Source organism: Ancalomicrobiaceae bacterium S20 (genome assembly GCA_040269895.1).
GTDB lineage: Bacteria > Pseudomonadota > Alphaproteobacteria > Rhizobiales > Ancalomicrobiaceae > Methyloraptor > Methyloraptor flagellatus.
The window spans coordinates 4,040,685-4,156,027 of record CP158568.1; the positions used below are offsets into that span (position 1 = coordinate 4,040,685).

Below are 115,343 nucleotides of genomic sequence, written 5' to 3' on the forward strand. Positions count from 1 at the left end.
GACCGTCGACGCGGTCGCCTTCGACACGCCGGTGACCGGCTGGCGCGCGCGCCACGTCAACACGCTCAGGCTCTGGTCGGCGCGGGCGCCGGATGCGATCCGGCTCGACGCCTTCAACCAGGGCGACCACGTCGGCGCGCTCGCCGCGCGCGTCCGGCTCGAGGCGATCTCCAAGGTGCTCTATCCGAGCGACGCCACGCCGGCCGGTCTCGAACTGAGGCTGCGCCAGGAGTATTTCTTCGTCTCGGCCTCGCTGCAGGACATCATCCGCCGCCACAAGCAGCAGCACGGCGACCTGCGGGCGCTGCCCGAGAAGGTCGCGATCCAGCTCAACGACACCCATCCGGCGATCGCCATCGCCGAACTGATGCGGGTGCTGGTCGATCTCGAAGGCTTCGGCTGGGACGAGGCCTGGGAGATCACCACCGCGGTGTTCTCCTACACCAACCACACCCTGCTGCCCGAGGCGCTGGAGAGCTGGCCGGTGCCGCTGATGGAGCGGCTGCTGCCGCGCCACATGCAGATCATCTACCTGATCAACGCGCTGCACCTCGACCTCGTCCGCTCGCGCGGCGAGCACGACGGCCGGATCCTGTCCGACCTGTCGCTGATCGACGAGAGCCACGGCCGGCGCGTGCGCATGGGCAATCTCGCCTTCGTCGGCTCGCACAAGATCAACGGCGTCTCGGCGCTGCATTCCGATCTGGTCAAGCGCACGCTGTTCCACGAGCTCGACCGGTTCTACCCGAACCGGATCGTCAACAAGACCAACGGCATCACCTTCCGCCGCTGGCTCTACGAGGCCAACCCGGGTCTGACCGCCCTGCTCGTCGACACCTGCGGCGACAAGGTGATGGACGATCCCTTCGCGCTCGCCGATTTCGAGACGGCGAAGGACGATGCCGGCGTGCGCGACCGGTTCGCCGCGATCCGGCGCGCCAAGAAGGTCGAGCTGGCGAAGATCATCCGCGAGCGGCTGGAATGCAAAGTCGATCCGGACGCGCTGTTCGACGTGCAGATCAAGCGCATCCACGAGTACAAGCGCCAGCTCCTGAACATCCTCGAAATCATCGCGCTCTACGATGCGATCCGCGCCAACCCGACCGGCAACTGGGTGCCGCGGGTGAAAATCTTCGCGGGCAAGGCGGCGGCGAGCTATCAGCAGGCCAAGCTGATCATCAAGCTCGCCAACGACGTCGCGCGGCTGGTCAACCGCGATCCGGCCGTGCGCGGCCTGCTCAAGGTCGCGTTCCTGCCGAACTACAACGTCAGCCTCGCCGAGGCGATCATCCCGGCCGCGGATCTCTCCGAACAGATCTCCACCGCCGGCATGGAGGCCTCGGGCACCGGCAACATGAAGCTGGCGCTCAACGGCGCGCTGACGATCGGCACGCTCGACGGGGCCAATGTCGAGATCAAGGACCACGTCGGCGACGACAACATCTTCATCTTCGGCCTGACCACCGAGGAGGTCGATGCCCGCCGTCGCAAGGGCCTCGACATGGCCGACGAGATCGGCCGCTCGCCGATGCTCGAGGAGGTGCTCGACGCGCTGGAATCCGGCGTGTTCTCGCCGGGCGATCCCGCCCGCTATGCCGGTCTGGCCGACGCGGTGCGCCACCACGATTATTTCATGGTCGCCGCCGATTTCGATGCCTACTATGCGAAACAGAGGGCCGTCGATGCGCGTTGGCGTGATCGGGCGGCGTGGTGGCGATCGTCGATCGTCAACACGGCCCGCATGGGATTCTTCTCGTCGGACCGGGCCATCGCGGAATATGCGTCCGACATCTGGGACGTGCCGGTTCCGCCAGTGAAGTAGAGGCGTGCGCATGCGGGTTGCGGGGTCGGCCTGGACGGCCGGAGTGGACGACATCGCGGCCCTGACCGCGGCGCGCCACGACGACCCGTTCCGGGTGCTCGGCCTGCATGAGGCACCAAAGGGGGCACAGCCGGGCGCGGCACGATTCGTGATCCGCGCCTTCGTGCCCGGCGCGGAAACCGTGACCGCGTTCGATCCGGACGGAACGCCGATCGCAGATCTCGCCCGGGTCGACGATGCGGGTCTCTTCGAAGGTGCCGTCGCCGGCCGTTCCGAACGGTTCCGCTACCGGCTCGCCTGCGCCAATGCCGGCGGCAGCTGGGTCTTCGACGACCCTTACGCCTTCGGGCCCGTGCTCGGGCCGATGGACGACTATCTGCTCGTCGAAGGCACGCACCGGCAGCTCTACGAAAGGCTCGGCGCGCATCCGATGACCCACGAGGGCGTCGCGGGCGTGCATTTCGCGGTCTGGGCGCCGAATGCCCGCCGCGTCTCCGTGGTCGGCGACTTCAACGCTTGGGACGGCCGGCGCCACCAGATGCGCAAACGCGTCGACAGCGGCCTCTGGGAGATTTTTGCTCCGGGTCTCGGCGAAGGGGCGGTCTACAAGTACGAGATCGTCGGTTTCAACGGCACGCTGCTGCCGCTCAAGGCCGATCCGTTCGGCTTCGCGAGCGAGTTGCGCCCCTCGACCGCCTCGGTGGTCGCGCGCACCGACGGCTTCGACTGGCACGACGGTGCGCATCTGGCGGCGCGCGGCGCGGGCGACCCGCGCAAGCGCCCCATGGCGATCTACGAGGTGCATCTCGGCTCGTGGCGGCGGGCCGAGGACGGCCGGCATCTGACCTGGGACGAGCTCGCCGATCAGCTCGTGCCCTACGCGGCCGACATGGGCTTCACCCATCTCGAATTCCTGCCGATCTCCGAATACCCGTTCGACGCCTCCTGGGGCTACCAGCCGATCGGCCTCTATGCCCCGACGGCCCGTTTCGGCCCGCCGGAGGGTTTTGCGCGGCTGGTCGACCGCGCGCACCAGGCCGGACTGTCGATCCTGCTCGACTGGGTGCCGGCGCATTTTCCGGTCGACGTGCACGGGCTCGCCCGCTTCGACGGCACCGCACTCTACGAGCACGAGGATCCACGCAGAGGCTTTCATCCCGACTGGAAGACCGCGATCTACAATTTCGGCCGCCGCGAGGTGGTCAACATCCTCGCCGCCAACGCGCTCTACTGGCTCGATCGCTTCCACGTCGACGGCCTGCGCGTCGATGCGGTCGCCTCGATGCTCTACCTCGATTATTCGCGGAAAGAGGGCGAGTGGATCCCGAACCCGGACGGCTCGAACCAGAACCGCGAGGCGGTCGGCTTCCTGCAGACTGTCAACGCACTCGTCTACGGCGAACATCCGGGCGCGGTGACCATCGCCGAGGAATCGACCGCCTGGCCGGGCGTGTCGCTGCCGGTCGACACCGGCGGGCTCGGTTTCGGCTTCAAGTGGAACATGGGCTGGATGCACGACACGCTCGACTACGTGTCGACCGAGCCCGTGCATCGCAAATGGCATCACGACAAGCTGACCTTCGGTCTGCTCTACGCCTTCTCGGAAAATTTCGTGCTGCCGCTGTCCCATGACGAGGTCGTCTACGGCAAGCGCTCGATCGTCGAGAAGATCCCCGGCGACGACTGGCAGAAATTCGCGACCGCGCGCGCCTACTACGCTTTCATGTGGGCGCATCCGGGCAAGAAACTGCTGTTCATGGGCCAGGAGTTCGGCCAGCGGCGCGAATGGAATTTCGAGGCCGGGCTCGACTGGCATCTCATCGACCAGCCGTTCCACGACGGCTTGCGGCGGCTCGTGCGCGATCTGAACCACGGCTATCGCGCCGAGGGTGGGCTGCACCAGCGCGATTGCGAGGCAAGCGGCTTCGCCTGGATCGTGGTCGACGACCGCGACCAGTCGGTGTTCGCCTTCCTGCGCATCGGCGACGACGCCCGGCCGGTCGTCGCGGTGTCGAACTTCACGCCGGTGCCGCGCGAGGGCTACCGGATCGGCCTGCCGCACGCCGGACGCTGGGCCGAGATCCTCAACACCGATGCGGCGGGCTACGGCGGCTCCGGCATGGGCAATCTCGGCGCGGTGATCGCGACGGAGACGCCCAGCCACGGCCAACCGGCCTCCGCCGCGCTGACCCTGCCGCCGCTCGCAACACTATGGCTCGCCTTCGCGCCGGAGGGCGCGGACTGACGAGCGAGCCCGATCCCGCCGCCTGATGTCGAACCAAGAGCGGGCGCAAGTCCCGCCGATCCGGAGGAGACGACCGATGACCGACCTGCCGATCCCGGACCCGAGACCCGCGGTCAAGGCGCCGCTCGCCCGTCACGCGATGGCCTATGTGCTGGCCGGCGGCCGCGGCTCGCGACTGGTCGAGCTGACCGACCGCCGCGCCAAGCCGGCGGTCTATTTCGGCGGCAAGTCGCGCATCATCGATTTCGCGCTGTCGAACGCGCTCAATTCCGGCATCCGCCGCATCGGCGTCGCCACCCAGTACAAGGCGCACTCGCTGATCCGCCATCTGCAGCGCGGCTGGAACTTCTTCCGTCCCGAGCGCAACGAGAGCTTCGACATCCTGCCCGCCTCGCAGCGCGTGTCCGAGGACCATTGGTACGAGGGCACTGCCGACGCGGTGTTCCAGAACATCGACATCATCCGGGACTACGAGCCGCGCTACATGGTCGTGCTCGCCGGCGACCACGTCTACAAGATGGACTACGAGCTGATGCTCCAGCAGCACGTCGATTCCGGCGCCGACGTCACGATCGGCTGCCTGGAGGTGACGCGCGCGGAGGCGACCGGCTTCGGCGTCATGCATGTCGACGAGAACGATCGCGTCATCTCCTTCGTCGAGAAGCCGAAGGATCCGCCCGCGATGCCGGGCAAGCCGGACATGGCGCTCGCCTCGATGGGCATCTACGTGTTCGAGACGCAGTTCCTGTTCGACCAGCTGCGCCGCGATGCCGCCGACCCGCAGTCGAGCCGCGACTTCGGCAAGGACATCATTCCCTACATCGTCAAGCACGGCAAAGCCGTCGCGCACCACTTCTCGCGCTCCTGCGTGCGCTCGTCCTCCGAGGCGCGGCCCTACTGGCGCGACGTCGGCACCGTCGACGCCTATGCCGAGGCCAATCTCGACCTGACCGATCTGATCCCCGACCTCGACCTCTACGACCAGAACTGGCCGATCTGGACCTATGGCGAGATCACGCCGCCGGCGAAGTTCGTCCACGACGTCGAGGGCCGCCGCGGCCAGGCGATCTCGTCGCTGGTCTCCGGCGGCTGCATCGTCTCGGGCGCGTCGCTGAAACGGTCGCTCCTGTTCACCGGCGTGCGCGTGAACTCCTATTCGGCGGTCGAGAACGCGGTGATCCTGCCTTACGTCGACATCGGCCGGTCGGTGCGGCTCACCAATGTGGTGGTCGACCGCGGCGTGAAGATCCCGGCCGGGCTCGTCGTCGGCGAGGATCCGGAAGAGGACGCCAAGCGGTTCCGCCGGACCGAGCACGGCGTCTGCCTGATCACCCAGACCATGATCGACCGCCTGAAAGATTGAGGAGCCGATGACCCTGCCCGCCGCGAGCCTCGCCGTCCTGTCGGTCGCATCGGAAATCTATCCGCTGATCAAGACGGGCGGCCTCGCCGATGTCGCGGGCGCCCTGCCCGCGGCGCTCGCCGCCGAGGGGATCGCGGTCCGCACGCTGGTGCCGGGGTATCCGGCCGTGCTCGACGGAGCCGAGAGCGAAGGCGAGGTCGTGCACCGGTTCGACAGCCTGTTCGGCGGGCCGGCGCGGCTCGTTGCGGCGCGCGCGGCCGGGCTCGATCTGGTCGTGCTCGATGCGCCGCATCTGTTCGCGCGCGCGGGCAATCCCTACACGGGGCCGGACGGCCGCGACTGGCAGGACAATCCGTTCCGCTTCGCAGCCCTCGCCCGTGCCGCGGCCGAGATCGGCCTCGGCGCGACCGCACTGCCGCCGCCGGCGGTCGTGCATGCGCACGACTGGCAGGCCGGGCTGACGCCGGCCTATCTCGCCTATGCCGGCGTGCCGCGGCCGAAGACGGTCATGACCGTGCACAATCTCGCCTTTCAGGGCCAGTTCGACGCGAGCCTGCTCGGGCCCCTCGGCCTACCGCCGCAGGCCTTCGCGGTCGACGGCGTCGAATATTACGGCGCGATCGGCTTCCTGAAGGCCGGGCTGCAACTGGCCGACGCAATCACCACCGTGTCGCCGACCTATGCCCAGGAAATCCGTGGGCCGGAGGCCGGCATGGGCCTCGACGGGCTCCTGCGCGTGCGCTCGGGCGTGCTGCACGGCATCGTCAACGGCATCGATACCGAGGTCTGGGACCCGGCGACCGATCCGCATCTGCCCAAGGCCTTCTCGGCCAAGAGCCCGAAGGGCCGGGCCGCGGCCAAGGCCGCGCTGCAGGACCGGTTCGGGCTCGCGCGCGATCCGGATGCGCTCGTCTATGGCGTGGTCAGCCGGCTGTCGTGGCAGAAGGGCCTCGACCTCCTGCTCGAGGCGCTGCCGACGCTGCTTTCGACCGGCGCGCAGCTCGCCGTGCTCGGCACCGGCGAGCCGGCGCTCGAACACGGCTTCCGCTCGGCAGCGGCCGCGCATCCCGGCCGGATCGGCTGCCATATCGGCTACGACGAGGCGACCGCGCATCTGATCCAGGGCGGGGCGGAGGCGCTGATCGTGCCGTCGCGCTTCGAACCCTGCGGCCTGACCCAGCTCTGCGCGCTGCGTTACGGCGCGCTGCCGGTCGTCTCCAGCGTCGGCGGGCTCGCCGATACGGTGATCGACGCCAACGAGATGGCGGTCGCGGCCGGCGTCGGCACCGGGGTGCGGTTCCAGCCGACCACGGTCTTCGCACTCGAAGGCGCGCTCGCCCGCACCGCCGCGCTCTTCGCCGACAAGCCGGTCTGGCAGCGGCTGCGCAAGAACGCCATGGCGACCGACGTGTCCTGGACGCATCCGGCCCGCCGCTATGCCGCGCTCTACCGTGACCTCGCCGGCGCGGCGGCCTGAGCCACGGCCGCGCTGCTTGACAATCCGCCGTTCCGGGAGCCGCCGACCGTGACCGACCCAGCCTTTCGCCCCGCCGACGGCCCCGGCCGGCCCGAACCGCTCGGCGTCACGGTCGTCGCGGACGGCGTCAATGTCGCGGTCTATTCCGCCCATGCCGAGGCGATCGAATTCTGCCTGTTCGCTGCCGGACCGGACGGTGCCGACGTCGAAACGCGGGTCCGCCTCCCCGAGCACTCGGGCGACGTGTTCCACGGCTTCATCGGCGGCGTTGCGCCGGGCGCGCGCTACGGGCTCCGGGCTCATGGTCCGTTCGAGCCGCAACGCGGGCATCGGTTCAACCCGGCCAAACTGCTGGTCGACCCGTATGCGACCCGCCTGGATCGGCCGTTTGCGCTGCATACCCGGCAGTTCGGCCACCACGTCGGCGATCCGGATGCCGATCTCGGCGCCGACGCGGTCGACAGCGCGGCCGTCGTGCCGAAGGCGATCGTCGAGGCGCCGGCCGAGCTCGCGCCGGTCGCGCGTCCCGATATTCCCTGGGATCGCACGATCGTCTACGAGGCGAGCGTCAAGGGCCTGTCGGCGCTGAACCCGGCCGTGCCGGAGGCGATCCGCGGCACGTTCGCGGGGCTCGGGACGCCGGCCTCGATCCAATACCTGACCGACCTCGGCATCACCACGCTGGAAATCCTGCCGGCGATGACCTGGGTCGACGAGCGGCATCTGCCGGCGCTCGGTCTGTCCAACGCCTGGGGCTACAATCCGGTCGCGTTCCTGGCGCCCGACCCGCGGCTGGCACCGGGCGGCTGGGCCGAGGTGCGGGCGGCGGTCGACGCGCTGCACGGCGCGGGCATCGAAGTGATCCTCGATGTCGTGCTCAATCATTCGGGGGAGTCCGACGAGCTCGGACCGACGCTGTCGCTGCGCGGGCTCGACAACGCGAGCTATTACCGGCTACGTCCCGACGCGCCGCGCTACAACATCAACGACACCGGCTGCGGCAATACGCTGGCGCTCGACCGGCCGGCCATGCTGCGGCTCGGGCTCGACGCCCTGCGCCAATGGGCGATCCACGGCGGGCTCGACGGCTTCCGCTTCGACCTCGCCGCCACGCTCGGCCGGACCGAGACCGGCTTCGATCCACACGCGGGCTTCCTTTCGGCGATCGCGCAGGATCCGGTGCTGCGCGGGCTGAAACTGATCGCGGAGCCGTGGGACATCGGACCGGGCGGCTACCAGCCGGGCCGGTTCCCGGCCGCTTGGGGCGAGTGGAACGACCGCTATCGCGACGACGTGCGCCGGTTCTGGCGCGGCGACGGTCACATGGTCGGCGCGCTGGCCACGCGGCTCGCCGGATCGGAGGATCTGTTCGGATCGAAACGACGGCCGTCGCGGAGCATCAATTTCGTCACGGCGCACGACGGCTTCACGCTCGCCGATCTGGTCTCGCACGCGCACAAGCGCAACCGGGCGAACGGCGAGGACAATCGCGACGGTACCGACGCGAACCTGTCGTGGAACAACGGCGTCGAAGGCCCGAGCGACGATCCGGCGGTTCGTGATGCCCGGCTTCGCGACCAGAAGGCGCTGATCGTGACGCTCGCCGTGTCGCGCGGCACGCCGATGCTGGCGATGGGCGCCGAGGCCGGCCGGAGCCAGGACGGCAACAACAATTCCTATGCGCAGGACAATGCCCTGAACTGGCTCGATCACGCCGCGATCGACACCGGGCTCCTCGCCTTCACGCGCCGGGCGCTGGCGCTCAGGGCCGCGCACCCGGCGCTCTACGCCGACCGGTTCCTGACCGGGGCAGCGGGCGCGGACGGCATCGCCGATGTCGAATGGTGTCGCGCCGACGGCGAGCCGATGGACGGCGGCGCCTGGAACGATCCGGGCACCGGAACCCTCACCATGGTCCTCGCCGCGCCGGACGAGCAGGACGAGATCGATCGCGTCGCGGTGGTCGTGCATCGCGATCGGCAGGCGGTCCGCGTGGCGCCGCCTTGGAACCGCATGGGCTTTCGCTGGCAGGTGGCGCTCGACAGCGCGGCCGAGACGACGGGCGAGCCGACCGCGGCCGAGGGCCCGTTCGATGTCGCGGCCCGGTCAGTCGTCGTGCTCGAGGAGATCCGCGTCGATGCGCGGGCCCGGCAGGCGCCGCCGGGCGCCGATCTCACCGACCGCCTCGCGCAGGCGGCCGGCATCGCGCCCGACTGGTGGGACGAGATGGGCGGCCATCATCGCGTGCCGGAGGACAGCAAGCGCGCCCTGCTCGGCGCCATGGGTCTCGACACCTCGACGCGGGGGGCGGCGGCCGACGCACTCGAACGGCTCGCAGCCGATGGCGTGCTGCGGCCGGTGCCGCGCACGACCGTCGCCTGGGACGACCGGCCGGCGCGGCTCGTCGTGCCGGAGGCGACCGCGCGCGGCGGAGCGGTCGATCTGGTGCTCACGCTCGAAGACGGTTCGATACGCGCGGTCCGTACCGGCGCCGATCCCGGTTCGGCGGGGGCGTTCCAGGCGCCGGACGGGCGGCGCGGGCGGTCGCTGGCGCTCGACCTCGGCGCCCTGCCGCTCGGGGTGCATCAGGTGCGGCTCGCCGATCGGCCCGAGACCTGCGGCGCGGTCGTGGTCGCGCCACGCCGGGCGTTTCGGCCCCAAGATCTGGAAACCCGCCGGTTCGGCATCGGCGCGCATCTCTATGCGCTCGCGAGACCGGGCGATCAGGGCATCGGCGATTTCACCACCCTTGCCCGGCTCGGAACCTCGGCCGCACGCGCCGGCGCGGTCACGGTCGGGCTCAATCCGCTGCATGCGCTGTTCGCCGGCGAACGCGAGCGGGCGAGCCCTTATCATCCGTCCGACCGGCGCTGCCTCGATCCGATCTACATCGATCTCGCCGCGCTCGGCGATGCCGATCCGGCCGGCGCAGCCCGGCGGGTGCTGGCGGAGCGACAGGCGACAGCGGACGCCCTCTCGGCGGCTCGGTCGATCGACTATCCGGCCGTCTGGGCCTTGAAACAGGCCGCGCTGCGCGCCGCCTTCGACGGGTTCGAGGCCTTGCGCGCGACCCGACCGGATGCGGCGCCGCTCCGTGCCTTCGCGGATTTTGTCACGGCCGGCGGCCCGCCGCTGGCGCGCTTCGCCCGCTTCGAAGCGCTCGCGGCGCGCCATGCCGGCCCGTGGCCCACATGGCCGGCTGAGACCGTTCGGGCGGATGATCCGGGCCCGGTTGAGGACGCGCGCTTCGCGCTCTATCTGCAATGGGTCGCCGACCGGCAGCTCGCGGCCGCGGCCGAGGCGTCCCGCGCGGCCGGCCTGTCGCTCGGCTTCTACCGCGATCTCGCGGTCGGAGCGGCACCGGACGGGGCCGAGACGTGGCCCGGCGACGCCGATGCGTCGGGTGCGAACGGCTTCGCGCTCGGCGCCTCGATCGGCGCGCCGCCGGATCTTTTTTCCGCCGAGGGTCAGGTCTGGAACCTGCCACCGCCGATCCCGCTCGTGCAGGAGGCGATCGCGGGGGCGGATTTCGCCGCGCTGCTCGCCGCCAACATGCGCCATGCCGGGATCCTGCGCATCGACCACGTCATGGGGCTCAGGCGGCTGTTCTGGGTGCCGGCCGGTGCCGCCGGCCGCGACGGCGCCTATGTCACGGCGCCGTTCGAACTGCTGCTGGCGCGGCTGACGCTCGAGAGTGTCCGCGCACGGGTCGCGGTCGTCGGCGAGGATCTCGGCACGGTGCCCGACGGCTTTCGAGAGCGGCTCGCGCTCGCGGATATTCTCTCCTATCGCGTGCTCTGGTTCGAGCGCGACGGCACCGGCTTCCGACCGCCGGCGCGCTGGCCCGACCGCGCGGCCGCCTGTGTCTCGACCCACGATCTGCCGACGCTCGAAGGCTGGTGGCAGGGCGCGGACATCGCCGAACGCCAGGCACTCGGCTTCCTCGATGCCGCCGGCGTCGCCGAGGCGGAGGCCGCGCGTCGGGCGGAGAAGACCCTGCTGGTGCAGACGATCGGCGCGACGGCCGCAAGGCCGGAGGTCGATGGGCCGGGCATCGACAGCCTCAACGCCGACAGGCCGGATGCCGGCAACGCCGATCCGGTGCAGCCGCTGACCGACGCCGAGGCCGCGGCCGTGCATGCCCATGTCTCGGCGGCGCCGTCATGTCTGATGCTGGCGCAGGCCGACGATCTCGCCGGCGAGGTCGCGGCGGTCAATCTGCCCGGCACGGATCGGGAGCGGCCGAACTGGCGGCGGCGCTTGCGGGTCGGCGTCGACGATCTCTGCGAAACGCCACGGGCGCGCGCGATCCTCGCGGCCCTCACGGACCGCGGCGCCCACCCCTCCGAACCCGGCTGAAGCGCGGTCCGGATCGGCTCAGGTCTTGAACTTCACGCCGACGTCGACGCCGCGCTGCCAGACCAGCTCGACCTGCTCGCGGCGCGTGCCGAACTTGATCTCGAATTCCTTCGGGATCGGGTGCGGCGCGTGCAGCTTGATCCTGAGCCCGCCATCGGACATGTCGCGGACCAGGCAATCGATGGTCGAACGGCCGTTGTTCAGCACGATTTCGCCGCCGAGAAGCGCGCGGCGCCGCGGGCTCTTGCGTTGATCGACTTGAACGGACAGTTGCATGACCGCCTCCTGCGGAAGTCACGAGCTTACGGCACGGGAGAAAACAAAGCGTTACCCGGACCATCGCAATCTCGCGCCATCCTTGCGCGTTCTCCCCGGCGCGGCCGTTCCGCGTTAGAGCGGCATCCGATCAGATTGGATCGGATGCCGCTCCAGCCTATTTGTAAACGCAAGCCCTTTTCCGATCGGAGTGAATCACTCCGATCGGGCCTTGCTCTAGCCGGCGATTGACCGGGTCCGCCGGTTCGGCAATCGTCCGGGCGACAGAAACACGCCGAACGACGGCGGGAGGAGCGAACAATGAAAGTGGCACTCGTCGGCATCGGCAAGATCGCACGCGACCAGCACGTGCCGGCGATCGCGGATAGCGGCGACTGGGAACTCGCCGCGACGGTCAGCCGCTCCGGATCGGTGACCGGCGTCGCGGCGTTCCACGACTATGACGCCATGCTCGCGGAGCGGACCGACATTCCGGTCGTGTCGCTCTGCCTGCCGCCGCAGCCGCGGTTCGACTATGCGCTGAAGGCGATCCGTGCCGGGCGCCACGTCATGCTGGAGAAGCCGCCGGGCCAGACCCTCGCGGAGGTCCATACGCTCGCCGCGGAGGCCGAGAAGGCCGGTGTGACGCTGTTCGCGACCTGGCATTCGCGCATGGCGCACGGCGTCGCGCCGGCCAAGGCCTGGCTCGCCGACAAGACCATCACCAAGGTCACGGTCACCTGGAAGGAGGATGTCCGCCGCTGGCATCCGGGCCAGGACTGGGTGTTCGAGCCGGGCGGCATGGGCGTGTTCGACCCGGGCATCAACGCGCTGTCGATCGTGACCGAGATCCTGCCGATGCCGATCCGGCTGACCGCCGCCGTGCTCGAATTCCCGGCCAACCGCCACACGCCGATCGCGGCCAATCTGACCTTCTCGGACGGCGTCTCGGCCGTGTTCGACTGGCGCCAGGAGGGTCCGCAGACCTGGGACATCACGGTTGAAACCACCGCGGGGCGGCTCGACCTCCATGACGGCGGCGCGCGGCTCGTCATCGACGGCGCGCCGGCCGCCGCCGGGCCGGATCGTGAATATGCCGGCCTCTATGCCCGCATGGCCGAGCTGGTGAAGGCCGGCGCCTCCGACGTCGATGCGACGCCGCTCGTGCACGTCGCCGACGCCTTCATGCTCGGCAGCCGGCGCACCGTGCTGCCGTTCGAGTTCTGAGGTGCGGACGGCCGGACTTCAGGCGTCCAGATCTCAGGCCGTGGGCGCGAGCACGCCGGCCGCGGTCGTGGCCGGCGCGAACTCGATCCGACGGCCGGTCTCGCCGTCGAACAGATGCAGCGCCGCCGGCGGCAGCGTCACGTCGTAGGCCTCGGGCACGGCGCGGCCGACGGTCGGCGGGGTCTGCACGACCAGATCCTGGCCGGCGAACCGGCCATGCGCCAGCGCATGCGAGCCGAGTTGCTCGACGAAATGCGCCTCGAGGCGGAATGCCGCCGGGTCGGCACCAATCGCGACATCCTCCGGGCGGATGCCGAGCGTGACCTTGTGGCCGGCCGGCAGGCTATGCGGGCGGGTCGCGACGGTGATGCCGCCGGCGAAACCGAGCGTGGTCGCATCGACGACGGCGCCGTCGATGAGGTTCATCGGCGGCGAGCCGATGAAGCCGGCGACGAAGCGCGACGCCGGCTTGGCGTAGAGCTCGGCCGGCGCGCCGACCTGCTCGATCCGGCCGCCGTTCAAGAGCACGATCCGGTCGGCGAGCGTCATCGCCTCGACCTGATCGTGGGTGACGAAGATCGAGGTCGCGCGCAGGCGATTGTGCAGCTTGCGGATCTCGATGCGCATGTGGACGCGCAGCTTGGCGTCGAGGTTCGACAGCGGCTCGTCGAACAGGAAAACCTCCGGCTCGCGGATCATGGCGCGGCCCATGGCGACGCGCTGACGCTGGCCGCCCGAGAGCGCGGCCGGCTTGCGGTCGAGATAGGGTTCGAGCGCCAGCGTCTCGGCGACGGCGCGGACCTTGGCCACGCGCTCGGCCTTGCGCATGCCCTGGACCTTCAGCGCGTAGCCGATGTTCTCGGCGACCGTCATGTGCGGGTAGAGCGCGTAGTTCTGGAACACCATGGCGCAGCCGCGCTCGCGCGGCTCCAGGCGGTTCACGACCTTGCCGGCGATGGCGATTTCGCCGCCGGTGATCTCCTCGAGACCGGCGATCATGCGCAGCAGCGTCGACTTTCCGCAGCCGGACGGGCCGAGGATCACGATGAACTCGCCCGAGGCGATCTCGAGATCGATGCCGTGCACGATCGCCGTCTTGCCGTAGTGCTTCACCGCCCGGCGGATGGAGATGTCGGCCATGGATTGCGTCCTCGTGAGGGTCGGAGGAAAGGGCTCGATGGGGGCGTTGCGTGGCGCGCGGCGATCACTTCTCGGTCGCGACGAGGCCGCGGACGAAGAAGCGCTGCATCAGCGCGACGACGAGAAGCGGCGGGGCGATCACGATCAGGCAGCCGGCCATGGCGATGTTCCAGTCCGGCGTGCCGCCGCCGGTGGAATCGCCGGTGCGCGGGATCAGCTCGCCGAGCGCGGTGACGGCGGTGCCGAAGGCGGCGCGGTCGGTGGTGATCAGGAGCGGCCAGAGGTACTGGTTCCAGGCGTAGAGGAACATGATGGTGAACAGCGCCGCCATGTTGGTCACCGACAGCGGCAGCAGGATCTCGCGGAAGAACCGCAGCGGGCCGGCGCCGTCCATCTTGGCGGCCTCGACCAGTTCGTCGGGCAGCGTCATGAAGAACTGGCGATAGAGAAACGTGCCGGTCGCGGTCGCGACCAGGGGCAGGATCAGACCGGTGCGGCTGTTCAGCAGGTTCCATTCGAGCGCGAAGCGGACGCCGCTCAGCGTCTCGATCAGGTCGGTCAGGCCGATCGTGTCGGCGATGATCTGGAACGGCCCGAGCGCATTGGCGGCGACCGCGTAGGTCGGCACGATGCGCACCTCGAGCGGCAGCATCAGCGTGACGAAGATCAGCCAGAACACGATCATCCGGCCGGGGAAGCGGAAGAACACCAGGCCGAAGGCGGTGATCGCCGAGATCAGCACCTTACCGCCGGCGACGCCGACCGCCATGATCATGCTGTTGACGAGCTTCACGCCGAAGTCGGCGCGGGTCCAGGCTTCGACGAGGTTGGCCCAGAGCTGATCGCCGGGCACGAAGCCGATCGGCGGCTCGTTGATCTGCTGCAGCGTCAGGGTCGAGGCGACGAAGACGAGCCACATCGGCACGAACACGATCGCCAGACCCATGAGCAGGATCACATGGGTCATCGCGTTGAGCACGGGCGTGCGTTCGATCATGGCGCGGTCCTCACTTGTAGTGCACGCGCCGCTCCATCCAGCGGAACTGAACCGCCGTGAGCAGCATCACCAAGGCCATCAAGAGCACCGACTGAGTGGCGGCGCCGGAATAGTCGAGGCCGCGGAAGCCATCGAAATAGATCTTGTAGACCATGAGGTTGGTCGCGCGGGACGGACCGCCGTGCGTGGTCATGTCGATGATGCCGAAGCTGTCGACGAAGCTGTCGGTCAGGTTGATCACGACCAGGAAGAAGAAGGTCGGCGCGAGCAGCGGGATCTGCAGATCCCACATGCGGCGCAGCGGACCGGCGCCGTCCATGGCCGACGCCTCGATCATCGAGCGCGGGATCGCCTGCAGGCCGGCGAGGAAGAACAGGAACGAGTAGGCGACGTATTTCCAGCTATAGGCGAGGATGACCATGACCATGGCCTGCCAGCCGAGCTGGTAGGGATCCCAGAGGCCGGGGTAGATCTTGTTCAGCGCCGCGAAGACGCCGGCTTCCGGCGCGAACAGGAAGCGGAAGGCCACGCCCGCGGCCGGTGCCGCGACCGCATAGGGCCAGACCAGCGCGGTCTGGTACCACTTGTGGCCGCGCAGCTGGCGATCGCAGAACAGCGCGAACAGGAGACCGAGGCCCATCGACAGCGCGGTCGCGCCGAAGGCGAAGACCAGGCTCATCACGATGGATTCCCAATAGGCGACGTCGCCTAGCACGGCCTTGAAATTGTCGAGGCCGACGAAGGTGTTGCCGCCACCCCAGGGCTGTTCCAGCGTGAAGGCCCAGTAGAGCGCGCCGCCCGCCGGCCAATAGAAGAACACGAAGACGAGCAGGATCTGCGGCACGACCAGCAGGGCGCCGAGCCACGCCGCCTTGAAACCGACCCTGCGATCCATCGTTCATCTCCCTCGTCGACCGCGCCAATAGGCGCCACACGGACGTGCTTCCAAACGCTACGCCCGGCGGAGGCCGCCGGGCGGGGAACGCGAGACCTCAGGTCCGGCGCGACGAGGCCGCGCCGGAGCCGAAACCGCCGATCACGGCAGTTCCTTGCCCTGGTAGGTCTTCTCGAAGCGGCGCAGGATGACGTTCGAGCGCTCGGTCGCGGCATCGAGGCCGGCCTGGACCGCGACCTTGCCGGCGAAGATGTCGGTCAGGGCGTCGCGGAATTCCTTGCGGATCTGGATGAAGCCGCCGAGGCGGATGCCGCGCGAGTTCGGAACGACCTCCGAGGCGGTCAGCGAGGCGAGCGCGAGCTCGCGGCCCTTGTACTGCGGCTGGTCGTAGAAGCCCTTCGACTTCATGTAATCGAAGCCGGTCTTCGTCACCGGGATGTAGCCGGTGCGGGTCGACCAGAATTCGGCCGATTCCGGCTTGGCGATGAAGTTGAAGAACGCGGCCGCGGCCTTGTACTCGTCCTTCGACTTGCCCTGCAGCACCCAGAGCGAGGCGCCGCCGACGAGGCTGTTCTTGCGCTCGGTGCCTTCGAACACCGGCAGCATCGCCACGCCCCACTCGAGGCCCGGTTTGGCGGTCTTGGTAACGGTGCCGTGGTCGCCGACCGAGGTCATCATCATCTGGCATTCGCCCGAGGTGAAGGCCTGGATGATGTTGGCACCGGTCTCCGGCAGCTTGATCTTGTAGAGGCCCTCGTCGAGGCCCTTCTTCAGGAACTTGATGTAGTCGACGAACTTGGTCTTGTTGACCACGAGCTCGGCCGACAGGCTGTCATAGCCGTTGTTCTTGGTCGCGATCGGCTGGTTGTGGATCGCGGAGAACTGTTCGAGCAGCGTCCACGTGTCGTAGTTGAGCGCCATCGAGCACTCGACGCCCTGCGCCTTCATCGCCTTCGAAGCGGCCTCGACCTCTTCCCAGGTCTTCGGTGCCTCGGTCTTGCCGATCTTGGCGAAGGCAGCCTTGTTCCAATAGAGGAGCGCGGTCGAGGAGTTGAAGGGGAACGAGTAGAGCTCGTTCTTCGAGTTGGCGTAATAGTTGGCGATGCCCGGGAAATAGTCGTTCCAGGCGATCTTGTAGCCGGCGTCTTCCATCAGGCTCTTGGCGGGCACGAAGGCGCCCGAGAGCATCAGGTCGAGGGTGCCGGCGTCGAACACCTGCACGATGGTCGGCTGCTTCTTGGCGCGGAACGCGGCGATGGCGTTCTGCACGGCCGCGTCATAGGACCCCTGCGACGGGCAGGCGATCTCATACTGGTCCTGCGAGGCGTTGAAGCGCTGGCAGACCTCGGTGACGGCGTCGCCGAGGTCGCCGGTCAGGCCCTGCCACATTTCGATCTTGATGCGGTCGGCGGCGTTGGCCGCGCCCGCACCGAGCATGAGAGCCGCAGTGGCGGCGAAAAGGGTCCGTTTCATGGGTCGGCGGTCCTCGTGTCATGAGGGTTGGCCCGGCTCCGGGCCGGGTCTGCGCGACCCATAGTCGGGTGACATGACGGTTCCGCCACGGTCGCGTGACACTCCTGTGACGGCTACGGATCCTCGCGTCGGAACCGCCGATCGATGCCAACGCCGCCCTCGGACGCGGTCGGATCGGCAGCCCAGATCGAAATCCACAATTAACGAACAATGTCGGAATATTGCCTTTTATTGTTCAACAAATGGATGCCAAACAGTTCGCGATTTCTGGACTTCTGGGCGCGGCGGGTCGAGAGCATATTCACCTCACCACAGCGCGAGACGGCGACGAGATCGCCGCAAGCGACTGTCTCAACAAGGAGATTGAGCCATGACCTTCGTTCGCACCACCATCGCCGTCGTCGCCTTCGCCGCTTCGGCCACCACCGCCTTCGCCGACGTCGCCACCGATGCCGACCGCGCCGCCTTCTACCGCGCGCTGAACGGCGCCCCCGTCGCCGCGACCGTCATCGAAGGCCGTCAGGCCGCCACCACGACCCGTCCGGCCGGTCTCTCCGAGGCCGACGCGCTGCGCCTGCAGGTCGTCGCGGGCCGCCAGAACCCGAACCACTGAACGCGCATACGGGCGGCTCGCCGCTCGACATCTCCCGTGGGACGGCCCGGGCGGCGCGGCATCCGCCCCCGATCCGGCCGTTCCGGCCCTCCCGCGAGACAAAGCAAGACGGCGCCCGTTCGGGCGCCGTTCGCGTTTGTCGACCAGGCAGGGGCGTCACGTTCAGCGCCGGAGCGCGCCGTTCGGACGCATGACCGACGCCGGCGCGACGTCTCGGCCATCTCCGAGCCGACCATCGCCAGGCCCGCTCACTCCGGGACCGGCACGACCATCGTGTGCTTGACCCGGCTCAGCGCGAAGCTCGACTCGATCGAGGCGACGCCGGTCAGCCGCGACATCTTCTCCTTGATGAAGCGCTCGTATTCGCCGAGGCTGCCGACCACGATGCGCATCAGGTAGTCGCGCGTGCCGGTCATCAGGTAGCACTCCATCACCTCCGGCCAGGTCGCGACCGCGGCATTGAACCGCTCGAGCTCCTCCTCGCGCTGCCGCTCCAGCCGCACCGAGGCGAAGACGTTGACCTCGAGCCCGACCCGGTTCTGGTCGACCACCGCGACATAGCCCGAAATGATGCCGCGCTCTTCGAGCAGCTTGACGCGCCGCAGGCACGGCGACGGCGACAGACCGACCCGGCCGGCGAGCTCGGTGATGGTCAGGCGGCCGTCCTTCTGCAATTCGGACAGGATGCGGCGGTCGATGCGATCGAGCGCGATATTGGCGTCATTTGCCACGGATGGGCTCCTTCACGCGATTTCCTGCCACGATAAATCGCTTCACGCGGCAAGAATGGCAACAAGATGCGTGGTTCCCCGGCTAATCTCGCCGAAACCGCCGAGGTGCACCGATGAGCGCTGCCGATCCCCGCCTGCCCTATCTCGCCGAAATCGAGCGCCGCGCGCTCTGGCTCGCATCCTGGACCATCCACAACGCCAACCATCTGCGCGCGGGCGGCGAGGTGAAGGTCGGCGGCCATCAGGCCTCGTCAGCATCGATGGCGACGATCATGACCGCGCTCTACCTCGGCACGCTGAAGCCGGAGGACCGTGTCGCGGTGAAGCCGCATGCCTCGCCGATCTTCCATGCGCTGCAGTATCTCGCCGGCAACCAGACGCTGGAAAAGCTGCGGAATTTCCGCGGCTACAAGGGCGCACAGAGCTATCCCTCGCGCACCAAGGACGTCGACGACGTCGACTTCTCGACCGGCTCGGTCGGCCTCGGCGTGGCGCAGACGCTGTTTTCCTCGCTGGTGCAGGACTATGTCCGCGCCCACGGTCTCGGCGGCGACCGGCCGGAGGGCCGCATGGTCGCGCTCGTCGGCGACGCCGAGATGGACGAGGGCAACATCTACGAGGCGTTGATCGAGGGCTGGAAGCACGGCCTGCGCAATTGCTGGTGGGTGGTGGACTACAATCGCCAGAGCCTCGATGCGGTCGTGCGCGAGGGTCTGTGGGAGCGGTTCGAGAAGATGTTCGCCGGCTTCGGCTGGGACGTGGTGATCGTGAAGTACGGCCGCCTGCAGGAGGCCGCCTTCGCTGAAGCCGGCGGCGCGGCGCTGAAGCGCTGGATCGATGAATGCCCGAACCAGCTCTATTCGGCGCTAGTGTTCCAGGGCGGCGCGGCGTTCCGCAAGCGCCTGCTCGACGATATCGGCGACCAGGGCCCGGTGACCGCGCTGATCGAGCGTCGCTCGGACGCCGAACTCGCCGCGCTGATGGGCAATCTCGGCGGCCACGATCTGCCGTCGCTGCTCGACGCCTTCGCCGCCGCCGCGACCCACGACCGGCCGACGCTGTTCATCTGCTACACGATCAAAGGCTTTGGCCTGCCGCTCGCCGGCCACAAGGACAACCATGCCGGCCTGATGACGCCGACACAGGTCGAAACGCTGCGCCAAGCACTCGGCGTGCGCACCGGCCATGAGTGGGACAAGTGGGAGGGCGCGACCCTGCCGGCGGCCGAGTTGCAGCGCTTCGTCGACACCGCGCCGTTCTTCGCGAAGGGCCGGCGCCGGCTCGCCGCGGCCCGCGTCGCCGTGCCGGCGGCCCTGCCCTGCCCCGCTCCTGGCGGCAAGCCGGTCGCGACGCAGACCGGCTTCGGCCAGATCCTCAACGAGATCGCGCGCGACACCTCCGATCTCGCCGCGCGCATCGTGACCATGGCGCCGGACGTCACCGTCTCGACCAACCTCGGGGCCTGGGTGAACCGGCGCGGCCTGTTCGCCCGCGAGACGATGGCCGACACGTTCAAGGCCGAGCGGATTCCCTCGACCTACGCCTGGGAGTTCTCGCCGTCGGGACAGCATCTGGAACTCGGCATCGCGGAATCGAACCTGTTCATCGCCCTGTCGGCCTTCGGCCTGTCGGCGTCGATCGACGGCGCGCGGCTCCTGCCGATCGGCACGGTCTACGACCCGTTCATCCTGCGCGCCGCCGATCAGCTCAACTATGCCTGCTATCAGGACGCCCGCTTCATGCTGGTCGCCACGCCCTCGGGCGTGACGCTGGCGCCGGAGGGCGGCGCGCACCAGTCGATCGCGACGCCGTTGGTCGGCATGGCGCAGGACGGGCTCTGCGCCTTCGAACCGGCCTTCGTCGACGAACTCGCCGTGATGATGCGCTTCGGCTTCGACTACATGCAGCGCGACGGGGCGGCCGAGCCGGACGCGCGCACCTGGCTGCGCGATGCGACCGGCGGCTCGGTCTACCTGCGCCTGTCGACCCGGCCGGTCGAACAGCCGCTCCGGACCATGACGCCCGCGCTCGAAGCGTGACATCATCGACGGCGCCTATTGGATGCGCGAACCCGGTCCGAATGCCGAGGTCGTCATCGCCTATACCGGCGCCGTTGCTCCCGAAGCGATCGAGGCGGTCGGGCTGATGGCCGAGGACCGGCGCGACGTCGGCCTGCTCGCGATCACCTCGGCCGACCGGCTCAACGCCGGCTGGACCGCGGCGCAGCGCGCCCGCGAGGACGGGCTCGCCCATGCCGAGAGCCACATCGAACGCCTGTTCGCCGGCCTGCCGCGCCATTGCGGCCTCGTCACGGTCGTCGACGGCCATCCGGCGACGCTCGCCTGGCTCGGCTCGGTCGCCGGCCATCGCACGCGCTCGCTCGGCGTCGAGCACTTCGGCCAGACCGGCACGATCGCCGATCTCTACCGCCACTACGGCATCGATGCCGACGGCATCATGCGCGCGGCGCGCGGCCTGACCGGCGGCCGGCCGATCCGCTACGCGGCGGCGTGAGCCGCGGCGATCGCCGAGCCCGCTCCCTTGAACGAGGCGTCGCCGCCGGTCGCGGCGACGCCTCCTTTCTTTGTTCGTCCCCGGGGCACATGGCCGCCATTTGCGCCAGGAACGCCCGATCGCGCCCATGAAATGAGCAGGCCGAACCCCGAAACTCGGCTCGCCTCTTCGGAATGTTCAGCCGCCGTCTCCGCCTTCTAGGCTCCTGGAGCCGAGCCGTGTCGCCGCCGACGTGCGGGCCGCGACCGCCGGCTTCGTGTCAGGACCGGAGACGTCGATGCCCGCCAACCGCTTCCATCTTTCCTGGTTTCTCCAAGGGTCGAGCATTCAGGCCTGGGGCGCGCCCTGGACCGGCAACATCTCCGAGCAGTGGATGAACCCGACCATGTTCCTCGACCTCGTCAGGGCGATGGAGCGAGCCTGCATGGACTACATCCTGGTCGAAGATTCGATCTATATCGGCCAGAACTGGAAGAACTCGCGCGAGATCTTCCTGACCAACGGCATGTCGGTGCCGCGGCAGGAGCCCTCGGTCGTCGCGACGCTGATGGCGGCGGCGACGACCCGGCTCGGCATCGTGCCGACGCTGTCGACCTTCGCCTATCACCCCTACCTGACCGCCCGCATCATCGGCTCGCTCGATCAGGTCTCCGGCGGCCGCGCCGGCTACAACATGGTGACCGGCTCGTCCGATCTGTCCGGCCAGAACTTCGGCCTCGACCAGCTGCCCGAGCATGACCATCGCTACGAGATGGCCGACGAGTACATCCAGATCTGCAAGCAGCTCTGGGGCTCGTGGGAGCCCGGCGCGATCGTCGCCGACCGCAAGTCGGGCGTGCTGATCGACCACACCAAGGTCCACCAGATCGACTTCAAGGGGCAGTACTATTCCTCGCGCGGACCGCTCAACTCCGGGCCCTGCCCGCAGGGCCAGCCGGTGATCGCGCAGGCCGGCGGCTCGGCCAAGGGCAAGGACTTCGCGGCCCGCTACGCCGACACGATCGTCTGCTCGGCCAAGGGCGTCGATGCGATGAAGGCCTATCGCGACGAGATCCGCGCGCTGATGACCAAGTACGGCCGCGATCCGGACACCTGCAAGATCCTGTTCCTGATCTCCCCGGTGGTCGGCTGGACGCAGTCGGAGGCCGACGAGATCCAGGCCCGCCGTGTCGCGGAAGCCGCGTCGAACCTCGATGTGCGGCTCGCCCAGCTCGGCTGGAGCACCAACATCGACTTCTCCGGCTTCGACCTCGACCAGCCGGTCGGCGAGCTTTCCACCAACGGACACCAGTTCAGCCTCGCGCAGTTCCTGCGCAAGGCAGGCAAGAGCACGCTGCGCGAGGCGATCGTCGACCACTCGACCAGCGGCTACGGCCTGTCGCTGGTCGGTACGCCGGCAAGCATCGCCGACCAGCTCGACGAGTGCATGCAGGCCGTCGGCGGCGACGGTTTCCTGATCGCCCTGCCGGACGTCAGCCGCCGCTCGGTCGCGACCATCACCGACGGGCTGATCCCGGAGCTGCAGCAACGCGATCTCGTCCGCCGCGCCTATGCCCATGAACAACTGCGCGACAACCTGCTCGAATTCTGAGGTGTCAGGTCCAGGCAACCGCCTCGACCGCGCTTAATAAAGATCACTAGCCGCACCTCTTCGGTCTCCAATCGAGACACGAAGCGGCGCGGCTTTGTTATTTTTAAACTTATGCTGCACTGCCGAAAATATAGACATCATCACTTGGTTTTTAATCAGAAATAATCTTGACCGCTAGGGAAATCACTTACCTAATTCATGTGTGCTTGGACATGGCGTCCGGCCGTTTCTTCTTCTCGAGAGATGGCCGGTCGGGTCCCGACGTCCGAAACGCGAGGATAATCGACCATGAAAGACGCGTTCCCCTTCCGTCGTACCGGCGCCGCGATCCGCCGGACCCTGATCGCCTTCTCGCTCCTCGGCACCGGCGGGGCCATGGCCGAGACGCTCAAGTTCGGCAACGAGGGCGTCTATCCGCCGTTCAGCATCCTGTCGAGCGACGGCAAGCTGACCGGCGTCGAGCCGGATCTGGCGCGCGAGATGTGCAAGCGCATGAAGGTCGAGTGCGAAGTCGTCGCCATGGACTTCAAGGCGCTGATCCCGTCGCTGCTGCAGGGCAAGTTCGACGGCATCACCACGCAGCTGTCGCCGACGCCGGAACGCAAGGAGAAGCTCGCTTTCGGCATCCCGCTGTTCCTCAATCCCGGCACCTTCGTCGTGCCGAAGTCGAGCAGCTACACCTTCACCAAGGCCGGCCTCGCCGGCAAGGGCATCAAGCTCGGCGTGCAGCGCGGTTCCTCGATGGTGAAGTATTCCGAGGCCATGCTCGGCGACAGCGTCGCCTATGTCTTCTACGACAACCCTGACCAGATGAAGCTCGACCTCCTGGCCGGCCGCATCAACGCGGTGTTCGACTCGAAGATCAACTGGACGCTCGAGCTGATCTCCAAGCCGGAAGGCAAGGACTGGAAGCTCGACGGCGGCGACCACTGGACCGGCGATCCGAGCGTGCCGGAGGCCGAGCGCGGCTACAGCTGGGTGGTCAAGAAGGGTGACGAGGCGCTGCTGAAGCGCATGGACGCGGCCCTGACCGAGATGATCAAGGACTGCACCTACACCACCATCCGCAAGAAGTACCTCGACATCACCACGCTGCCCGCCGAGGCGCATTGCGTGAAGTGAGGTTTCCGCACGACGGCGCTCCGGCGCCGTCGTTTGCGGGCGGCGCGGGCACGGGTCGGGTCCGCTCGCCTTCCGGCGCGACCTCCATCCGGGGAGAGACCGATGGCGCTCAGTTCGGAACAATTCGCCGGATACATGCGCCAGATGGCCGGCGGCGCGCTGATCACGATCGAGCTGTTCGCGGCGAGCTTCGCGCTGGCTTTGCTCTTCGGCACCCTGATCGGCATCGTGACGCAGACGCGCAACCCCGTCGTGCGCGCGCTCTGGAAGACCTACGCCTCGATTTTCACCGGTGTGCCGTCGCTCCTGGTGATCTTCCTCGTCTACTACGGCGGCAGCGCGATGATGACCGCGCTGTTCGGCCGGGCAAAGCCATTCGAGGTGACGCCGTTCGGCGCCGGGCTCGTGTCGCTCACCATCGTCTATGCGGCCTATGTCGCGGATCTCGTGCATGGCGCGGTCCAGAACCTGCCGCGCGGCCAGTTCGAGGCCGCCGCCGCGCTGGCGATCCGGCCGCGCCACGCCTGGATCTATGTGATCCTGCCGCAGCTCGCGCGTCTGGCGCTGCCGGGGCTCATCAACGTCTGGCTGGTCATGCTGAAGGACACGCCGCTCGTGTCGCTCGCCGGGCTCAACGACATCGTCGCGCATTCGAAGCTCGCCGCCGGCGCCACCAAGGAGCCGTTCGTGTTCTTCGTGATCGCATCCCTGTTCTTCATCGCCTTCAGCTGGGTCTCGCTCGCGGCGACCCGCCGGCTCGAGATGCGGCTCGCAAGCGGCATGGCGGAGGTGAAGTCATGAGCGCCCTGCCGATCGACCTCGCGCTCGCCTGGCGCAGCCTGCCGGCCATGTTCGGGGGGCTCGCGACGACGATCGCCCTCGTGCTGATCGTGCTGGTGACCGGGCTCCTGCTCGCGATCCCGGTCAGCGTGGCGCGGATGTCGCGCAACCCGATCGCGAACATCCCGGCGGCGGCGTTCGTGGTGTTCTTCCGCGGCGCGCCGCTCCTGATCCTGCTCTATTTCGTCTACTACGGCTTCGGACAAGTCGAGGCGATCCGCAACGGGCCGCTCTGGCTCGTGTTCGGCAACGCCTTCGCCTGCGCGGTGATCGGGCTCACCTTCAACCATGCCGCCTTCATGGTCGAGGTGATCCGCGGCAGCCTGCAGGCAGTGCCGGCGGGTCTGGTCGAGGCGGCCTCGGCGCTCGGGCTGACCCCGCGCGAGACGCTGGTCCATATCAGCGGGCCGCTGGCGATCCGCTACGGGCTCAAGGCCTACCTCAACGAAATCATCATGTTCATCAAGGGCACGGCGGTGGTCGGCGTCATCACGGTGACCGACCTCACCGCCGTCGCCAACGGGTTGTTCGAGGAGACCTACGACCCGTTCACGCCGATGCTGACGGCGGCCTTCTTCTACTGGGCGCTGGTCAACGTGATCCGCATCGCATTCGAACGGGTCGACCGGCGCCTGGCGCGCCATCTGGTCCGCACCGGGCCGGTGGCCGAGCCCACCAGCGTGGCACCGGCCGGCCGTACGGTCCACTCCAGCCCCGCACCCGCGCCGACGATCAGCACCACCGCGCCCGCCGCCCAGCTACAGAAGGAACAGGTGCCGTGACCGTTCAGACCCTGCCGATCGCCCCTCCGCGCAGCGAAGCCCGGCCGATCGCGGTCGAGATGACCGCGGTCGACAAGTGGTACGGCTCGTTCAAGGCGCTGAACCAGATCGACCTCACCGTCGCGCGCGGCGAGAAGATCGTGGTCTGCGGCCCCTCGGGTTCGGGCAAGTCGACGCTGATCCGCTGCATCAACCGGCTGGAACCGCACGATGCCGGGCGCATCGTCGTCAACGGCATCGAGGTGAACGGCTCGGCGATCAGTACCCAGGACGTTCGCCTGTCGGTCGGCTTCGTGTTCCAGCAGTTCAACCTGTTCCCGCACCTGACGGTGCTCGAGAACTGCATGCTGGCGCCGCGGCTGACGCGCAAGATGTCGATCGGCGCGGCCGAGGCGGTGGCGCGGCGCTATCTCGACCGCGTCCATGTCGGCGCGCAGGCGGCCAAGTATCCGAGCCAGCTCTCCGGCGGCCAGCAGCAGCGGGTCGCGATCGCGCGCGCGCTCTGCATGGAGCCGCCGATCCTCCTGTTCGACGAACCGACGTCGGCGCTCGACCCGGAGATGATCAAGGAAGTGCTGCAGGTGATGGAGGATCTCGCCGGCGACGGCACCACGATGATCTGCGTGACCCACGAAATGGGTTTTGCGCGTCGCGTCGCCAATCGCTGCGTGTTCATGGATCGCGGCGAGCTGGTGGAAGAAGCCACGGCGGAGGCCTTCTTCGAGGCGCCGAAGAGCGAGCGGCTGAGGACGTTCCTCGACCAGATCCTGCATTGACGCAGCAAAGGCGGCGCCGCGCTGCGACGCCGCCTCCCACGTTAGGCCAGAAACGAATCCGGTCCGCTCACCCGGCCGGAAAATCCGTCCTGACCTTGCCGCGAAAGAACACCATCGGATCGCCCGTGCCGGCCGCCTTGGCGCCGACCACTGTGCCGATCACGATCGAGATGTCGCCATACGGCACAATCTGAGCGACCTTGCAGTCGAAGGTGCCGAGCGCGGCGGCGAAGACCGGCGCGCCGGTCGCGAGCGTCTCCCACTCGCCGGCGACGAAGCGATCCGCGCCCGACAGGCCGGTCTTTCCCGAGAACGCGTCGGCAACGTGGGTCGCAGTCGCGGGAAGGAAATTGACCGCGAAGGCGCCGCTTTCGACCACGGCGGCGAGCGCGCTGGTCTTCTTGTCGATCGACACGAGCATGGTCGGCGGATCGGCGGCGACATGCGCGGCCGACAGGCCGAGGAACCCGGCCGGACCGTCCGATCCGGCCGCCGTCACGACGGTCATGCCGGTGGCGCGTTCGCCCAGCGTCTTCCAGAAGGTCTTGGCGTCGATCGCCGGAGGGGTCGCCTCGGTCATGGGAACCTCTTGTCGAAATACGGAGAAGGGACGCCGTCAGAGCGAGCGGAACTTGCGTCCGACATAGACGAGGCTCGAGTCTTCCTCGCCCTCGTGCACCGCGACGACCTCGCAGATCAGCACGTCGTGGCTGCCGACCGCGACGACCTGGGTCAGCCGGCATTCGAAGGCGACCGCCGCATCGGCGAGGCGCGGCACGCGCGTCTCGCCCTCGATCCAGACCGCACCCTCGAAGCGCGCCGCCATGTCCTTGACGCCGCCGGAGAACCGCATCGCCAGATCCTCGTGGACCGCCGCGGTCGTGTTCACGCACAGGAGGCCAGAATTGACGATCGGCAGATAGGACTGCGTGCCGCGATTGATGCAGACGAGCAGGGTCGCCGGACTGTCGGTCACGCTGGTGACCGCCGAGGCGGTGAAGCCGCACCAGCCTTCCGGACCGCGGCTCGTGATGATGTTCACCGCGGCGGCGAGCCGCGCCATGCCGTTCCGAAATGCCTGTTTGTCGACGGTCGGAAACGGCAGGCTGCCGGGGGTGCTGTCCAGTCGGGTCGCAAGGGTCATGGCAACGTCTCCTTCGACTTCGGATGCGGCGCTCGAGCAGCGCGGCGTTGGACCACGGCCCGCGGTCCGTTCGGGCTTCAATCCGGGCTCAGAACTCGCGCAAGGTCTCGCGCAGGCTCGACTTGGTGTATTCGGTGCGCACAACACCGAGCCGCTGCAGCTCGGGGACCAGCCCCTCGCAGATGTCGTTGATGTACTGCCGGCTGATCAGCGTCGTGTTCGGCCGCGTGATCAGGAAGCCGTCGCCGCCGACGGCCTCGGCGATCTCCGCCATGCGCTTCGCCACCTGCTTCGGCGTACCGACCAGGCCGTCGAGGCCGCGCGAGACCTGATCGAGGCAGAGCTGGCGCAGCGTCTTGCCCGAGCCCCATTGCGCAAAGGCATCGAGCGAGCCCTGCTCGCCGTTGGTGGTCAGTTTCGGCAGTTCCTCGTCGAGCGCGAACTGCGAGAAGTCGATGTCGGTGATCGAGGAGATCATCGCCAGCACCTTCTCGAAATAGCCCGGCGCCTCGGCGATCGCGTTGAAGCGTTCCCAGGCCTCCTTCTCGGTGGCGCCGATGATCGGCGCGGCCAGGAACAGCACCTTGACGTCATCAGGATTGCGGCCGGCCTCGATCGCCTTGGCGCGCACGTCGTCGCGATAGGCCTTGTTGCCAGCGATGCCCGACGAGGGCGCGATGATCGAATCCGCCGTCTCGGCCGCGAACTTGCGGCCGCGCGGGGAGCCGCCGGCCTGCACGAAGGTCGGCTCGATCTGCGGCCCCGGCGCCACGTTGAGCGGACCGCGGCACTTGAAGAACCGGCCTTCGAAATTGATCGGCGCGACCTTGCGATAGTCGGCGTAGGTGCCGGTCTCATGATCGCGGATCACCGTGTCTGGCGCCCAGGAGTGCCAGAGCGCCTTGCACAGCGCGACATATTCGTCGGCCATGTCGTAGCGCAGGTGGCGGGGCGGCAGGGCGTCCATGCCGAAGTTCTTCGCCGCGAGATCCTCGCCGGACGTGACGATGTTCCAGCCGAACCGGCCCTTGCAGATATGGTCCAGCGTCGTGCAGAGCCGGGCCAGCATGAAGGGCGGATAGGCCATGGTGGAGAGCGTGGCGACCACGCCGAGACGGGTGGTCGAGGCGCCGAGCAGGGCGGCGAGCGGCGCCGGATCGTGCTTCGGCGCCATAATGACGTGCTTCAGATAGGCCTCCGGCGTATGCCCGTAGGCATCGGGGACCATCAGCGTATCCTCGATCATGATGTAGTCGAAGCAGGCCCGCTCCATGGCGCGCGCCATGTCGATGTAGAAGCCGCCGTCGAAGGGCAGGCCGCCGGCCGCGATCGGCCCGTTCCACTCGTCGGGAGTGAAGTTCATGAACCAACCGAGATGGAAGCGTTTGGCGGTCATGGCGGCTCCTCGTCGACGGTGGGGGCGGTGCGGTCCGGACCGGCCTTCCACAGACCGGTCCGACAACTCCGAGCCTAGGATCGGTCCGGCCGCGGCAACTATCTGAAAACAAAGAAGCGCCGATCGGTGCCAGCCGTGCCGCCACATTGGGCAGCCGCGCGGTTCGGGCCGTCTTTATGGGCAACGATCGACGGAACGCGCCGGGACGGCCCGCGGCCGATTGCGATCCAGCCGAGACCGGGCGCGCGCTTCTGACGCAGTGCAGCGCGAATTTGGGTGCATCGCGGTAGCAGCGGCTCGCCCGAATCGCGCGGCGGCTGCGACGGGCCTCGTCGATCCTGCCTTCGGCCCATTGTCGGCCGATCTGGCATGCCGCTTGCGTAGTTTTGCTTAGATCACGGACACTTCGTGATGGGTTGCCACGGTCCGCGGACGGGCGGTGCGTGGACGAGGCCCGGCAGGCGTTACCGATCGCGGTTCCCGCGCCGGGCGCGCAGGCGGGCATCGGGACACCGGAGGTGAGCGGGGTTCATCCATGACCGGTCTCGGACAGCTCCACGATATCGACCTGAAGCTGCTGCGCTGCTTCTGCACCATCGTCGAAGAAGGCAGCTTCGCCGCCGCGCAGTCGACGCTGAACCTGTCGCAGTCGATGCTCAGCGAATACATGAAAACGCTGGAAATCCGGCTCGGCACGCGACTGTGCCAGCGCGGTCCGAAGGGGTTCAAGCTCTACCACGAGGGCGAACTGGTCTATCACGCGGCGAAGGAGCTGTTCTCCTCGGTGGAGGGCTTTCGCCAGAAGGTGACCGCCGTCAACGACGGTTCCGGATACGAGATCTCGCTCGCGATCCAGGACGGCATCATCGAGAGCCCGCGGTCGCGGATCGCCGAGGCGATCGAACGCTTCAGCGAGTATTATCCGAAGGTCACGTTCCATGTGGAACTGATGCTCGGCTTTCGCCTGATGGCGGCGGTCGCCGACGGCACGGTCAATGTCGGGATCGGCCTGCTCTATGACCGATTTCCGCATCTCTCGACCGAGCCGCTCTACGAGGAGACCGTGTATCTCTGCTGCGGCGTCGGGCATCCGCTGTTCGACGCGGCCGAGGACACGCTCGACCGCGAGACGATCGAGGCGGCTGCCTACTGCCATCGCGGCCATCTCGAATTCCTGCATCCACCCGGCGACGGCCATTTCGAACATCGCGGCGATACGGCACACGGCTCCTACGCGCATCTGGCGCTGATCCTGTCCGGGCGCAACATCGGCTACCTGCCGGACCACATGGCGCTCGCCTTCGAGAAGGCCGGCCGGCTCCGCATTCTGCGCGCCGACCTCACCCAGCTGGTCAATCCGGTGGTCGCCGTGACCGGCTCCGCCGCCGTCGACTTCAAGCTCGCGCGCCGCTTCGTCGACTGCCTGATCGACGTGCACATGGAACGGGCCGAGCCGCGCGCGGCGCGGGCCGTCGCCGCGTTGACGCGGGAGTTCGGCCCTCGCGACGGCACCGTCGCGCCCCTGACGGTCGGGCAGGGCGCCTGAGCCCGGAGCGCCCGGCCGCTCCAGCCTATTTGTAAACGCAAGCCTTTTCCGATCGGAGTGAATCACTCCGATCGGGCCTTGCTCTAGTCGGGCTGATCGAGCCCGAGGTAATGCGCCAGATAGTCGTGCAGGGCGTGGGCCGCGTGCGAGGTCGGGCCCTGCGACTTGTAGAGCAGCAAGTCGACCTTCGGCAGCGCCGGAAATCCCTGGTCCGGCATCAGTTCCTTCATGCCCGGCGTCAGCGCGCTGCGGCCGAGAACCGTCAGCGCCATGCCGGAGAAGGCGGCGGCCTGCAGACCGCCGACACTCTCGCTCTCGCAGGCGATGCGCCAGCGCCGGCCGGCCCGCTCCAGACACTCGATCGCATGATCGCGATAGATGTTGCCGGGCGGCAGCAGCGCCAGCGGCACCGGGTCTTCCAGATGGGCCTCGGAATTCTGGCCGGTCATCCAGATCAGCTGTTCCCGGCGCACCACCTGGCCGCCGGTGAAGTCGTTCATGCGCGTGACCAGCGCGATGTCGATCTTGCGGTTCTGCACCATCTCGACCAGCGGCGTCGACAGGGCGCAGCGGAGCTCGACCTTGATGTGCGGGAAGGCCTTGCGAAAGATCGCCAGGATCTCCGGCAGCACGAAGGCGGCATAGAGATCGGGCGTTCCGAGCACCACGTCGCCCTGGATGTCGGGCGACAGCATGCGCGCGAGCAACTCGTCGTGCAGGCGCAGGATCGAGCGCGCATAGGTGACGACCGTCTCGCCGTTCGGCGTCAGCGCCATGCGCCGACCCTCGTGCGTGAACAGCGCCTTGCCGATCACATCCTCGAGCCGCTGCAGTTGCAGCGTGATCGCCGGCTGCGTCCGTCCGAGCCGGCGCGCGGCCTCGGTGATGCTGCCGGCCTCGATCACGGCGAGCAGCGAGCGCAGGACGCGGATATCGAGGCTGATCAGGTTCATGGAGGGGAGGGTCCGCCGCTCGAGCCGATTTTTGTCAGCTCGAAGCAAGTTCCGTGCAGCACGCCGGCAAGGGGTCGGCAGGCCGCTCGGCGGCGGTCACGCCGCCACTTCGCACGGCAACTGCACAAGGAACGACAACCGATCTGCCTCGATGTTCAGCACATTATTCGGCCTTATGGATCGAATTTGTACTTCTCATTTTTCAAAAGAAAATTTTGCACATAGCGTTTTTTCCTAGGTGATCTCCCTGCCATGGCTCCCGAAAAGGCGGATCTCCCTCCAATTCAACTGGACTTCGAGGAGAAATGCTATGTCGACTACGGACAAGACGCCGCCTCAACGTGCCGTTGCAAAGACCAAAGCCGGTCTCGACCGCCGTACTCTTCTGAAGGGCGCGGCCGCTGTTGCCGGCGCCGCGGCCGGCTCGGATGCGATCCGCGGCTTCCCGACCGTCTGGGCGCAGGAAATCAAGGACATCGAACTGCGCCACGTCGGCGTCAGCTACTCGGTCGTCCAGGCGATCGGCGACCAGGCCGCGAAGGATCTCGGCTTCAAGGTCACGATGCAGAACCTCGACACCTCGGCCGCGATCAACCGTTTCATCACCCAGCCGAACACCGTCGACATCGCCGATGTCGAGGGCTGGCAGGCCAAGCTCGCGATCAAGCGCGGCGTGCTGCAGGGCATCGAGCGCAAGAGGATCAAGGAATTCGACAACTTCCTGCCGATCTTCACCAAGGGCGAACTGAACGGTCACAAGATCCCGCGCCAGGGCATCTCGCCCTATGAAGCGCTCTACATCGCCAAGAAGGACGCGACCGAGCTGCATGACGGTGTCGCCGACTGGCTGACCAACATTCCGCAGGTCTACAACGCCGACTCGATCGGCTATCGCCCCGATCTGGTCGGCCACGAAGTGACCGAGTGGAAGGAGCTGATCGATCCGAAGTTCAAGGGCAAGGCCGCGATCCTCGACGTGCCCGCGATCGGGATCATGGACGCCGCGCTCTGCCTGGAGAGCGCCGGGCTGATCAAGTACGGCAACAAGGGCAACATGACCAAGGCCGAGATCGACTTCACGATCAACAAGCTGATCGAACTGAAGAAGTCGGGCCACTTCCGCGCCACCTGGACAACCTTCGACCAGTCGGTGAACCTGATGGCCGCCGGCGAGGTGGTGATCCAGTCGATGTGGTCGCCGGCGGTCGCGGCGGTGCGCGTCAAGCAGATCCCCTGCGTCTACGCGCCGGTCAACATCAAGAACGGCAAGGAAGGCTATCGCGGCTGGTGCAACGGCATGGGCCTGATGAAGCACCTCACCGGCAAGAAGCTCGAAGCCGCCTACGAGTACCTGAACTGGTATCTCTCCGGCTGGCAGGGCGCGTTCGTCAGCCGCTACGGCTATTACAGCCCGGTACCGTCCACCGCCAAGAAGTTCATGTCCGCGGCCGAGTGGGAATACTGGTACGAGGGCAAGCCGTCGCCCGAAGTGGTCAAGGATCCCTACGGCGTCCCGATGGAACCCGTCGGCACCAAGCGCGACGGCGGCTCCTTCATCGACCGCGTCACCAACATCTCGTGCTGGAACACGCTGATGGACGAGGCGGCCTACATGAACCAGCGCTGGAACGACTTCAAGGTCGCCTGACCGGCATTCCGGATAGCTTTCAGCTCTGACAAGTCCCGGCCGTGAACCCTGTGCGGCCGGCCTCCTCCCGCCGGGCCTCCGGCGGGACCAGACCTCCCGGACGCCGCGCCTCCTCTCCCCCCAGGCGGCGTCCGGGATTTTCGCCGGTCTTCCGCGCCCTCCCGGCGCGCCGATCCCACTCCTCCCGGCCTCCGGAGACCCCGACGATGACCCGTCCGACGCGCGCCCAGAGACCCGCCAAGACGCCCGAGACGAGCGGCCGGCGCCGCGACTGGCTCGGCTGGCTCTATATCGCGCCGCTGGTGCTGGTGCTGGTGCCGTTCTTCCTGGCGCCGCTCCTCGCCGTCGTGGCGGCGAGCGTGTTCGAGAGCGACGGTTTCGGCGGCATGACGCCGGCGCTGGATCTCTCGAACTACTGGCAGGTCCTGACCTCGGACCTGACCTTCAATCTCTACTGGTCGACGGCCAAGTTCACCTTCCTGACCTGGCTGTTCAGCCTGATCATCGGCTTCTTCGTCGCCTATTTCCTGGTGTTCCACGTCCGCAATCCACTGCTCGGGCTCGGGCTGTTCCTGCTCTGCACGGTGCCGTTCTGGACGTCGAACATCATCCGCATGATCTCGTGGATCCCGCTGCTCGGAAAGCAGGGCCTGATCAACGAGGCATTGCTCAAGATCGGGCTCATTCACGAGCCGCTCGAGTTCCTGCTGTTCTCGAGCTTCGCGGTCGTGGTCGCCTATGTGCACCAGCTCACGATCTTCATGATCGTGCCGATCTTCAACGCCATGGGCCGCATCGACAAGCGCGTCGTCGAGGCCGCGATCGACGCCGGCGCCAGCCGCTTCGACATCATGCGGCTGATCATCGTGCCCTTGTCGAAGAGCGGCATCGCGCTCGGCTCGATCTTCGTCGTCTCGATCGTGATGGGCGACTTCTTCGTCGTGAAGGTCATGTCCGGCGGCGGCTCGGCCTCGGTGGTCGGCGCCTTCTACGAGGACGTCGGCGTCTTGCAATACCCGAAGGCCGCCGCGAGCGCGGTGATCCTGACCGCGGTCCTGATGGCGGCGGTCGGCCTGATCCTGCGCACCGTCGACATCCGCCGGGAGATCACCCGATGAGCGCCGAGCCGATCGCCGACCGCCCCGCCGCTTTCACCATGGAGCCCGCGATGCCGCGCAAGACCCGCAGCCGCACGAGCCGCGCCGTGGCCCCCTCCAAGGGCGGCCGGCCCTGGACCTTCTATGTGCTCGCGACGCTGTTCGCGCTCTATGTCGCCGCGCTCTATGGACCGATGCTCTGCATCTACATCCTGTCGTTCCAGGACGTGCGCGGCGGATTGGTGTTCCCGGTCAAGGGCTTCTCGCTGCACTGGTTCGTCGAGCTGGTCACCCAGGCGCGCACCGGCGACGTCAAGGGCGCGTTCGATCGCTCGATCAGGCTCGCCGCCGTGGTCACGGTGCTGACGGTGGTGGTCTCGTTCCTCGCGGGACTGGCGTTCCGGCGCCGGTTCCCGGGCGACCGCATCGTGTTCACGCTGATGATCGGCAGCCTGGTCGCGCCCGGCCTCGTGCTCGGCATCGGCGTCGGGCTCCTGTTCAACGCCGCCGGGCTGGAGACGAACTGGTACACGTCCGCGCTCGGCGCGCAGCTCTCCTGGACGCTGCCGTTCGGGGTGCTGGTCATGTTCGCGGTCATGTCGCGGTTCGAGAAGGTCTGGGAGGAGGCCGCGCGCGACCTCGGCGCGACGCGCTGGCAGACGATCCGGCTCGTGATGATCCCGGTGCTGGCGCCCGGTCTGGTCGCGGTCGGCCTGTTCGGCTTCACGCTCTCCTACGACGAGTTCGCCCGCACGCTGCAGACGGCCGGCGCGCTCAACACGCTGCCGCTCGAGATCTGGAGCATGACGCTCAACATCACCTCGCCATCGCTCTACGCGCTCGGCACCGTCACGACCATTGTCTCCTTCGTCATCATCGTCGCGAGCCTCGGCACCATCGCCTGGATGCAGAAGCGCCGCGCCCGTCGTCAGTCCGGTTCCTGAGGAGAACACCAGCCATGGCCAAGGGTCGGGGCGAGATCGAACTCGCCGGTATCGTGAAGAGCTATGACGGCGTCACCCGCGCCGTCGACGGCATCAACCTGAAGATCCCGGACGGCGCCTATTGCTGCTTCCTCGGGCCCTCGGGCTGCGGCAAGACCACGATCCTGCGCATGATCGCCGGTCATGAGGATCCGACCGACGGCGAGATCCTGATCGGCGGCGAGGATGTCGTCGGGCTGGCGCCGGTCGAGCGCCGCACCGCGATGATGTTCCAGTCCTATGCGCTGTTTCCGCACCTGACCGTGCGCGACAACATCGCTTTCGCGCTCCGCGTCCGCGGCATGGCGAAGGCCGAACGGCTCAAGGCCGCCGATGCGATGATCGAGAAGGTCAAGCTCGGCGAACTGGCCGACCGGTTGCCGAACCAGCTCTCCGGCGGCCAGCAGCAGCGCGTGGCGCTCGCCCGCGCCGCGATCACCGAGCCGCGCGTGCTGCTGCTCGACGAGCCGCTCTCCGCGCTGGACGAACAGCTGCGCGTCCAGATGCGCGCCGAGCTGCGCCGCATGCAGCAGGATCTCGGCATCACCTTCGTGCACGTGACGCACACCCAGCAGGAGGCGATCGCGCTCGCCGACATGGTCGTGGTGATGGAGAAGGGGCACATCCGCCAGGCCGGCCCGGCCCGCGACGTCTACGCCTTCCCGAAGGATCGCTACGTCGCCGAATTCCTCGGCGGCCAGAACGTGTTCACGGCCAAGGTCGAGGCGACCGGCGCCGGCGAGGGTTTCGTCACGGTCCGGCCGCCGGACCTGCAGCCGATCCGGGTGCCGGTCGCGCCCGGTCGGGCACCGGACGCCGGCAGCCTCGCCGACATCGCGGTACGCCGCGACGACGTCGCGCTGCTGAAGCCGTCCGAAAGCGTCGATCCGGCGCTCTCGACTCTGCCCGGCCGGGTCCGCGCGCTCGAGTACCAGGGCTCGTTCGTCAAGGTGATGCTCGATCCTGTCGGGCGCGACGAATTCATCGCCTACGTGCCGGAACGCACCTTCTTCGCGACCCCGTTCCAGGTCGGCGACCTCGCGGTCGCCGCCTGGCAGGCCGGTCACGCCCGACTGCTCGCCTGATCCCATCCGAGGAGAGAGACATGAAGATCGAAGTCACGCTCAACGGAGCGACCGTGGTCGACGAGGTCGAGCCGACGCTGCTCGCGGTCGACTGGATCCGCGAGAACCGGCGGCTGACCGGCACGCATGTCGGCTGCGACACCTCTCAGTGCGGCGCCTGCACCATCCTGCTCGACGGCGCCTCGGTGAAGAGTTGCACGCTGCTTGCTTTGTCGCTCGACGGCCGCTCGGTCACCACGATCGAGGGGCTCACGGTCGGCCGCAACGATCTGCATCCGATGCAGGCGGCCTTCCACGAGCACCACGGCCTCCAGTGCGGCTTCTGCACGCCGGGGATGATCATGCGCGCCGTCGATATCGCCAGCCAGGGCGGGCCGCTCGACGAGACGACGGTGCGCCACGCGCTCGAGGGCAACATCTGCCGCTGCACCGGATACCAGAACATCGTCGCCTCGGTGATCGCCGGGGCCAAGACCATGAACGCCGCGACCGTGGGAGAGTGACATGGGTGAAGTGATCGGGATCGGCGCCGCGCCGAAGCGCAAGGAAGACCAGCGCTTCATCACCGGCCGCGGCAATTACGTCGCCGACATCAAGCGCGCGGACATGAGCTACGGCGTCTTCGTGCGCTCGCCGCATGCGCACGCCACGATCGATGCGATCGACAAGGCGCCGGCACTCGCCGTGCCGGGCGTCGTCGGCGTGTTCACCGGGGCGGAATTCGCGGCCGACGGCTGCGGCACGCTGCCGTGCGGCTGGGCGATCACCTTCAAGGACGGCTCGCCGATGAAGGAGCCGCCGTTCCCGGCGCTCGCGACCGGCAAGGTCCGCTTCGTCGGGGACGCGGTCGCCTTCGTCGTCGGCGAGACGCTGGAGGCGGCCACGGCCGGCGCCGAGGCGCTGGTGGTCGACTACGGCCTGTTGCCCGTGGTCGCGACGCTGCTGCAGGCGGCCGCGCCCGAGGCGCCGCTGCTCTACGACGACGTGCCGGGCAATCTCTGCGCCGACTGGGCGCTCGGCGACGAGGCCGCGACCGAGGCCGCCTTCGCCCGCGCCGCGCATGTGAGCCACGTCAGCCTGGTCAACAACCGCCTCGTCGGCAACCCGATGGAGCCGCGCGCCGCGGTCGGCGAGTACAATCCGGGCACGGGCCAGTACACGCTGTGGAGCACGAGCCAGTTCCCGCATGTGGTCCGGCTCCTGATGGGCATGGTGCTCGGCATCCCGCAGCACAAGCTCCGGGTCGTGGCGCCGGACGTCGGCGGCGGCTTCGGCGTCAAGCAGTTCCATTACGGCGAAGAGGCCGTGACCACCTGGGCGGCGGGCAAGCTGCGCCGGCCGGTGAAGTGGGTCAGCACGCGTTCGGAGGGCTTCCTCGCCGACCGGCATGGCCGCGACCACGTCACCGAGGCGGAACTGGCGCTGGACGAGAACGGCAAGTTCCTCGCCATGCGCGTCCACACCTACGCGAACATGGGCGGCTACCTGTCGACCTTCGGGCCGAACATCCCGACCAACCTCTACGGGCCGCTGCTCTCGGGCGTCTATGTGATCCCGTCGATCTATTGTTCGGTGAAATGCATGTTCACCAACACCGCACCGGTCGACGCCTATCGCGGCGCCGGGCGACCGGAGGCGACCTTCGTGGTCGAGCGGCTGGTCGACATGGCCGCGCATGATCTCGGCCTCGACCGGCTCGAGATCCGCCGGCGCAACATGATCCCGAAGTCGGCCTATCCGTACCAGACGCCGGTGCTGGTCGAATACGACAGCGGCGACCCGCTCGGCTGCCTCGAGCAGGCGACGATCAAGGGCGACGTCGCCGGCTTCGCGGCGCGCAAGGCGGAGTCGGCGCGGGCCGGCAAGTTCCGCGGCTTCGGCGTCTCGACCTATGTGGAGGCCTGCGGCCTGGCGCCGTCGCGTTTCGCCGGCCGGCTCGGCGCCCGTGGCGGGCTCTACGAGAGCGCGACAGTGCGCGTGCATCCGACCGGACAGGTCACCGTGCTGATCGGCACGCACAACCACGGCCAGGGCCACGAAACGACCTTTGCGCAGATCGTCTCGGAACGGCTCGGCGTACCGTTCGAGAACGTCGACATCGTGTTCGGCGACACCGATCGCGTCCAGTTCGGCATGGGCACCTACGGCTCGCGGTCGCTGGTGGTCGGCGGCTCGGCGCTGAACAAGGCGGCCGACAAGGTGATCCTGAAGGGCAAGAAGATCGCCGCGCACCTGCTCGAGGCGGCCGAACAGGACATCACCTTCGAAGCCGGCGTGTTCGCGGTCGCCGGCACCGACCGCAAGAAGACGATCGAGGACATCGCGCTCGCGGCCTATGTGCCGCACGACTATCCGCTCGAGATCCTCGAGCCGGGGCTCGAGGAACAGGCCTATTACGACCCGGTCAACTTCACCTATCCGGGCGGCGCGCATCTGGTAGAGGTCGAGGTCGATCCGGAAACGGGCGTGGTCGAGATCGTCAAATACACCGCCTGCGACGACGTCGGCACGGTGATCAATCCGATGATCGTCGAGGGCCAGCTGCACGGCGGCATCGTGCAGGGCATCGGACAGGCGCTCTACGAGAACTGCGTCTACGACGAGACCTCGGGCCAGCTCCTGTCCGGCTCCTTCATGGACTACTGCATGCCGCGCGCCGACGGCGTGCCGAAAATGGACGTCTCGACCTATTCGACGCCGTGCGCGCATACGCCGATGGGCGTCAAGGGCTGCGGCGAGGTCGGCACCATCGGCTCGCCCGCCGCCGTGATCAGCGCCGTCGTCGACGCGCTGGCGCACCTCGGTATCACCCATGTCGACATGCCGGCATCGCCGAACCGCATCTGGCGGATCATCCAGAACGCCTCCATCCCGCGCGCGGCCGAATGAGGATCGACCCATGAAACCGTTCCAGTATTTCCGGCCGGCCTCCGCCCCCGAAGCGACCGGCCTCGCCTCCGAGGACGTGCGCTATCTGGCCGGCGGCATGACGCTGCTGCCGACCATGAAGCAGAACCTCGCCGCGCCGACCGGCCTCGTCGATCTCGCCGCCGCAGGCCTCTCGGGCGTCCGCGCGATCGACGGCGGCCTCGAGATCGGCGCGATGACGACGCACGCGACGGTCGCCACGTCTGCTCTGGTCCGCGAGGTGCTGCCGGCGCTCGCCAAGCTCGCCGGCGGCATCGGCGATCCGGCCGTGCGCAATCGCGGCACGATCGGCGGCTCGGTCGCCAACGACGACCCGTCTGCCGACTACCCGGCCGGCGTGCTCGGCCTCGGTGCGACAATCGTCACCGACCGCCGGACCATCGCAGCCGACGACTTCTTCCTCGGCATGTTCACCACCGCGCTGGAGCCGGGCGAACTGATCACGGCATTCCGCTTTCCGCTGCCGGTCGCGGCGGCCTACGCCAAGTTCCGCTCGCCGGCCTCGCGCTATGCGCTGGCAGGCGTGTTCGTGGCGAAGTTCGCCGATGGCGTCCGCGTCGCGGTGACCGGGGCGGCGCCCTCGGTCTTCCGCGTTCCGGCGATGGAGGCGGCGCTGGCGGCGGATTTCTCGCCCGAGGCGATCGCGGCGATCGCGATCGATCCGGCCGAGATGCTGTCGGACATGCACGCCGAGGCGGCCTATCGGGCGCATCTCGTCGGCGTCATGGCGCGCAGGGCCGTGGCCGAAGCCACGGCCTGAGCGCCGAGCCGGGGCCCGGGGAGCGACCAAGAACCTCGAACGAGGACGAATTTCATGAGCATCGACCTACCCACGGCCGGCCTCGTCGCCGCGCCGAACGACCTCGCACGCCTGTCGGTCGCCGCCATGATCGACGGTTACGCCTCCGGCACGATCACGCCGAGCGAGGTCACGGAAGCCGTCATCGCGGCGATCGATCGTGCCGACGCCAAGCTCAAGATCGTGGTGACGCCGCTCTACGATCAGGCGCGCGCCGCCGCCGCGCAGGCCACCGCCGACTGGAAGGCGGGTCGGCCGGCGGGGCCGCTCGCCGGTGTGCCGATCAGCGTGAAGGATCTCATCTACGTCGGCGGCGTCGCGGCCAAGGCGGGCGCACCCGGTCTCGACGGCTTCGTCGCGCCGACCGACGCGGCCGTGGTCGAGCGGATCCGCGCGGCCGGCGCGATCGTCACCTGCAAGACCACGACCTGCGAGTCCGGCTACAAGCTGACCGCCGACAGCCCGGTCTCGGGCATCACGCGCAATCCCTGGAACCCGTCGCGGACCTCCGGCGGCTCGAGCGGCGGGGCGGCGGCGGGCGTCGCCGCCGGTTGCGGGCCGCTCGCGCTCGGCACCGACGGCGTCGGCTCGATCCGGGTACCCTCGGCGTTCTGCGGTGTGGTCGGCATCAAACCGACCTTCGGGCTGGTTCCGCGTTCGCCCGGCTTCTCGCCGCCGTCCTGGGCCTCACTCGCCCATACCGGCCCGATCGCGCGCAGCGTCGCCGACGCCGCGGCGCTGCTGTCGGTGATCGCCGGCCCCGACATCCGCGACCCGGCCTGCCTGCCGGCGACCGGCGGCAGCTATTCGGCCGGCATTCGATCGCTGAAGGGCTCACGATCGCCACCTCGGTCGACTTCGGCTACGCGCCGGTCGATCCGGACGTGCGGCAGGCCTTCACCGAGGCGGTCGACGTGCTCGGCCGGCTCGGCGCCAGCCTGCGCCAGGATGCGATCCGCCTGCCGGCCGACGTGCTGGAGACGACGCTGAGGCCGATCGCCTTCTCCGAGCAGGCCGCCGCGGTCGCCGCGCGCGATCCGGCCGACTTCGCACGGTCGGAGCCGGCCTATCTCGACGTGATCCAGGCAGGGCGCACGTTCAGCGCGGTCGATTACATCGAGGCGAGCTACCGCCGCGCGAGCTGCGCGGCCTGTTCGTCGAGCTGTTCAAGACGGCGCAGGTGCTGATCACGCCGACCGTGGCCGTGCCAGCCTTCGCGGCCGGCACGCTCGGCGTCGACACGATCGACGGCCGGGCGGTCGACCCGCATCTCGGCTGGTCGCCGTTCACCTGGCCGATCAACCTGACCGGGCTGCCGGCCGCGACGATCCCTTGCGGACTGTCGCGCGACGGCCTGCCGATCGGCCTGCAGATCATCGCGCCCTGGCTGGAGGAACAGCGCATCCTGACCGTCGCCGCCGCGCTCGAAGCCGCGCTGCCGCCGCTCGGGGGCTGACCGGCCAGCCTGGAACAAGGCAAAAGCACCAGCGATCTCAGGCGTCGGCTTCCGCAAACCGGTAACCGACGCCGGGCTCGGTGCGGATCACGGCCGGATTGCTCGGATCGGCTTCGATCTTGGTGCGGATCTGACCGATGAAGACGCGCAGATACTGCGTATCGTCGGTGTGGGCCGGGCCCCAGACGGCGGTCAGGATCTGGCGATGCGTGACCACGCGGCCGGCGTGGCGCGCGAGCACGGCGACGAGGTCGTATTCCTTCGGCGTCAGTTTCACCGGCTCGCCGGCGCGCGTGACGAGGCGCCGTTCGAGGTCGACGACCAGATCGCCGACCTCGACACGCGCCGGCTCGCGCTTTTCGACCGCGGCATGACGCGTGGCGGTCCTGAGCCGCGCCATCAGTTCGCCGATGCCGAAGGGCTTTTCGATGTAATCGTCGGCGCCGAGATCGAGCGCGGCGATCTTCTCGGCCTCGCGGTCGCGCGCCGACAGGACCACGATCGGCACCTTCGAGAAGGCGCGCACCGCCTCGATCACCTGCTTGCCGTCCATGTCGGGCAGGCCGAGATCGAGCACCACGACATCGGGCGCGCGGGCCGCGACCAGCCGCACCGCCTCGCGGCCGGTGTCGGCGGCGATCACCTCGTAGCCGGCGGTCGACAGCGCGACCTTCAGGAAACGGACGATCTCGGGTTCATCGTCGACCGCGAGAATGCGCAGGCCCGTTCCGTGCGATCCTGCCGTCGATCCGGTGATCTGGGCACCCGTCATGCGCGGGCTCCGGTTGCAACGCCGGTGTCGGCCGGGACCTCGGCGGCCGGCAAGCGGACCACGATGCGCGTGCCGCGGCGCCGGACGGCCGGGCTCTCGGCCTTGATCGTGCCGCCCATCGCCGCCACGAGGCCGCGGCAGATCGACAGGCCGAGGCCGGTGCCGGGCTTGCGGCCATCGGCGCGGCCGGCACGGAAGAACTTCTCGAAGATCCGGTCCAGATCCGCCGGCTTCACGCCCGGCCCCTCGTCGGTGACGCTGATCACGATCTCCGGCCCCTGCTGTCGCGCATGCACGGCGACGCCGCGCTCGCCGCCATACTTGTGCGCATTGTCGAGCAGATTGAACAGCACCTGTTCGAGCAGCTGCGCGTCGCCGCGCACGAAGGGCAGGTCCGGCGCCAGACTGACGGTGGTCGACTCGGCCGGATAGACCTTGTCGGCGCGACCGACCGCGGTCCTGATCGCATCGGCGACGTCGACCCAGTCGCGCTTGATCTTCACCGCGCCCGATTCGATGCGCGACATGTCGATCAGGTTGGCGACGAAGCGGTTGAGCCGCGCGGCCTCCTGCTCGATCGAACCGAGCAGCTCGCGCCGCGCCGCGGGCGTCATCGCCTCGCCGAGCTCGGACAGGGTCGTCACCGCGCCGGTGATGGTGGCGAGCGGCGTGCGCAGATCGTGGCTCAGCGAGGCGAGCAGCGCGTCGCGCACCGCCTCGTTCTCCTGCAGGGCGGCCGCCTTGACCGCCTCGCCGAACAGGAGCGAGCGATCGAGCGCGATCGCGGCCTGTTCGACGATCGCCGCCAGGCTGCGGTCGAGGTCGGCCGGCAGCGGCGCGGCCTGATCCGGCGGCTCGAAGCCGATCACGCCGACGACGCCGCGCGGCGTGACCAGCGGCCGGAACTGGAACCGCGCCTTCGGCAGGGTGCCGGTCCGCCAGCCGGCGACCTCGGCCTTCTCGAAGGCCCAGCGCGCGGCGCTGATCTCGGCCGTGTCGAGGCCCTCGTCCGGGGGCCAGGCGGCCTGAAGCTCGAGATCGCCGTCGCGGGGCAGGAGCAGCAGCGCGCGGCCGCCGAGCGCGCGATGGGCATGGGCGACGGTCGCCTCGGCAACGCCGTCGACATCGGCCGCGGCGGAGAGTTTCGAGGTGAAGCTCGACAGCGCCTGCGAGGCCTCGGCGCGCTGCCAGGCCTGCCGCGACTGCTCGCGCACCCGGCCGGCGAGCGAGCCGGTCATCACCGCGACGATCAGGAACACGACCAGCGCGAGCAGTTCATGCGGCTCGGCGATGGTGAAGGTGTAGAGCGGCGGGATGAAGAAGAAATTGTAGGCGAAGAACGACAGGAAGGCCGCGATGACCGCCGCGCGCGTGCCGGTGCGGGCCGCCGCGAACAGCACGGCGGTCAGGAACACCATCGACAGGTTGGGCAGCTTCAGGAAATGGGTCAGCGCCTCGCCGACGCCGACCGCGCCGGCGACCGCCACGGCGGCGACCAGCGTCTCGCGACCGAGATGGCGCGGGTCCGACAGGCCGGCGCGCCAGAGCGGCGTTCCGACATGGGCCTCCTCGTCGGCGACCACCGTGACGCCGATCTCGCGCGAGCGCCGGATCAGGCGATCGGCCGGCGAGCGGCGCAGGAGCCGCGCCACCGTCGAGCGCGCCGAGCGGCCGACCACGATCTGGGTGACGTTCTCGCGCCGGGCATAGCGCAGCACGTCTTCGACGAAATCGCGCACCGCGATGCGCGCGGTCTCCGCGCCGAGGCTCTCGGCGAGGCGCAGCGCCTCGGTCGTCGCCTTGGCGCGGCCCGGATCGGCCTCGTCGGCGCCCGGCCGCTCGGCATGCAGCGCGACGAAGCCGGCGTTGAGCGCGGTCGCGAGGCTCGCGGTCCGGCGCACCAGCCGCTCGCTCTCCGGTCCGCCGCCGATCAGCACCATCAGCCGTTCGGAACTGCCCCAGGGGCCTTCGATCGCCTTCTGGCGCAGGATCTCGACCATCTGGTCGTCGACCCGGTCGGCGGTGCGGCGCAGGGCGAGTTCGCGCAGCGCGGTCAGGTTGCCGGGCGTGAAGAAATTGTCGATCGCGCGCCGGGCGGTATCGGCCATGTAGACCTTGCCGTCGCGCAGGCGTTCGATCAGCTCGTCGGGCGTGATGTCGACGAGCACGACGTCGTCGGCCTCCTGGAGCACGGTGTCGGGCACCGTCTCGCGGACCGTGACGCCCGTGATGCGGCCGACGACGTCCTTCAGGCTCTCCAGATGCTGGATGTTGAGCGCGGTCCAGACGTCGATGCCGGCGTCGAGCAGTTCGTCGACGTCCTGCCAGCGCTTCGGATGGCGGCTGTCGGGCGCGTTGGTGTGCGCGAGTTCATCGACGACGATCAGCTTCGGCCGACGGGCGAGCGCGCTGTCGAGATCGAATTCCGCGATGGCGCGGCCGCCATGATCGACGATCCGGCGCGGCAGGATCTCGAGATCTGCGGTCAACGCTGCGGTCTCGGCGCGGCCGTGGGTCTCGACGAGACCGATCACCACGTCGATGCCGTCGGCCTTCAGCCGGCGGGCGCCCTGCAACATGGCGTAGGTCTTCCCCACGCCGGGCGAGGCGCCGAGGAAGACCTTCAGGCGGCCGCGCCGGCCCGGCCCCGCGAGCGCCAGCAGCGCATCGGGGTCGGGGCGGCGGTCGTCGGGATCACGCGGTGGCGCCATCGCTTCCGTCTCTCGCCCATTTCTCTCCGGTCGACCGCTCAGGATCGGCCGGTCGCGTCGAGCGCCAGATTGAGGCCGAGGACGTTGACGCGCGGTTCACCGAAGATGCCCAGGAACCGTCGCTCCACGCGCGTCGCGACCAGCGCCTTCACCGCGGCCTCGTCGAGCCCGCGCGCCTTGGCGACGCGCGGAACCTGAGCATAGGCGAAAGCCGGCGAGATGTCGGGGTCGAGGCCCGAGGCCGAGGCGGTGACCGCGTCGGCGGGCACCGGCTTCGCCAACCCGGAAGCCTCGATATCGGCCTTCATGCGATCGATCAGCTTCTGCGAGGTCGGCCCGAGGTTCGAACCGGACGAGTTGGCCGCGTTATAGGGCGCGTCGATCGTCTTCGACGCGTCGTTCGGATCCGGCGCCGAGGTCGCCGACGGGCGACCGTGGAAGTAGCGTTCGGACGCGAAATTCTGGCCGATCAGCGCCGAACCGATGACCTTGCCGCCGGCCACGACCGGGCTGCCGTTGGCGGCCGAGGGCATGGCGACCTGGGCGAGGCCGGTGATCGCGAGCGGATAGGCGAGGCCGAGCAGGACCGTGAAGCCGGCCGTCAGCACGATCGCGGGGCGGATATGGTGGAGCATCGGATCCTCCTCAGGCGAGATGCAGCGCGGCGACGACGAGGTCGATCGCCTTGATGCCGACGAAGGGCAGCACGAGGCCGCCGAGGCCGTAGACGACGAGATTGCGCTTCAGGAGCGCCGCGGCACCGACCGGGCGATAGGACACGCCCTTCAGCGCGAGCGGGATCAACGCGATGATGATCAGCGCGTTGAAGATCACCGCCGACAGGATCGCCGACTGCGGCGAGGCGAGCCGCATGACGTTCAGCGCGCCGAGCTCCGGATAGGTGGCGATGAACAGCGCCGGCAGGATCGCGAAATACTTCGCGACGTCGTTGGCGATCGAGAAGGTGGTCAGCGAGCCGCGCGTCATCAGGAGCTGCTTGCCGATCTCGACGATCTCGATGAGCTTGGTCGGATTGCTGTCGAGATCGACCATGTTGCCGGCCTCGCGGGCGGCCTGGGTGCCGGTCTGCATGGCGACGCCGACATCGGCCTGGGCGAGCGCGGGGGCGTCGTTGGTGCCGTCGCCGCACATGGCGATCAGCCGGCCGCCGACCTGCTCGCGGCGGATGTAGCGCAGCTTGTCCTCGGGGGTCGCCTCGGCGATGAAGTCGTCGACGCCCGCCTCGGAGGCGATGCTCGCGGCGGTGACCGGGTTGTCGCCGGTGACCATCACGGTCTTGATGCCCATCGAGCGCAGCGCGGCGAAGCGCTCGCGGATGCCGGGCTTCACCACGTCCTTCAGGTGGACGACGCCGAGCAGGCGCCGGCCGTCGATCACGCCGAGCGGCGTGCCGCCCGAGCGGGCGATGCGGTCGACCGCGCGGCGGAACTCCTCCGGCGCGGCCGGCAGCGTGTGGCCGGCGATCTTCAGGATCGCGTCGACCGCACCCTTGCGGATCGAGCGTTCGCCGATGTCGATGCCGGAGACGCGGGTCTGGGCGGCGAAGGGGACGACGGTCGCGCCTTCGGCGGCGCCGGCGGGCTCGGTGATGCCGTATTCGCCGCGGGCGAGCGCCACGATCGAGCGGCCCTCGGGCGTCTCGTCGGCGAGGCTCGCGAGCAGGACGGCCTCGGCGAGCGTCGCCTCGGTGACGCCGGCGACGGGGATGAACTCCGACGCCATGCGGTTGCCGAAGGTGATCGTGCCGGTCTTGTCGAGCAGCAGCGTGTCGACGTCGCCGGCCGCCTCGACCGCACGGCCGGAGGTGGCGATGACGTTGAAGCGGATCAGCCGGTCCATGCCGGCGATGCCGATCGCCGACAGGAGGCCGCCGATCGTGGTCGGGATCAGCGTCACCAGCAGCGCGACCAGCACCACGACCGACAGCGCCGTGCCGGAGTAGCCGGCCAGGCCCCAGAGCGTGACGACCGCGATCAGGAAGATCAGCGTCATGCCGGAGAGCAGGATCGACAGCGCCAGTTCGTTCGGCGTCTTCTGCCGCTCGGCGCCTTCGACCAGCGCGATCATGCGATCGATGAAGGTCTCGCCCGGCTTGGCGGTGATCTTCACCTTGATCCAGTCGGACAGCACCGTGGTGCCGCCGGTGACCGCCGAGCGGTCGCCGCCGGCCTCGCGGATCACCGGCGCGGATTCGCCGGTGATCGCGGCCTCGTTGACCGAGGCGACACCCTCGACGATCTCGCCGTCGAGCGGAATGAGATCGCCGGCCTCGACCAGCACGATGTCGCCGATCTCGAGCTCGGTCGGGGCGACGCCCTCGTAGATCCGGTCCGGACTGTCCGGGAACAGGAGCTTCTTGGCGACCGTGTCGCTGCGGGTCTTGCGCAGCGAGGCGGCCTGCGCCTTGCCGCGGCCCTCGGCCACGGCTTCGGCGAAGGTCGCGAACAGGACCGTGAACCACAGCCAGGCCGCGATCTGGCCGGAGAAGACCGGCGTGCCGGTATGGGCGACGAGGTCGCGGACGAACAGGACCGTGACGAGCGCCGCGACCACCTCGGTGACGAAGATCACCGGATTGCGCATGAGCTGACGCGGATCGAGCTTCAGCACCGACTGGAGCGCCGCGGTGCGCAGGATCGCGCCATCGAGGAGCCGCGGGGCGGCGGAGGACTTGGGACTATTGGGCTTGGCCATGGAAGGTGCCTCCTCAGAAGGTCTTGCCGGCGAGCATCAGCACGTGCTCGACGACCGGACCGAGGGCGAGGGCCGGGAAGAACTGCAGACCGCCGAGGATCAGGATCACGCCGACGACGAGGCCGACGAACAGGCCGCCGTCGGTCGGGAAGGTGCCGGTCGAGGCGGGCGCCTTGACCTTGGCCGCGAGCGATCCGGCGATCGCCATGACCGGCAGGACATAGGCGAAGCGGCCGAGCATCATCGCGATGCCGAGCGTGACGTTGAACCAGGGCGTGTTGGCGGTGAGGCCGGCAAAGGCCGAGCCGTTGTTGCCGGCCGCCGACGAATAGGCGTAGAGCAGCTCGGAAAGGCCGTGCGGGCCGGCATTGTTGAGCCCGGCCAGCGCGTCCGGCAGCATGGCCGAAACCGCCGTGAAGCCGAGGATCGCGAGCGGCAGGATCACCACGGCGAGGACGGCGAGCTTGACCTCGCGCGCCTGGATCTTCTTGCCGAGATATTCCGGCGTGCGGCCGACCATCAGGCCGGCGACGAACACCGACAGCACGGCGAAGACGATCATGCCGTAGAGGCCCGAGCCGACGCCGCCGGGCAGGACCTCGCCGAGCTGGATCATCAGCATCGGCACCAGACCGCCGAGCGGGGTCAGGCTGTCGTGCATGGCATTGACGGCGCCGCAGGAGAGGCCCGTGGTCGCCGCGACGAACAGCGCCGTCATGGCCTGGCCGAAGCGGACCTCCTTGCCCTCCATGTTGCCGGCCGCGGGATCGAGCCCGAGCGCGACATGCAGCGGATCGCCGGCCGCCTCGCTCCAGTAGGTCACGAGCACGCCTGCGACGAGCAGGAGCGCCATCGCGGCGAGCAGCGCATAGCCCTGGCGCGGCGCGCCGACCATGTGGCCGAAGGCGATCGGCAGCGCCGAGGACAGGACCAGCATGGCGACGATCGAGACGACGTTCGACAGCGCCGAGGGGTTCTCGAACGGATGCGCCGAGTTGGCGTTGAAGAAGCCGCCGCCGTTGGTGCCGAGCTGCTTGATCGCCTCCTGGCTCGCCATCGGGCCGACCGAGATCGTCTGCTTGGCGCCTTCGAGCGTGGTGGCGTCGAAAGCGCCGAGAAGCGTCTGCGGCACGCCGAGCGCGACATAGAGGAGCGCCAGGCCGATCGCGATCGGCAGCAGGACGTAGAGCGTCACGCGGGTCAGATCGACCCAGAAATTGCCGAGCGTCGTCGCGCCGGACCGGGCGAAGGCGCGCGTCACCGCGACGGCGAGCGCGATGCCGGTCGCGGCCGACAGGAAGTTGTGCACCGACAGGCCAGCCATCTGGGTCAGATGGCTCATGGTCGTCTCGCCGGAATAGGCCTGCCAGTTGGTGTTGGTCAGGAAGCTCACCGCCGTGTTGAAGGCGAGATCGGGCGTGACGGCGTCGAAGCCCTGCGGGTTCAGCGGCAGCCAATTCTGCAGGCGCAGGATCGCATAGAGCGAGAGGAAGCCGGCGGCGCTGAACATCAGCATGGCCAGCGAATACCCTGCCCAGGTCTGTTCGCGGCGCGGATCGACGCCGGCGAGCTTGTAGAAGCCGGCTTCGACCGGGCCGAGGACGGCGGCGAGCCGGACCGGCTCTCCGGAGAAGACGCGCGCGGCATAGCGGCCGAGCGGGATCGCGAGCGCCAGCGTCACGGCCAGCGTCAGGGCGATCTGAAGCCATCCGATGAGGGTCATCGGGTTCAACTCCCATGGGACGCGCGCGATCGACCGCGGCTCCTTCTGGAGCGCGGGATGCGGCGTCGTTCGTGAAGGGGGGCGGAGAGGGGGGAGCGCCTCAGAAGCGCTCGGGATAGAGCAGCGTCACGACGAGATAGACGCCGAGGCCGAGGGCGACGGCGAGTCCGAGGAACGGTTCGAACACGATCGCCTCCTCAGGTGTGGTCGAGCGCATGGACATAGGCCGCAAGCCCCGCGAGGAGCGCGAGACCGAGGCCCGCATAGATCAGATCGAGCATGATCGACCTCCGTTGACGATGGCCGCACTGTGCGGCCGATCGGCATCAGGGATCGATGTGGAAGAGCGCGAGCCGCATAAGGGGCGCGTAAAGATCGATCCGGCCGCGGTCCACGGCAACCACGCGGCAGCGGGCTACCGCGCCGCGCCGAGCGACTGCAGCACCGCCTCGCTCGGCCAGCAGTCGACCTTCAGGCCCGCCGCCTTCTGGTAGGCGCCGAGCGCGGCGCGCGTCAGCATGCCGGCCTTGCCGTCGACCTTGTCGCGATAGAAGCCGAGCCGGGTCAGATGCCGCTGCATCGCCTCCACGGATTTCGTCTTCAGCTGCGACGAGGCCGACCACGGCGTCGCGAAGGTCTCCGGGCTGAGGATGCGGTCGGAGAGGTGGCCGACGAACAGCACGTAGAGATCGGAGAAATTGTATTCCTTGATCACGAAGTAGTTCTTCGTGGTCAGGAACGACGGACCGTAGATCCCCTCCGGCTGCAGCAGCGACGCCGGCTCGGCGCGCTCCGCGGCCGAGACGGAGCGGCCTCGGACCGGCACGAAGCCGGCGTCGATCCAGGCGCCGATCGGCCGGCGCACCTCGGGCACGCCCGCGGTACAGTCCGCCTGCGCCGGCGCGCGGACCTCGTAGGCCCAGCGCAGACCCGGCTGCCAGCCCTTGTCGGCGAGCTGCTTGGCGGCGGAGGCGAGCGCGTCCGGCACCGAATGCCAGATGTCGACACGGCCGCTGCCGTCGAGGTCGACGCCGTGCTTGAAGTATTCGGACGGCAGGAACTGGGTCAGGCCGGTCGCGCCGGCCCACGAGGCGCGGAAGTCCTTCCGCGCCACCACGCCCTGATCGAGGATCTTCAGCGCCAGCACGAATTCGGTGCGGTACTGGTCCTTGCGCCGGCCGACATAGGCCTGGGTCGCGACCACGCGCAGCGTGTCGTAGCGCTCGGGCGAGCGGCCGTAATCGGTCTCGCGGCCCCAGATTGCCAGCACGACGTTGCCCGGCACGCCGAAGCGCGCCTCGATCTTGTCGAGCGCGGCGCGATGCATGCCGAGCAGCCGCCGGCCCTCGCCGGCGAGCCGGGCGATCGACGCCTCCTTGATGTAGTCGGCCGGCGGCCGCACGAATTCCGGCTGCGCCGGGGCGCCGGTCTCAGGCCGTCCCGGCAGGGCGAGATCCGGCAGCCCGTAGTCGGGCTCGAGGCCGCGCGTCTCACGCTCGAAGGTCGCCCGCGAGACGCCCGCGGCGGAAGCTTCCGGCCAGACCGAGGCCACGAACCGCTCGAAGCCGGCATCGGCGGCCTCCGCAGGCGAAGGCGCGCCAGAAAGCGCGAGCGCAAGGAGGAAGCCGGCGGCGAAAGGGCGACGGAAGCAACGCAAGGGACAGCTCACCGATCAGTTCGTGATTTCGAAGCAGCGCAGGCTAGCACAGACGCCCGTCGACGGGACGAAACGGTCGGCGCCGGGTTCAACCCCGAAAATGTCACGCGGTCGGGGAGCGCGCCCCCTATTGTGCCCAAAGCCGCAGAATCGAGCCAAAGAATTGGAAAGAAAATCTTGTCGCTGATTGTCAGAGGCCGAGTCGAAGGCCTCGAGCGACCGAGTCAAAGCGTCGCTGCGGAAACGCGGCCGGCGGTTTGATGAATCAATCGTTGACGTTTTAGAATCAACGAGTCAGTAGTTACCGAATTCGAAATTCTATGACAGTTCTTTAACCATGCGGGTTCTTCGAACTGTAGCGATTTCGGATCCGGCCACGCCACCGCTGTTTCGCCTTCCCCCGCGATGCATCGGCGCCGTGACCTTCGAAAACGCCTGCTCCCGAACGGTTGCGGGCGTTTCCATTGTTCTGGGCTCGCGAGCCTGTGCGGCAGCCGTAGCATTCGTGGAGTTATCGAGCGTTCGCTGATGTTATTTTCGACGTCAGTGTCCGTCCTGCAAAATCCAATTATCGATATTCGGCGCCGCCGCCGTCTCGTTTGAAGTTCAGACTGCTTAGAATACTTATGTCGAGGTGTTGCGTGACCGACAAGATGATCCTGTACAGCGACGTTGTTCCTCTCAATCGCGACAATCATCGTAGTCTAAGGCTCGATACACGAGACGATCGCTTCGCATTCGCCCGCGGCACGAATGTCGTTCCGGCTCTGGTCGATGAGTTCGTCGCGGCCGGCCCGCATCTGCCGATCCTGTTCGTCCCCGGCGTCGGCCTGCCTGTCGGCGTGTTCCTGATCGGCCTCAACTCGAACGAGAACATCCTCGTCGACGCGGACGGCGGCTGGCGCGGCGATCATCTGCCGGCCTACGTCCGTCGCTGGCCTTTCGTGCTCGGCGAGGTCGAGGGCCGCGATCCGGTCATCTGCATCGACCAGACCTACCAGTCGCCGGCCGACGGCAGCGGCGAGCCGATGTTCGACGACAAGGGCGCCGAGACGCCGGCGCTGATCGAGCGGATCCGGCTGGTCAACGGCTATTTCGAGGCGGCCAAGCGCAACGAAGCCTTCGTGAAGCGGCTGGTCGAGCTGTCGCTGCTCCGGTCGGTCACGATCGACGCCAAGTTCGCCACCGGCGCGTCGATCGCCCTGCACGGCTTCCTGACCGTCGATGCCGAAAAGCTCGAGGCACTGCCGGACGCAGCGTTCCTGTCGCTGCGCCGCGACGGCTTCCTGGCCCCGATCTACGCGCACCTCCAGTCGCTCGGCAGCGTCGAACGCCTGCGCAAGCTGCACGCGCCAGCCCTCGCCAGCGCGCCGCGGACCGTGACGGCCGATCAGACGCCGGCGGTGGCGAATGACGAGGCGGCGCCTGCCGCTGCCGAAATGCAGCCGGAAGACGCGGCCTGAGGCGCGAACAAGGCCCGCCACCCGAGGCAGGTGACGGCGACGTGAGTTGGGGACGAGGGGCGTTGTGATGTTCGGATCGATGCTGCGGCCTTCCGCGCGCGTGGTCAACCGGCTGCTCATGAGCGGCACGGCCCTGTTCCCGATCGCGACCGCGCTCCTCGGGGCCAGCAGCCCCGCCGCCGCCCAGGCCGTCAACCTCGGCGCGCCCGCCCAGATGATGGGCGGGCGCGTTCCGCGTCAGTCACCCGGCAACAGCATCGTCCCCGACGGCCAGACCGCGACCCACCTCAGGGTCCGCGGCAACACCACCACGATCACCACCTCGACGATGAGCGGCGGCAACGCCTTCAACTCGTTCCGCACCTTCACGGCGGCCGAGGGCAACGTCGTCAACCTGATCGTCCCCGACAACGCCAACAAGCTGGTCAACATCGTCCGCGACGCGCCCGTCGACATCCGCGGCGTGCTCAACTCGTACCAGCACGGCAAGATCGGCGGCAACGTCGTGTTCGCCGACAGCTACGGCATGGTCGTCGGCGACAAGGGCACGATCAACGTCGGCAGCCTGACCATCGTCACGCCGACCAAGCAGGTCATCGACAAGATGATCGCCGCCGGCAAGATCGACGATGCGCTCGTCGCCAAGGTGCTGCGCGGCGACGTGCCGATCTCGCCGGACGGCTCGGTGGTCATCCGCGGCCAGATCAACGCGGCCCGCTCGATCAAGATCACCGCCCGCGACGTCCAGATCGCCGGATCGCTCGCCGCCGCCGAGAAGGCGGCGCTGCAAAAGGCGATGTTCGCCGCGACCGTCAATACCAGGGGCCTGCGCGCCGGCGGCCAGCTCGTCAACCGCAACGGCCGGATCTCGATCCAGGCCACCGGCGACGCCATCATCGACGGCAAGATCACGGCCGGCGGTTCCGAGGCGAGAGGCGGCAGCGTCGCCATTTCGGCCGCCGGCAAGGTCCACGTGCGCGGGTCGGCGCGGATCGAGGCCGCCTCGGCGGCTGCGCGCGCGCCTGCCGCCGTAATCCCGAAGCCGAAGCCGGCTTCGATTGCGATCCATGGCGACAAGGGCGTCGCCGTTGCCGGATCGATCAAGGCCGACGGCGCGGCCGGCGTCGATGCCGGCCGGATCTCTGTCACCTCGAAGGCGGATATCGCGATCGCGGGCACGGCGTCGCTCAGCGCCGCCGGTCGCGATGCCGGTTCGAACGCCGGCGCGGTGATCGTCAAGGCCGATCGCAATCTGTCCGTGGCCGACGACGCGCGCTTCGTCGCGTCCGGCGGCACAACCGGAAATGGCGGCTTCGTCGAACTGAGCGCGGCCGATACCGAGACGCTCGGCGCCGTGCGCGTCGACCTCGGCGCGGCGAACGGCACCGCCGGCACGCTGCTGCTCGATCCGAACAATCTCAAGATCGGCGCCACCGACTACGGCGACAAGGGCGACAACCCGGTCGTCGATACGAGTTTCTCGCCGAACCTGGTCACCAACGGCGGCTCGGTGCGTCTCGAGGCGACGCAATCGATCACTGTCGCCGCCAACGGACTGATCGACACCACCTCGGCGGCCGGATCGGGCGCGATCACGCTGGTGGCGCCGCAGATCACGCTCAATGGCGGCGCCCGCCTGCTCGCCGATTCCGTCAATGGCGGCGCGGCCGGCGACATCACGCTGACCTCGATCGCCGGAGCGAACGGCCTCGCGGGCATCACGATCGGCGATACCAGCGGCACCAATGCCATCGTCAAAGGCGGCAATCTGACCTTCTCTACCACGGCTCAGCCGGGCACCGGCACGGCGCATGCGGCCGTGTCGATCCGCGCCGCCGACATCACCGCCTCCGGGACGCTGTCGATCACCGCGCTCGCGACCGGCGCCGCGAGCGTCAACTTCCCGGCCGCGATCGCCGTCACGGACGTGCTCGCCGCCATCGACATTCTCGACGGCGCCAAGATCTCCGCTACGGGCGCGGTCTCACTGTCGGCCACCGCGAGCGCCACGACCTCCGGCACCGGTGCGCCGCCGGCCAACTTCAACCTCGCGGCCGACGCTTCCGCGGCCATTGTCTCGACCACGAGCGTCGCGCGCGTCCATATCGGCGGCTCCGCCGACGTCCACTCCGGCGCCAAGCTGTCGCTCGCCGCCTCGAACACCGTCCGCTCGACCGCCACCGCCGACGCGACCGCCTCCGGCAACACCGCCGCGGGCGCGAGCATCGCGGTCAATGTCGTCTCCGTCACGACCAGCGCGACCATCGACGGCCAGGCCAAGATCACCGCCGGCGAACTGTCGCTCGCCGCGCAGTCCGACAGCGCCGCGACCACCAGCGCCAAGGCCGCGGCCGGCGGCGCCTCCGCCAATCCGGACCCGTCGAGCCAGGCCGGCGCGTACCTGTCGGGCACCGGCGCCGGCGCGAAATACGCGCCCTACGAGACGACCAGCGACGGCAAGCTCTCGGCTGCGGCAGCGATCGCGATCGCCGATTTCGCGTCGTCGACGGTCGCCGCCATGAGCTCGGCCGTGAAGGCGACGGTGACGGGCGCCCTGACGCTCGAGAGCCGGGCCAAGAACGCCTCGGCCGCTTCGGCCGACGGCGCCAGCGCCAAGAGCGACACCGGCATCGGTGCCGCGTTCGCGCTCGATCTCGCCAAGGTTACCAACAGCGCCACCGTCGGTCAGGCGGTCGAAGCCGGCTCGCTCGGCCTCACAGCAGTCGCGACCGGCACGGCGGCCGACAACGCCTTCACCGCCACCGCCGTTTCCGGCGCGGCCGCGGGCAATGTCGGCATCGCCGGTGCGCTCGCCACCACGGCGCTCGATTCCCAGAGCAGCGCGGCGCTGGCGACCGGTGCGCAGGTCACCATCAACGGCGGCGACGTCGAACTGAAGTCGGACGATCTGACGTCGTCGGCGGTGGCGGCGCTGCCGGTCGGGGACGGCGCGGCGGGGACGAAGGTCGGGGTCGGGGCGTCGGTGGCGCTCAATCTGGTCGGCACGCGCTCGACCGCGTCGCTGGCGGATGGCGTGACGCTGACGGGCGCAAAGGATGTGAAGCTCGAGGCGACCGGCACGCATGTCGTGACGACGCAGGCCGAACAGGGTTCGGCGGGCGGCATCGCGGTGACGCCGGTGGTGGCGCTGTCGATCGTGTCGGACCGGGCGGCGGCGACGATCGGGGCGCTCGGCCAGGATCTGGTGACGACCGGCGACGTGTCGGTGAAGGCGTCGCAGACCTCGAGCATCGCGACGGCGGCGAACGGCAAGGCGGCCGGCGGCAAGGCGGCGGTCGGCGCGGCGCTCGGCATCGCGGTGATCGACGACGAGGTGCTGGCGACGACGGCCACCAACATCGACGCGCAGGGTTCGGTGACCTTCGAGGCCAAGGGCGCCTCGTCGAGCGTGGTCGCGGCCACGGCCAGCGCGTCGGGCGGCACGCCGGCGAAGTCGGACGGCACGGCGCCGGCGGGCGAGGACGCCTCGGTCGACGACAAGATCGGCAAGGAGACCGCGGCGGCCGGGACCAAGGGCACGGCGGCTGGCGTCGGCGATGCCGAACAGCAGCAGAAGACCCAGGACGCGGCCAAGGCCGAGAAGGGCCAGGGCAAGACCAGCGACGGGTCGGTGGCGGTCGCCGCGGCGGTCGCGGTCGACATCGTGACCTCGAAGGCCGAAGCGCTGGTGCCGGCCTCGGTGTCGGTGAAGGCCAGGACGCAGCTCGGCGTCCATGCCAATGCCAACACGGATGCGCGCACGCTGGCGAGCGGGTCGCAGGTCGGCGCGGCCGACAAGGACGGCACGACGCCGCCGACGGTCGGGGTCGGCGCGGCCTTCGCGCTGACATTGGCGAAGGAGACCGACCGGGCGGTGCTCGGCGCGGGTCCGGCGGCGGCGACGGCGCCGACCTACCAGGCCGGTTCGCTCTCGATCTCGGCGCTGCACGAGGACATGGGGCTGGCGCCGCCGGCGGTGCCGGGTTCGACCGATCCGGCGCCGACGGCCATCGTCACGACGGGCCGGCGGGAAGACCTGTTCGAGGCGCGGGCCGTGTCGGGCGCCGGCGCGGGCAATGTCGGGGTTGCCGGCTCGCTGGCGATCGGGCTCGTCGATTCGGAAGCGACCGCGACGATCGCGCGGGGCAAGGTCGCGATCGTGCCGGTCCAGGGCGCGACGACGGCGGCGGACGGCAACGGCGACGTCGAACTGAAGTCGGACGATCTGACGTCTTCGACGGTGGCGGCGCTGCCGGTCGGGGACGGGGCGGCGGGGACGAAGGTCGGGGTCGGCGCTTCGGTGGCGCTCAATCTGGTCGGCACGCGCTCGACCGCGTCGCTGGCGGATGGCGTGACGCTGACCGGCGCGAAGGATGTGAAGCTCGAGGCGACCGGCACGCATGTCGTGACGACGCAGGCCGAACAGGGTTCGGCGGGCGGCATCGCGGTGACGCCGGTGGTGGCGCTGTCGATCGTGTCGGACCGGGCGGCGGCGACGATCGGGGCGCTCGGCCAGGATCTGGTGACGACCGGCGACGTGTCGGTGAAGGCGTCGCAGACGTCGAGCATCGCGACGGCGGCGAGCGGCAAGGCGGCCGGCGGCAAGGCCGCGGTCGGCGCGGCGCTCGGCATCGCGGTGATCGACGACGAGGTGCTGGCGACGACGGCGACCAACATCGACGCGCAGGGTTCGGTGACCTTCGAGGCCAAGGGCGCCTCGTCGAGCGTGGTCGCGGCCACGGCCAGTGCATCGGGCGGCAAGGGCAACGACGACGACGGCAAGTCGACCGATGCCGACGGCACGGCCGACCAGAAGGTTCAGAAGCAGTCGGGCGATGCCACGAGCCGCGCCAGCGCGGCCGGTATCGGCGATAAGGATCAGCAGGACAGCGCCGCGGCGGGTGCGACGAGCGCCAACGGCAAGGCGGCGACCAGCGAAGGCAGCGTCACCGTCGCGGCCGCGATCGCGGTCAATGTCTCGGTCGCGACCGTCAAGGCCGCCGTGCCGGCGAGCGTCGGCATCAGGGCCGGCGGCGCGCTGACCATCGCCACCGACGCCAACACCGATGCGCGCGGCATGGCCGACGGCAGCGCCGTCACGCAGGCCTCGCAGGACAGCACGGGCGGTACCGGTGGCACCGGCGGGACGGGCGGCGCCTCGGGCGGCAGCAGCGTCGGTGTCGGCGCGGCGGTCGCCATCAACGTCGTCAACGCGACCAACAAGGCCGAACTCGGCACCGGGCCCGCGGTGGCCGGCCCCGGCCAGGGCGGCGGTCTCGCTGCCGGCCACTATGCGGCCGGCGCGGTCGCGGTCACCGCCGGCAAGGCCGATCTCGGTCTCGCGCTGCCGAACATCGGCACGACCACCGACCTGCCGGTGCCGGCCAATGCGGTCGGCACCCAAGGACGCCTCGACCAGTTCGCGGCGCGGGCGACCTCGGGCAGCGGCGGGGCCAATATCGGAGTCGCCGGTTCGCTCGGCGTCAATGTCGTGATCGACAAGAGCCTGGCGACGATCGGCGCGGGCGCGATTCTCGACCTCACGCCCGCGGGCGCGGCCGACGGATCGGTCAAGGTCGGCGCGGAAACGGCGATCTTCTCGGCCGTCGGCGCCCTGCCCTCGGCGGGCGGCGCGAGCGCGAGCAAGGTCGGCGTCGGTGCCTCGGTGGCGCTCAACACGATCACCAGCGAAAGCGCGGCGATCATCGACAAGGATGCGGCGATCACCGGCGCCAGCGGCGTGGCGGTCACGGCCGGCTCGCAGGTCGATACCGAAACGCTCGCCAAGGCCGGCGCCAAGGGCGGCACGGCGATCGACGGCGTGGTCGCCTTCACGATCCTGTCGGAAAAGACGACGGCCCGGATCGCCTCGGGCAATGCCCTGGCCGTGGGCGGCGACGTCACGATCGAGGCTTCGAGCAGCGGCGCCAATACGGCGCTCGCGGCCGGCGAGGTCGCGAGCGCCGGCGGTGGCGGCGGCAACACGGGCGGCAATGGCGGAAACGGCGGCGGCTCGGGATCCGGCGGCGGTGTGGCGGTCGGCGCCTCGGTGGCGGTGATCACCGGCTTCGGCGTGGTCGGCGCGAATGCGACCGGCACGCCGGTCACGTCCGCGACCGTTGCCGAACTGGCGCGCGACGTCGATGCGGGCGGCGCGGTGAAGGTCACGGCCGATTCGATCCGCAGCTATTCGGCGCTGTCGACGGCCATGGCCGGCGGTGCGACCTCGGACGACAACGATCCGTCCGGCGGCGGCAAGTCGACGGCCGCGAACACCCTCGGCTCGGCGCCCGCCAAGGACGCCATGGACAAGGAACAGTCCGGGCTCGCCGCCAACGGCGGCGGCTCCTCGGGCGGGAAATTGTCGTTTGCGGCCGCGCTCGGCGCGGTGATCGTCGGCGACAGCGCGACGGCGACCATCACGAGTTCGGCCGCCGATCCGCGATCGATCTCGGCCGGCACGGGCGGTGTCACGGTTGCGGCGACCAATGCCACGACCGCGCAGTCGCTCGGCGAAGGCGCGACCGTCGGCCGCGATGCCACCGGCATCGGCATCGGCGCGGCGTTGACCATCGTTCTCAATACCACCAGCGCTGACATCGGCGCCTCGGCCCATGTGGTGACGCCGGATGTGGTCGCGGTTTCGGCGACCTCCAGCATCAACAAGGGGCTCGGCGGCCTCGCCGCCGAAGCGATGTCGGGCGCCACGGCCAAGAACACCAGCGTCGCCGGATCGCTGGCGATCGGCCTCTCGGTGTCCAACACGAGCGCATCGATCGGCGACGACTTCGTGCTCGACCGCGCCGGCGATGCGGCCGCGCGCGGGCGCCGTCTCGGTCGTCGCCGACAACACCTCGTCGCTGGCCTCGAAGGCCTGGGCCGGCAGCTATGCCTCGGACGGCGTCGGCGTCGGCGCCTCGATCGCCGCGGCGTTGTCGTTCGATAGCTACAGCGCCAAGATCGGCGACCGCGCCGACATGACTGCGGGCTCGCTGCGTGTCGCGGCGACGAACCAGCGTGTCGATAGCCTGTTCTCGACGCTCAACACGATGGTGCAGTCCGGCACGGCCACGCTGCAGACCGTCAATGCCTCGGTGAAGGATGCACTCGACGGCGCGAAGGCGCTGATCTCGGACGTGCGCAGCGTCGCCGGCGCCCAGGATGCCGGCACCAAGCTCAAGGCCGATTTCGCCGATCAGGTCGCCAAGGACAAGGCGACGGTGATCGAGGGGTTGAAGACCCTCGCCAAGCTCGGCATGGACCTGCCGCTGCTCGGCATGAACAACTTCTACACCGAGGTGATCGCCGGCGCGGCTTCGGGCAACAAGGCCGCCATCGCGGGCGGCCTGGCGCTGCAGATTCTCGCCAACAAGACGCAAGCGACCATCGGCGCGTCGGCGAAGATCGATTCACTCGGTCCGGTCGCGGTCAATGCGATCGACGATACCGTGTCGCGCACGATCGTCGGGGCGGCTTCCGCCTCGGGCGGTTCGGCGGCGGCCGGCATCTCGCTCGGCATCATCGTCAACTCGGGCCAGGTCACCGCCTCGATCGGCGACCGCGCCACGATCAGCGCGCTCGGCAACGTGCCGAATACCCCCGCGCAGACCGGCGCGATCGATGTCGCGGCCAAGGCGGCGCGCACGATCAACCTGTTCGAGCTCAGCGCCGCGGTGAGCGACAAGAACGGCATTGCCGGCATTCTCGGTGTCGTGACTTCGCTGGTCGATGCGCAGGCGACGACCGGCGTCGGCAGCACGTTCAAGGCGACCGGCGCGATGACGGTCAGCGCCACCAACACGATCGAGGCGCTGAACCTCGCCGGCGCCGTCGGCGCGGGCGGCACCAACGGCCTCGGCGGCGTCGCGGTCGCGACCACGATCCGCGACAACACGCTCGCCCGGCTCGGCTCGGGCACGGGTGGCGACAAGACGACGGTCACGGCCGGTTCACTCGGCGTTTCCGCCGAGAGCTCGGAACTGCTGATCAATGCCGGCGTCGCGGGCGCGGCGGCCGGCTCCAATGCCATCGTCGGCGTGGTCTCGCCGCTGACGCAGATCCTGCGCACCGAGGCCTCGATCGGCACCGGCGCCGACATCACGACGGTCGGCGCGAGCTCGGTCACGGCCAAGGATCGGACCTTCGAGGTCAACATCGCCGGTGCCTTCGGCGCCGGATCGAACAATGCGGTCGGCGGCTCGCTGATCGTCACCACCGTCACCAATGACGTGCTCGCCCATGTCGACGACGGCGTCAGCATCAAGGCCGGGTCGATCGCGATCGGCGTCGATGCCGAACAGCGCTATGTCGCGGTGGCGATCGCCGGCACGGCCGGCGGCAGCAATGCCGTCGCGGGCGTCGCCACGCCGGTCACCCAGGTGCTGAATGCGAAGGCGACGGTCGGCAACGACGTGACGCTGACCGCGACGGCCGGCGATATCGCCGTCACGGCGGCCGACCCGACACTGTTGATCAACATCGGCGGCGTGATCGCGGCCGGCGGCAACAACGGCATCGGCGGCTCGGCAGCGGTCGGCACGCTGTCGGACACCGTGCTGGCGACGATCGGCGACCGCGCGACCCTGACCGCGACCGGCGGCGTGATCGTCACGGCGACCGCCTCGGAGACCGTCAGCGACAACGTCGTTTCCGGCGCCGCGTCGGGCAACGTCTCGGTCGGCGGCTCGCTCGCCTCCTCGATCGTGCTCGATCAGGTGCAGGCCTCGATCGGCCGCAAGGCGACGATCCGCTCCGGCGACGTCACCGTGAAGGCGACCGACGACACCACGATCGTCGACATCGCCGGCGCGATCGCGATCGGCGGCAACACGGGTGTCGGCGCCGGCGTCGATGCCAATGTGCTGACCAAGGCGACCTACGCCTGGATCGGCCGCAATGCGCTCGCCGAGACGCCGACGCTCGCCGACGCGGGCGACATCCAGGCGACCGGCAATGTGCTCGTGCAGGCACGCAGCTCGGAATCCGTCTATTCGCTGGTCGCCGGCTTCGCGGCCGGCGGCAACGCCGGCGTGGCCGGCTCGGTCGGCGCCTTCGTGCTCAAGGGCGACACGCTCGCCAGCATCGTCGACTATTCGAAGGTGGTCGCCGACGGCAACGTCGCGGTCGTGGCGACCGACGATCAGACCTTCAACCGGCTGGTCGGCAGCGGTGCCGTCGGCGGTTCGGCCGGCATCGGCGGTGCGGTCGGCGTCTCGGTCGTGGTGCAGAACACGCTCGCCTCGATCGGCGACAATGCCGCCGTGACAGGCCGCGGCCGCGGCGCCGACATGACCGTCACGACCGGCATCGAGGGCACCTTCTCGGTCTATGGCTCGAACGGCAGCCTCGCCGTGCGGCCGCCGAAGTCGGATTTCGCCAGCCAGACCGGCGGCGACATCAACGCCGTCACGGTCGCCGACGCCATCCTCGAGGGCGGCAGCCTGTTCATGCTCCAGCGCGACACCAAGCCGGTGACGCAGCTGGTCAAGGGCGTCGCCGTCACCGCGACCACGACCAATCTGATGCGGTCGCTGGCGGTCAGCGGCGGCATCAGCGGCAATGTCGGCGTGTCGATCTCGGGCGACATACCGGTGGTCGTCATCGACACGGAAGCGACCGTCGGCGCCAACGCCAAGATCAACACGGACAACAACAATACCCCGGCCGGCAGCCAGCAGTCGGTCGTCGTCGCGGCGGCGAGCGATCTCTACCACCTCGGCATCGCCGGTTCGGTCGCCGTCGGCGGTACGGCCGGTGTCGGCGCCGGTGTCGAAACCACGATCTTCAAGACCACCACGATCGGCCGCATCGGCGCCGGCTCGACCGTCAACGCCGCGGCCGACGTGTCGGTCACGGCCCGTGCGGCCGAGAATTTCGCCAGTGCCGCGGTCAGCGTCGCCGGCGGCGGCACGGGCGCCGTGGCGGGCGGGATCAGCGGCTTCGCGGTCGTCAGCAAGACGATCGCCTCGATCGAGAGCGCGGCCGCGGCGGCGACCCAGGTCAACGCCGGCGGCAACGTCATGGTCGTCGCCGACGACCAGACCCGCGCCGCGGTCACGGCCGGCACGGTCGCGATCGGCGCCGCGGCGGCCGGTGTCGGCGCCGGCGTCGGCATCTCGGTCGTCACCAAGGACACCGAGGCCTATGTCGGCCGCAGCGCGTCGGTGACGGCGCTCGGCAACTCGAGCGCGACGTTCAAGGAATTCCTCGGCAGCGACTTCGCCAGCGCCAAGAACGACGGCCGCGGCCTGCTCGTCTATGCCAACTCCGGCGAGAGCACCTTCGTCTCGGTGGTCGCGGGTGCGGGCGGGTTCTACGCCGGCATCGCCGGCGCAATCGCCGCGGAGGCCTTCGTCGACCAGACGCGCGCGTTCATCGGCGAAGATGCGCGCATCAACCTCGTCAACGGCAACGCGAACGCGGGCCAGGACGTCGCGGTGATCGCGCGTGACAGCACGGTCGTCGCCGTCGCCGAAGGCACGGTCGCGATCGGTATCGCCGCCGTCGGCGGCGCGCTCGACGTGGCGGTGATCACCGCCGCGACCCAGGCCTCGATCGGCAATGGCGCGATCGTCAATGCAGCCGACGAGGTCATGGTCGGCGCGATGACCAATCGCGCGACCTCCTCGACGGTCGCAAGCATCGCCGGCGGGTTCGGCGGCGTCGGCGCGGCCATTTCGGTGCTCGCCATCGCCAATGGTCCGTCGGCCGATCAGACCGCGCAGACCGATCGCGCCGGCTCGTTCAGCCAGACGGCGAACGGCAAGCTGTCGGACGATACGATCGACCGGCAATTCCTGTCGTCTTCGACCAACCAGGCCGTGCGCGATGCGAGCAAGAGCGCGCAGAACTACAAGAGCGCGCTCAGTTATTCCTCGATGGCCAACCAGACGGCGATCGCGCCCGGCAATTCGGCCACCATCGGCAGGGCGACCATCAACGCCGGCGGCCTTGTCTCGGCGCGCAGCTACGACGCGGTCGATGTCCTGATGGCCGACGGCGCGGTGCTGTTCGGTGCCGGCGGCGGCGCCGGCATCGGCGTCGCGGTCGTCAGCGTCGACAACACGGCCACGATCGCCGCGGGCGCCGACGTGAACAGCGGCTCGCTCGCCATCGCCGCGGCCTCGAAGCGCACGCTCAACGGCACCTCCGTCGCCGCAACCGCGGCCGGCGTCGCCGCCGGCCTGGTCAGCCTGACCGACACGAGCCGGACCGGCGCGACCGTCGACAATGCCAGCGTCACCACCAAGGCCGGGGCCGCGGTGACGGCTTCCGCGACCGAAACCGTCAAGGCCACGACCACAGCTCTGGCGGCCGGTGCAGCCGGCGGCCTCAACGTCATCGTGGTCACGCCGACCACGACCGCGGCGATCGACAACGGCGCGACGGTCAAGGTCGCGCAGAACCTCGACGGCAACCTCGTCGTCTCGGCAGACAACACCCTCGACATCACGTCCGCGGCGGCCGGCGCGGCCGTCGCGGGCGGCGGCGGCGCCGGCGTCACCGTCCTGGTCGAGACGCCGACCGCGGTCGCGCGGATCGGCGCGAACGATCGGATCACCGCCGGCAGCACGCTGCCGGGCGCGCGCCTCGGCGACGTCCTGGTCGGCGCGACCACCACCGAGCGGGTCGACAGCTACGGGCTCGGCGTCGCACTGGGTGCGGAGGCGGGCGGCGCGCTCACCGTCATCGTGCGCAACACGACGACCAGCGCCACGATCGGCAAGGCCATCGTGTTCGCGACCGGCGACGTCGGCGTGACCGCGTCGTCCTCGAACGACGACACGATGGCGGTCGGCGGCGGCGCGGTCGGCGCCTTCGCCGGCGTCGGTGCCTCGGTCGGCGTCAGCGTGCTCAACAGCACGACCACCGCCTCGATCGCAGACCAGGCGGACGTGACCGGCCTCGGCGGCGGCTCCACCACCGACAAGGTCGGCTACACCGACGGGTTCGGCACGAGCTTCGTCGCCTATGGCAGCAACGACAAGGTCAAGGCCTCGTCGCTGTCGAACGTCTCGGGCAGCAGCGCCAATGCCGGCGGCGGCGATACCGGCGATGTCGCGGCCCAGGGCGCGGACCTGCTCCTGAAGAAGCGGCTGGAGGCCGCCCGGACCGGATCGGCCCACGGCGTCATCGTCAACGCGGTCAAGTCCGACATCCTGCACTCGATCGGCATCGGCGCGGGTGTCTCGCTCGGCGCCGGCGTCGCGATCAGCGCCAGTGTGCCGATCGTCTCCGATACGACGTCGGCGACCATCGGCAAGGGCGCGAAGATCAACCAGACCAACGCAAACACGGCCTCCGCGGACCAGTCGGTCGTGGTCGCGGCGGCGGCGGATCTCTACAATCTCTCGATCGTCGGCACGCTCGCCGGCGGCGGGCCGGCGGGCGTCGGCGGTAGCGTGTCGTCGATCATCGTCAACAACGCCACCCTCGCGACGATCGGCGCCGGCGCCATCGTCTCGGCCGGCAACGACGTCCTGGTCACGGCGCGTGCCGTCGAAGACTTCGCCGTCGTGGCGGCGGCCGGCGCGATCGGCGGCAGCGGCGCCATCACCGGCGGCCTCGGCTATCTGTCGCTCGACGCCAACACCAAAGCGCTGATCGACGCCGGCGCCACCGTCGTCGCCCAGGGCAACGTCGCGGTCGGCGCCGAGGACACGACGCGATCGGCGTCGTTCGGCGGTGCGCTCAGCGCGTCGCTCGGCGGCGCGGTCGGTGCGGCGATCGGCGTCGTGTCGTTCCAGAAGGACACCGAGGCCACGATCGGCGCCGGGGCGTCGGTTTCCGGCCTCGCCCTGCGCGCCTCCAACCTCGACGAGCCGGTCGGGCCGGACTTCGGCACGACCCGGTCGGGCAAGGGCGTGCTCGTCTCGGCGCGGTCGAGCGAGACCGTGTTCACGATGAACTTCGGTGCCGGCGCGGCCGGCATCGTCGCGGCGGCGGGCGCGATCAGCGTCGAGATCGAGAAGATCACCACGCTCGCGACCATCGCGGATGGCGCCATCATCAACGCGTTTGCCGGCGGCAATCAGCAGGACGTTGTGGTCGCGGCACGCGACTTCTCCGGCATCGTCGCCTATGACGGCGCCTTCGCCGGTGCGGTCGGTGCCGCGCTCAGCGGCAGCGTCGACGTCGGCATCCTGCAGACGACGGTCGGCGCCTCGATCGGTGCGGCGACGATCAATGCCGCGCGCGACGTGCTCGTCACCTCGATCGCCGACAAGCAGATCGCCTCGACGACGATCAGCGCCGCCGGCGCGATCGCGGGTCTGGCGGCCGGCGTGTCGGTCTATTCGATCGGCAACGGGCTCGATCCGTCGAGCAAGGGCGCCGACGAGCTCAAGACCAAGGATGGCTCCGGCAGCGTCGGCGCCTTCGCCGGCAGCCAGCTCTCGACCGGCGGCACGGTCTCGCGCGTCGTCACCAGGACGACCAGCAACAGCGACGCCGCGGCGGCGGCGAACACGATCAACGCCAAGCTCGGTGCGATCGACATCGCCGGCCGGATCAACGCCGTCAATCCGGCGGTCGCCGGCACCTCGGCCGTCATCGGCGCGGCGACGATCAACGCCAACGGCAACGTCGCGGTCAACGGCCGCGATCGCCTCGGCCACACGGCCACGACCGGCGCACTCGGCGCCGGTCTGGTCGGCGCGGGTGCGGGCATCGCGGTCTTCACCGATACGGCCTCGAACACCGCCGCGATTCGCGGCAATGGAACGACGATCACGGCCAACGGCTCGAACGGCGTCCAGGTCGCGGCCCGCACCGCTCATACCGTATCCGAAACATCCTATGCGGGCGGCTTCGCCGTCTCCGGCGCGGCCGAGGCGGATGTCGCCATTGCGCGCGACATGTCCACGACGACGGCGGAACTCGCCGGAATCAACGTCGTGACGGCCGGCAGCGTCGGAATCGTTTCGCAAGCGGATCGATCAGTGTCGGCCCAGGCAGCCGGAGCCGCGGGCGCGGTCGGCGTCGCAGTCGGCGTCTCGATCGCGACGGCGGAAATCGGCGGCAGCGTGACGGCCTCTGTCGACCGCAGCAACGGCGCGTCGGCCACGATCGGCAAGACGGCCGCCAAGGCCGGCAAGGTCTCCATCAGCGCGGTCTCGAACGACAGCGCCTCGGCCAGCGCCAAAGGCAGCTCGGGCGGCATCGGCGCGGCCGGCACCGGCGCGGAGGCGACCGCGCGGGTCGCACCGTCGGTCGCCGTCCTGCTCGATCACGCCACCATCGTGTCCAGCGACAAGGTCACCCTCACCGCGCTCGCGACCGACAGTGCCTCGGCCACGGCGACCGGCCTCGCCATCGCCGGCGGCCTCGCGGCGGGCGCCTCGATCGCGAACGCGGAAATCGCCGCGCCGGTGACGCTGACGATGACCGGCGGCAGCACGATCACGGCGGACTCGGTCGACGCATCGGCCTCCTCGCTGTCGAACGGCGTCTCCGCCCAGACCTTCGGTGCGTCCGGTGCCTTCCTGATCGGCATCAATGCCACCAAGGCGACCGCCCGCGACGGCTCGTCGGCGATCGCGGCGGCGGATCACGGCGCGTTCACAGTCGCCAATGCGCTCAATTTCGGCGCCACGACCCGCACCAACGACAGCGCCCGCGCCTACGGCATCAATGCCGGCGTGGTCGCGGTCGGCGCCAACGTCGCCAACGCACTCTCCGAGGTCACGACCCGGTCGACCTTCTTCGACATGACCGTCAAGGCCGGCAGCCTGAGCGTGACCGCGACCGGCACGGCGACGGACGGCGCCGTGGCCAAGGCCGGCAGCGGTGGCGTGATCGCCGGCGCGGCCTCCTCGGCCTCGACGACCCAGCGTACCACCACCACCGCGACGATCGGCGCCGAAACGGGCGCGCCGAGCCTCATCGACGTGACCGACGGCGCGATCACCGTCGGCGCGAGCCAGACGGACCTGTTCTCCGGCGATGTCGACAGCACGCAGGCGGCCTTGGCCGGCGCGAGCGGCGCGCGGCTGAGCGCCGAGGTCGGCTCCGTGGTTTCGGCCACGATCGGCACCGGCACGACGGTCCTCGCCCGCGACTTCGCTCTGCGGGCGGTCGATGTGGTGCACCGGTTCTTCATCGGCGAGACGCCGTACAGCCTGTCGCCGGGCTCGGCCGCGCCGGCCGCGTTCAACGCCGACACCGCGACCTTCGACGTCCGCTCGGGTTCGGGCGGCTTCCTGGACGCGCCGGCGGCGACCGGCACCACCCGGATCGCGCTCGACACCTCGGCGATGATCGCCGACGGCAGCACCGTGCATCTGATCGCGCCGACCCAGGGCGCCAGCCTGGCGGTGGTCGAAGCCTATAACGAGACGATCGTCCACCAGAAGACCAAGGTCGATTCCGGCGGTGCGATCTCGGTCGCCTCCGGCGCGGTCGCCATCGCGGTCAATGCCAACGCCACCGTCTCGATCGGCGCCGGCAGCACGCTCCTGGTCGACATCGGCGACGTCCGCGCGGCAGCGTGGGGCAACGCCGATCTCGACGGGCGCACCGCGGTCACGACCTATGGCGTGGCGGGCGCGCCGAGCGGCGACGCGACCATCAACGCGACGTTCAACAACCTGCTCAATGTCGGCGTCAACGCGCGGGTCGAGGCCTCCGACGGCGCCCTCCTCAACGGCCAGCCGGTCAGCGGCACGGTCACGCTCGCCGCCGGCCGCAGCCCGGACGGCGTGCAGCCGTCGAGCTTCCTGCTCAACACCAACGTCGACCTCTACAACAACACCGCGATTCCGCTCTCCGGGGCACCGAGCCCGCGGTCGAACCTGACCAGCACGGCGATCCTGTCGATCGCGCGCTCGGACGGCGCGCCGGCGTCGCATTACGGCGTCAATGCCGCCGGCGACATCACGCTCGCCGCCGACCAGGGCGCGATGAAGACGACGGCCCGCGGCGTCGGCACCAACATCTACCTGGAAGCGTTGTCGAAAGTCGCGTCGGCGATCAGCAACCTGTTCGGCGGCGGTGACGTCTCGTTCAAGCTCACCGGCGGTTCGGCGAGCCAGCAGGGCGGCAGCACGCTGGTGATCGACGGCTTCGTCGACACCGGCGTCCAGCGCAACAAGACGCTGACGATCAGCTACGCGACCTCGAATACGGCGAACGCCTACAACAAGTACGTGACCGGCAGCGCCGGCGCTTGCGACTACACCGCCACGGCCTGTTTCGCCGATCCGATCACCGGCCAGATCTCGGCGTCGCTGAGCGGACCCTTCGACGTCGGCGCGACCATCCTCGACCGTGTCGCGCAGATCAACGCGCTGCTCGTCCTCTACGACAAGGACCCGATCGCCAAGGCGGCCTACCTGAGCGAACTGACCTTCCTGCAGAAGAAGCTCGTGGCGCTCGGCCTCGGCACCTTCGATCAGGCCGGCAACTTCGTGAAGGCCCCGACCGTCAATTACGGCACCACCGCGCAATCGGCGACGACAGCCAGCGCGAACCTGAACTCCGCCCTCGGCAATTTCCGGAATGCCACGACGTCCGGCATCGGCACGACGCTGTCGTCCTATCTGGAGAACATCTCGCAGCTCTGGAACGGCACCCACGCGGACGGCAGCGACGCCGGCAGCGACGCGAAGGGCTATTCCCTGAGCGCGAGCGTGACCGCCGTCCTCGGGCAGTACGCACAGCTGAGCAAGTACAACGCCGGCAATCTGGCGGGGACCGTCCAGGGCGTCCAGAACCAGGTCACGACCGGCAACAACACGCTTGCGGCCGCGCGCGGGACACTGACGACCATTGCCAGCGACGAATCGGCGATCGCGACCGCGATCGAGGCCATCGTCAGCAAGCAGACCGGGCTCGCCAACGGCACCGTCACCCAAGCGGACGCGACTGCGGCGGTCGATCAGTCGATCGCGACGATCAAGGCCAATCAGAACGACGTGCTGAACAAGGCCGGCGCCCTCAAGACGAGCCTCGACAGCCTCTCCACCACGCTGATCGTCAACATCAAGCAAGGCTTGACCACGATCTTCAACGCCTCCTTCGACGGCAGCAAGTCCGGCGACGTCACCATCCGGGATACGACTCTCAAGACCAGCGCGGACCCCGCGCAGGTCGGCGCGCTGGTCCGCATCGACAACGCCAAGGCTCAGATCAACGCCTACGTCAACGGCGGGACGCTGCAAGGCAGCGTCACGACAGGCGGCATCAGCGGCGCGATCACCGATTATCAGACCCAGGTCAACGCCTTGCAGGGTTCCGCCACGTCCGGCGGCACGATCGACGGGCCGAACACGCTCGCGCAATGGGGCAACGTGCTGACCGGCGCCGCCGTCGCGGCCGCCAACGGCGGGGCCGGGACGGTCGGCACCACCGGCCTCAAGGCCTACCGCGTCGTGGTCCCCGACACCGTCGCGCGACTCGGCAACATCTACCTGAGCGGCAATGTGGTCCGCACCAACGGCAGCGGCGTCCTCTCGGCGCCGGGCAATGCCTCGATCACCATCACCAACAACACCGCCGCGACGCTCGAGATCAACAATCTGATCATCCCGACCGGCGACTACGGCCGCATCCGCGTCAACGGTGCGCTGGTCGAAAATCCGGCGGACATCGCCGCCGTCACCGGCAGCGCCTCGGGCTTCGCCACGCAGAACGTGATCACCGGGGCCACGTCCGGCGGCTCGAAGATCACCATCACCAGCACCTACAACCCTGAAGGCTTCTTCGATCCCACTGCCGCGGGCATCGCCTTCAGGAAGCCGCAGGTCGCGCCGGACATCATCCTCAATCAGGACAAGGCGATCACCAACCTGAACGGCTCGGTGACGATCGACAGCGCCGCGGGCAACATCTATCTCCGCGGCTCGATCAACGCGGGCGCGATCAGCATCCTGGCGCGCAACGGCGACCTCGCCTCGAGCTACGTCCCCGGCTTCAAGCACGTCGCCGGCGATCCGGCCAGCAATGTGCCGCTCGGCGTCGGCATGATCGCGAACGGCGATATCTTCCTGTCGGCTCGCTATCTGAACCTGAACGGCACCGTGCAGAGCGGCGTCGCGGCCTATTCGCTGAACGTCGACGGCTCGACGCTGCTGACGACGACCGATGCGAGCCTGCTCGGCCTCACCGCTCAGGATCTCAAGCCGGCGAACGACCTCTACACGGCCGACAACACCAAGACGGCCTATCTCTTCACGTCCAACATCAGCCAGTCGCTGAACTACGGCGCCGGCGTGACCTACAATCCCGCGACCGGAGTCTTCACCTTCTCCGCCGCGACGGCCGACCTGCTCAAGCAGCAGGGCAGGACCGCGACCTGGGCCTTCAAGGGCTCCGACAACGTCGCCGCCATGGGCGCGACCTACGACACGGTCCGAAACCAGGTCGTGGTCAACGGCACCTCGGTGCACGGCGGCTATATCCAGATCTTCGGCCAGGTCTTCAACACGTCGGCGACCGGCGCCCAGCTCAACGTGCTCGACGGCTTCGGCACGATCGACGTCACCAACACGACCGGGCTGACGCTGGTGCTCTCGACGCTCGACACCGGCGCCGACCTGAGCGGCACGGGCCGCGGCAGGGTCGGCAGGATCGAGATCACCGACGTGCATCTCGACCAGGACGCGCATGGTCCGGCCAGCGTCGCGAAGAATCAGGTCGACGCGACGCGGACCATTTACACGCGCGACTACGATCCTGCGGGCGCGGGCAGCGGCCGTGTGGTGAAGACGGTTCAGACCGGCATCATCGACGCCACGACGGGTGCGTTCGTGATCGGAACGGTCGACGCGATCACCGGCCAGTTCACGAGGGGCGATCAGAGCCAGGCGCCGACGACCACCTACGGTTCGGACCGGTCGAGCACCTATTCGCCGTTCACCGGCTCGCGCTACGCCTACACGATCGGCGAGACTTTCTCCGTCATTTCGAGCTTCACCCACAAACAGGTGAACATTTTCGGCAGCGACGATCTCAGCCTCTTCCAGAACGATCAGCTCGACAACTTGAAGAGCACCAAGACGGCTAGCGGTCGCTTCGATGGTACGTATCTGACCCTGTACCAGACCCTGGCGGGCACGACCAAGATCGAGGGCCTTTCTTCGATTAACGGCATCGCCTTCGCGAACTCGCCGGCCACGGTCTTTAACAACGGCACGGATCCCGCAACCGGGAAGGAGATCGTCGATCAACCGGACGTCACGTCGCAGAATGCCTACGTCAACAGCACGAATATCAAGGAAACCGGCCGCAAGTCGAACTGCGTCTGGTGGACGGCTTGTATCGCCTCCAACGTCACGATCACCTATAGCCTGAATCAGGTCTACACCGTGATCACGACGCATTCGCTCAAGGCAGACTACGATGTCGCGGTCAACTTCATCGGTTCCAACACCGGCCGGATCAACGTCACCTCGTCGACCGACGTGGTCCTGAAGGGTGCGCTCACCAACCTCAACGGCACCACCACCATCAAGGCCAACGGCACGAACGCCTCGATCATCGCCGGCAGCGATGCCGCGCAGGTCACGGCGCGCACGATCGATCTGCAGGCCAACGGTTCGATCGGCGGTGTCGCCGATCCGACCAGCGGCAGCAGCATCGTGCAGCGGCCGATCGGCGTGACGCTGACCAATATCGGCAAGAGCGACCGCGCGCTGAGCGCGACCGCCGGCAACGGCGTGGTCTCGCTCACCTCGACGTCGGATCTGGTGTTCAAGCAGGTTACGGCCGGCGGCTCGGCGGCGAGCGGCACCAGTGCCGTCACCTTGACCGCGGCGGCCGACATCAAGGGCTTCGACGGCAACGCGCTGATCCGCGCCGACCGCGTGTCGCTGACCTCGACCAGCGGCGCGATCGGCTCGACCGCCGCGCCGCTGCGGGTCGATACCGGCTACACCAACGACCAGACGCTGCGGCCGTTCGGCAACCCGGACACCGCCGTGCCGGGCAGCCTGAACTGGTATTACGGCCTGTCGGCCAAGGCCGCGGGCGACATCGGCATCCGGTCCGGCACCTGGGCCCACAACGCCGACGGCACGATCCTCGCGAACTCGATCGTCTCGACCGGCGGCAACGTGAAGCTCGTCACCGCCGGCCGCATCCTCGACAACAACCCGGTCGAGAAGATCGACCAGCGCACCACCGCGCAGCTGATCGACTACTGGAACACGCTCGGCCTGACGGCGGGCGCCGCCAACGCCGAGCGCCAGGCGGCGACCATCGCCGCCTTCGAGGCGAGCCGGACCCAGGAGTACCGGTTCTACTGGCAGATCCGTCTCGGCCAGGCGAACGGCGGCGCGAGCTTCGATCCGACCTACACGGTCAGCTATGACCCGGCCTCGGCGCAGTACAAGGCGCTGTTCTCGACCTATCAGGCGCAGGAGGCCGCGAACCGGCCGGGCGCCACCCAAGGGGAGATCGACACTGCGGCGGCCCAGGACGTCGCCGCCTTCGCGGCCCAGCAGACCGCGCGCTACCGGGCGCTCAATGCGAGCGTCGGCACGCTGACGGCCAATTATGATGCGGGCTACAGCTACGCGGCCTCGGACGCGGACAAGAAGAGCCTGACCGCCGGCGCGACCTGGTCGGAGAAGGCACTCGGCTTCCCGCTCTCGGCCGGCCTTCTCAAGACCGTCACCAACACCAACCCGGTGATCAAGGATCCGAACGTCGCCGGCCGCACGGTCACGCTGCTGGCGGACAAGGGCCTCGGCGAGAACCTGACCGTCGCCGGCCAGAGCGCGCCGGGCATCGTCATCCAGCCGACCACCGATCCGATCCACACGCTGACCGACGCGCAGAAGCTCGCGCTCGCCACGGCCGAACGGACGGACCTCGTCCTGACCGTCGGCGGCATCGACCTGCCAGCGAACGCGACCGATGCCCAGCGCGCGGCCTATGCGGAGGCCACCCGCCTCGGCATCACCGGCACGGCGGTGACGATCGAACTCGGCAAGGACGAGAGCGCGATGACGCCGCAGCAGCGCGCCGCGCTCGATGCGGCCGCGCTCGGCATGGCGCGGACCAACGGCACCTTCCTGACCGCGCTCACCAAGCGGCCGCTGAATTTCGCGGCGAGCCAGAGCCTGAACGTGACGGTCACCGCCCCCGCGGCGGCGGCCGTGACCGATCCGACCGGCAAGGCCTATCTCGCCTCGCAGGGCGACGCACCGCTCGGCGCCATCACCGTTCCCGGCGAGACGCGCATCAAGGTGCTCGGCTCGATCATGAACGCGGCCGGCGGTTCGTCGGTCACGACCGGCAACATCGTGCTCGAGGCGGCGAACGGCGCCATCGGCACACCGGCGAACGCTCCGACCACGCCGCTGACGCTGGCACCGCTCGCCGGTGCCTCCATCACGGCGCGCGCCCTCAACGGCGTGAACATCGCAGTCGGTAACGGTCTGCCGGCCGGCCGGCTCGATGCGCTGATCGATACGGTCTACTCGCCGAACGCGGTCATCCTCACCGCGCAGGGTTCGATCTTCAGCGCCGTGCAGGATCCGACGCTCAACGTGCTCGGCAAGACCGTCACGCTGACGGCGTCGGACGGCGACATCGGCACGCAGCAGCGCGGCCTCGGCGTCGGCAACACGCCCGGCGGCGGCATCTTCGCGACCGCGACCAAGGGCTCGGTCTCCCTCTACGGGCCGAGCGGCGTCGACTTCACGATCAAGTCGGTTCTCGCCGGCATCGACGCGTTCCTGACCGCGGCCAAGGACGCGACCATCGACGGACCGGTGACGGCCAACGGCAATGTCACGATCAGCAATCTCACGATCGACAAGCTGGGCCGCCTGGTGATCACCTCGGTCGGCTCGATTTCCGCGTTGACCGGCGCGATCGACATCAGCTCGGACGCGCTGAAGATGCTCAACGGTGCGTCGATCCGCGCGGCCTTCGGTCCGATCCGCATCCTGACCGCCGGCAATGCGCTGATCACCAACGTGCTGTCGGGCCTCGCCAACGGCACCGCGGTGTCGGTCACGGCCGGTGGCCACATCATCGCGGCGACCGATCCGAACCGGGCCTTCGACGTAGCCGCGACCGGTCAGGACGCCACCGTGGTGCTGAACGCGGGCCAAGGCATCGGCGACATCACCGAGGCCGCCGATCTCGCGGTCGACCCGGCCGACAAGCCCGGTACGGCCAACCTGATCACCAAGGTCATGAACCGGCTGCGGATCGCCGCCGCCTCGTTCATCGCCAAGGCGACCAGCGGCGACGTCGATCTGCTGGCGACCCAGGCCGTCACCAAGGCGACGGTCGTCGCGGCCGCGGGCGACGTCGACGTGGCGGCCCAGTCGGCCTTCGCAGCCGACCTCGTCAGCGCCACGGGCGGCGACGCCCGGGTCACGGCGGAGGGCTCGCTCGCGCTGCGCGCGGCGGACGCGACCGCAGTAAACGGCGTGGGCGGCGCGCTCGACGCGACGTCGACCACGGCGGATCTGCGCCTCGGTACGATCAACACGACCGGTGACCAGCGTCTGACCGCGGCGACCGATATCGTGCTCGGCAGCCTCACCTCGACGGCCGGCGGCATCGCGGCGACGGCGCAGGCCGGCACCCTGACCGGCGGCACCGTCACGGGCTCGCAGACGGTCTCGCTGAAGGCCAGGGGCGACAACACCGGCGACACGGCGACCGCCACCAATGGCGCGTTGACCATCGTGTCCGAGACCGGCCTCGTTCGCTGGAACGGCGTCAAGGCGGGCAAGACCATCGACATCACCGCCGCGACCACCGCGACCGTGAAGACCGGCACCGCCGGCGGCACGGTCACGGTCCAGGCGGGCGATACCGTCACGGTTTCCGATCTGACCACCACCGGCACATCCGACGATCGCGGCGACGTCGTGCTCGCGTCGACCGGCGGCAACGTCGCAGCGACCAATCTCGACGCGGCCGGCGGGATCTCGGCCACCGCGGCGACCACTGCCACGCTGACCGACTCGACGGCAGGCGGAACCGTGTCGGCGGTTGCCGTCGGGACGATCACCGCCGATCGCGTGACCACGACGGGGCGCAACGACGACCGCGGCGACATCGTGCTCACGTCGACCGGGGCCGATCTGGCCCTGGGCACGCTGACGTCGAACGGCGATCAACGGCTGACCGCGGCGACCAACCTCGTCCTCGGTAAGCTCGCCTCCATCGCCGGCAGCGTCACCGCGACCGCGCAGACCGGCACCCTGACCGGCGGTGTCGTCGCCGGCGCGCAGGCGGTCTCGCTGAAGGCCAGGGGCGACAACACCGGCGACACGGCGGCCGCCACCAATGGCGCGTTGACCATCGTCTCCGAGACCGGCCTCGTTCGCTGGAACAGCGTCAAGGCGGGCAAGACCATCGACATCACCGCCGCGACCACCGCGACCGTGCAGACCGGCACCGCCGGCGGCACGATCACGGTCAAGGCGGACGGGACCGTCACGGTCGGCACGCTGACGACCACCGGCACGCCCGGCGATCGCGGCGACGTCAAGCTGAGCTCGACCGGCGCCGATGTGGCGGGCGGGACGATCGTCTCTGCCGGCGGCGTCGGTATCGACGCGGCGACCACGATCAAGGTCGACCGGTCGACCTCGGCCGGCTCGCAGACCATGACCGCCAACGGCGCAATCGACTATGGCTTCATCGGCACGAGCGGAATGCCGGGCGACGCCGGCGACGTCACGCTCGACTCGAAGACCGCGCCAGTCACCGGCGGGTCGATCGACGCCCATGGCGTCGTGACGATCCACGGTGTCGGCATCCGCTTCGACTCGATCAACGGCACGGCCGGCGTGGCGCTCAATTCCGATGCGGAGATCGTCGGCACCAAGCTGACGACCCTCGGAGACATGACCGTGTCCTCGGTCGGCGACACCACGCTCGGCGACGCCACGGCCGATCGGCTCGTGCTGACGACTCCCGGCAACATCCGGTTCAAGACGCTGACCATCCTCCGGGCGCTGACGCTGGCGGCCAACAACATCGAGGTCGGTCTGCTCAAGCAGCGGCCCGACGCGACCTGGCCGCTCGACGTGATCCTGACCGGCTATCGCGGCACACTCGGCACCAGCGCTTCGCTGACGATCCAGGCGCCGAACGGCCTGCACATTCCGCTGATGCGGGAGAAGGACGTCCGGATCGTCACCAGTGCTGACGTCATCGACATCGACGATGCCACGATCGACCATACGTTCCGGCTGACGACGCCGCACGTCTCACTATGGATGAACAACTGGACGCCGCAGCCGGTCCTGGGCAACACGACCCAGCTCTACCAGCCGACGCGGACGTTCTGGCTGCACCAGAACCGCTATACTTCTTTTGTTAACTCTTATGTCGTGCAGTACGATGAGCAGGCGCGAATCATCGACTTCCTGGTCGGCGCACGGTGGCTGGGCTTCAGCCTCGTCCGTGACATCGACCGGATCGGTCGAGGCGGCGACTTCTGGTCGGCCTTCTGGTCGACCGCGTTCGAAGACGCCGCCGGTCTCCACCTTCCCTGGTATGTGATCGAGGATCATCTCGAGCGCATGCGCCGGGAGCGCGCTCGCAGGGGCCGGTTCAGTACGAGTTCTTCCGCTCCGATCCAGACTCGTTGAACCGTCGGCCTCCGGGCCTTGCGTGAAGGTGGAATTCATGAGGCCTGATCAGAAGCTCGCCGTGATCGGCGGGCTGGCCGGAGCGATTCTGACGTCGGCGACCGGTACGTCGCGTGCGCAGGTCGTTCCTCCGCTGCCCAATCCGGGGATCATCGCGGATCAGAACCGGCGCAATCAGGAAACGATCCAGCGCCGTGACGAGACCAGCCTCAACGGACCGGCGGTGATCGGGCCGAAGCCGGCGGAGACGCTGGTCGGTCCGCCGGGCGGCGCCAGTTTCGTGCTGAAGCGCGTCACGTTCGATCCGACGGCCTTCATCAGCACCGCCGAGCTCGATGCGATCGCGGCCCGCTATGTCGGCCGCAAGGTCGACAATTCCGACCTGCAGCGCATCGTGAAGGCGGTCAACGACATCCTGGCCGAGCGGCGGGTCATCACCGCGCTCGCCTATCTGCCGGCGCAGGATCTGAAGGGCGGCGTGCTGCGTGTCGCCATCGTCGAAGGCAAGCTCGGCAAGGCCGTGATCACCGGCACCGATCGGCTGCCGGCGCAGACGGTGGCGCCGATCGCCGGCACGCCGGGCGCGGTCGTCGACACGCCGAAGCTCGAGAGCGACGTCGCGCGCTTCAACCGCACCCATAACGCCCAGGTCCAGGCCTCGCTGCAACCCGGCGCGAGCTTCGGCCTGACCGACATCCAGCTCGCCGTGATCGAGCCGCCGCGCAACTCGCTGCAGGTCTTCGGCGACAACATGGGCGTCGAGTCGGTCGGCCGCGTGCAGGGCGGCATCAATTTCCAGCATTATGGCCTGATCGGCCTCGACGACCGGTTCACGCTCTATTCGGCGGTCTCGGAAGGCAACCTGACCGGCAACGCCGCCTACAACGCCGCCGTCACGCCATGGGGGACGCGGCTCGGCGTCAGCGGCTCGCGCGGCACGATCCGTGTCGTCAGCGGTCCCTATCGGCCGCTCGGCATCACCGGCTCGTCGACCACCGGCGCGCTCAACGCCAGCCAGCCGGTATTCGTCAACACGAACTGGGCGCTGCTGGTCAGCGGCTCGCTTTCCTCGACGCAGGCCTCGTCCTGGCAGCAGGACGTCTCGATCACCGACAACACGACGCTGAAGCGGACGATCGGCGCCTCGCTCAGCTACACGAGCACCGACTTCTCGGCGACGATCGCGCCGAACTACTCGTTCGCGCGCACGCATTTCGGTGTCACCGGCGTCGCCCAGGAATTCGAGGTCGCCGCCGCGACCTACTCGGCCACCGCGCGGCTGCCGGAGAAGTTCGTGCTGTCGATCAACGGCGCGGCACAGCGGGCGGACCAGAAGCTGCTCGCCGGCGACCAGCTGTTCCAGATCGGCGGCCCGACGACGGTGCGCGGCTATTCGACCACCGGCGCGGCCGGCTACGCCGGCTATTACGTCAACGTCGAGCTGCATCACGAAGTGCCGTTCATCGAAGGGCTCGACGGCTTCGTGTTCTACGACCGGGGCCAAGTGTACAGCACCTTCCCGGCCACGGTGACGATGGACTCGCTCGGCGCCGGTCTCAGCTGGGACAGCAAGCGCAACCTGATCGCCGATGTCTCGATCGGCGTGCCGATCACCAAGTCGATGGATCAGCAGCCGAAATACACGGCCTATTTCCGGGTGACGGCGAAGTTCCCCTGAGCGGCGCTCGCCGGCACCCGGGTCTCGAGCCTCACCTACGGATCTCGACTGTGGCGGCGCGAAAAGGGGTCCGATGACGGACACATCGCGGCAGCCGGCGGCGATCTTTCCCGACCCTTCTTCCCGGACTTGTCAGATGACGGCATCTGTCGCACCGCAGGCTCGCGCTCCGGATCTTTAGCTCTGGCTTGACTCAAGGGCAGGCGCGCGCCAAAGCCGAGGGACGTTACAAGGGCCGTGCCGAGAACGTCGCCAGAAACGACGGGATCGCCGCGATGCTGAAGGGCCGCGCGAGCTGGACCAACATCCAGGCGGCGACAGGCTGCAGCAGGGCCACGGTCGCGAAGATCGCAAAGCGGTTTGCGGCCAATTCGGATACGGTCTGAGGGCCGACCATCTTCGCCAGGTGCTGTGCACCCGGGTGCGCCAGTGTCCCATCGCGTGCCTCAGATCGGGTCGGGCGCTGAACGGCACGCGCTCCGCTCGAGGTGACCCGGAAGACAGGGCGCCGGGCCGCCCGGAACAGGCCGTGCGGGCTGACGCTGCCCCTCGACGGAACAGCCGGTCGTTCCGACCAATTCGGGCAACCCCGGCAATCGGCTTCGTGGAGGGCGAAGGCTCGTCCCGGGTGCCCGAGCTCTAACCCGAGCCGGACGCGTAGAGCGGGAGCCGGATTTCGATCATCGCCCCGCGGGCCGCATCGACGAAGCGGATCGAGCCGTCGTGTGCTTCGACGAGGGTCCGGGTCACCGCGAGGCCCAGTCCTGATCCGCCCGTCCTGCGGTTTCGGGACGGGTCGAGCCGCGTGAACGGTTCGAACAACGTTTCCCGGTCGGCCTCGGCGACCCCGGGCCCTTCGTCGGCGATCGTCAAGACCGCGGTCGCGCTGACGGCGGCGAGGCGAACATGGGCGCACCGGCCATAGTTGATCGCATTGTCGACGACGTTGCCGAGGATCCGTTTCAGGGCGACGCGGTCTGCGAGCACCGGGTAGGTTCCCGGCACGATCGCGACGTCGACGGACTGCCCGAGCGCGCGGCGATCGCCGATCTCGTCGGCGACGAACCGATCGAGATCGAAGAGCTCGAGATCGAGCGTCGCCGTGCCGGCCCGACCGGCGATCAGCGCGTCGTCGAGCAGCCGGATCATGTCCTCGATGTCGGCGATCGCGCGCGTCCGTTCCTGATCGTCGGCAATGCCGTCGACCCGGAGGCGCAGGCGCGTGGCAAAGGTCCTGACGTCGTGCGCGATACCGCCGACCAGCGCGAGCCGGGCGGCCAGGAGTGATCCCAGTCGGCGCTGCAGCCGCTCGAACGCCGAGGCCACGGCCCGGATCTCGACCACGCGCCAACGCATGTCGGGCAACGGAGCGGGGGGCCGGCGAGATCGACACGGTCGACCGCCGCGGCCAGTTCGACCAGGGCCCCGGTCTGCCGCAGCGTGATCAGCAAGAGGATCAGCGCGGCCACGGTCCCGAACATGCCGGCCCCGAGCCCGAGCGGCAGGCCGAGCGCCGTAACCGTGTAGGGGCGTGGACCGTGATGTGGAGCGTCCGGCCCCGGAGAGCGGTACGGCGATCGACGCGGTGTTGCGCGAGCCCCAGCGGGTCCGGGAGATCCAGGTTCCGTCCTCCAGTCCGAAGTGGACCGCGACGGGCCGCCCGAGCGCGGCTTCGTAGGGCGCCGCGGCCGTCGCAGAGGCGCCGCTCGCGTCGAAGTCGATCGAGCCGGGCTCGATCCTGAGATCGAAGCGATCGCTGCCGAACGCGGTCCGCACCGTCTCGATCTGCTCGGGTGTCGAGGCCGTCTCGACGAGGGCGACCATTGCGGCGACCTGCCGTGGCGCCGGCAGAAACCGCGCGCCTTCACCGGGAGCGTTGCGATAGAGATAGCCGATCATCAGGATCCAGACCGCCGTGACGCCGAGCATCAGCGCGAAGGCGGTGCGGGTGACGGTGGCGATGCGCGTCATTTCGTCAGCGCCTTGACGGTTCCGGTGAACAGGTAACCGCCGTTGCGGACAGTGCCGATCAGGTTGGAGCCCGGACTGAGCGCTTCGAGCTTGCGGCGGACGCGTGAGATTTGCATGTCGACCGTCCGATCATAGGGGTCGGCGGTTCGACCGCGGGTAAAGTCGAGGATCTGGTCACGCGACAGCACGCGACGCGGCCTCTGCACGAAACAGGCGAGCAGGTCGAATTCCGACGTGGTGAGGTCGACCGCGACCGGCGGGTCGCCGGTCTCGACGATCCGGGCTTCGATGTCGATGACGAAACGGTCGAACTGGTAGCGGCGCCCCGCCGCCTGTACGCGGATGCGGCCCTGGCTGCGCCGCAGCAGCGCGCGAACGCGGGCGAGCAGCTCGCGCGGGCCGAACGGCTTCACCAGATAGTCGTCGGCGCCCATCTCCAGCCCGAGGACGCGATCGATCTCGTCGCTCTTCGCGGTCAGGATCAGGATCGGGACGTCCGTCGTCTGACGCAGCCGTCGACAGATCGCCAGCCCGTCCTCGCCCGGCAACATCAGGTCGAGGATCATCAGGTCCGGCATGGATCGGCCGAGCTGACCGTCCATGGTCTGGGCATTGTCGGCGACATGGACCTCGTAGCCCTCGCGGCGCAGGAGATCGGCCACGAGCCTGGCGATTTCGGGGTCGTCTTCGACCATGAGGATCTGGTTCTGACCGGTCATGACGCGATCTTTGTGGCGCGCGCTGCGTGACGCAAGAGGAGAAGCCCCGCCGTTACAAACCGTTACACGGCCGCATCACAGCGTCGACATCCGATACGCGCCGGCGATGCGCCGGTGACGCAGCCCCTTCAACTTGGCGCCAGACGCGGCCGATCGGCTGCGCCTGAACGACATCATTGAAGGATTGCAGCCCCCATGAAGACCATTGCCGCCACCCTGCTCCTTGCCCTGGTGATCCCGGCGTTCGCCGCCGGCGACGCCTTCGCCCTGTCCCGCAACGGCTCGACCACCGGCCCGCGCGGCACGTCGACGGTCTCGGCGACCGCCAACTGCGCCAACGGCTCGTGCAATCGCAACGTCAACCGCACCGGTCCGACCGGCAACACCTATTCGCGCAGCGGCACCGCGAGCTGCTCGGGCGGCCATTGCACGACCAATGCGGTGACCGTGCTGCCGAACGGCCAGACCGTCACCCATCAGGGTTCCGTGTCGCGCTGATCGCGACCTCGGACGGGAACGGCGCGACCATGGTGTCACCCCCCACTCCGCCACTGGCCCTGCTCGGGCCGTTCCCGGTCGCGATCACGCTGTTGGTCGCGGCGAATTTCATGATCGTGGAATATCTCGCGGCGCGGGCGATCGGGCATCCGGCCCATGAGCGCCGCGAGACGGTGATCTCGCTCTGGATCGCGCTCGGCCACGCTGTCGTGCGGGTGGTCGAGGCGGCGCTGCTCTCGCTGCCCTACATGGCCGCGTACCGGCATCGGCTGTTCGACTTCGATCAGACGTCGTGGCCGGCGCTGATCCTGCTCTTCGTCGGGATCGACTTCCTGTTCTACTGGCAGCACCGCGCGTCGCATCGGATCGCGTGGTTCTGGGCGACGCACGCCGTCCATCATTCGGCCACGCGGCTCAACCTGACCGCCGGCGTGCGCCTCGGCTGGACCGGCGCGATCTCCGGCCTGTTCCTGTTCTTCCTGCCGCTCGCCTGGATCGGCTTCCATCCTCTGCTGATCACCAGCGTGCTCGCGGTGAACCTCGGCTACCAGTTCTTCCTGCACACCGAACTCGCGCCGCGGCTCGGTCCGCTCGAATGGATCCTGAACACGCCGACGCATCATCGCGTGCACCATGCGGTCAACGACGCCTGTCTCGACAAGAACTTCGGCGGGGTGCTGATCGTCTTCGACCGCTTGTTCGGCACCTTCGCGCCCTGCCCGGACGAGCCGCTCGCCTACGGGTTGGCCGGCGTTCCGGATGAGCGAACCGTCGCCGGCGTGCTGTTCGGCGAATGGCGGCGGTTGTTCGATCGGCTGCGGCGGGCGCGATCGTCCGGCGAGATCGCCGCCGTCCTGCTGGCGCCTGGCGCTCCCGACAGCCCGAAAACGCAGTCGACGGCCCGGAGCGAGACCCGCACCGGGCCGGATGTCTCCAACCGAGTCTGATCACGATGACCGTCATTTCGACCGCGGCCCGGAGCGGCGCTGCCTCTGTCGGGCTCCTCCTTCTGCTCACGCTTCGGATCGGCAGCGAAGCCGTGGAGGCTGCCGAGCGCCGACCGCTGAGCTATGCCTCCGAGGTCCAGACCGTCGGCGCCGGCCAGACTACGCCGCTCAACCCGGTTTTCATGTCGTTCGACACCAAATGCCGGTCGAAGCCACGGCCGATGGTGACGCTGGTCGATGGCCCGCATCTCGGTGCGGCGCTGCCGCGTGCCGGCCTCGGCGCCGCGAGCTTCGGGCCCGGTCCCTGGGCCAAATGCGACGGCAAGATCGGCAAGGCGGCCGTGCTGTTCTACCAGGCCGGCAGGACGCCCGGGGTCGACCGGTTCTCCGTCCGCGTGCTCCATGCCGACGGCTCGGTCGTCTACGTGCCGTTCACGATCGTGGTCGAGAAGCGCTGACCGGCGCTTGTCCCGGCACGCCAAAAAACCGCGCCTCTTCCGAGTGGCGCGGTTTTTCGGTGTGCCGATCGGCTCTTCGACGCGGCCGCCTGTCGCTCGAGGTGCGACACCGAGCTCGCGACCGAGGATATCACCGAGCGGCGGCTTACCGGACCGGACGGCGAGTACCATGCCGAGCAGGGCGATCATCGCCCGAGGACGGACCGCCGGCGCCAGCCGACCTGTCATCGCTCCCTCCGCCTACACCAGATCAACGCACGGATCTGGCTTGGACGCCGCAGGACGCGGGTCAAGTCGGGACACGATATCGCGACTTCCACCAGCTGGACGGGCCTTGGACCGGCACGACGGTCAGGCCGGGCGGGAGCGCTCCGGGAGCGGTGATCTCAACGGGATCTAGGAGGTCTGGCGGAGAGAGAGGGATTCGAACCCTCGATACGGTTTCCCGTATACACGCGTTCCAGGCGTGCGCCTTCAACCACTCGGCCACCTCTCCGGGGCCCCTTGCGGAGCGGGGGCTTTGATAGGGCAAAGCGTCGGACGAAGCAAGGCGAATACGCCGCGGTCCAGGGGCTTGTTCGAGCGCTGGTGCTCGACCGGTCGCAAGCGAGGACGCATGGCGTTCCCGGTCCGGGCTGCGGTCGCTATTCGCATGCCGGTCCGAGCGCTTCGGTCCGGTTGCCGGCGGCGGCGTAACCGCTGCTGCCGATCGTGCCTCCCGATCTCCTTCCCTCCCGACCACGCCGCTTCCGCATCGCCGATCCGGCGGTTCCTCGGCCCGACCGGCGGAAGCTTGAACGCGCGGACGCCTCGCCCCATATTGGATTTCGAGCGTTCGCGCTCGCCGGATGCCTGTTCAGGGTCCGGATCGGACAGGTCGCTTCGAAGACAAGGACCTCGACATGTCGCGTCTCACGGGCTTTTCCAGCCCGTTCCTCCTCGGGTTCGACGAGATCGAACGCGTGCTCGATCGTGTGGCCAAAGCCGCCAACGACGGCTATCCGCCCTACAACATCGAAAAGCTCGTCCGCCCCGACACCGCTGTCGGCGACGTGCTGAGAATCACGTTGGCGGTCGCGGGCTTCACCCGCGAACAGCTCGAGGTGACGCTCGAGGAGCGCCAGCTCGTCATTCGCGGCCGGCAGACCGAGGACGACCGGGATCGCCACTTCCTGCATCGCGGCATCGCCGCGCGGCAGTTCCAGCGCGCCTTCGTGCTTGCGGAAGGCATGGAGGTGGTCGGCGCCGAGTTGAAGGACGGGCTGCTCTCGATCGACCTGGCCCGACCCGAACCTGAACGGATCATCCGCCGAATCGATATCGCAACGGGCGATTGACGATTTATTGGGCAGACTGGTTCCGCCCACGATCCCGGATCGATCCGCCGCCTGTGGCGTTGTCGATCGGGGAGCCGATCGTCCGAGGCCATCCGGTACACCGTGCCGCCTCTCGCGAGGCGGGCGCGGGGCGAAATGCCGGAACGCGCGAACGAGATGAACGAGGAGGTTCCGATGAACGATACCACCGTCGAAAAGACCGTGATGCCGAACGCAGCGTTCGCCGTCCTCGGCGCGGGCAAGCTCGCCTATGTCCGGGAGATCAAGTCGGACGACGTCGCCGGCCTCTATCCGGAAGCGCCGCCGATCGCCCCGGGCATCCGGCTCTGGGCGCTCGTCAACGCCAACGGCACCCCGATCCTGATCGCCGACAGCCGCGAGGCGGTCGTCGCCAACGCGTTCGAAAACGATCTCACCGCCGTCAGCGTCCACTGATCCGGACGGCCGTCGCTTCCCGAGCCAGGGGCGCGTGCTCGCATTTTCTCGAGACGGCGGCGGACGGCCGCGGTCTTTCGGAATGCGCGCCGCGCCCCGGTCTCTTTTGGAATCCGGTCTCTTTTTGGAATTAGGATCCTGCCCGGGAAACCGGCTTGCCTCCGACCTCAGGCGGCGTCGGAGGCCTGGGCATGGGTCAGCACCGCGTAGAGCGCGGTAGCGTCGTCGGTCGCGCGCAGCTTGGCGACCAGGCCCGGCTCGCGCAACGCGCGGGCGATGCGGGCGAGCGCCTTCAAGTGATCGGCGCCCGCGCCTTCCGGCGCCAGCAGCACGAAGACGAGATCGACGGGCTGTTCATCGATCGCCTCGAAATCGACCGGACGCTCGAGCCGCGCGAACAGGCCGGTCAGCCGCTTCAGCCGGACGAGCTTGCCATGCGGGATCGCAATGCCGCGACCGACGCCGGTCGAGCCGAGCCTTTCGCGCTGGAGCAGCGTCTCGAAGATCTCGCGCTCGGGCAGGCCGGTGACGGCCGCTGCCTTCTCGGCGAGCTCCTGAACGAGCTTGTTCTTGGAATTGGCCTTGAGCGCGGGAAAGATCGCGTCCGGGCTCAGAAGGTCGCCGAGGTCCATGGTGATTTCCGATTGCAGGTATCACCGGCAAAGCAATGAGCGGGCCATGCCGGGGACGCCCGTCGGCGACGGCCGCCCGCGCGGCTCGCGCCGGGCGACGGTCTCGACGCCGGTTCTATGACACTGCGTACTATGACACTGCGAGAAGGCGCCGGGGATCGATCACCCCCGGCGCATGGTCGATGACGCTGACGATCAGGCCGACTTGCCGTCGAGGCCCGGATCGATCCAGCCGATGTTGCCGTCCTTGCGACGGTAGACGACGTTGACGACGCCGGTGCCGGCGTTGCGGAATACGACGAGCTCGCCCTGGCTCAGGTCGAGCTCCATGACCGCGCCGCCGACCGACAGCACCTTGAGCGCTTTCGTCTGCTCGGCGACGACCACCGGCGCGAAGTCGGACGCAACCTCTTCCTCGTCCGAAGGCGCCTCCAGGACGCGGTAGGCGCCCTCGAAGGTTTCGACCTGCTTGGTTCCGGCGTGATAGTCGCGGAGCTTGCGCTTGTAGCGCCGCATCTGCTTCTCGATGCGGTCGATGCCGGCGTCCACGCTCTTGTAGGGATCCTGGGCGCTCGAGGCCGCCTGCACGGTGACGCCGGTCGCCAGATGCAGCGCGCATTCCGTGCGGAAGCCGTTGCCCTCCTTCTCGACGGTGACGTGGCCGTTGCTGGTGCCGTTGAAGTACTTGCCCAGCACCTCGTCGACGCGGCCGACGATGTGCGAACGCAGCGCCTCGCCGATATCGACGTTCTTTCCGGAAACCCTGAGGGTCATGTTTCGCGAACCTCCGACCGGTCGGCCCACGCGGGCACCTGCCCGCCACCGCCGGTCTTCTGCCGGCGCCCCGGTCCCACGCGATTGCGGGCCGGACCGCCGGAAGCCTGTCCTTGTCGATCCGGAACCCGGCCGTCACGCTCGATGCGTTCGGACCTCGTGCCGGATCGCGGTTTCTTCCGCCCTATGTCCCGCCCCTCCGGCCGGCGCCGTCTTCGGACGCCGAGGCGTGGGGCGGTCATTATCGGCGACCGCCGTCGCCGTCAACTCGCAGATCCCGTTGCCGGACCATGGCGGCGGACCATGGCGTGACGGCGGCGGGCCCCGCGATCACGCCCGCGACAGCGCCTGCTTCTCGCGCCGGCGCTGCACGGACGAAGGAATGTTCATCGCCTCGCGGTATTTGGCGACCGTTCTCCGCGCGATGTCCACCCCTGCCTCACGCAAGAGTTTCACAAGCGTATCGTCGGAGAGCACGTCGTCGGGATCTTCCTTGTCGATCAGATCCTTGATCCGGTAGCGCACCGATTCGGAGGAATGCGCCTCGCCACCCTCGGCGGAGGCGATCGAGGACGTGAAGAAGTACTTGAACTCGAAGATGCCGCGCGTCGTCGCCATGTACTTGTTGGAGGTCACGCGCGACACGGTCGATTCGTGCATGCCGATCGCGTCGGCGATCATGCGCAGGTTCAAAGGCTTCAGGTGCCGGATGCCGTGAGCGAGGAAGCCGTCCTGCTGGCGCACGATCTCGCTCGCGACCTTCAGGATCGTCTTGGCGCGCTGATCGAGGCTCTTGACCAGCCAGTTGGCGGTCTGCAGGCACTCGCTCAGGTAGGCCTTGTCCTTGTCGTCCTTGGTCGTCTTGGAGACACGGGCGTAATAGGTCTGGTTGATCAGGACCTTGGGCAGCGTCTCGCTGTTGAGCTCGATCGCCCAGGAGCCGTCCGGACCGGGGCGGACGATGACGTCCGGCACCACCGGCTGGACCAGCGCGGTGCCGAAGGCATTGCCGGGCTTGGGGTTCAGCGCCTTGATCTCGGCGATCATGTCGGCGAGATCCTCGTCATCGACGCGCGCGAGCTTCTTCAGCTGCCCGAACTCGCGCCGCGCCAGCAGTTCGAGGTTCTCGACCAGCACCTGCATGGCGGGGTCGAAGCGGTCGCGCTCGACCAGCTGCAGCTTCAGGCATTCGGCGAGGTCGCGGGCGCAGACGCCGGCGGGGTCGAAGCGCTGGATCGAGGCCAGGACCTCGGCGACCAGATCGACGCCGCAGCCGAGCTTGTCGGCGACCGTCTCGAGGTCGGTGCGCAGGTAGCCGGCCTCGTCGACCGCGTCGATCAGGAACTGGCCGATCAGGCGCCGCATCGGGTCGGAAATCGCCAGCGCCAGCTGTTCGCCGAGATGGTCGCGCAGCGAGGTCTCGGCGGCGACGAAGGCTTCGAGATTGTAGTCGCCGTCGGCCGGGCCGCGGGCGGTGCCGGTCGCCCAGCTGTCGCCGGCGAGCCGGGACGGGTCGATCGCCTCGCCGTCGCCGCTGCGCGCCTCGTCGGGGAAGACGTTGGAGAGATCGGCGTCGAGCCGGTCGGACATGTCGCCGGCGCTGTCGAGGCGGGTTTCGAGCCAGTCGCCCTCGCGCGGCTCGCCGTCGCCCCCGGTCCGGACCCGTCATGGTCGGAACCGCCGAGATCGACCGTGTCGCCGCCGGCCTCGCCCGGACCGTCGGACGCGGTCGACGCGGGCGCCGGACGATCGAAGCCGTCGGGCTGCACCTCCACGACGGTGCGTTCCTCGCCATCGTCGCGGTCGAGCAGCGGATTGCGCTCGACCTCCGCGTCGACATAGGCGACCAGGTCAAGACTGCCGAGCTGGAGCAGCTTGATCGCCTGCATCAGCTGCGGCGTCATCACCAGCGACTGGCTCTGCTTCAGCTCCAGTTTGGTGGAAAGCGCCATCGTTCCTCGATCGACCTCGATACCGTCGCAAGCGCTCCACGACCAAGCTCGAGCGTTGGTCCGAAACTTGCCTTGTTCCGCCTCTCTATCGATATCCTACCGGAACCGGGTCATCAAAGACTAAATTGCTCACCGAGGTAGAGACGCCGCACATCGGGGTTCTCGACGATCTCGTGCGGCGCTCCCTCGGTCAGCACATGGCCGCCGGCAATGATGGTGGCGCGGTCGATCAGGCCGAGCGTTTCGCGGACATTGTGATCGGTGATCAGGACGCCGATGCCGCGCTGGGTCAGGTGACGCACCAGCGTCTGAATGTCGCCGACGGCGATCGGGTCGATACCGGCGAAGGGCTCGTCGAGCAGCATGAACGACGGCCGGCTGGCGAGCGCGCGGGCGATCTCGCAGCGGCGGCGTTCGCCGCCCGACAAGGCGATCGACGGCGTCGCGCGCAGATGATCGATGTGGAACTCGCCGAGCAACTGCTCGAGATCGGCGCGGCGCCGCTTCGGGTCGGGCTCGACCACCTCGAGCACCGCCATGATGTTCTGCTCGACGGTCAGGCCGCGGAAGATCGAGGCCTCCTGCGGCAGATAGCCGATGCCGAGCCGGGCGCGGCGGTACATCGGCAGGCCGGTGATGTCGTAGCCGTCGAGCAGGATCTGGCCGGCATCCGGGCGGATCAGGCCGGTGATCATGTAGAAGACGGTGGTCTTGCCGGCGCCGTTCGGACCGAGCAGGCCGACGGCCTCGCCGCGCCGGACATTGAGGCTGACGCTCTCGACCACGCGACGGCGCTTATAGCTTTTTGCGACCGCAGCGACGACGAGACCCTCGGCCGCGCCGGACGGCACGGATCCCGCCGGGGCGGCGGCCCCGGACCGTTGGTCCTGCGGTTGTCGTCCGGCCGGAGCCGGGCCTTTGGCGGGAGACTTCAAGCGGAACTCCGGCAATCGGAAGGGGGTGTCTTGCGCGCGAACCGTCGGAAGAGATCGGCGCCGGATGTCGGGCGGCTTCCAACCTCGATCCCGGCCGTCGCGGCACCAGGGCACCACATCGGACGAAGGGGGCTTTCCAGGCGATGCTATGGAGAAAAGCCGCGGGCGCGGCGGTGGCGCCCGCGATCGACGCCCGATCAGGGCGTCTTCGGCTTCGCCGGAGCGCTCGGCTCGAGCAGCATCTGCACGCGGCCGCCGGTCAGGCGATAGACGCCGGTGCGCAGGTCGACGTCGAGCTTCTCGCCGCGGCCGACGCTCTTGCCCTGCGCGAGCACGACGTTGCCGGTCAGCTGGGCGGTCTGCGAGCGCATGTCGAACCAGCCATGATCGCCGGTCGCGGTCTGGTCGCCCTGATTGATGACGACCTTGCCGTCGGCCTCGAAGCGGCGGATCTGCTGGGCTCCGGGCGAGCCGGCGGCGGCGACGCCCTTGCCCTCGTAGAAGATCTTCACCTTGACCGCCTTGAGGGTCGAGTCCTTCTGGCGCACCTGGACATTGCCGGTCAGCACGGCGGTCTGGTCGCGGTCCTGCACCTCGAAGGCGTCCGCCTCGACCTGGATCGGGTCGTTGGAATTGGCGCCGAAGCCGCGGAACGCGTCGGAGACGCCGGTGCCCTGCGCGAAGGCGGCGCCGCTTGCGAGCGCGCCGAGCGCAAGGGCCGAGCCCGCGGCGAGAACCATTTTACGGATCGTCATGCGTCTCATCTCCCGGCCTCGGCCGAATTCGAACGGAAGGCCGGCCCGCCGGCCGGTTCCCCCGGCTTCGCCGGGACCGGCAGCAGGTTCATGCGGACGCCGCCGGTGAAGCGGATCGCGTGACCCTCGTCGGTCACATCGACACCGCCCGCCTCGATCCGGCCGGCCGGTCCATCGATCGTCACCGGACGATCGCTGGTCATGCGGCCCGAGTCGAGATCGACATTCGCGAGCGCCCCCTCGATCCGATAGCCGTTCGAGGTCACGACGCTCAAGCCCTCATCGAGCACGAGCTTCTGTGTCGTGCCGTCGTAGCGGCCATGCTTGGCCTCGATCTTGGCCCAGGTCTGGTCGGGCATCTCGATGCGGCCGTCGATCTTCTCAAGGGTGACGACCTTCGGATTGTCGAGGCTCTGATAGGCGCGCGCGGCGGTCACGTCATAGGCGCGGTTCTTCGCGCGCCCCGACAGCCGCGGCTCGACCATGGTCAGGCCGTCCTTGGAGAACAGAACGCCCGGCATGTTGATGCCGGGCAGGAAGGATTTGAGCGCCACGATCGCGGCGACCATCAGCGCGATCGCCACGCCGGCGATCGGCAGCAGGATCTTGAGCAGGCGCACACGCCGGCTGTGGCGGCTCGCGGCATGGCGCGCGCGAACCTGGCCGCGCGCCGCGTCGGGCTGCGCGGGGACCATTCGAGAATCGAGGTCCATGTCGATGTCGGTCATTCCGCGTCCGCTCGGTTCGGGCCCCCACCCTTCCCTTCGGTTATGCCAATTCCACCGTGATCGCGCCTGTCGGAAGGGGTGCCTTCCCGGCGTCTGCGGCTCGGGGCCGATGTGGTCCCTCGCATTCTCCACACAAGCCCCGCATCGTCACGCGAGCCATGTGTCGACCGGAGAGCGGTGCCTCCGGCGGTCCTCGCCGTGCCGTCAGGAATGATCGAGCACGTCGTTTTCGGCGTAGCCGAGCAGGTCCAGCTTCGCCTTCGTCGGAAGATACTCGAAACAGGCCGCCGCCAGATCAGTGCGACCCTCACGTTCGAGCCAGAAATCGAGTTTTTCCTTGATCTGGTGCAGGTAGAGCACGTCCGAGGCGGCGTAGGCGAGCTGCGCCTCGGTCAGCTCGTCGGCGCCCCAGTCCGAGCTCTGCTGCTGCTTGGAGATCTCGACGCCGATGCAATCCTTGACCAAGTCCTTGAGTCCGTGTCGGTCCGTGTAGGTCCTGACCAGTTTCGAGGCGACCTTGGTGCAGTAGATCGGCGCCGTCGTGACTCCGAAGGTATGGAACAAAACGCCGATATCGAAGCGCGCATAGTGAAAGATCTTCACGATCGCGGGATCGGCGAGGAGCTTTTCGAGGTTCGGCGCCCGCTTCTGGCCGAGACCGATCTTGACGACATCCGCGCTGCCGTCGCCGGGCGAGAGCTGCACCACGCAGAGCCGGTCGCGATGGGGGTTGAGGCCCATCGTCTCGGTGTCGATCGCCACGGATGTCGTGTAGCGGGAAAGATCGGGCAGATCGCCGACGTGGTAGCGGATGGTCATCAACAACAGCCGTCAGATGCGGGGCGAAGGGGCGAGATCATGCGTGGACGGGCCCGACCTCGACACTCCAGGTGCCGGCGCGCCCGCGCGATCTCTCTACCACGCACGAGGAGGAATGACGATTCGGTGAAGATCGCGATCCGGGACTAAAATTGCAGCCCCGGATCGCGCCGGTGGTTCGACGGAACCACCGGCACTTGGATCGACCGCTCGCCGGTCACTCGCCGCTCTCGAGGCTGAACAGCTCGGCGTTCTCGTCGTAGGCGAAGAGCTCCGCATAGCGCGCCCAGGAGACGACCGTCGCCAGCGTCTCGTCGGCATAGTCCTCGGACATGTAGTCCTCGAGCTCGTTGCGGAAGCGTGCCGCCGGCGCCGAATGGGTCGGGCGCTCGTCGAGCACGCGCCGGATCAGGCCGACGATCGGCACGAAATTCAGGAGATGCTGCGCGAACAGCGTCTTGCGCGCGTCGGTGTCCAGATCGGCGAAGGTCCTGCCCGCCTCGGTCAGCACCAGATCGCCTTCCTCGACCACCGCGAAACGCAGGAGCTGCAGCGCCTCGGCGAGGTGGAACAGCTCGTCCGATTCCATCTGCAGCCGATCCGCCAGCACGGGCAGGTCGGCGCGGCCGCGGAACGGATCGGTCGCGACCGCCTCGATCAGGCCGGACATGACGTTGGTCGAGACATGGTTCAGCACCATGCCGACGCCCGAGCCGGGAATGCCCTCGGCGGCGAGCGACTTCGGCTCGGCGCGCTGGGTCATCCGCGCGTAGATGCTGTCGACCAGCGCGCGGAAGCGCGGGTCGAGGCGGTTGCGCGGATGCGGCAGTTCGACCTTGATCTCGGCGGCGATCCGGCCCGGGTTCGACGAGAACACCAGGATGCGGTCGCACATCAGCACCGCCTCCTCGATGTTGTGGGTGACGATCAGCACCGACTTCATCGGCAGCCGGCCTTCAGTCCACAGATCGATGATGTCGGTGCGCAGCGTCTCGGCGGTCAGCACGTCGAGCGCCGAGAACGGCTCGTCCATCAGCATCAGGTCCGGGTGGACGACGAGCGCCCGCGCGAAACCGACGCGCTGGCGCATGCCGCCGGACAGCTCCTTCGGGTAGGCGTTCTCGAAGCCGCCGAGACCGATCAGGTCGATGGCGGCTTCCGCGCGGGCCTCGCGGGTGACCGCATCGACGCCGAGCGCCTCGAGGCCGAGCTCGACGTTCTGCTGCACGGTGAGCCAGGGGAACAGCGCGAAGGACTGGAACACCATCGCGACGCCCTTGGGCGGGCCGGCGATGGTCTCGCCGCGGCACAGCGCATCGCCGGTCGAGGGCTTCGACAGGCCGGCGATGATCCGGAGCAGCGTCGACTTGCCCGAGCCGGAACGGCCGAGCAGGCCGACGATCTCACCGGGGCGGATGGTCAGATCGACGTGGTCGAGGACCAGCAGATCCTCGCCGTTCGCCTTCGGGAACGAGCGGCTGACGTTCCGGATGTCGATCAGGGGCGTGACGTTCGAGACGTGATCGAGGTTTGCCATGATTTTCTACTCCGGAGCTCAGCCGAGACGCAGGCGGGTTTCGCCGAAGGCGTAGAGCGGCCGCCACAGCAGCCGGTTGAACAGGGTCACGAAGATCGACATCACCGCGATGCCGAGAACCACACGGGGGAAGTCGCCCGCCTCGGTCGCCTGGGCGATGTAGGAGCCGAGCCCGGTCGCGGTCAGCTTGGTGTCGCCCCAGCTGGCGACCTCGGCCACGATCGAGGCGTTCCAGGAGCCGCCGGAGGCGGTGATCGCGCCGGTGACGTAGTAGGGGAAGATCCCCGGCAGGATGACGTTCTTCCACCAGCGCCAGCCGGTCAGGTGGAAGCTCTGCGCTGCTTCCTTGAGGTCCGACGGGAAGGCCGTGGTGCCGGCGATGACGTTGAACAGGATGTACCACTGCGTGCCGAGGATCATCAGCGGGCTCAGCCAGACGTCGGCGGAGAGCTTGAAGTGGACGATCAGCACGACGGCGACGGGGAAGGCGATGTTGGCCGGGAACGCCGCCAGGAACTGCGCCAGCGGCTGGACCTTCTCGGCGATCTTGGGCCGGAGGCCGACCCAGACGCCGATCGGCACCCAGACGACGGTCGCCAGCGCCATCAGCACCACGACGCGCACCAGCGTGATGAAGCCCTTGCCGACCGCCTCCGCGACATCGGCGAGGCCGAGCGAGGCACCGACGAAGACATAGACTTCCCAGGCGACCCAGGCCGTGCCGAGACCGACGATCACCAGCCAGAGCGTATCAACGATCCGGCCGGGGATCGGTAAGCCGCGGCCGAACGACGGCAGGCCGAAGGAGGGCAGCCGCAAGCCGGCGACGCGGCCGAACTGGCCGGCGATGGCGCCCGAGACCGCGCGCAGCGCGCGGGTGCGGCGGAACAGGTCGAGCAGCCAGGAGGTCGGCTGGTCGGCCGAGGCCGTCTGTTCGAAGCGGAACTTGTCGGCCCAGGCGACGATCGGCCGGAACAGCAGCTGGTCGTAGGCGACGATGATCACCAGCATGGTCAGGACCGCGAGGCCGACCGCGCCGAGGTTCTGCTCCTTGATCGCCAGCGCCACCCAGGAGCCGATGCCCGGCAGGGTGACGGTCGTGTCGCCGACCGTGATCGCCTCGGAGGCGACCACGAAGAACCAGCCGCCGGACATGGACATCATCGTGTTCCAGACCAGGCCCGGCATGGCGAAGGGCACGTCGAGCGTCCAGAACCGCTGCCAGGTCGACAGGTGGAAGCTCTGCGAGGCCTCCTCGAGATCCTTCGGCACGCTCCGGAGCGACTGGTACATGGAGAAGGTCATGTTCCAGGCCTGGCTGGTGAAGATCGCGAACACGCTCGCGAGCTCGGCACCGAGGATCTGGCCGGGGAACAGGCCCATGAAGAACACGACCGTGAAGGTGAGGAAGCCGAGGATCGGCACCGACTGCAGCACGTCGAGGATCGGGATCAGCACGATCTCGGCCTTGCGGCTCTTCGCGGCGAGCGTCGCGTAGACGAAGGTGAAGATCAGCGACCAGACGATCGCCATCAGCATGCGCAGCGTCGTGCGCAGCGCATATTCGGGCAGATGCCAGGGATCGAGCGTCATCGGCGCGACGTCGAGCACCGTCAGCGGCTGCGCGGTGGCACGCGCGCCATAGGCGATCAGCACCATCACGCCGATGACGAGCAAGAGCGCGGCGACGTCGAAAACGTTGGGAAGATAGGAGCGGCCGACGCCCGCGGGGGCGACCCGGTGAAAGACCATCGTGATGAACCTCGTCGCTGGAGGCGAATGACGGAAAGCTTGCAGAATCGTCCGGTCAGCCGGCTCAACTTCGGGCAAGATTCCGCAAGTTCATCGACGTCAGATGACAATGGTCTGCGGAAAGACGGGGGCGCGCGACATCAGCGGCAGGGGTAACCGCGGCGGCGCTCGCGGCAACGCGGCCGCGCATCAGGAAAACCTGAGGGCAAAAGGTCATGGCTCGTCTCCAATGCCGCGCGCGCGGCCGGACGAGCCTCAATAAGGCTCAGCGGACCGCAGGACGTGCGACTGACGGGGTAGGTCGACTGTAGGTGTCCATGGGTGCTTGACTTTTAGGCCCGGCGGGATGTTTCCCGAGCCGGAGCGTGGCCGTCATGATCTCGATTTCCGTCATTGTCAACACCGGGTTGAATGCCGGCGAATACATGACGGATTTGTCAAGTTACTTGAGTGACGCGTCTGTCAGGAAAGGGAAGCGCAGCCGCGCACCGGCGATCGCCTGCGAAGACGAACATGCGATAAACCCGGGCGTCAGACGCCGGACGATCGAGCACGCGAGATCCTGGAAGCGAAGGCGACGCGCCCGGGCGGAGAGCGCGAACTCATGATGTCACGAAGAAGCGCATTTCACGCTCTCGGTCTTCGTTCGATCACACATCTCTGAAGAAGAGATGGTGCCCAGGAAAGGACTCGAACCTTCACGGCTTGCACCACTGGTACCTGAAACCAGCGCGTCTACCAATTCCGCCACCTGGGCAACGGCGGCGACGGATAGGGGGTCCGGCGGGGGTTGTCAAGCGGCATCGTGCCGGGGCGTCGAATTCGTCTCGTTCATCCACAGGCGCCGATCTTTCGAAGCCGGCGTCCCTTTCGGCCGTGGGGTTCGGCGCCCCGCTCGTCCCATATCGGGAACCAGACGAAGGGGCGGACGACGCGAAGGCCGAAACCCTCCGGCTTCGTCCGCCCTTCACAAGCGGCGCGTCGGCGGCTATGCAACGTCAAGCCATTCCGCGACTGCGAAGGATCGCCCATGCCCGCTCCCCTCAACGGCAAACTGGTCACGGTTTTCGGCGGCTCCGGCTTCGTCGGCCGCTATGTCGTTCGCGCGCTCGCCGCGCGCGGCTACCGGGTGCGCGCCGCCTGCCGCCGGCCCGACCTCGCCGGCCAGCTGCAGCCCTACGGCGTCGTCGGGCAGATCATGCCCGTGCAGGCCAATCTGAGGCCGAAATACCGCTGGTCGGTCGAGCGCGCCGTCGAGGGCGCGGATGCGGTGGTGAACTGCGTCGGCATTCTCGCCGAGAGCGGCCGGCAGACCTTCGATCAGGTGCAGGCGCGCGGCGCGGCCGTCGTGGCGGAGGCCGCCAAGGCCGCCGGCGTCGAACGATTCGTGCAGGTCTCGGCGATCGGCGCCGATCCGGCCTCCGCCTCGGTCTACGCCCGTACCAAGGCCGCCGGCGAGGCCGCCGTGCTCGCCGCCTATCCGGACGCGACCATCGTGCGGCCGTCGGTGATGTTCGGCCAGGACGACGACTTCTTCAACAAGTTCGCCGATCTCGCCCGCATGCTGCCGGTCCTGCCGCTGATCGGCGGCGGACATACGAAGTTCCAGCCGGCCTATGTGGTCGACGTCGCCGAGGTGATCGCACGCGCCGTCGACGGCACGATCGCCGCCGGCATCTACGAGCTCGGCGGGCCGGAAGTGAAGACCTTCCGCGAGTGCCTCGAACTCGTGCTCGCGCAGACCCACCGCTCGCGGCCCTTCGTCGAGATCCCGTTCGGCATCGCGCGGCTGCAGGCGAAGCTGCTGCAGATGCTGCCGGGCAAGCTCCTGACCGAGGATCAGGTCGAGCTCCTGAAGCACGACAACGTCGTCTCGGCGGAAGCGACCGCGAGCGGGCGCACGCTCGAGGGTATCGGTATCCGTCCGGCGACGCTCGAGGCGATCCTGCCGAGCTACCTGTGGCGGTTCCGCCCGGCCGGTCAGTTCGACCGCAAGCCGGCCTGAACGCGGCGCGAAACGGCTTTCCACCGCACAACTGCGTGATCGAGACGCCGGATCCACATGGGTCCGGCGTCTTCGTTTTGCGTGCCCGCAAGCGCCGAAACGGCAGGTCAGGCAAACGAATCGGGAAACGCCATTGCGTCCGCGACCGTCAATTCGGCGACGGAGCCGCGCAGTTTACCGTGTTCGTATACGGGTTGTTTGGCTTATCCGGTCAAACTATACCGATCCGCCAGCCGGCAGGGCTGTCCCGTCCCATGCCCGTCCGCCCGCGCTCCGTGGTCGCGGCCGACCCTGGATTTCCATGCTCAAGATCTTCCATCATCCGTTTTCGGCGAGCTCCCGTTTCGTGCGCCTGATGTGCGCGGAATACGGCGTGCAGGCCGAATACGTCGTCGAGCGACCCTGGGACCGGCGCCGCGAGTTCCTGATCATGAACCCGGCCGGTACACTGCCGGTGGTGGTCGAGAACGACGGCCCGCCGATCTGCGGCCCGATGGTGGCGATGGAGTACATCGACGAGACGCGCGGCTACGCCATGGGCGACCGCCGGCTGATGCCCAATCACGCCGAGACGCGCGCCGAGGTGCGGCGGCTGGTCGAGTGGTTCCTGCTCAAGTTCGAGGCCGAGGTCACCGGCTATCTGGTGCAGGAGAAGATCTACAAGCTCGAGATGCCGCGCGGGCTCGGCGGCGGCGAGCCCGATTCCACCGTGCTGCGCGCCGCGCGCTCGAACATCCGGCATCACCTGAAATACGTCGGCTATCTCGCCGCCACGCGCGACTGGCTCGCGGGCCCACGCATGACCTTCGCCGATCTCGCGGCCGCGGCGACGCTCTCCTGCGCCGACTATCTCGGCGAAGTGCCGTGGGACGACGACGATCACGCCCGGCACTGGTATGCGCGGATCAAGTCGCGACCGTCGTTCCGGCCGCTGCTTGCCGATCGCATCCTGGCGATGCCGCCGTCGTCGACCTACGCCGATCTCGATTTCTGAACCACGATCGCCGGTCGGGACGTTGCCGGGCGCTGCCATACGGCGCTGCCGCTTCCCTACGACGGTGAAACGCTCTAGACACGGTCACGCGGCCGTCATCGAGACGCGACCGCTCCCGATCGTGACCAGAAGCCGGAACCTTCAGCCCATGACGAACCCGTTCGTGATCGCCATCGACGGGCCCGCCGCCGCGGGCAAGGGCACGCTGGCGCTGCGGCTGGCCGACCACTACCACCTGCCGCATCTCGACACCGGGCTGCTCTATCGCGCCGTCGGCCGGATCATGGCCGAGCGCGGCTTCGATCTCGACGATGGCGAGCTCGCCGGCCAGATCGCCGCGGCGCTCGATCCGGACGATCTCAAGCACCCGAGCCTGCGCGGCCACGAGGCCGGCGAACACGCCTCGCGCGTCGCCGTGCATCCGCAGGTGCGTGCAGCGCTGATCGCGTTCCAGCGCGACTTCGCGGGCCGCGCGCCGGGCGCGGTGCTCGACGGTCGCGACATCGGCACCGCGATCTGCCCGCAGGCGCCGGTCAAGATCTACGTCACCGCCAGCCCCGAAGTGCGCGCCAGGCGCCGCACCGACGAACTCGCCGCCAAGGGCCGCGACGTCGATTACGAGCGGATCCTGGCCGAGATCCGCCAGCGCGACGAGCGCGATTCGGGCCGTTCGACCGCGCCGCTCAAGCCGGCCGAAGACGCCGTGATCCTCGATACGAGCGACCTCGATCGCGAAGGCGCGTTCACGGCGGCGATCGCGATCGTCGACGACAAGTGGCGCGCGCGCCGCGTCGGGTGACGCCCCATCTCGCGGGGACCTGTCGCGGACGCTGGACAAAGACCCTTGACCTGGAGTGCGCTCCAGCCGGTAGATGGGGTGTCGATCCCTGACGAAGGAGCGATCGACATGACCCGCAAGTCCGCATTTCCGCGCCAGAACGAAGTCCGCGCCGCCTTCCTGCCGCGAGGTGCCGCGCCATGATGATCGGCGATCTCGCGCGGGCGACCGGCCTCTCGGTCGATACGCTGCGCTGGTACGAGAAGATCGGGCTGATCCGGAAGCCGGCGCGCGACCGCGGTGGGCGGCGGGTCTACCCGGCCGACACGCTCGACTGGATCGCCTTTCTCGGCCGGCTGAAATCGACCGGCATGAGCATCGCCGAGATGCTCGATTATGCCCGCCTGCGCGAACAGGGGCCCGCCACCACGGCCGCCCGGCGCGTCATGCTCGAGCGTCACAGGATCCGCGTCCGCGACGACATCGCCGCGCTCACCGCGAGCCTCGGCGCGCTCGACGACAAGATCGAAACCTATCGCGCGATCGAAGCCGGCCTCGCCGCCGATCGCGACCCGGAGATCGCATCATGACACTCAACCATGCCGACCACGCCGCCGGCGCTTCCGACCGCAACCGCTACGACCGCGGCTTCGCCAAACTCGCCGAGATCGACGGCGAGGCCGGCCATCGCGTGATCGCCGCGCTCGCCGACATTGCGCCCGATTTCGCCGACCTGCTGATCGAGTTCCCGTTCGGCGACGTCTACAGCCGGCCGGGCCTCGACCTGCGCTCGCGCGAGATCGCCACCATCGCGGCGCTCGCCGCGCTCGGGACCGCGACGCCGCAGCTGAAGGTCCATATCGAGGCTTCGCTCAATGTCGGCGTCACGCCGGACGAGGTCGTCGAGGTGTTCATCCAGATGGCGGTCTATGCCGGCTTTCCGGCGGCGCTCAACGCGCTGTTCGCGGCCCGGGAGGTCTTCGCGGCACGCGGGGTGGCGCCGAGCCGGAGCCCGGAGCGCCCTGCGGCCTGAGGCGGGGGCTTGGCCCGAACACGCTAGAATGCGCCGGTTCCGGCCGGATTCCGCCTTGCCGGAACCGGCGCAAGCGTTTATATGCACGTGACTTTCGAGGGGACTTTCACCAGCGGTGGAAGTCTGGCCGCCAGCGACAGGCGAACGGGTCCAAGCCCCGCTCCCCCGTCGTTCGCGTCGGATCGCCTCTCGAAATCAGGAATCACGGCATTCGACCCGTTCGCCGCGCCGGCCCGAAGGCAAACGCCTTCGGTCGCTTCGTCCCATTCGGACGGATCGGGCGGCTCGGATGCCGATCGCAACCACGAACCCAAGCCGGCGCACCCGCCGATCCTTCGGCACCAGGAGTGTTAATGTCTCAACTGAACCCCACCCGCGAGGATTTCGCGGCCCTTCTCGAGCAGTCCTTCGCCGGCGCCGACCTCCATGAGGGCACCGTCGTCAAGGGCCGTGTCGTCGCCATCGAGAAGGATCTGGCGGTGATCGACGTCGGCCTGAAGGTCGAAGGTCGCGTCGCGCTCAAGGAATTCGGCGCCCAGGCCCGCGACGGCCAGCTCAACGTCGGTGACACCGTCGAGGTCTACCTCGACCGCGTCGAGAACGCTCTCGGCGAGGCTGTCATCTCCCGTGAGAAGGCCCGGCGCGAAGAGAGCTGGACCCGTCTGGAAGAGGCCTTCAACAAGAACGAGAAGGTCACCGGCATCATCTTCAACCAGGTCAAGGGCGGCTTCACGGTCGACCTCGACGGCGCCGTGGCGTTCCTGCCGCGGAGCCAGGTCGACATCCGCCCGGTGCGCGACGTCGGCCCGCTGATGCACGTGCCGCAGCCGTTCCAGATCCTCAAGATGGACAAGCGCCGCGGCAACATCGTCGTGTCGCGCCGGACCGTTCTCGAGGAGACCCGCGCGGAACAGCGTTCGGAGCTCGTCCAGAGCCTGCAGGAAGGCCAGATCGTCGACGGCGTGGTCAAGAACATCACCGACTACGGTGCGTTCGTGGACCTCGGCGGCATCGACGGCCTGCTGCACGTCACGGATATCGCGTGGCGCCGCATCAACCACCCGAGCGAGGTGCTCTCGATCGGCCAGACGGTGCGCGTGCAGATCATCCGCGTGAACCCGGAAACCCACCGCATCTCGCTCGGCATGAAGCAGCTCGAGGCGGATCCGTGGGACGGCATCGTCGCCAAGTATCCGGTCGGCGCCAAGTTCCAGGGCCGCGTCACCAACATCACCGACTACGGCGCGTTCGTCGAGCTGGAGCCGGGGATCGAGGGCCTCATCCACGTCTCCGAGATGTCGTGGACCAAGAAGAACGTCCACCCGGGCAAGATCGTCTCCACCTCCCAGGAGGTCGAGGTCATGGTGCTCGAGGTCGACCCGATCAAGCGCCGCATCTCGCTCGGTCTCAAGCAGACCCTGGCGAACCCGTGGGAGGTCTTCACCGAGAAGTACCCGCCGGGCACCGTCGTGGAAGGCGAGGTCAAGAACAAGACCGAGTTCGGTCTGTTCGTCGGCCTCGACGGCGACGTGGACGGCATGGTCCATCTCTCGGATCTCGACTGGAACCGTCCGGGCGAGCAGGTCATCGAGGAGTTCCGCCGCGGCGACAAGCTGAAGGCGGTGGTGCTCGATGTCGACGTCGAGAAGGAGCGCATCTCGCTCGGCGTCAAGCAGCTCGCCGGCGACCCCTTCGAGAAGGCGGGCGACATCCGTCGCGGCCAGATCGTCACCTGCGAGATCCTCGAGGTGAAGGAATCCGGTCTCGAGGTGAAGCTCGTCGACAGCGACCTGACCACCTTCATCAAGCGCGCCGAGCTCGCGCGTGAGCGTGGCGATCAGCGGCCGGAGCGCTTCGGCGTCGGCGAGCGGATCGACGCCCGCGTCATCCAGTTCGACCGCAAGACCCGCAAGGTCTCGGTGTCGATCAAGGCGCTGGAAGTGGCCGAGGAGAAGGAAGCGATCGCGCAGTTCGGCTCGTCCGACTCGGGCGCTTCGCTCGGCGACATCCTCGGCGCGGCCCTCAAGGCCCGTCAGGAAGACAAGTGATCCGTCCGCTCGGCATGCGCCGGGCGTGATACGGAACAGGAGACCCGCGCCGGGCGACCGGCGCGGGTTTTTTGTTGCCGACGATGCTGATTTGCCGACGATGAGCGACGGTCCCAGTGGAAACGACCGCGTTCGCCGTCCTGCCCGCATCGGGCGGGCGGACCTTCATCCGGAAGCCCGATCAACGCCGCAGCGGCGTCCGGCCGGAGCGGCAGCGCAGGTTCAGAACCCCGTCCTGGAGCGACGACACCATGGATCTCGATACGATCGCCTGGATCGCGACCGCCGCCTATGCGGTGCACATTCTGGAGGAATATACGTTCGATTGGCGCAACTGGGCGCGGTCGGTGATCCGATTGCCGGTCGAGTGGAGCGACTTCTACGTCACCAACGCGGTCGTGGTCGTGCTCGGCATCTGCCAGGCGATGCTGGCTCCGAAACTGCCGGTCGCACCGCTCATCTACGCGGCGCTGATGATCATCAACGCGACCTTCTTCCATGTCTTGCCGTTCCTGCGCGCCCGCGGACGCTTCTCGCCCGGACTGGTGACGGCACTCGTCCTGTTCTATCCGATCGGGATTGCGACCTTCGTCATCGCGGCGCCGGGCATCGGCACGGTCGTGGGCGCCGTCGTGGGCGGCGCCCTGCTGATGGCGGCGCCGGTCGTCATGCTGACTCAGAAGTCGAGACCCTACTTTCGCCAGGATCGGGCCTGAGCAAGGTCGAGCCTTTGCGAGCGACGGCCGCAAGTCCGTGCGCGGCCTTGCCCGTGACGGACGGCGCTGCTACGCCTCCACCATCGGCCGGGAGGACCACCCGAGGAGGACCGCATCCCATGTCGCTCGATCCGGATGTCATCGTCGATCGCCGCCGGCTGAAGCGGAAGATCGGCTTCTGGCGCATCATCGCCTTCGTTGCGGTCGCCGTCGCGCTGATCGTCGCGATCATGGCCGGCCGCGGCGTGCAGGATCTCGTCGACAAGAACCGGCCGCACATCGCCCGGATCACGATCCAGGGCTTCATCGCGCCGGACCGGAAGCTGACCGAGCTGATCGAGAAAGTGGCCAAGGACGATCACGTGAAGGGCGTCATCGTCGCGATCGACAGTCCCGGCGGCGCCACCACCGGCGGCGAGGCGATCTACGAGGCGCTGCGCAAGCTCTCGGCCGCCAAGCCGACCACCGCCTATGTGTCGAGCCTCGCGGCCTCGGCCGGCTACCTGATCGCGCTCGGCACCGACCATATCGTGGCGCGCCGCAACGCGATCACCGGCTCGATCGGCGTGCTCGTGCAGTGGGGCGACGTCTCCGCACTGCTCGACAAGGTCGGCGTCAAGTTCGAGGAAGTGAAGTCGACGCCGCTCAAGGCCGAGCCCAATCCGTTCAAGCCCGCCTCGCCGGAGGCCAAGGCCATGCTCGATCGCATGATCCGCGACAGCTACGAATGGTTCGTCGGCCTGGTCGCCGAACGCCGTGGCCTGACGCCCGAGCGGGCGCACGAGCTCGCCGACGGCCGGGTCGTGACCGGCCATCAGGCGGTCGACCTGAAGCTCGTCGACGCGATGGGCGGCGAGGAGACCGCCAAGACCTGGCTGGAATCCAAGGGGTTGCCCAAGGATCTGCCGGTCCATGACTGGAAGCCGCGGCGGTCCGACAGCGCGTGGCCGCTGGCCGAATCGGCCGCCGCCGCCGTGACCCGCGGCGTGCTCTCGGCGCTCGGCCTCGACGGGCTCGCGGCCGAAGCGGGCTCGCTTGACGGGCTCATGTCGGTTTGGCACCTTGGTCGCGCTGAAAATGCAAGGAATTCCGGGGGGATCGCGCAATGATCAAGTCCGAACTGGTCCAACGGTTGGCCGAGCGGAATCCGCACCTCTACCAGCGCGACGTCGAGCACATCGTCAATGCGGTGCTCGACGAGGTCACCGCAGCCCTGCAGCGCGGCGATCGGGTCGAACTGCGCGGCTTCGGTGCGTTCTCGGTCAAGAACCGGCCGGCGCGCACGGGTCGTAACCCGCGCACCGGCGACAAGGTCGCGGTGACCGAGAAATACGTGCCGTTCTTCAAGACCGGCAAGGAGATGCGCGAGCGTCTCAACGACGGCGTCGACCTCGGCGACTGAGCCGGGAGCCGCAGTCGACGATGGCGGTTCGATCCGCGGCGGGCCCCCTCGGCCGTCGCGGGATGATGGAATCGCTTGTTTTCTGATCGGATCGATCCGGTCCGCGGGTGCGGATGCCGGCATCGATGGCAAGGAGCGAAACCGGCATGTCGCGTCTCCTCTGGTGGATCGTCGGAGTCCCGGTGGGCATCGTGCTCGTCGCGCTGGCGGTGGCCAACCGCAAACCGGTCGTGGTGTCGCTCGATCCGTTCAATGCGGCGGCGCCCGCGCTGGCGCTTCCCGTGCCGCTGTTCCTGCTCGTGTTCGGCGCGCTGATCCTCGGCGTCGTGCTCGGCGGCGTCGCCGCCTGGGCCTCGCAGCGCGGCGCGCCGCGACCGGCGCCTGTTCCGGGCCGAGGCCTCGCGGCTGCGCGACGAGCGCGATCGTCTGCGCGCCGAGGCGGAGGCGCAGGCCGCCCGCGCGGTCGGCACCGGCCTCGCCCTGCCCGGTCCGCGCCGCGCCGCCTGATCCCCGGCGGCCGGGGCCGAGCCCCGCGCCTTCCTTCGGCCATTCGACCCGATCGTGGACACGGTTTCGACGCGCGGCGGGTGGCCATCGCCCCTCCCGTCGACAGGACGAATTCCCATGCGCAGCATTTCCGCTGAAGACATCGACCGCGTGCTCGATCGCGCGGCGCTGGTCGATACCCTGGCCGAGGCGTTCCGCTCCGAGGTGGTGACGCCGGTCCGGCATCATCATCCGATCGCGCGGGCCGGGGAACCGGAGGCGATGCTGCTGCTAATGCCGGCCTGGGACGCGACGGATCGCGAGATCCGCGCCGATGCGGTGATGGGCGTGAAGATCGTCTCGGTGGTGCCCGGCAACGCCGCGCGCGACGTCCCCAGCGTGGTCGGCGCCTACCTGCTGTTGTCGGGCGTCACCGGCGCGCCGCTCGCGATCCTCGACGGCACAAGGCTGACGCTCTGGCGCACCGCCGCGGCCTCCGCGCTCGCCGCGACGCATCTCGCCCGGCCCGATGCCTCGAAGCTGGTCGTGGTCGGCGCCGGCGCGCTCGCGCGGCATCTCGCCGAAGCGCATGCAAGCGCGCGGCCGATCCGCGACATCAAGATCTGGAACCGGTCCGGCGACAAGGCCGCCGCGATGGCGGCCGAACTCGCGGGCAAAGGCTATGCCGCGACCGCGACCGACGATCTCGAGGCGGCCGTGCGCGAGGCCGACATCATCACCGCCGCGACCATGTCCAAGACCCCGATCATCGAGGGCGCCTGGCTGAAGCCCGGCGCCCACGTCGATCTCGTCGGCGGCTTCACGCCGGAGATGCGCGAGGCCGACGACACGGCGGTGCGCGCGCGCGCGTCTTCGTCGACACCCGCGCCGGCGCGCTCAAGGAGGCCGGCGACGTGGTCGATCCGATCCGCCGCGGCGTGATCGCGGAGGGCGACATCGCGGGCGACCTGTTCGGCCTCTGCCGCGGCACCGAGCCGGGCCGCGGCTCGGCCGAGGAGATCACGCTGTTCAAGTCGGTCGGCACCGCGCTGGAGGATCTCGCGGCGGCGCGGCTCGTCTGGACCAAAACCGGCAGCTGACCGGCCGTCCAGTCGTACCGCATCGGCAGGCTCAGACCGAGGCGCCGAGTTCGAGATCCGTCCGGTGGCCCGGCTCGGTGGCGCGCGCCGGTTCGAAATCCTGCGGATCGGCAGTGACCGAGCTCGTATCGCCGGCCGGCGTCATCCAGCCGAGTGCCGCACCATTGCGGTCACGCACGATGGCGATGCGGCCGATGCCGGGCACGTCCCAGGGCGCGCGCAGGATCGCGCCGCCGGCGGTCGCAACCGCGGCGATCCGGGCATCGACGTCGTCGACGGCGATATACGGGAACCAGTGGTCCGGAATGCCTTCGAATTCGGCACCGCTCATCGTGAACAGGCCGGCGACCGGCCGGCCGTTGCATTTGGCGAGCCAGTAGATGCCGTCCGGCATCGACAGGGCTTCGAAGGACCAGCCGAGCGTCTCGGCGTAGAAGGCCCGGGCGCGATCAGCGTCGCGCGTATTGAGTTCGTTCCAGAAGAAGCAGCCGTGAGTCCACATCGGGCGCATCCCTTCACGCTCTGTTTCACGTGAATCCGAGCATTCCGGGCCGATGTGTCGAGGGCGTGGCGCGACTTGGGCCGGGCGACGGCGTGTCGGCTGCGCTCGCCGCGGTTTGGGCGGAGGTCTGAATCCGGATGCGGCTGCGGGGCCGAAAGCTCGGCGCCCGTCACTGCACCGCGAGCGGCGCCTGTGCCAGATAGAGGATCCGCTTCTGTTCGACGCGGCCGCGCGCGACGGAATCGAGGATCAGACCGCAGGCGGTGAACAGGAACGCGACCAGCATCAGGCCCATGGCGAGCACCGCGGTCGGCAGGCGCGGCACGAGACCGGTGTCGAGAAAGGTGCCGACGATCGGCGCGGCCAGGATCAGCGAGGCGAGGCCGAACAGGCCGGAGAGCAGGCCGAAGAAGGCCGCCGGCCGCGTCTCCTTCAAGAGCATCGCGATCATCATCAGGATGCGGAAGCCGTCCTTGAAGGTCGAGAGCTTCGAATGCGAGCCCTCCGGACGGCGCCCGTAGTCGAGTTCGATCTCGGCGACCGGCATCTTGAGCTGGCTCGCGTGCACGCTCATCTCGGTTTCGATCTCGAATCCGGTCGAGGTCGCGGGGAAGGATTTCGCGAAGCGCCGGGTGAAGGCGCGATAGCCGGAGAAGATGTCGGAGAAATCGTTGCCGAAGGCACGGGCGTAGAGGACGTTGAACACGCGGTTCCCGAAGGCGTGGCCCGAGCGGCCGGCGTCCTCGTGCACGCCGCGACGGGTGGCGACCACCATATCGGCCTGCTCGTCGATCAGGGTGCGGATCAGCCGCGGCGCCTCTGCGGCATCATAGGTGCCGTCCCCGTCGGCCATGACATAGATGTCGGCATCGACGTCGGCAAACATGCGGCGGACGACGTTGCCCTTGCCCTGGCGGCGTTCGCGCACGACACGAGCGCCGGCGCGCGCGGCGATGTCGGCGGTGCCGTCCTTCGAATTGTTGTCGAAGACCCAGATCGTCGCGCCGGGCAGCGCGGCGCGGAAGTCCGCGACCACGGCGGCGATGGTCGGCGCCTCGTTGTAGCAGGGGATCACCACCGCGACGGTGAGGCCTTCGAAGGGATCGAGCTGCGGCATCGGACGGGCTCCGGGTTATCCGGCCGCACGATGCCACGGCGGGGTTAAGGCCGGCCCAAGGAAGACGGTTTCGAAATCGTGTTCGAAAGCTCTAGAATCCGGAGATCGCCGCTCGGCGGTCGATTCGACGGCGTCAGAAGGACGGTGCGCGTGGGAACGGCTCGAAAGAGGCTTTCGGCAGGTAAGGCCTTGGCAGTCGCTCTGGTCGGCGGCCTCGTTACGGCAGCATGGTCCGGCGCAGTGCGCGCCCAATCGACCGAGGAGCAGGGCCGCGGCGAAATCGCGGCGGCGCGCGCGGCGCTGCCGGCGGATGCGGCGAAGGTCCTGTTCGGCTCGGCCGCCGCGCCTGCGCCGCTCGCGGCGCGCTCGATCGGCTCGTTCGCGCGCGGCTGCCTCGCCGGCGCGGTGGCGCTGCCGGTGGATGGGCCGGCCTGGCAGGTCATGCGGCTGTCGCGCAATCGCAACTGGGGCCACCCGGCGCTGATCGGCTTCCTCGAGCAATTCGCCGTGCGCGCGAAGGCGCTCGGCTGGAACGGGCTGATGGTCGGAGACATGTCGCAGCCGCGCGGCGGGCCGATGCTGACCGGCCACGCCAGCCACCAGATCGGGCTCGACGCCGACATCTGGTTCATGGCCATGCCGGTGCGCTCGCTTTCGCCGCAGGAGCGCGAGACGGTCAGCGCCGTGTCGATGCTGAAGGAGGGCGTGCGCGAGGTCGATCCGAAGCGCTTCACGCCCTTGCATCTGGCGCTGGTGCGGGCGGCCGCGACCGACCCTAAGGTCGGTCGCATCTTCGTGCATCCCGCGATCAAGAAGGCGATGTGCGACGGCGCGGGCGCCGATCGCGACTGGCTCGCCAAGGTGCGGCCCTGGTACGGCCACCACTATCACTTCCATGTCCGGCTCGCCTGTCCGGCCGGCCTGCACGACTGCAAGGATCAGGATCCGCCGCCGAAAGGCGACGGCTGCGGCGCCGATCTCGCCTGGTGGCTCGGCCCCGAGCCGTGGAAGCCGGAGCCGCCGCAGCCGCCGAAACCACCGCTGAAGCTCGCGGACCTGCCGCCGGCATGCTCGGAGGTGCTGGTCGCGAAGTGACGCCTCCCGCGGCAGCGGCGATCAGTGACCGTCGCCCGCCGCGCCGTGTCCGGTTGCCGCGCCGTGCGAGATGCGGTCCATCAGCGCCAGCGCGACGCCCGAAAACACGAAGACGATGTGGATGCCGACCATCCACATGATGTCGCGGTCGCTGTATTTCGCCAGCCCCATGAACACCTTGAGCAGGTGGATGCCCGAGATCGCGACGATCGAGGCGATCAGCTTCAGCTTCAGGGCGGAGAAGTCGACCTCGCCCTGCCAGTCCGGCCGGTCCTCGTGGCCGTCGAGATCCATCTTGGAGACGAAGTTCTCGTAGCCGGAGAAGATCACGATCAGGATCAGGTTGCCGGCGAGCGAGAGGTCGACCAGCGACAGCGCCGCCAGCACCGCGTCGATCTCGGTGATCGAGCCGATGTGGGTCACCGTGTGCCACAGTTCCTCGAGGAACTTGATGAGCAGGATCACCAGCGAGCCGACCAGGCCGATATAGAACGGTGCCATGAGCCAGCGGCTGGCGAACAGGCCGCGTTCGATATGCTTTTCGATCATGAGGAATCCCCGCTCGGCTGACGTGAAGCTGACCGCATGTAATGCAGCCGGCCGCCGCGGCCAAGCCCCGGACAGCCGCGCCGACGCGGCCGCGACAACCGGTCAGGGGTGGGCCGGACAGCGTCGAGCGTCGCGGCCGGCGGTCTCAGATGTCGAGGGTCCTGGCGAAGACCTTGGTGCGTTCGCCATAGAGCTCCTCGCCCAGTTCGACGGCCTTCTTGCGCAGCTTGCGGCGGCGGCGACGCACCAGCTCGAGCAGCAGATCGGTGCCGGCCTCGCCGCCGGCAGCGGCGGTGTCGCGCTCCAGGCGATCCTTGAGGATCGCGAGGTCGTGCTCGCGGCCGAGCATCTCGCCGAGCCGGTCGAGATCGTCGAGCGTCGCCTTGGTGGCGATCGGCATGCGGCCTTCCAGGATCGCGGTCAGATGCCAGCGGTGCTTCACGTGCTTGCGCCAGTCGTGCATGACCTGCGCCTTGGCGCCGTCGTCGACCGCGCGCCAATGCTCGCGTCCGGCCCGGTAGGCTTCCACCAGCGCCGTCCTCAAATGCCGCTCGCCGTCGAAATGCGCCGGCAACGACGCGACGTCGGCTTCGAGCACGCGCATGCGCGCGGCGATATCGTCGAGCGCCACGGTCGTGGCATGCGCCATGTCCGCCTCGATCTCCAGCCGATCGATCAGCCGGTTGGCGGCGATCAGCGCCTCGCCCTCGGCATCCTTGGCGAGCCGGCGGGCGGTCGCCAGCATCACATCGGCGTCGCGCGCGCCGGCGAGCAGGCGGGCGGTGTCGCGCGCCCGCTTCAGGCGCTGATCGTGGTCGGCGCCGGCCACCGGTTCGAGCGCGGCAAGCAGGCTGCGCACGCGCTTCAGCCGACGGCGGACCGCATGGACCACCGAACCGCGATCCCCCGGGGCAGCGAGCGCCGCCCTGAGCGACACGATGTCCTGCAGCAGGATCCGCTTCAGACCGACGTCGGCGTCCTCGCCCGGCATGAGCCGGAACTCGGGTTCGGGGAGGAGCGCCGTCATCGTCATCGATCGTTTCAGCCTGCGGTCATCCGGCCGCGACGCCGGTCGGCAGCGGGCAGGAGACGCCCGTGCCGCCCAGGCCGCAATAGCCGTTCGGGTTCTTGGCGAGGTACTGCTGGTGCAGGCCCTCGGCGAAATAGAACGGCGGTTCCGCCGCGATCTCGGTGGTGATGTCGCCGAGGCCGCGCGCCTTCAGCGCCGCCTGATAGGCATCGCGGGACGCGGCCGCAATCTCGGCCTGTTCCGGGGTCGTGGTGTAGATCGCCGACCGGTACTGGGTGCCGACGTCGTTGCCTTGGCGATAGCCCTGGGTCGGGTCGTGGCTCTCCCAGAAGGTCTTCAGGATTTCGGCGTAGGAGATCTTCGCCGGGTCGAACACGACCAGCACGGCCTCGGTGTGGCCGGTCATGCCCGTGCAGACCTCCTGATAGGTGGCGTTCGGCGTGACGCCGCCGGCGTAGCCGACCGCGGTGACCCAGACCGCATCGCCGATCTGCCAGAACTTGCGCTCCGCGCCCCAGAAGCAGCCGAGACCGAGAATGGCGCGCTCGAAGCCGTCCGGATACGGACCCTTCAGCGCATGGCTGTTGACGAAGTGATGCGAGGCGGTCGGAAGCGGCTCGGACCGGCCGGGCAGGGCGTCCGCGGGGCCGGGCAGGTTCAGCTTCTTCTTGAAGACGTCGATCAGATACATGGTTTCGGTCCTCCGCGTCGCAGCATAGCACGCAGCATCGAAACGCCGGGCCCGAATGGCCCGGATCCCCGCGCGGCGCGAAGTGGCCGCGACGGTAGTCCGCCGGCTGCGACGGTTTTGTGAAATCGTGTCATGAAGCGCCGGACTTGGCACCGGCGCTTGTTGGTCTCGGACGAGGTCTGTTCTGTTACACGGCCGGCCAGGCCGCGCTGCCCGGCGGCTCACGCCTCGTAGGCAACGTCCTCGCGCCGGCGGCGACGCAGGCTGCCGAGCCAGACGAACACAGCCCCGATCGCCACCAAGAGCGCCCAGCTCGGCAGGGCCAGCGCGGCCTGCGCGAGCGGATCCCAGGCGAAGGCGCCGAGATGCTTCTGGACCCAGCTCTGGGCCGCGGCGAGCGTGCCGGGGGAGAGGTCGAACCAGAGCTTCGCCGCTGGCGTCAGCACGAGCCGACCGGCCGCGATGCTCTTCATGCCGTCGACGACCACCGCGACGATGGCGCCCGCCATGAACCACAGACCGATCGCGCGTACGAGGAAGCTCAGCATCGAAAACCCGGGGCCGCGGCGCCGCGATCGGCCCGCAGGCGCAAGAGATAAGCACTCGGCCGCCGCTTCGCAACGGCGGACGGTTTTCGGCACTGATCGGAGGGCCGAATCGTCGCGTATCCGGCCTTCCCGAAGGTGTGTTTCGGAAAGCCGATTCTTGAACCGGTTCGAGGCGCGACTTAACGCCTCGGTCGTGTTAATGCGACCGGGATCGTACCCGGCGGCAGATCTGAAATGTCGGGGAGGGGAGCCGAGCGATGAGCAACGAGACCGAGGACAAGGGCGCCGGAACGACGGCCGCAGAGACCAAGGCGCCGATCCGCGACGAACTGGCCGAGGCCGCGCTGTTCTACCATCGCCAGCCGCGCGCCGGAAAACTCGAGATCCAGGCGACCAAGCCGCTCGGCAACCAGCGCGACCTCGCGCTCGCCTATTCGCCCGGCGTCGCGGCGCCCTGCCTCGAGATCCACCGCGACCCCTCGACCGTCGCCGACTTCACCGCGCGCGCCAACCTCGTCGCGGTCGTCTCGAACGGCACCGCCGTGCTCGGCCTCGGCAATATCGGACCGCTCGCCTCCAAGCCGGTCATGGAAGGCAAGGCGGTCCTGTTCAAGAAATTCGCCGGCATCGACGTGTTCGACATCGAGATCGACGCGACCGAGCCCGACCGCGTGGTCGACGTCGTCGCGGCGCTGGAGCCGACCTTCGGCGGCATCAATCTGGAAGACATCAAGGCGCCGGAGTGCTTCGAGATCGAAGCGCGGCTGCGCGACCGGATGAAGATCCCGGTGTTCCACGACGACCAGCACGGCACCGCGATCATCGTCGGGGCAGCGGTGGTCAACGCGCTCGAGCTCTCCGGCAAGACGCTCTCCGAGGTCAAGATCGTCGCCTCCGGCGCCGGCGCGGCCGCGCTCGCCTGCCTCAACATCCTCTGTTCGCTCGGCGCCCGGCGCGAGAACATCTGGGTCACCGACATCGAAGGCGTCGTCTATCAGGGCCGCACCGCGCTGATGGACCAGTGGAAGGCGGTCTACGCGCAACCGACGGACGCGCGGACGCTCGCCGAGGTGATCCACGACGCCGACGTGTTCCTCGGCCTGTCGGCCGCTGGCGTCTTGAAGCCGGAACTCGTCGCCAAGATGGGGCCGAAGCCGCTGATCCTGGCGCTCGCCAACCCGACGCCGGAGATCATGCCGGAGGTCGCCCGCGCGATCCGCCCCGATGCGATGATCTGCACCGGCCGGTCGGATTTTCCGAACCAGGTCAACAACGTCCTCTGCTTCCCCTACATCTTCCGCGGCGCGCTCGACGTCGGTGCGACGACGATCAACGAGGACATGAAGGCCGCGGCGGTCCGTGCCATCGCCGATCTCGCCCGCGAAGAGCCCTCGGATGTCGCGGCGCGCGCCTATGGCGGCGTCACCCACACGTTCGGGCCGAACTACCTGATCCCGTCGCCGTTCGATCAGCGCCTGATCCTGCGCATCGCACCGGCGGTCGCCAAGGCGGCGATGGCGACCGGCGTCGCGACCCGGCCGATCGCCGACTTCGATGCCTATCTCGACCGGCTCAACCGCTTCGTGTTCCGTTCGGGCCTGGTCATGAAGCCGATGACCGCGGCGGCGAAGGCGGCCGCGGTCAAGGCGCGCGTGATCTATGCCGACGGCGAGGACGAGCGCGTGCTGCGTGCCGCGCAGGTGCTGATCGAGGACGGCATCGCCGAACCGATCCTGATCGGCCGGCCCTCGGTGATCGAGACGCGCTGCGAGCGCTACGGCCTGCGCATCCGGCCGAACCGCGACCTCGTCGTGGTCGATCCGAACTCGGATCCGCGCTTCAAGGACTATTCCGACCTCTATTTCTCGAAGGTCGGCCGCGCTGGCGTGAACCCCGAGGCGGCGAAAACGATCGTGCGCACCAGCGCCTCGGTAATCGCCGCGCTGGCGGTCGAGCGCGGCGATGCCGATGCGATGATCTGCGGCCTCGACGGCCGGTTCGAGCGCCACCGCAAGACGATTGCCGACGTGATCGGCTCGAACAGCTCCGACGGCGACTTCTCGACGCTGAGCCTGCTCATCAACGCCCGCGGCGCCTACTTCCTGACCGACACCTACGTGACCGACGACCCGTCGGCCGAGGAGATCGCCGAGGCGACGATCCTGGCGGCCAACCATATCCGCCGCTTCGGCCTGGAACCGAAGGCGGCGCTGGTGTCGGCGTCGAATTTCGGCTCCCGTGACATCCCCTCGGCGCGCAAGATGCGGCGGGCGCTGGAGATCATCAACACCTTCGCGCCGGACCTGGACGTCGACGGCGAGATGCACGGCGATGCGGCGCTGTCGCCGGAGATCCGGGCCCGGGTGATGCCGAATTCGACGCTGAAGGGCGAGGCGAACCTCCTGGTGTTCCCCTCGCTCGATTCCGCCAACATCGCGCTCAACCTCCTGAAGGCGATGACCGACGCGTTGCATGTCGGGCCGATCCTGCTCGGCCCGAAGAAGCCGGCGCATGTGCTGACCCCCTCGGTCACCTCGCGCGGCGTGGTCAACCTGTCGACGCTGGCGGCGGTCGAGGCGGTCGGGCCGAAGTGAGGGCGGGGCGGGAGGCCCAACGTCTAATCGCGGGACGGGTCGACCGCTGCGCATGAGGCGAGCGTGAAGCGCGTCCAAACCGTATCCTCCGTCTTTGCCGAGCTCGACCCGGCAATCCAAAGCGACAAGCCGCGCCACGGGTGCTTTGCAATCCGCTGAAGCGCCGGTTTTCTGGATGCCCGGGTCGAGCCCGGGCATGACAAAGCGCCGGCTGGCAGAGATGGCGAAGCGCCTCAGGCTCCCCCTTGCCGGCCTCAAAAAATAAACGTACGATCGTTTGAATAACGAACGTATGGAAACGCCATGGCGATCATCGAGGACGGGATCGACCGCCGGTCGGAGACTTTTCGCGCCAATTTCGATGCGCTCGACGCCCAGACCCGCGCGTTGCGCTCGGTCGTCGATCGCATCGCGCTCGGCGGCGGGGAGGCGGCGCGTGCGAAACATGTCGCGCGCGGTAAGCTGCTGCCACGCGACCGGATCCGGATGCTGCTCGATACCGGCTCGCCGTTCCTCGAGCTGTCGCAACTGGCGGCCCACGGGCTCTACGGCGACGAGGTGCCGGCGGCCGGCATCATAACCGGCATCGGCCGGGTTTCGGGCCGCGAATGCATGATCGTCGCCAACGATGCGACGGTGAAGGGCGGCACGTATTTCCCGGTCACGGTGAAGAAGCACCTGCGCGCCCAGCGGATCGCGGAAGAAAACCATCTGCCTTGCGTCTATCTGGTCGATTCCGGCGGTGCCAACCTGCCGAACCAGGACGAGGTGTTTCCCGATCGTGAGCATTTCGGCCGGATCTTCTTCAACCAGGCCAATATGTCCGCCGCCGGCATCCCCCAGATCGCCGTGGTGATGGGCTCGTGCACGGCCGGCGGCGCCTATGTGCCGGCCATGGCCGACCAGTCGATCATGGTGCGCGAACAGGCGACGATCTTCCTCGGCGGTCCGCCGCTGGTGAAGGCCGCGACCGGCGAGATCGTCTCGGCCGAGGATCTCGGCGGCGCCGACGTGCATACGCGCATCTCCGGCGTCGCCGACCATATGGCCGAGGACGACGCCCATGCGCTCGGGCTGGCACGGTCGATCGTCAGGGGCCTCAACAGCCGCAAGCACGCCGGATGGGACATCGCGCGCCCGCGCGATCCGGTGCTCGATCCGGCCGATCTCTATGGCGTGGTGTCCGCCGACCCGAAGAAGCCGTTCGATGTGCGCCAGATCATCGGCCGGATCGTCGATGCTTCCGAGTTCGACGAGTTCAAGCCGCTCTATGGCACGACGCTCGTCACCGGCTTTGCGCGGATCTGGGGCTATCCGGTCGGCATCGTCGCCAACAACGGCATCCTGTTCTCGGAATCGGCGCTGAAGGGCGCGCATTTCGTCGAGTTGTGCAGCCAGCGCGGCATTCCGCTGGTGTTCCTGCAGAACATCACCGGCTTCATGGTCGGCCGCAAATACGAGGCCGGCGGCATCGCCAAGGACGGCGCCAAGCTCGTGACCGCGGTCGCCTGCGCCGCCGTGCCGAAGTTCACGGTCGTCATCGGCAATTCCTTCGGCGCCGGCAATTACGGCATGTGCGGCCGTGCCTACGATCCGCGCTTCCTGTGGATGTGGCCGAACGCGCGCATCTCGGTGATGGGCGGCGAGCAGGCGGCGAACGTGCTGGCGCAGGTCCGCCGCGACGGCATCGAGGCCAAGGGCGGCAGCTGGGATCCGCAAGAGGAGGAGCGTTTCAAGGCGCCGATCCGGGCGCAGTACGAGGAGCAGGGCCATGCCTACTATTCCTCCGCGCGGCTCTGGGACGACGGCATCATCGATCCGGTCGACACACGCATGGTTCTCGGCCTGGGTCTCTCGGCCACGC

79 protein-coding genes, 2 tRNA genes and 3 pseudogenes (2 of these 84 cut by a window edge) are annotated in these 115,343 nt (G+C 68.7%); 48 read left to right on the top strand and 36 right to left on the bottom strand.

What is annotated here, in order from left to right:
• The 5 genes from ABS361_18295 to glgX form a co-directional block, all read left to right on the top strand.
• A protein-coding gene (locus ABS361_18295; protein ID XBY46940.1) for a glycogen/starch/alpha-glucan phosphorylase crosses the window boundary here: on the top strand, positions 1-1,822 show its 3' portion. 593 nt of this gene lie to the left of the window's left edge; 1,822 of the gene's 2,415 nt are visible here — the last part of the coding sequence; its start codon lies off the left edge, out of view; its stop codon occupies positions 1,820-1,822.
• Positions 1,823-1,832: 10 nt separating this feature from the next.
• On the top strand, positions 1,833-4,067 hold the full coding sequence (gene glgB, locus ABS361_18300) for a 1,4-alpha-glucan branching protein GlgB (GenBank protein ID XBY43985.1): 2,235 nt from the start codon (positions 1,833-1,835) through the stop codon (positions 4,065-4,067).
• Between the two features lie 76 nt (positions 4,068-4,143).
• Positions 4,144-5,430 carry a glucose-1-phosphate adenylyltransferase gene (gene glgC / locus ABS361_18305; protein ID XBY43986.1) on the top strand — a complete coding sequence of 429 codons (1,287 nt, stop codon included), beginning with the start codon at positions 4,144-4,146 and terminating at the stop codon, positions 5,428-5,430.
• Positions 5,431-5,437: 7 nt separating this feature from the next.
• On the top strand, positions 5,438-6,907 hold the full coding sequence (gene glgA, locus ABS361_18310; protein XBY43987.1) for a glycogen synthase GlgA: 1,470 nt from the start codon (positions 5,438-5,440) through the stop codon (positions 6,905-6,907).
• A 48-nt stretch (positions 6,908-6,955) separates the two neighbouring features.
• Positions 6,956-11,266, top strand: a complete 4,311-nt coding sequence (gene glgX / locus ABS361_18315; protein ID XBY43988.1) for a glycogen debranching protein GlgX — start codon at positions 6,956-6,958, stop codon at positions 11,264-11,266.
• 18 nt (positions 11,267-11,284) lie between these two features.
• Here glgX and ABS361_18320 read toward each other — a convergent pair whose 3' ends face one another.
• Positions 11,285-11,542, bottom strand: coding sequence for a PilZ domain-containing protein (locus ABS361_18320; GenBank protein XBY43989.1), 258 nt, complete (start codon positions 11,540-11,542; stop codon positions 11,285-11,287).
• Positions 11,543-11,842: 300 nt separating this feature from the next.
• On the opposite strand from ABS361_18320, the gene ABS361_18325 reads away from it, so the two are divergent.
• Positions 11,843-12,748 (top strand): Gfo/Idh/MocA family oxidoreductase, encoded by a 906-nt coding sequence (locus ABS361_18325; protein XBY43990.1) that lies wholly within the window; start codon positions 11,843-11,845, stop codon positions 12,746-12,748.
• A gap of 33 nt (positions 12,749-12,781) precedes the next feature.
• Here ABS361_18325 and ugpC read toward each other — a convergent pair whose 3' ends face one another.
• From ugpC to ABS361_18345, 4 genes are all read right to left on the bottom strand, one after another.
• Positions 12,782-13,888, bottom strand: a complete 1,107-nt coding sequence (gene ugpC, locus ABS361_18330; protein ID XBY43991.1) for a sn-glycerol-3-phosphate ABC transporter ATP-binding protein UgpC — start codon at positions 13,886-13,888, stop codon at positions 12,782-12,784.
• Between the two features lie 64 nt (positions 13,889-13,952).
• Positions 13,953-14,885, bottom strand: coding sequence for an ABC transporter permease subunit (locus ABS361_18335; protein XBY43992.1), 933 nt, complete (start codon positions 14,883-14,885; stop codon positions 13,953-13,955).
• Positions 14,886-14,895: 10 nt separating this feature from the next.
• Positions 14,896-15,780 (bottom strand): ABC transporter permease subunit, encoded by an 885-nt coding sequence (locus tag ABS361_18340; GenBank protein ID XBY43993.1) that lies wholly within the window; start codon positions 15,778-15,780, stop codon positions 14,896-14,898.
• A 141-nt stretch (positions 15,781-15,921) separates the two neighbouring features.
• Positions 15,922-17,253 carry an extracellular solute-binding protein gene (locus tag ABS361_18345; GenBank protein XBY43994.1) on the bottom strand — a complete coding sequence of 444 codons (1,332 nt, stop codon included), beginning with the start codon at positions 17,251-17,253 and terminating at the stop codon, positions 15,922-15,924.
• A gap of 370 nt (positions 17,254-17,623) precedes the next feature.
• Here ABS361_18345 and ABS361_18350 point away from each other — a divergent pair, with 370 nt between their 5' ends.
• Complete coding sequence (locus tag ABS361_18350) at positions 17,624-17,866, top strand: hypothetical protein (protein XBY43995.1); 243 nt, start codon at positions 17,624-17,626, stop codon at positions 17,864-17,866.
• A 248-nt stretch (positions 17,867-18,114) separates the two neighbouring features.
• Here ABS361_18350 and ABS361_18355 read toward each other — a convergent pair whose 3' ends face one another.
• Entirely contained in the window at positions 18,115-18,597 is a 483-nt protein-coding gene (locus tag ABS361_18355) for an Lrp/AsnC family transcriptional regulator (protein XBY43996.1), read from the bottom strand.
• 113 nt (positions 18,598-18,710) lie between these two features.
• On the opposite strand from ABS361_18355, the pseudogene ABS361_18360 reads away from it, so the two are divergent.
• The 6 genes and pseudogenes from ABS361_18360 (at position 18,711) to ABS361_18385 (ending at position 26,222) form a co-directional block, all read left to right on the top strand.
• Positions 18,711-21,111 (top strand): annotated as a pseudogene (locus ABS361_18360) (transketolase).
• A 277-nt stretch (positions 21,112-21,388) separates the two neighbouring features.
• The gene (locus ABS361_18365) at positions 21,389-22,702 is read left to right on the top strand and encodes an NtaA/DmoA family FMN-dependent monooxygenase (GenBank protein ID XBY43997.1); all 1,314 of its coding nucleotides are present in this window, start codon (positions 21,389-21,391) and stop codon (positions 22,700-22,702) included.
• Positions 22,703-22,990: 288 nt separating this feature from the next.
• Positions 22,991-23,824 (top strand): transporter substrate-binding domain-containing protein, encoded by an 834-nt coding sequence (locus ABS361_18370; GenBank protein XBY43998.1) that lies wholly within the window; start codon positions 22,991-22,993, stop codon positions 23,822-23,824.
• 102 nt (positions 23,825-23,926) lie between these two features.
• On the top strand, positions 23,927-24,625 hold the full coding sequence (locus tag ABS361_18375) for an ABC transporter permease subunit (protein XBY43999.1): 699 nt from the start codon (positions 23,927-23,929) through the stop codon (positions 24,623-24,625).
• Positions 24,622-25,446 carry an ABC transporter permease subunit gene (locus ABS361_18380; protein XBY44000.1) on the top strand — a complete coding sequence of 275 codons (825 nt, stop codon included), beginning with the start codon at positions 24,622-24,624 and terminating at the stop codon, positions 25,444-25,446. Before ABS361_18375 ends, ABS361_18380 begins: the two co-directional genes overlap by 4 nt.
• Before the next feature lie 59 nt (positions 25,447-25,505).
• The gene (locus ABS361_18385) at positions 25,506-26,222 is read left to right on the top strand and encodes an amino acid ABC transporter ATP-binding protein (protein XBY46941.1); all 717 of its coding nucleotides are present in this window, start codon (positions 25,506-25,508) and stop codon (positions 26,220-26,222) included.
• A 67-nt stretch (positions 26,223-26,289) separates the two neighbouring features.
• On the opposite strand, the gene ABS361_18390 is transcribed toward ABS361_18385, so the two are convergent.
• The 3 genes from ABS361_18390 to ABS361_18400 form a co-directional block, all read right to left on the bottom strand.
• Positions 26,290-26,802: a flavin reductase family protein gene (locus ABS361_18390; protein ID XBY44001.1), complete on the bottom strand. Its 513-nt coding sequence runs from the start codon at positions 26,800-26,802 to the stop codon at positions 26,290-26,292.
• Positions 26,803-26,838: 36 nt separating this feature from the next.
• Positions 26,839-27,366 (bottom strand): flavin reductase family protein, encoded by a 528-nt coding sequence (locus tag ABS361_18395; protein ID XBY44002.1) that lies wholly within the window; start codon positions 27,364-27,366, stop codon positions 26,839-26,841.
• An 88-nt stretch (positions 27,367-27,454) separates the two neighbouring features.
• Complete coding sequence (locus ABS361_18400) at positions 27,455-28,762, bottom strand: NtaA/DmoA family FMN-dependent monooxygenase (protein XBY44003.1); 1,308 nt, start codon at positions 28,760-28,762, stop codon at positions 27,455-27,457.
• Positions 28,763-29,297: 535 nt separating this feature from the next.
• Here ABS361_18400 and ABS361_18405 point away from each other — a divergent pair.
• The gene (locus ABS361_18405; GenBank protein ID XBY44004.1) at positions 29,298-30,308 is read left to right on the top strand and encodes a LysR family transcriptional regulator; all 1,011 of its coding nucleotides are present in this window, start codon (positions 29,298-29,300) and stop codon (positions 30,306-30,308) included.
• Positions 30,309-30,391: 83 nt separating this feature from the next.
• Here the strand turns inward: ABS361_18405 and ABS361_18410 are convergent, their stop codons facing one another.
• Complete coding sequence (locus ABS361_18410) at positions 30,392-31,261, bottom strand: LysR substrate-binding domain-containing protein (protein XBY44005.1); 870 nt, start codon at positions 31,259-31,261, stop codon at positions 30,392-30,394.
• A 310-nt stretch (positions 31,262-31,571) separates the two neighbouring features.
• Here ABS361_18410 and ABS361_18415 point away from each other — a divergent pair, with 310 nt between their 5' ends.
• The 10 genes from ABS361_18415 (at position 31,572) to ABS361_18460 (ending at position 41,257) form a co-directional block, all read left to right on the top strand.
• Positions 31,572-32,909, top strand: a complete 1,338-nt coding sequence (locus tag ABS361_18415; GenBank protein ID XBY44006.1) for an extracellular solute-binding protein — start codon at positions 31,572-31,574, stop codon at positions 32,907-32,909.
• Positions 32,910-33,115: 206 nt separating this feature from the next.
• A complete protein-coding gene (locus ABS361_18420) occupies positions 33,116-34,027 on the top strand; it encodes an ABC transporter permease (GenBank protein XBY44007.1) in 912 nt (303 codons plus the stop codon).
• A 50-nt stretch (positions 34,028-34,077) separates the two neighbouring features.
• Positions 34,078-34,950 carry an ABC transporter permease gene (locus ABS361_18425; GenBank protein ID XBY46942.1) on the top strand — a complete coding sequence of 291 codons (873 nt, stop codon included), beginning with the start codon at positions 34,078-34,080 and terminating at the stop codon, positions 34,948-34,950.
• Between the two features lie 14 nt (positions 34,951-34,964).
• Complete coding sequence (locus ABS361_18430; GenBank protein XBY44008.1) at positions 34,965-36,074, top strand: ABC transporter ATP-binding protein; 1,110 nt, start codon at positions 34,965-34,967, stop codon at positions 36,072-36,074.
• Between the two features lie 20 nt (positions 36,075-36,094).
• Complete coding sequence (locus ABS361_18435; GenBank protein ID XBY44009.1) at positions 36,095-36,577, top strand: (2Fe-2S)-binding protein; 483 nt, start codon at positions 36,095-36,097, stop codon at positions 36,575-36,577.
• Position 36,578: 1 nt separating this feature from the next.
• Positions 36,579-38,963: a xanthine dehydrogenase family protein molybdopterin-binding subunit gene (locus ABS361_18440; GenBank protein ID XBY44010.1), complete on the top strand. Its 2,385-nt coding sequence runs from the start codon at positions 36,579-36,581 to the stop codon at positions 38,961-38,963.
• A gap of 10 nt (positions 38,964-38,973) precedes the next feature.
• Entirely contained in the window at positions 38,974-39,762 is a 789-nt protein-coding gene (locus ABS361_18445; GenBank protein ID XBY44011.1) for a xanthine dehydrogenase family protein subunit M, read from the top strand.
• 54 nt (positions 39,763-39,816) lie between these two features.
• The gene (locus ABS361_18450; GenBank protein XBY44012.1) at positions 39,817-40,791 is read left to right on the top strand and encodes an amidase; all 975 of its coding nucleotides are present in this window, start codon (positions 39,817-39,819) and stop codon (positions 40,789-40,791) included.
• Positions 40,716-40,988: a hypothetical protein gene (locus ABS361_18455; GenBank protein XBY44013.1), complete on the top strand. Its 273-nt coding sequence runs from the start codon at positions 40,716-40,718 to the stop codon at positions 40,986-40,988. Before ABS361_18450 ends, ABS361_18455 begins: the two co-directional genes overlap by 76 nt.
• The gene (locus ABS361_18460; protein ID XBY44014.1) at positions 40,982-41,257 is read left to right on the top strand and encodes an amidase family protein; all 276 of its coding nucleotides are present in this window, start codon (positions 40,982-40,984) and stop codon (positions 41,255-41,257) included. Before ABS361_18455 ends, ABS361_18460 begins: the two co-directional genes overlap by 7 nt.
• A gap of 37 nt (positions 41,258-41,294) precedes the next feature.
• Here ABS361_18460 and ABS361_18465 read toward each other — a convergent pair whose 3' ends face one another.
• The 7 genes from ABS361_18465 to ABS361_18495 all read right to left on the bottom strand — a co-directional run bounded on the left by ABS361_18465 (position 41,295) and on the right by ABS361_18495 (position 50,835).
• A complete protein-coding gene (locus ABS361_18465) occupies positions 41,295-42,029 on the bottom strand; it encodes a response regulator transcription factor (GenBank protein XBY44015.1) in 735 nt (244 codons plus the stop codon).
• On the bottom strand, positions 42,026-44,740 hold the full coding sequence (locus tag ABS361_18470; protein XBY44016.1) for a sensor histidine kinase KdpD: 2,715 nt from the start codon (positions 44,738-44,740) through the stop codon (positions 42,026-42,028). The genes ABS361_18465 and ABS361_18470 overlap by 4 nt, the downstream gene beginning before the upstream one ends.
• A gap of 38 nt (positions 44,741-44,778) precedes the next feature.
• Entirely contained in the window at positions 44,779-45,375 is a 597-nt protein-coding gene (gene kdpC, locus ABS361_18475) for a potassium-transporting ATPase subunit KdpC (protein XBY44017.1), read from the bottom strand.
• A gap of 10 nt (positions 45,376-45,385) precedes the next feature.
• Positions 45,386-47,455 carry a potassium-transporting ATPase subunit KdpB gene (gene kdpB, locus ABS361_18480; GenBank protein ID XBY44018.1) on the bottom strand — a complete coding sequence of 690 codons (2,070 nt, stop codon included), beginning with the start codon at positions 47,453-47,455 and terminating at the stop codon, positions 45,386-45,388.
• A gap of 13 nt (positions 47,456-47,468) precedes the next feature.
• On the bottom strand, positions 47,469-49,178 hold the full coding sequence (kdpA, locus tag ABS361_18485; protein ID XBY44019.1) for a potassium-transporting ATPase subunit KdpA: 1,710 nt from the start codon (positions 49,176-49,178) through the stop codon (positions 47,469-47,471).
• A 100-nt stretch (positions 49,179-49,278) separates the two neighbouring features.
• Positions 49,279-49,401 (bottom strand): K(+)-transporting ATPase subunit F, encoded by a 123-nt coding sequence (gene kdpF / locus ABS361_18490; protein ID XBY44020.1) that lies wholly within the window; start codon positions 49,399-49,401, stop codon positions 49,279-49,281.
• A gap of 192 nt (positions 49,402-49,593) precedes the next feature.
• On the bottom strand, positions 49,594-50,835 hold the full coding sequence (locus tag ABS361_18495; GenBank protein XBY44021.1) for a lytic murein transglycosylase: 1,242 nt from the start codon (positions 50,833-50,835) through the stop codon (positions 49,594-49,596).
• 641 nt (positions 50,836-51,476) lie between these two features.
• On the opposite strand from ABS361_18495, the gene ABS361_18500 reads away from it, so the two are divergent.
• The 5 genes from ABS361_18500 to ABS361_18520 all read left to right on the top strand — a co-directional run bounded on the left by ABS361_18500 (position 51,477) and on the right by ABS361_18520 (position 78,928).
• Positions 51,477-52,298 carry a SapC family protein gene (locus tag ABS361_18500; GenBank protein XBY44022.1) on the top strand — a complete coding sequence of 274 codons (822 nt, stop codon included), beginning with the start codon at positions 51,477-51,479 and terminating at the stop codon, positions 52,296-52,298.
• A gap of 67 nt (positions 52,299-52,365) precedes the next feature.
• Positions 52,366-59,244: a leukotoxin LktA family filamentous adhesin gene (locus ABS361_18505; GenBank protein XBY44023.1), complete on the top strand. Its 6,879-nt coding sequence runs from the start codon at positions 52,366-52,368 to the stop codon at positions 59,242-59,244.
• 331 nt (positions 59,245-59,575) lie between these two features.
• Entirely contained in the window at positions 59,576-76,864 is a 17,289-nt protein-coding gene (locus ABS361_18510; protein ID XBY46943.1) for a hypothetical protein, read from the top strand.
• 37 nt (positions 76,865-76,901) lie between these two features.
• Positions 76,902-78,542: a ShlB/FhaC/HecB family hemolysin secretion/activation protein gene (locus ABS361_18515; protein ID XBY44024.1), complete on the top strand. Its 1,641-nt coding sequence runs from the start codon at positions 76,902-76,904 to the stop codon at positions 78,540-78,542.
• A gap of 188 nt (positions 78,543-78,730) precedes the next feature.
• On the top strand, positions 78,731-78,928 hold the full coding sequence (locus tag ABS361_18520; GenBank protein ID XBY44025.1) for a hypothetical protein: 198 nt from the start codon (positions 78,731-78,733) through the stop codon (positions 78,926-78,928).
• A gap of 253 nt (positions 78,929-79,181) precedes the next feature.
• On the opposite strand, the gene ABS361_18525 is transcribed toward ABS361_18520, so the two are convergent.
• Complete coding sequence (locus tag ABS361_18525; protein XBY44026.1) at positions 79,182-80,513, bottom strand: ATP-binding protein; 1,332 nt, start codon at positions 80,511-80,513, stop codon at positions 79,182-79,184.
• A complete protein-coding gene (locus tag ABS361_18530) occupies positions 80,510-81,232 on the bottom strand; it encodes a response regulator transcription factor (protein XBY44027.1) in 723 nt (240 codons plus the stop codon). The genes ABS361_18525 and ABS361_18530 overlap by 4 nt, the downstream gene beginning before the upstream one ends.
• 195 nt (positions 81,233-81,427) lie before the next feature.
• Here ABS361_18530 and ABS361_18535 point away from each other — a divergent pair, with 195 nt between their 5' ends.
• Genes ABS361_18535 through ABS361_18545 form a run of 3 tightly spaced genes read left to right on the top strand, consistent with a single transcriptional unit; the run spans position 81,428 to position 83,135 of the window.
• Positions 81,428-81,730 carry a hypothetical protein gene (locus ABS361_18535; protein XBY44028.1) on the top strand — a complete coding sequence of 101 codons (303 nt, stop codon included), beginning with the start codon at positions 81,428-81,430 and terminating at the stop codon, positions 81,728-81,730.
• Between the two features lie 29 nt (positions 81,731-81,759).
• Positions 81,760-82,677, top strand: coding sequence for a sterol desaturase family protein (locus tag ABS361_18540; protein ID XBY44029.1), 918 nt, complete (start codon positions 81,760-81,762; stop codon positions 82,675-82,677).
• A 5-nt stretch (positions 82,678-82,682) separates the two neighbouring features.
• A complete protein-coding gene (locus tag ABS361_18545) occupies positions 82,683-83,135 on the top strand; it encodes a hypothetical protein (protein ID XBY44030.1) in 453 nt (150 codons plus the stop codon).
• Positions 83,136-83,541: 406 nt separating this feature from the next.
• Here the strand turns inward: ABS361_18545 and ABS361_18550 are convergent.
• A tRNA-Ser gene (locus ABS361_18550) sits at positions 83,542-83,631 on the bottom strand.
• 406 nt (positions 83,632-84,037) lie between these two features.
• On the opposite strand from ABS361_18550, the gene ABS361_18555 reads away from it, so the two are divergent.
• The gene (locus ABS361_18555; GenBank protein ID XBY44031.1) at positions 84,038-84,472 is read left to right on the top strand and encodes an Hsp20 family protein; all 435 of its coding nucleotides are present in this window, start codon (positions 84,038-84,040) and stop codon (positions 84,470-84,472) included.
• 174 nt (positions 84,473-84,646) lie between these two features.
• On the top strand, positions 84,647-84,907 hold the full coding sequence (locus tag ABS361_18560) for a DUF1150 domain-containing protein (GenBank protein ID XBY44032.1): 261 nt from the start codon (positions 84,647-84,649) through the stop codon (positions 84,905-84,907).
• 167 nt (positions 84,908-85,074) lie between these two features.
• On the opposite strand, the gene ptsN is transcribed toward ABS361_18560, so the two are convergent.
• The 10 genes and pseudogenes from ptsN to ABS361_18610 all read right to left on the bottom strand — a co-directional run bounded on the left by ptsN (position 85,075) and on the right by ABS361_18610 (position 95,548).
• Positions 85,075-85,539: a PTS IIA-like nitrogen regulatory protein PtsN gene (gene ptsN, locus ABS361_18565; protein ID XBY44033.1), complete on the bottom strand. Its 465-nt coding sequence runs from the start codon at positions 85,537-85,539 to the stop codon at positions 85,075-85,077.
• Positions 85,540-85,734: 195 nt separating this feature from the next.
• Complete coding sequence (gene raiA, locus ABS361_18570) at positions 85,735-86,313, bottom strand: ribosome-associated translation inhibitor RaiA (protein ID XBY44034.1); 579 nt, start codon at positions 86,311-86,313, stop codon at positions 85,735-85,737.
• A gap of 330 nt (positions 86,314-86,643) precedes the next feature.
• Positions 86,644-88,265, bottom strand: a pseudogene (gene rpoN, locus ABS361_18575) (RNA polymerase factor sigma-54).
• 113 nt (positions 88,266-88,378) lie between these two features.
• Positions 88,379-89,116, bottom strand: a complete 738-nt coding sequence (gene lptB / locus ABS361_18580; GenBank protein XBY44035.1) for an LPS export ABC transporter ATP-binding protein — start codon at positions 89,114-89,116, stop codon at positions 88,379-88,381.
• A gap of 281 nt (positions 89,117-89,397) precedes the next feature.
• The gene (locus tag ABS361_18585) at positions 89,398-89,955 is read right to left on the bottom strand and encodes an LptA/OstA family protein (protein XBY44036.1); all 558 of its coding nucleotides are present in this window, start codon (positions 89,953-89,955) and stop codon (positions 89,398-89,400) included.
• A 5-nt stretch (positions 89,956-89,960) separates the two neighbouring features.
• A complete protein-coding gene (gene lptC / locus ABS361_18590; protein XBY44037.1) occupies positions 89,961-90,683 on the bottom strand; it encodes an LPS export ABC transporter periplasmic protein LptC in 723 nt (240 codons plus the stop codon).
• Between the two features lie 204 nt (positions 90,684-90,887).
• Positions 90,888-91,502, bottom strand: coding sequence for a ribonuclease D (locus tag ABS361_18595; GenBank protein XBY44038.1), 615 nt, complete (start codon positions 91,500-91,502; stop codon positions 90,888-90,890).
• A gap of 217 nt (positions 91,503-91,719) precedes the next feature.
• Positions 91,720-93,039 carry a nitrate/sulfonate/bicarbonate ABC transporter ATP-binding protein gene (locus ABS361_18600; protein XBY44039.1) on the bottom strand — a complete coding sequence of 440 codons (1,320 nt, stop codon included), beginning with the start codon at positions 93,037-93,039 and terminating at the stop codon, positions 91,720-91,722.
• An 18-nt stretch (positions 93,040-93,057) separates the two neighbouring features.
• Positions 93,058-94,791, bottom strand: coding sequence for an ABC transporter permease subunit (locus ABS361_18605; GenBank protein XBY44040.1), 1,734 nt, complete (start codon positions 94,789-94,791; stop codon positions 93,058-93,060).
• A 672-nt stretch (positions 94,792-95,463) separates the two neighbouring features.
• A tRNA-Leu gene (locus tag ABS361_18610) sits at positions 95,464-95,548 on the bottom strand.
• A gap of 273 nt (positions 95,549-95,821) precedes the next feature.
• Between ABS361_18610 and ABS361_18615 the strand changes: the two genes are divergently transcribed.
• The 11 genes and pseudogenes from ABS361_18615 to ABS361_18665 all read left to right on the top strand — a co-directional run bounded on the left by ABS361_18615 (position 95,822) and on the right by ABS361_18665 (position 105,353).
• Positions 95,822-96,796 (top strand): complex I NDUFA9 subunit family protein, encoded by a 975-nt coding sequence (locus ABS361_18615; GenBank protein ID XBY44041.1) that lies wholly within the window; start codon positions 95,822-95,824, stop codon positions 96,794-96,796.
• Positions 96,797-97,097: 301 nt separating this feature from the next.
• On the top strand, positions 97,098-97,790 hold the full coding sequence (locus ABS361_18620; protein ID XBY44042.1) for a glutathione S-transferase family protein: 693 nt from the start codon (positions 97,098-97,100) through the stop codon (positions 97,788-97,790).
• Positions 97,791-97,938: 148 nt separating this feature from the next.
• Positions 97,939-98,589, top strand: coding sequence for a (d)CMP kinase (gene cmk / locus ABS361_18625; GenBank protein ID XBY44043.1), 651 nt, complete (start codon positions 97,939-97,941; stop codon positions 98,587-98,589).
• Positions 98,590-98,768: 179 nt separating this feature from the next.
• Positions 98,769-99,158: a MerR family transcriptional regulator gene (locus tag ABS361_18630; protein ID XBY44044.1), complete on the top strand. Its 390-nt coding sequence runs from the start codon at positions 98,769-98,771 to the stop codon at positions 99,156-99,158.
• Positions 99,155-99,601 (top strand): carboxymuconolactone decarboxylase family protein, encoded by a 447-nt coding sequence (locus ABS361_18635; GenBank protein XBY44045.1) that lies wholly within the window; start codon positions 99,155-99,157, stop codon positions 99,599-99,601. The genes ABS361_18630 and ABS361_18635 overlap by 4 nt, the downstream gene beginning before the upstream one ends.
• A gap of 353 nt (positions 99,602-99,954) precedes the next feature.
• Positions 99,955-101,649 (top strand): 30S ribosomal protein S1, encoded by a 1,695-nt coding sequence (rpsA, locus tag ABS361_18640; protein ID XBY44046.1) that lies wholly within the window; start codon positions 99,955-99,957, stop codon positions 101,647-101,649.
• A 251-nt stretch (positions 101,650-101,900) separates the two neighbouring features.
• Entirely contained in the window at positions 101,901-102,365 is a 465-nt protein-coding gene (locus ABS361_18645; protein ID XBY44047.1) for an HXXEE domain-containing protein, read from the top strand.
• A gap of 119 nt (positions 102,366-102,484) precedes the next feature.
• On the top strand, positions 102,485-103,474 hold the full coding sequence (gene sppA / locus ABS361_18650) for a signal peptide peptidase SppA (GenBank protein XBY44048.1): 990 nt from the start codon (positions 102,485-102,487) through the stop codon (positions 103,472-103,474).
• Entirely contained in the window at positions 103,471-103,767 is a 297-nt protein-coding gene (locus ABS361_18655; GenBank protein XBY44049.1) for an integration host factor subunit beta, read from the top strand. Before sppA ends, ABS361_18655 begins: the two co-directional genes overlap by 4 nt.
• 146 nt (positions 103,768-103,913) lie before the next feature.
• The gene (locus tag ABS361_18660) at positions 103,914-104,411 is read left to right on the top strand and encodes a DUF1049 domain-containing protein (protein XBY44050.1); all 498 of its coding nucleotides are present in this window, start codon (positions 103,914-103,916) and stop codon (positions 104,409-104,411) included.
• Positions 104,392-105,353: pseudogene (locus tag ABS361_18665) on the top strand (ornithine cyclodeaminase family protein). Before ABS361_18660 ends, ABS361_18665 begins: the two are co-directional and overlap by 20 nt.
• A 31-nt stretch (positions 105,354-105,384) precedes the next feature.
• On the opposite strand, the gene ABS361_18670 reads toward ABS361_18665, so the two are convergent.
• Positions 105,385-105,855, bottom strand: coding sequence for a VOC family protein (locus ABS361_18670; GenBank protein ID XBY44051.1), 471 nt, complete (start codon positions 105,853-105,855; stop codon positions 105,385-105,387).
• A gap of 169 nt (positions 105,856-106,024) precedes the next feature.
• Complete coding sequence (locus ABS361_18675) at positions 106,025-106,972, bottom strand: glycosyltransferase (GenBank protein XBY44052.1); 948 nt, start codon at positions 106,970-106,972, stop codon at positions 106,025-106,027.
• A 189-nt stretch (positions 106,973-107,161) separates the two neighbouring features.
• Between ABS361_18675 and mepA the strand changes: the two genes are divergently transcribed.
• On the top strand, positions 107,162-108,067 hold the full coding sequence (mepA, locus tag ABS361_18680; protein XBY44053.1) for a penicillin-insensitive murein endopeptidase: 906 nt from the start codon (positions 107,162-107,164) through the stop codon (positions 108,065-108,067).
• A 21-nt stretch (positions 108,068-108,088) separates the two neighbouring features.
• On the opposite strand, the gene ABS361_18685 is transcribed toward mepA, so the two are convergent.
• The 4 genes from ABS361_18685 to ABS361_18700 form a co-directional block, all read right to left on the bottom strand.
• A complete protein-coding gene (locus tag ABS361_18685) occupies positions 108,089-108,616 on the bottom strand; it encodes a TIGR00645 family protein (GenBank protein XBY44054.1) in 528 nt (175 codons plus the stop codon).
• 145 nt (positions 108,617-108,761) lie between these two features.
• Positions 108,762-109,643 carry a CHAD domain-containing protein gene (locus tag ABS361_18690; GenBank protein XBY44055.1) on the bottom strand — a complete coding sequence of 294 codons (882 nt, stop codon included), beginning with the start codon at positions 109,641-109,643 and terminating at the stop codon, positions 108,762-108,764.
• A gap of 25 nt (positions 109,644-109,668) precedes the next feature.
• Positions 109,669-110,328, bottom strand: a complete 660-nt coding sequence (msrA, locus tag ABS361_18695; protein ID XBY46944.1) for a peptide-methionine (S)-S-oxide reductase MsrA — start codon at positions 110,326-110,328, stop codon at positions 109,669-109,671.
• Positions 110,329-110,558: 230 nt separating this feature from the next.
• Positions 110,559-110,885: a hypothetical protein gene (locus tag ABS361_18700; GenBank protein ID XBY44056.1), complete on the bottom strand. Its 327-nt coding sequence runs from the start codon at positions 110,883-110,885 to the stop codon at positions 110,559-110,561.
• Positions 110,886-111,142: 257 nt separating this feature from the next.
• Between ABS361_18700 and ABS361_18705 the strand changes: the two genes are divergently transcribed.
• Complete coding sequence (locus tag ABS361_18705; GenBank protein XBY44057.1) at positions 111,143-113,479, top strand: NADP-dependent malic enzyme; 2,337 nt, start codon at positions 111,143-111,145, stop codon at positions 113,477-113,479.
• Positions 113,480-113,782: 303 nt separating this feature from the next.
• A protein-coding gene (locus tag ABS361_18710; GenBank protein XBY44058.1) for a carboxyl transferase domain-containing protein crosses the window boundary here: on the top strand, positions 113,783-115,343 show its 5' portion. The gene runs 47 nt beyond the window's last position; 1,561 of the gene's 1,608 nt are visible here — the first part of the coding sequence; the start codon lies at positions 113,783-113,785; its stop codon lies off the right edge, out of view.

Excerpts from the sequence above, each read along its gene's own strand:
- glgB (XBY43985.1), top strand. The coding sequence starts at position 1,833 with ATGCGGGTTGCGGGGTCGGCCTGGACGGCCGGAGTGGACGACATCGCG.
- glgC (XBY43986.1), top strand. The coding sequence starts at position 4,144 with ATGACCGACCTGCCGATCCCGGACCCGAGACCCGCGGTCAAGGCGCCG.
- glgA (XBY43987.1), top strand. The coding sequence starts at position 5,438 with ATGACCCTGCCCGCCGCGAGCCTCGCCGTCCTGTCGGTCGCATCGGAA.
- ABS361_18320 (XBY43989.1), bottom strand. The coding sequence starts at position 11,542 with ATGCAACTGTCCGTTCAAGTCGATCAACGCAAGAGCCCGCGGCGCCGC.
- ABS361_18325 (XBY43990.1), top strand. The coding sequence starts at position 11,843 with ATGAAAGTGGCACTCGTCGGCATCGGCAAGATCGCACGCGACCAGCAC.
- ugpC (XBY43991.1), bottom strand. The coding sequence starts at position 13,888 with ATGGCCGACATCTCCATCCGCCGGGCGGTGAAGCACTACGGCAAGACG.
- ABS361_18335 (XBY43992.1), bottom strand. The coding sequence starts at position 14,885 with ATGATCGAACGCACGCCCGTGCTCAACGCGATGACCCATGTGATCCTG.
- ABS361_18340 (XBY43993.1), bottom strand. The coding sequence starts at position 15,780 with ATGGATCGCAGGGTCGGTTTCAAGGCGGCGTGGCTCGGCGCCCTGCTG.
- ABS361_18345 (XBY43994.1), bottom strand. The coding sequence starts at position 17,253 with ATGAAACGGACCCTTTTCGCCGCCACTGCGGCTCTCATGCTCGGTGCG.
- ABS361_18350 (XBY43995.1), top strand. The coding sequence starts at position 17,624 with ATGACCTTCGTTCGCACCACCATCGCCGTCGTCGCCTTCGCCGCTTCG.
- ABS361_18365 (XBY43997.1), top strand. The coding sequence starts at position 21,389 with ATGCCCGCCAACCGCTTCCATCTTTCCTGGTTTCTCCAAGGGTCGAGC.
- ABS361_18370 (XBY43998.1), top strand. The coding sequence starts at position 22,991 with ATGAAAGACGCGTTCCCCTTCCGTCGTACCGGCGCCGCGATCCGCCGG.
- ABS361_18375 (XBY43999.1), top strand. The coding sequence starts at position 23,927 with ATGGCGCTCAGTTCGGAACAATTCGCCGGATACATGCGCCAGATGGCC.
- ABS361_18380 (XBY44000.1), top strand. The coding sequence starts at position 24,622 with ATGAGCGCCCTGCCGATCGACCTCGCGCTCGCCTGGCGCAGCCTGCCG.
- ABS361_18385 (XBY46941.1), top strand. The coding sequence starts at position 25,506 with ATGACCGCGGTCGACAAGTGGTACGGCTCGTTCAAGGCGCTGAACCAG.
- ABS361_18390 (XBY44001.1), bottom strand. The coding sequence starts at position 26,802 with ATGACCGAGGCGACCCCTCCGGCGATCGACGCCAAGACCTTCTGGAAG.
- ABS361_18395 (XBY44002.1), bottom strand. The coding sequence starts at position 27,366 with ATGACCCTTGCGACCCGACTGGACAGCACCCCCGGCAGCCTGCCGTTT.
- ABS361_18400 (XBY44003.1), bottom strand. The coding sequence starts at position 28,762 with ATGACCGCCAAACGCTTCCATCTCGGTTGGTTCATGAACTTCACTCCC.
- ABS361_18405 (XBY44004.1), top strand. The coding sequence starts at position 29,298 with ATGACCGGTCTCGGACAGCTCCACGATATCGACCTGAAGCTGCTGCGC.
- ABS361_18410 (XBY44005.1), bottom strand. The coding sequence starts at position 31,261 with ATGAACCTGATCAGCCTCGATATCCGCGTCCTGCGCTCGCTGCTCGCC.
- ABS361_18415 (XBY44006.1), top strand. The coding sequence starts at position 31,572 with ATGTCGACTACGGACAAGACGCCGCCTCAACGTGCCGTTGCAAAGACC.
- ABS361_18420 (XBY44007.1), top strand. The coding sequence starts at position 33,116 with ATGACCCGTCCGACGCGCGCCCAGAGACCCGCCAAGACGCCCGAGACG.
- ABS361_18425 (XBY46942.1), top strand. The coding sequence starts at position 34,078 with ATGCCGCGCAAGACCCGCAGCCGCACGAGCCGCGCCGTGGCCCCCTCC.
- ABS361_18430 (XBY44008.1), top strand. The coding sequence starts at position 34,965 with ATGGCCAAGGGTCGGGGCGAGATCGAACTCGCCGGTATCGTGAAGAGC.
- ABS361_18435 (XBY44009.1), top strand. The coding sequence starts at position 36,095 with ATGAAGATCGAAGTCACGCTCAACGGAGCGACCGTGGTCGACGAGGTC.
- ABS361_18440 (XBY44010.1), top strand. The coding sequence starts at position 36,579 with ATGGGTGAAGTGATCGGGATCGGCGCCGCGCCGAAGCGCAAGGAAGAC.
- ABS361_18445 (XBY44011.1), top strand. The coding sequence starts at position 38,974 with ATGAAACCGTTCCAGTATTTCCGGCCGGCCTCCGCCCCCGAAGCGACC.
- ABS361_18450 (XBY44012.1), top strand. The coding sequence starts at position 39,817 with ATGAGCATCGACCTACCCACGGCCGGCCTCGTCGCCGCGCCGAACGAC.
- ABS361_18465 (XBY44015.1), bottom strand. The coding sequence starts at position 42,029 with ATGACGGGTGCCCAGATCACCGGATCGACGGCAGGATCGCACGGAACG.
- ABS361_18470 (XBY44016.1), bottom strand. The coding sequence starts at position 44,740 with ATGGCGCCACCGCGTGATCCCGACGACCGCCGCCCCGACCCCGATGCG.
- kdpC (XBY44017.1), bottom strand. The coding sequence starts at position 45,375 with ATGCTCCACCATATCCGCCCCGCGATCGTGCTGACGGCCGGCTTCACG.
- kdpB (XBY44018.1), bottom strand. The coding sequence starts at position 47,455 with ATGGCCAAGCCCAATAGTCCCAAGTCCTCCGCCGCCCCGCGGCTCCTC.
- kdpA (XBY44019.1), bottom strand. The coding sequence starts at position 49,178 with ATGACCCTCATCGGATGGCTTCAGATCGCCCTGACGCTGGCCGTGACG.
- kdpF (XBY44020.1), bottom strand. The coding sequence starts at position 49,401 with ATGTCCATGCGCTCGACCACACCTGAGGAGGCGATCGTGTTCGAACCG.
- ABS361_18505 (XBY44023.1), top strand. The coding sequence starts at position 52,366 with ATGTTCGGATCGATGCTGCGGCCTTCCGCGCGCGTGGTCAACCGGCTG.
- ABS361_18510 (XBY46943.1), top strand. The coding sequence starts at position 59,576 with ATGAACAACTTCTACACCGAGGTGATCGCCGGCGCGGCTTCGGGCAAC.
- ABS361_18515 (XBY44024.1), top strand. The coding sequence starts at position 76,902 with ATGAGGCCTGATCAGAAGCTCGCCGTGATCGGCGGGCTGGCCGGAGCG.
- ABS361_18525 (XBY44026.1), bottom strand. The coding sequence starts at position 80,513 with ATGACGCGCATCGCCACCGTCACCCGCACCGCCTTCGCGCTGATGCTC.
- ABS361_18530 (XBY44027.1), bottom strand. The coding sequence starts at position 81,232 with ATGACCGGTCAGAACCAGATCCTCATGGTCGAAGACGACCCCGAAATC.
- ABS361_18535 (XBY44028.1), top strand. The coding sequence starts at position 81,428 with ATGAAGACCATTGCCGCCACCCTGCTCCTTGCCCTGGTGATCCCGGCG.
- ABS361_18540 (XBY44029.1), top strand. The coding sequence starts at position 81,760 with ATGGTGTCACCCCCCACTCCGCCACTGGCCCTGCTCGGGCCGTTCCCG.
- ABS361_18545 (XBY44030.1), top strand. The coding sequence starts at position 82,683 with ATGACCGTCATTTCGACCGCGGCCCGGAGCGGCGCTGCCTCTGTCGGG.
- ABS361_18555 (XBY44031.1), top strand. The coding sequence starts at position 84,038 with ATGTCGCGTCTCACGGGCTTTTCCAGCCCGTTCCTCCTCGGGTTCGAC.
- ABS361_18560 (XBY44032.1), top strand. The coding sequence starts at position 84,647 with ATGAACGATACCACCGTCGAAAAGACCGTGATGCCGAACGCAGCGTTC.
- ptsN (XBY44033.1), bottom strand. The coding sequence starts at position 85,539 with ATGGACCTCGGCGACCTTCTGAGCCCGGACGCGATCTTTCCCGCGCTC.
- raiA (XBY44034.1), bottom strand. The coding sequence starts at position 86,313 with ATGACCCTCAGGGTTTCCGGAAAGAACGTCGATATCGGCGAGGCGCTG.
- ABS361_18585 (XBY44036.1), bottom strand. The coding sequence starts at position 89,955 with ATGACGATCCGTAAAATGGTTCTCGCCGCGGGCTCGGCCCTTGCGCTC.
- lptC (XBY44037.1), bottom strand. The coding sequence starts at position 90,683 with ATGACCGACATCGACATGGACCTCGATTCTCGAATGGTCCCCGCGCAG.
- ABS361_18595 (XBY44038.1), bottom strand. The coding sequence starts at position 91,502 with ATGACCATCCGCTACCACGTCGGCGATCTGCCCGATCTTTCCCGCTAC.
- ABS361_18600 (XBY44039.1), bottom strand. The coding sequence starts at position 93,039 with ATGGCAAACCTCGATCACGTCTCGAACGTCACGCCCCTGATCGACATC.
- ABS361_18605 (XBY44040.1), bottom strand. The coding sequence starts at position 94,791 with ATGGTCTTTCACCGGGTCGCCCCCGCGGGCGTCGGCCGCTCCTATCTT.
- ABS361_18615 (XBY44041.1), top strand. The coding sequence starts at position 95,822 with ATGCCCGCTCCCCTCAACGGCAAACTGGTCACGGTTTTCGGCGGCTCC.
- ABS361_18620 (XBY44042.1), top strand. The coding sequence starts at position 97,098 with ATGCTCAAGATCTTCCATCATCCGTTTTCGGCGAGCTCCCGTTTCGTG.
- cmk (XBY44043.1), top strand. The coding sequence starts at position 97,939 with ATGACGAACCCGTTCGTGATCGCCATCGACGGGCCCGCCGCCGCGGGC.
- ABS361_18630 (XBY44044.1), top strand. The coding sequence starts at position 98,769 with ATGATGATCGGCGATCTCGCGCGGGCGACCGGCCTCTCGGTCGATACG.
- ABS361_18635 (XBY44045.1), top strand. The coding sequence starts at position 99,155 with ATGACACTCAACCATGCCGACCACGCCGCCGGCGCTTCCGACCGCAAC.
- rpsA (XBY44046.1), top strand. The coding sequence starts at position 99,955 with ATGTCTCAACTGAACCCCACCCGCGAGGATTTCGCGGCCCTTCTCGAG.
- ABS361_18645 (XBY44047.1), top strand. The coding sequence starts at position 101,901 with ATGGATCTCGATACGATCGCCTGGATCGCGACCGCCGCCTATGCGGTG.
- sppA (XBY44048.1), top strand. The coding sequence starts at position 102,485 with ATGTCGCTCGATCCGGATGTCATCGTCGATCGCCGCCGGCTGAAGCGG.
- ABS361_18655 (XBY44049.1), top strand. The coding sequence starts at position 103,471 with ATGATCAAGTCCGAACTGGTCCAACGGTTGGCCGAGCGGAATCCGCAC.
- ABS361_18660 (XBY44050.1), top strand. The coding sequence starts at position 103,914 with ATGTCGCGTCTCCTCTGGTGGATCGTCGGAGTCCCGGTGGGCATCGTG.
- ABS361_18670 (XBY44051.1), bottom strand. The coding sequence starts at position 105,855 with ATGTGGACTCACGGCTGCTTCTTCTGGAACGAACTCAATACGCGCGAC.
- ABS361_18675 (XBY44052.1), bottom strand. The coding sequence starts at position 106,972 with ATGCCGCAGCTCGATCCCTTCGAAGGCCTCACCGTCGCGGTGGTGATC.
- ABS361_18685 (XBY44054.1), bottom strand. The coding sequence starts at position 108,616 with ATGATCGAAAAGCATATCGAACGCGGCCTGTTCGCCAGCCGCTGGCTC.
- ABS361_18690 (XBY44055.1), bottom strand. The coding sequence starts at position 109,643 with ATGACGGCGCTCCTCCCCGAACCCGAGTTCCGGCTCATGCCGGGCGAG.
- ABS361_18700 (XBY44056.1), bottom strand. The coding sequence starts at position 110,885 with ATGCTGAGCTTCCTCGTACGCGCGATCGGTCTGTGGTTCATGGCGGGC.
- ABS361_18705 (XBY44057.1), top strand. The coding sequence starts at position 111,143 with ATGAGCAACGAGACCGAGGACAAGGGCGCCGGAACGACGGCCGCAGAG.